Annotated in this window: 97 protein-coding genes and 1 tRNA gene (2 of these 98 cut by a window edge); 57 read left to right on the top strand and 41 right to left on the bottom strand. The window is 53.3% G+C overall.

Annotation, left to right across the window (positions count from 1 at the left end):
- On the bottom strand, window positions 1-492 hold the 5' portion of the coding sequence (locus tag AC6I8I_RS16490) for an NAD(P)H-dependent oxidoreductase (RefSeq protein ID WP_497828087.1). The gene continues 90 nt to the left of window position 1, outside the view; 492 of the gene's 582 nt are visible here — the first part of the coding sequence; the start codon lies at window positions 490-492; its stop codon lies off the left edge, out of view.
- Between the two features lie 162 nt (window positions 493-654).
- Between AC6I8I_RS16490 and AC6I8I_RS16485 the strand changes: the two genes are divergently transcribed.
- The 4 genes from AC6I8I_RS16485 to ftsP all read left to right on the top strand — a co-directional run bounded on the left by AC6I8I_RS16485 (window position 655) and on the right by ftsP (window position 6,222).
- Window positions 655-1,422, top strand: a complete 768-nt coding sequence (locus AC6I8I_RS16485; protein ID WP_497828086.1) for a transporter substrate-binding domain-containing protein — start codon at window positions 655-657, stop codon at window positions 1,420-1,422.
- A gap of 167 nt (window positions 1,423-1,589) precedes the next feature.
- Window positions 1,590-3,863 (top strand): DNA topoisomerase IV subunit A, encoded by a 2,274-nt coding sequence (gene parC / locus AC6I8I_RS16480; RefSeq protein ID WP_312053096.1) that lies wholly within the window; start codon window positions 1,590-1,592, stop codon window positions 3,861-3,863.
- 45 nt (window positions 3,864-3,908) lie between these two features.
- Window positions 3,909-4,646: a 1-acylglycerol-3-phosphate O-acyltransferase gene (locus AC6I8I_RS16475; RefSeq protein WP_312053095.1), complete on the top strand. Its 738-nt coding sequence runs from the start codon at window positions 3,909-3,911 to the stop codon at window positions 4,644-4,646.
- A gap of 145 nt (window positions 4,647-4,791) precedes the next feature.
- A complete protein-coding gene (ftsP, locus tag AC6I8I_RS16470) occupies window positions 4,792-6,222 on the top strand; it encodes a cell division protein FtsP (RefSeq protein WP_312053094.1) in 1,431 nt (476 codons plus the stop codon).
- 91 nt (window positions 6,223-6,313) lie between these two features.
- On the opposite strand, the gene dkgA is transcribed toward ftsP, so the two are convergent.
- Entirely contained in the window at window positions 6,314-7,141 is an 828-nt protein-coding gene (dkgA, locus tag AC6I8I_RS16465; RefSeq protein WP_497828085.1) for a 2,5-didehydrogluconate reductase DkgA, read from the bottom strand.
- 204 nt (window positions 7,142-7,345) lie between these two features.
- On the opposite strand from dkgA, the gene AC6I8I_RS16460 reads away from it, so the two are divergent.
- A complete protein-coding gene (locus AC6I8I_RS16460; protein ID WP_497828084.1) occupies window positions 7,346-8,254 on the top strand; it encodes an AraC family transcriptional regulator in 909 nt (302 codons plus the stop codon).
- A gap of 33 nt (window positions 8,255-8,287) precedes the next feature.
- Here AC6I8I_RS16460 and AC6I8I_RS16455 read toward each other — a convergent pair whose 3' ends face one another.
- From AC6I8I_RS16455 to AC6I8I_RS16435, 5 genes are all read right to left on the bottom strand, one after another.
- Entirely contained in the window at window positions 8,288-8,950 is a 663-nt protein-coding gene (locus AC6I8I_RS16455; RefSeq protein WP_312053090.1) for a DedA family protein, read from the bottom strand.
- A 194-nt stretch (window positions 8,951-9,144) separates the two neighbouring features.
- Entirely contained in the window at window positions 9,145-10,335 is a 1,191-nt protein-coding gene (metC, locus tag AC6I8I_RS16450) for a cystathionine beta-lyase (RefSeq protein WP_312758576.1), read from the bottom strand.
- Window positions 10,336-10,470: 135 nt separating this feature from the next.
- On the bottom strand, window positions 10,471-11,757 hold the full coding sequence (locus AC6I8I_RS16445) for a TRAP transporter large permease (protein WP_312053086.1): 1,287 nt from the start codon (window positions 11,755-11,757) through the stop codon (window positions 10,471-10,473).
- Window positions 11,758-11,770: 13 nt separating this feature from the next.
- Window positions 11,771-12,277: a TRAP transporter small permease gene (locus AC6I8I_RS16440; protein WP_031376523.1), complete on the bottom strand. Its 507-nt coding sequence runs from the start codon at window positions 12,275-12,277 to the stop codon at window positions 11,771-11,773.
- Between the two features lie 49 nt (window positions 12,278-12,326).
- Window positions 12,327-13,298, bottom strand: a complete 972-nt coding sequence (locus tag AC6I8I_RS16435) for a TRAP transporter substrate-binding protein (RefSeq protein ID WP_497828083.1) — start codon at window positions 13,296-13,298, stop codon at window positions 12,327-12,329.
- 353 nt (window positions 13,299-13,651) lie between these two features.
- Here AC6I8I_RS16435 and exbB point away from each other — a divergent pair, with 353 nt between their 5' ends.
- The 3 genes from exbB (at window position 13,652) to AC6I8I_RS16420 (ending at window position 16,361) form a co-directional block, all read left to right on the top strand.
- Entirely contained in the window at window positions 13,652-14,374 is a 723-nt protein-coding gene (gene exbB, locus AC6I8I_RS16430) for a tol-pal system-associated acyl-CoA thioesterase (protein ID WP_312053082.1), read from the top strand.
- Window positions 14,375-14,380: 6 nt separating this feature from the next.
- Window positions 14,381-14,803, top strand: a complete 423-nt coding sequence (gene exbD / locus AC6I8I_RS16425; protein WP_312758573.1) for a TonB system transport protein ExbD — start codon at window positions 14,381-14,383, stop codon at window positions 14,801-14,803.
- A 235-nt stretch (window positions 14,804-15,038) separates the two neighbouring features.
- The gene (locus tag AC6I8I_RS16420) at window positions 15,039-16,361 is read left to right on the top strand and encodes an MFS transporter (protein ID WP_497820497.1); all 1,323 of its coding nucleotides are present in this window, start codon (window positions 15,039-15,041) and stop codon (window positions 16,359-16,361) included.
- Here AC6I8I_RS16420 and AC6I8I_RS16415 read toward each other — a convergent pair.
- The 5 genes from AC6I8I_RS16415 to AC6I8I_RS16395 are packed head-to-tail and all read right to left on the bottom strand — an operon-like array spanning window position 16,358 to window position 21,620.
- Window positions 16,358-17,335, bottom strand: a complete 978-nt coding sequence (locus AC6I8I_RS16415; protein ID WP_497828082.1) for a Csu type fimbrial protein — start codon at window positions 17,333-17,335, stop codon at window positions 16,358-16,360. The genes AC6I8I_RS16420 and AC6I8I_RS16415 overlap by 4 nt on opposite strands.
- Window positions 17,332-19,779: a fimbria/pilus outer membrane usher protein gene (locus tag AC6I8I_RS16410; protein WP_497828081.1), complete on the bottom strand. Its 2,448-nt coding sequence runs from the start codon at window positions 19,777-19,779 to the stop codon at window positions 17,332-17,334. Before AC6I8I_RS16410 ends, AC6I8I_RS16415 begins: the two co-directional genes overlap by 4 nt.
- Window positions 19,780-19,786: 7 nt before the next feature.
- Window positions 19,787-20,485, bottom strand: coding sequence for a fimbrial biogenesis chaperone (locus tag AC6I8I_RS16405; protein ID WP_312053077.1), 699 nt, complete (start codon window positions 20,483-20,485; stop codon window positions 19,787-19,789).
- Between the two features lie 27 nt (window positions 20,486-20,512).
- A complete protein-coding gene (locus AC6I8I_RS16400; RefSeq protein WP_312758564.1) occupies window positions 20,513-21,034 on the bottom strand; it encodes a Csu type fimbrial protein in 522 nt (173 codons plus the stop codon).
- 16 nt (window positions 21,035-21,050) lie between these two features.
- Window positions 21,051-21,620, bottom strand: a complete 570-nt coding sequence (locus AC6I8I_RS16395) for a spore coat protein U domain-containing protein (protein ID WP_312053073.1) — start codon at window positions 21,618-21,620, stop codon at window positions 21,051-21,053.
- Window positions 21,621-22,150: 530 nt separating this feature from the next.
- On the opposite strand from AC6I8I_RS16395, the gene AC6I8I_RS16390 reads away from it, so the two are divergent.
- The 3 genes from AC6I8I_RS16390 (at window position 22,151) to AC6I8I_RS16380 (ending at window position 28,019) form a co-directional block, all read left to right on the top strand.
- Window positions 22,151-24,229 (top strand): putative bifunctional diguanylate cyclase/phosphodiesterase, encoded by a 2,079-nt coding sequence (locus AC6I8I_RS16390; protein ID WP_312053072.1) that lies wholly within the window; start codon window positions 22,151-22,153, stop codon window positions 24,227-24,229.
- Window positions 24,230-24,380: 151 nt separating this feature from the next.
- Window positions 24,381-26,516 carry a putative bifunctional diguanylate cyclase/phosphodiesterase gene (locus tag AC6I8I_RS16385; protein WP_312053071.1) on the top strand — a complete coding sequence of 712 codons (2,136 nt, stop codon included), beginning with the start codon at window positions 24,381-24,383 and terminating at the stop codon, window positions 26,514-26,516.
- Between the two features lie 90 nt (window positions 26,517-26,606).
- Complete coding sequence (locus AC6I8I_RS16380; protein ID WP_312053070.1) at window positions 26,607-28,019, top strand: aminotransferase-like domain-containing protein; 1,413 nt, start codon at window positions 26,607-26,609, stop codon at window positions 28,017-28,019.
- Here AC6I8I_RS16380 and AC6I8I_RS16375 read toward each other — a convergent pair.
- The gene (locus tag AC6I8I_RS16375) at window positions 27,998-28,480 is read right to left on the bottom strand and encodes a YlaC family protein (protein ID WP_312053069.1); all 483 of its coding nucleotides are present in this window, start codon (window positions 28,478-28,480) and stop codon (window positions 27,998-28,000) included. The two genes, AC6I8I_RS16380 and AC6I8I_RS16375, sit on opposite strands and share 22 nt — an antisense overlap.
- A gap of 304 nt (window positions 28,481-28,784) precedes the next feature.
- On the opposite strand from AC6I8I_RS16375, the gene AC6I8I_RS16370 reads away from it, so the two are divergent.
- The 6 genes from AC6I8I_RS16370 to AC6I8I_RS16345 all read left to right on the top strand — a co-directional run bounded on the left by AC6I8I_RS16370 (window position 28,785) and on the right by AC6I8I_RS16345 (window position 37,479).
- Complete coding sequence (locus tag AC6I8I_RS16370) at window positions 28,785-29,387, top strand: cupin domain-containing protein (RefSeq protein ID WP_497828080.1); 603 nt, start codon at window positions 28,785-28,787, stop codon at window positions 29,385-29,387.
- Between the two features lie 135 nt (window positions 29,388-29,522).
- Window positions 29,523-30,590, top strand: a complete 1,068-nt coding sequence (locus AC6I8I_RS16365) for an ABC transporter ATP-binding protein (protein ID WP_497828079.1) — start codon at window positions 29,523-29,525, stop codon at window positions 30,588-30,590.
- Window positions 30,591-30,605: 15 nt separating this feature from the next.
- A complete protein-coding gene (locus AC6I8I_RS16360) occupies window positions 30,606-31,607 on the top strand; it encodes an ABC transporter substrate-binding protein (protein ID WP_497828078.1) in 1,002 nt (333 codons plus the stop codon).
- A 2-nt stretch (window positions 31,608-31,609) separates the two neighbouring features.
- A complete protein-coding gene (locus tag AC6I8I_RS16355; protein WP_312758557.1) occupies window positions 31,610-33,349 on the top strand; it encodes an ABC transporter permease in 1,740 nt (579 codons plus the stop codon).
- Window positions 33,337-34,425: an MBL fold metallo-hydrolase gene (locus AC6I8I_RS16350; RefSeq protein ID WP_312053063.1), complete on the top strand. Its 1,089-nt coding sequence runs from the start codon at window positions 33,337-33,339 to the stop codon at window positions 34,423-34,425. The genes AC6I8I_RS16355 and AC6I8I_RS16350 overlap by 13 nt, the downstream gene beginning before the upstream one ends.
- Before the next feature lie 204 nt (window positions 34,426-34,629).
- Window positions 34,630-37,479 carry an EAL domain-containing protein gene (locus tag AC6I8I_RS16345; protein WP_497828077.1) on the top strand — a complete coding sequence of 950 codons (2,850 nt, stop codon included), beginning with the start codon at window positions 34,630-34,632 and terminating at the stop codon, window positions 37,477-37,479.
- Here the strand turns inward: AC6I8I_RS16345 and AC6I8I_RS16340 are convergent.
- On the bottom strand, window positions 37,476-38,540 hold the full coding sequence (locus tag AC6I8I_RS16340; RefSeq protein ID WP_031377067.1) for a LacI family DNA-binding transcriptional regulator: 1,065 nt from the start codon (window positions 38,538-38,540) through the stop codon (window positions 37,476-37,478). The two genes, AC6I8I_RS16345 and AC6I8I_RS16340, sit on opposite strands and share 4 nt — an antisense overlap.
- Window positions 38,541-38,763: 223 nt before the next feature.
- Between AC6I8I_RS16340 and AC6I8I_RS16335 the strand changes: the two genes are divergently transcribed.
- Both AC6I8I_RS16335 and AC6I8I_RS16330 read left to right on the top strand, forming a co-directional pair.
- On the top strand, window positions 38,764-40,074 hold the full coding sequence (locus AC6I8I_RS16335; RefSeq protein ID WP_312053059.1) for an MFS transporter: 1,311 nt from the start codon (window positions 38,764-38,766) through the stop codon (window positions 40,072-40,074).
- Window positions 40,075-40,084: 10 nt separating this feature from the next.
- Window positions 40,085-42,448: a glycoside hydrolase family 31 protein gene (locus AC6I8I_RS16330; RefSeq protein ID WP_497828076.1), complete on the top strand. Its 2,364-nt coding sequence runs from the start codon at window positions 40,085-40,087 to the stop codon at window positions 42,446-42,448.
- 64 nt (window positions 42,449-42,512) lie between these two features.
- Here AC6I8I_RS16330 and ftnA read toward each other — a convergent pair whose 3' ends face one another.
- Entirely contained in the window at window positions 42,513-43,019 is a 507-nt protein-coding gene (ftnA, locus tag AC6I8I_RS16325) for a non-heme ferritin (RefSeq protein WP_089561944.1), read from the bottom strand.
- 490 nt (window positions 43,020-43,509) lie between these two features.
- Between ftnA and AC6I8I_RS16320 the strand changes: the two genes are divergently transcribed.
- The 13 genes from AC6I8I_RS16320 to mrdA all read left to right on the top strand — a co-directional run bounded on the left by AC6I8I_RS16320 (window position 43,510) and on the right by mrdA (window position 57,476).
- On the top strand, window positions 43,510-44,181 hold the full coding sequence (locus tag AC6I8I_RS16320; RefSeq protein ID WP_312053056.1) for a nucleoside recognition domain-containing protein: 672 nt from the start codon (window positions 43,510-43,512) through the stop codon (window positions 44,179-44,181).
- Window positions 44,168-44,647, top strand: coding sequence for a YjiG family protein (locus tag AC6I8I_RS16315; protein ID WP_312053054.1), 480 nt, complete (start codon window positions 44,168-44,170; stop codon window positions 44,645-44,647). The genes AC6I8I_RS16320 and AC6I8I_RS16315 overlap by 14 nt, the downstream gene beginning before the upstream one ends.
- A gap of 4 nt (window positions 44,648-44,651) precedes the next feature.
- On the top strand, window positions 44,652-45,755 hold the full coding sequence (locus AC6I8I_RS16310; RefSeq protein WP_312053052.1) for a M20 peptidase aminoacylase family protein: 1,104 nt from the start codon (window positions 44,652-44,654) through the stop codon (window positions 45,753-45,755).
- A 293-nt stretch (window positions 45,756-46,048) separates the two neighbouring features.
- Entirely contained in the window at window positions 46,049-47,635 is a 1,587-nt protein-coding gene (prfC, locus tag AC6I8I_RS16305) for a peptide chain release factor 3 (RefSeq protein WP_031377074.1), read from the top strand.
- 259 nt (window positions 47,636-47,894) lie between these two features.
- Window positions 47,895-48,509 carry a molecular chaperone OsmY gene (gene osmY, locus AC6I8I_RS16300; protein WP_312053367.1) on the top strand — a complete coding sequence of 205 codons (615 nt, stop codon included), beginning with the start codon at window positions 47,895-47,897 and terminating at the stop codon, window positions 48,507-48,509.
- 101 nt (window positions 48,510-48,610) lie between these two features.
- On the top strand, window positions 48,611-48,772 hold the full coding sequence (locus AC6I8I_RS16295; protein ID WP_003848537.1) for a DUF1328 domain-containing protein: 162 nt from the start codon (window positions 48,611-48,613) through the stop codon (window positions 48,770-48,772).
- A 226-nt stretch (window positions 48,773-48,998) separates the two neighbouring features.
- On the top strand, window positions 48,999-50,048 hold the full coding sequence (locus AC6I8I_RS16290; RefSeq protein WP_497828075.1) for a patatin-like phospholipase family protein: 1,050 nt from the start codon (window positions 48,999-49,001) through the stop codon (window positions 50,046-50,048).
- Complete coding sequence (locus AC6I8I_RS16285) at window positions 50,045-50,857, top strand: TatD family hydrolase (RefSeq protein ID WP_497828074.1); 813 nt, start codon at window positions 50,045-50,047, stop codon at window positions 50,855-50,857. The genes AC6I8I_RS16290 and AC6I8I_RS16285 overlap by 4 nt, the downstream gene beginning before the upstream one ends.
- Window positions 50,858-51,141: 284 nt before the next feature.
- Window positions 51,142-51,921, top strand: coding sequence for a deoxyribose-phosphate aldolase (gene deoC / locus AC6I8I_RS16280; protein ID WP_312053046.1), 780 nt, complete (start codon window positions 51,142-51,144; stop codon window positions 51,919-51,921).
- Window positions 51,922-51,987: 66 nt separating this feature from the next.
- Window positions 51,988-53,316, top strand: coding sequence for a thymidine phosphorylase (deoA, locus tag AC6I8I_RS16275; RefSeq protein ID WP_312053044.1), 1,329 nt, complete (start codon window positions 51,988-51,990; stop codon window positions 53,314-53,316).
- 95 nt (window positions 53,317-53,411) lie between these two features.
- Window positions 53,412-54,635: a phosphopentomutase gene (gene deoB, locus AC6I8I_RS16270; RefSeq protein ID WP_046289240.1), complete on the top strand. Its 1,224-nt coding sequence runs from the start codon at window positions 53,412-53,414 to the stop codon at window positions 54,633-54,635.
- 29 nt (window positions 54,636-54,664) lie between these two features.
- Window positions 54,665-55,378: a purine-nucleoside phosphorylase gene (gene deoD / locus AC6I8I_RS16265; protein ID WP_497828073.1), complete on the top strand. Its 714-nt coding sequence runs from the start codon at window positions 54,665-54,667 to the stop codon at window positions 55,376-55,378.
- A 214-nt stretch (window positions 55,379-55,592) separates the two neighbouring features.
- Window positions 55,593-57,476 (top strand): penicillin-binding protein 2, encoded by a 1,884-nt coding sequence (gene mrdA, locus AC6I8I_RS16260; protein WP_497828072.1) that lies wholly within the window; start codon window positions 55,593-55,595, stop codon window positions 57,474-57,476.
- 40 nt (window positions 57,477-57,516) lie between these two features.
- Here mrdA and AC6I8I_RS16255 read toward each other — a convergent pair whose 3' ends face one another.
- Window positions 57,517-58,836: a methyl-accepting chemotaxis protein gene (locus tag AC6I8I_RS16255; RefSeq protein WP_497828071.1), complete on the bottom strand. Its 1,320-nt coding sequence runs from the start codon at window positions 58,834-58,836 to the stop codon at window positions 57,517-57,519.
- Window positions 58,837-59,061: 225 nt separating this feature from the next.
- On the opposite strand from AC6I8I_RS16255, the gene AC6I8I_RS16250 reads away from it, so the two are divergent.
- Window positions 59,062-59,137, top strand: a tRNA-Phe gene (locus AC6I8I_RS16250).
- A gap of 635 nt (window positions 59,138-59,772) precedes the next feature.
- Here AC6I8I_RS16250 and AC6I8I_RS16245 read toward each other — a convergent pair.
- The gene (locus AC6I8I_RS16245; protein WP_497818004.1) at window positions 59,773-60,984 is read right to left on the bottom strand and encodes an FAD-dependent monooxygenase; all 1,212 of its coding nucleotides are present in this window, start codon (window positions 60,982-60,984) and stop codon (window positions 59,773-59,775) included.
- A 915-nt stretch (window positions 60,985-61,899) separates the two neighbouring features.
- Here AC6I8I_RS16245 and AC6I8I_RS16240 point away from each other — a divergent pair.
- The 3 genes from AC6I8I_RS16240 to fhuB are packed head-to-tail and all read left to right on the top strand — an operon-like array spanning window position 61,900 to window position 65,535.
- Window positions 61,900-62,679: an ATP-binding cassette domain-containing protein gene (locus AC6I8I_RS16240; protein WP_374754028.1), complete on the top strand. Its 780-nt coding sequence runs from the start codon at window positions 61,900-61,902 to the stop codon at window positions 62,677-62,679.
- Window positions 62,669-63,589: a Fe(3+)-hydroxamate ABC transporter substrate-binding protein FhuD gene (gene fhuD / locus AC6I8I_RS16235; protein ID WP_497818003.1), complete on the top strand. Its 921-nt coding sequence runs from the start codon at window positions 62,669-62,671 to the stop codon at window positions 63,587-63,589. The genes AC6I8I_RS16240 and fhuD overlap by 11 nt, the downstream gene beginning before the upstream one ends.
- Window positions 63,586-65,535: a Fe(3+)-hydroxamate ABC transporter permease FhuB gene (gene fhuB / locus AC6I8I_RS16230; protein ID WP_497818002.1), complete on the top strand. Its 1,950-nt coding sequence runs from the start codon at window positions 63,586-63,588 to the stop codon at window positions 65,533-65,535. The genes fhuD and fhuB overlap by 4 nt, the downstream gene beginning before the upstream one ends.
- Before the next feature lie 10 nt (window positions 65,536-65,545).
- Here fhuB and AC6I8I_RS16225 read toward each other — a convergent pair whose 3' ends face one another.
- Window positions 65,546-66,316 (bottom strand): AraC family ligand binding domain-containing protein, encoded by a 771-nt coding sequence (locus AC6I8I_RS16225; protein ID WP_497818001.1) that lies wholly within the window; start codon window positions 66,314-66,316, stop codon window positions 65,546-65,548.
- Between the two features lie 85 nt (window positions 66,317-66,401).
- On the opposite strand from AC6I8I_RS16225, the gene AC6I8I_RS16220 reads away from it, so the two are divergent.
- The 6 genes from AC6I8I_RS16220 (at window position 66,402) to AC6I8I_RS16195 (ending at window position 73,223) form a co-directional block, all read left to right on the top strand.
- Entirely contained in the window at window positions 66,402-67,607 is a 1,206-nt protein-coding gene (locus AC6I8I_RS16220) for an MFS transporter (RefSeq protein WP_497818000.1), read from the top strand.
- A gap of 123 nt (window positions 67,608-67,730) precedes the next feature.
- A complete protein-coding gene (locus AC6I8I_RS16215) occupies window positions 67,731-68,936 on the top strand; it encodes an MFS transporter (RefSeq protein WP_497817999.1) in 1,206 nt (401 codons plus the stop codon).
- A 372-nt stretch (window positions 68,937-69,308) separates the two neighbouring features.
- Entirely contained in the window at window positions 69,309-70,004 is a 696-nt protein-coding gene (locus tag AC6I8I_RS16210) for a helix-turn-helix transcriptional regulator (RefSeq protein ID WP_058959220.1), read from the top strand.
- A complete protein-coding gene (locus tag AC6I8I_RS16205; RefSeq protein WP_497817998.1) occupies window positions 70,004-70,393 on the top strand; it encodes a RidA family protein in 390 nt (129 codons plus the stop codon). The genes AC6I8I_RS16210 and AC6I8I_RS16205 overlap by 1 nt, the downstream gene beginning before the upstream one ends.
- A 173-nt stretch (window positions 70,394-70,566) precedes the next feature.
- The gene (locus AC6I8I_RS16200) at window positions 70,567-72,030 is read left to right on the top strand and encodes a Na+/H+ antiporter NhaC family protein (RefSeq protein ID WP_497817997.1); all 1,464 of its coding nucleotides are present in this window, start codon (window positions 70,567-70,569) and stop codon (window positions 72,028-72,030) included.
- A gap of 11 nt (window positions 72,031-72,041) precedes the next feature.
- Window positions 72,042-73,223 (top strand): MalY/PatB family protein, encoded by a 1,182-nt coding sequence (locus tag AC6I8I_RS16195; protein WP_497817996.1) that lies wholly within the window; start codon window positions 72,042-72,044, stop codon window positions 73,221-73,223.
- A gap of 90 nt (window positions 73,224-73,313) precedes the next feature.
- Here the strand turns inward: AC6I8I_RS16195 and AC6I8I_RS16190 are convergent, their stop codons facing one another.
- Both AC6I8I_RS16190 and AC6I8I_RS16185 read right to left on the bottom strand, forming a co-directional pair.
- Window positions 73,314-74,021 (bottom strand): siderophore-interacting protein, encoded by a 708-nt coding sequence (locus tag AC6I8I_RS16190; RefSeq protein WP_497817995.1) that lies wholly within the window; start codon window positions 74,019-74,021, stop codon window positions 73,314-73,316.
- A gap of 12 nt (window positions 74,022-74,033) precedes the next feature.
- On the bottom strand, window positions 74,034-74,741 hold the full coding sequence (locus AC6I8I_RS16185; RefSeq protein WP_497817994.1) for a GntR family transcriptional regulator: 708 nt from the start codon (window positions 74,739-74,741) through the stop codon (window positions 74,034-74,036).
- 202 nt (window positions 74,742-74,943) lie between these two features.
- Here AC6I8I_RS16185 and AC6I8I_RS16180 point away from each other — a divergent pair, with 202 nt between their 5' ends.
- The 8 genes from AC6I8I_RS16180 to fhuE all read left to right on the top strand — a co-directional run bounded on the left by AC6I8I_RS16180 (window position 74,944) and on the right by fhuE (window position 84,918).
- Entirely contained in the window at window positions 74,944-75,774 is an 831-nt protein-coding gene (locus AC6I8I_RS16180; protein WP_497817993.1) for an alpha/beta fold hydrolase, read from the top strand.
- A gap of 240 nt (window positions 75,775-76,014) precedes the next feature.
- Window positions 76,015-77,091, top strand: a complete 1,077-nt coding sequence (locus AC6I8I_RS16175; protein WP_497817992.1) for a substrate-binding domain-containing protein — start codon at window positions 76,015-76,017, stop codon at window positions 77,089-77,091.
- A gap of 20 nt (window positions 77,092-77,111) precedes the next feature.
- Window positions 77,112-78,716, top strand: coding sequence for a sugar ABC transporter ATP-binding protein (locus AC6I8I_RS16170; protein WP_497817991.1), 1,605 nt, complete (start codon window positions 77,112-77,114; stop codon window positions 78,714-78,716).
- Window positions 78,713-79,699, top strand: a complete 987-nt coding sequence (locus AC6I8I_RS16165) for an ABC transporter permease (RefSeq protein WP_497817990.1) — start codon at window positions 78,713-78,715, stop codon at window positions 79,697-79,699. Before AC6I8I_RS16170 ends, AC6I8I_RS16165 begins: the two co-directional genes overlap by 4 nt.
- Window positions 79,700-79,848: 149 nt before the next feature.
- Window positions 79,849-80,265: a RidA family protein gene (locus AC6I8I_RS16160; RefSeq protein WP_153012250.1), complete on the top strand. Its 417-nt coding sequence runs from the start codon at window positions 79,849-79,851 to the stop codon at window positions 80,263-80,265.
- 24 nt (window positions 80,266-80,289) lie between these two features.
- Window positions 80,290-81,174: a fumarylacetoacetate hydrolase family protein gene (locus AC6I8I_RS16155; protein WP_497828070.1), complete on the top strand. Its 885-nt coding sequence runs from the start codon at window positions 80,290-80,292 to the stop codon at window positions 81,172-81,174.
- A gap of 144 nt (window positions 81,175-81,318) precedes the next feature.
- Window positions 81,319-82,317: a DODA-type extradiol aromatic ring-opening family dioxygenase gene (locus tag AC6I8I_RS16150; protein ID WP_058959231.1), complete on the top strand. Its 999-nt coding sequence runs from the start codon at window positions 81,319-81,321 to the stop codon at window positions 82,315-82,317.
- 492 nt (window positions 82,318-82,809) lie between these two features.
- Window positions 82,810-84,918: a ferric-rhodotorulic acid/ferric-coprogen receptor FhuE gene (fhuE, locus tag AC6I8I_RS16145; RefSeq protein WP_497817989.1), complete on the top strand. Its 2,109-nt coding sequence runs from the start codon at window positions 82,810-82,812 to the stop codon at window positions 84,916-84,918.
- Window positions 84,919-85,280: 362 nt separating this feature from the next.
- Here fhuE and AC6I8I_RS16140 read toward each other — a convergent pair whose 3' ends face one another.
- Complete coding sequence (locus AC6I8I_RS16140) at window positions 85,281-86,057, bottom strand: AraC family transcriptional regulator (protein WP_497828069.1); 777 nt, start codon at window positions 86,055-86,057, stop codon at window positions 85,281-85,283.
- Window positions 86,058-86,160: 103 nt separating this feature from the next.
- Between AC6I8I_RS16140 and AC6I8I_RS16135 the strand changes: the two genes are divergently transcribed.
- Window positions 86,161-87,351, top strand: a complete 1,191-nt coding sequence (locus AC6I8I_RS16135; protein ID WP_497817986.1) for an MFS transporter — start codon at window positions 86,161-86,163, stop codon at window positions 87,349-87,351.
- 155 nt (window positions 87,352-87,506) lie between these two features.
- Here the strand turns inward: AC6I8I_RS16135 and AC6I8I_RS16130 are convergent, their stop codons facing one another.
- From AC6I8I_RS16130 to AC6I8I_RS16115, 4 genes are all read right to left on the bottom strand, one after another.
- Window positions 87,507-88,712: an MFS transporter gene (locus tag AC6I8I_RS16130; RefSeq protein WP_497817985.1), complete on the bottom strand. Its 1,206-nt coding sequence runs from the start codon at window positions 88,710-88,712 to the stop codon at window positions 87,507-87,509.
- Window positions 88,713-88,716: 4 nt separating this feature from the next.
- The gene (locus tag AC6I8I_RS16125; RefSeq protein ID WP_497817984.1) at window positions 88,717-89,745 is read right to left on the bottom strand and encodes an alcohol dehydrogenase catalytic domain-containing protein; all 1,029 of its coding nucleotides are present in this window, start codon (window positions 89,743-89,745) and stop codon (window positions 88,717-88,719) included.
- Between the two features lie 141 nt (window positions 89,746-89,886).
- Window positions 89,887-90,369 (bottom strand): OsmC family protein, encoded by a 483-nt coding sequence (locus AC6I8I_RS16120; protein WP_058959237.1) that lies wholly within the window; start codon window positions 90,367-90,369, stop codon window positions 89,887-89,889.
- Window positions 90,370-90,414: 45 nt separating this feature from the next.
- The gene (locus AC6I8I_RS16115; RefSeq protein ID WP_497828068.1) at window positions 90,415-91,191 is read right to left on the bottom strand and encodes an SDR family NAD(P)-dependent oxidoreductase; all 777 of its coding nucleotides are present in this window, start codon (window positions 91,189-91,191) and stop codon (window positions 90,415-90,417) included.
- A 176-nt stretch (window positions 91,192-91,367) separates the two neighbouring features.
- On the opposite strand from AC6I8I_RS16115, the gene AC6I8I_RS16110 reads away from it, so the two are divergent.
- The 4 genes from AC6I8I_RS16110 (at window position 91,368) to AC6I8I_RS16095 (ending at window position 94,682) form a co-directional block, all read left to right on the top strand.
- Complete coding sequence (locus AC6I8I_RS16110) at window positions 91,368-92,282, top strand: LysR substrate-binding domain-containing protein (RefSeq protein ID WP_497817982.1); 915 nt, start codon at window positions 91,368-91,370, stop codon at window positions 92,280-92,282.
- A gap of 239 nt (window positions 92,283-92,521) precedes the next feature.
- The gene (locus AC6I8I_RS16105; RefSeq protein ID WP_497817981.1) at window positions 92,522-92,866 is read left to right on the top strand and encodes a carboxymuconolactone decarboxylase family protein; all 345 of its coding nucleotides are present in this window, start codon (window positions 92,522-92,524) and stop codon (window positions 92,864-92,866) included.
- Between the two features lie 41 nt (window positions 92,867-92,907).
- Window positions 92,908-93,591 (top strand): cupin domain-containing protein, encoded by a 684-nt coding sequence (locus AC6I8I_RS16100; protein ID WP_497817980.1) that lies wholly within the window; start codon window positions 92,908-92,910, stop codon window positions 93,589-93,591.
- On the top strand, window positions 93,588-94,682 hold the full coding sequence (locus AC6I8I_RS16095; RefSeq protein WP_497828067.1) for a flavin monoamine oxidase family protein: 1,095 nt from the start codon (window positions 93,588-93,590) through the stop codon (window positions 94,680-94,682). The genes AC6I8I_RS16100 and AC6I8I_RS16095 overlap by 4 nt, the downstream gene beginning before the upstream one ends.
- A 422-nt stretch (window positions 94,683-95,104) precedes the next feature.
- Here AC6I8I_RS16095 and AC6I8I_RS16090 read toward each other — a convergent pair whose 3' ends face one another.
- The 4 genes from AC6I8I_RS16090 to AC6I8I_RS16075 all read right to left on the bottom strand — a co-directional run bounded on the left by AC6I8I_RS16090 (window position 95,105) and on the right by AC6I8I_RS16075 (window position 99,370).
- Window positions 95,105-96,109: a tyrosine-type recombinase/integrase gene (locus AC6I8I_RS16090; RefSeq protein ID WP_497817978.1), complete on the bottom strand. Its 1,005-nt coding sequence runs from the start codon at window positions 96,107-96,109 to the stop codon at window positions 95,105-95,107.
- A gap of 76 nt (window positions 96,110-96,185) precedes the next feature.
- Window positions 96,186-97,670: a TraI domain-containing protein gene (locus tag AC6I8I_RS16085; protein WP_497817977.1), complete on the bottom strand. Its 1,485-nt coding sequence runs from the start codon at window positions 97,668-97,670 to the stop codon at window positions 96,186-96,188.
- Between the two features lie 131 nt (window positions 97,671-97,801).
- Complete coding sequence (locus AC6I8I_RS16080) at window positions 97,802-98,785, bottom strand: ArdC family protein (RefSeq protein ID WP_497817976.1); 984 nt, start codon at window positions 98,783-98,785, stop codon at window positions 97,802-97,804.
- A gap of 81 nt (window positions 98,786-98,866) precedes the next feature.
- A complete protein-coding gene (locus tag AC6I8I_RS16075; protein ID WP_497828066.1) occupies window positions 98,867-99,370 on the bottom strand; it encodes a hypothetical protein in 504 nt (167 codons plus the stop codon).
- 251 nt (window positions 99,371-99,621) lie between these two features.
- Between AC6I8I_RS16075 and AC6I8I_RS16070 the strand changes: the two genes are divergently transcribed.
- Window positions 99,622-101,766 (top strand): CHAT domain-containing protein, encoded by a 2,145-nt coding sequence (locus AC6I8I_RS16070; RefSeq protein WP_497817974.1) that lies wholly within the window; start codon window positions 99,622-99,624, stop codon window positions 101,764-101,766.
- Here AC6I8I_RS16070 and AC6I8I_RS16065 read toward each other — a convergent pair whose 3' ends face one another.
- Entirely contained in the window at window positions 101,767-102,654 is an 888-nt protein-coding gene (locus AC6I8I_RS16065) for an integrase domain-containing protein (protein ID WP_497828065.1), read from the bottom strand.
- A gap of 824 nt (window positions 102,655-103,478) precedes the next feature.
- Here AC6I8I_RS16065 and AC6I8I_RS16060 point away from each other — a divergent pair.
- A complete protein-coding gene (locus AC6I8I_RS16060) occupies window positions 103,479-103,817 on the top strand; it encodes a hypothetical protein (RefSeq protein WP_497817972.1) in 339 nt (112 codons plus the stop codon).
- An 18-nt stretch (window positions 103,818-103,835) separates the two neighbouring features.
- Here the strand turns inward: AC6I8I_RS16060 and AC6I8I_RS16055 are convergent, their stop codons facing one another.
- The 11 genes from AC6I8I_RS16055 to AC6I8I_RS16005 form a co-directional block, all read right to left on the bottom strand.
- Entirely contained in the window at window positions 103,836-104,579 is a 744-nt protein-coding gene (locus AC6I8I_RS16055) for a hypothetical protein (protein ID WP_497817971.1), read from the bottom strand.
- Between the two features lie 78 nt (window positions 104,580-104,657).
- The gene (locus tag AC6I8I_RS16050) at window positions 104,658-106,181 is read right to left on the bottom strand and encodes a conjugal transfer protein TraG N-terminal domain-containing protein (protein WP_497817970.1); all 1,524 of its coding nucleotides are present in this window, start codon (window positions 106,179-106,181) and stop codon (window positions 104,658-104,660) included.
- Window positions 106,181-106,501 carry a hypothetical protein gene (locus AC6I8I_RS16045; protein WP_497817969.1) on the bottom strand — a complete coding sequence of 107 codons (321 nt, stop codon included), beginning with the start codon at window positions 106,499-106,501 and terminating at the stop codon, window positions 106,181-106,183. Before AC6I8I_RS16045 ends, AC6I8I_RS16050 begins: the two co-directional genes overlap by 1 nt.
- A gap of 1 nt (window position 106,502) precedes the next feature.
- Window positions 106,503-107,918: an integrating conjugative element protein gene (locus tag AC6I8I_RS16040; RefSeq protein ID WP_497817968.1), complete on the bottom strand. Its 1,416-nt coding sequence runs from the start codon at window positions 107,916-107,918 to the stop codon at window positions 106,503-106,505.
- Complete coding sequence (locus tag AC6I8I_RS16035; protein WP_497817967.1) at window positions 107,915-108,877, bottom strand: TIGR03756 family integrating conjugative element protein; 963 nt, start codon at window positions 108,875-108,877, stop codon at window positions 107,915-107,917. Before AC6I8I_RS16035 ends, AC6I8I_RS16040 begins: the two co-directional genes overlap by 4 nt.
- The gene (locus tag AC6I8I_RS16030; protein ID WP_497817966.1) at window positions 108,874-109,266 is read right to left on the bottom strand and encodes a TIGR03757 family integrating conjugative element protein; all 393 of its coding nucleotides are present in this window, start codon (window positions 109,264-109,266) and stop codon (window positions 108,874-108,876) included. Before AC6I8I_RS16030 ends, AC6I8I_RS16035 begins: the two co-directional genes overlap by 4 nt.
- A gap of 216 nt (window positions 109,267-109,482) precedes the next feature.
- Window positions 109,483-109,887 (bottom strand): hypothetical protein, encoded by a 405-nt coding sequence (locus AC6I8I_RS16025; protein ID WP_497817965.1) that lies wholly within the window; start codon window positions 109,885-109,887, stop codon window positions 109,483-109,485.
- A 12-nt stretch (window positions 109,888-109,899) separates the two neighbouring features.
- Window positions 109,900-112,704, bottom strand: a complete 2,805-nt coding sequence (locus AC6I8I_RS16020) for a conjugative transfer ATPase (RefSeq protein WP_497817964.1) — start codon at window positions 112,702-112,704, stop codon at window positions 109,900-109,902.
- On the bottom strand, window positions 112,704-113,117 hold the full coding sequence (locus tag AC6I8I_RS16015; protein ID WP_497817963.1) for a TIGR03751 family conjugal transfer lipoprotein: 414 nt from the start codon (window positions 113,115-113,117) through the stop codon (window positions 112,704-112,706). Before AC6I8I_RS16015 ends, AC6I8I_RS16020 begins: the two co-directional genes overlap by 1 nt.
- 11 nt (window positions 113,118-113,128) lie before the next feature.
- Window positions 113,129-114,619: a TIGR03752 family integrating conjugative element protein gene (locus AC6I8I_RS16010; RefSeq protein ID WP_497817962.1), complete on the bottom strand. Its 1,491-nt coding sequence runs from the start codon at window positions 114,617-114,619 to the stop codon at window positions 113,129-113,131.
- Window positions 114,609-115,343, bottom strand: the 3' portion of a protein-coding gene (locus AC6I8I_RS16005) for a TIGR03749 family integrating conjugative element protein (protein ID WP_497817961.1). 129 nt of this gene lie beyond the right edge of the window; only the last 735 of its 864 coding nucleotides appear in the window; the start codon falls outside the window, past its right edge; it ends in the stop codon at window positions 114,609-114,611. Before AC6I8I_RS16005 ends, AC6I8I_RS16010 begins: the two co-directional genes overlap by 11 nt.

Genomic DNA, 115,343 nt, shown 5'->3' with positions numbered 1-115,343 from the left:
CGGCAGGGCTTCCATACCCAGGAACTGGTTGGCTTTATGGAAGTGCAGGTAAAGCCCATCCACGCCAACGCCTTCAAAGAACTGCTCCGGATCGGTAAACGCCTGCAGTGGCGCATTCCAGGTCAGTGACAGCATATACTTTTTGCCCTGCAGCAGACCGCCGGAACCATATTTTTTGGCGGCGTCAGAGCGGGTGCGGCCATCACTGGCGTACAGCGAACCGTGACCTTCGGTAAAGACTTCATCAATGTAGCGCTTAACGGTCCAGGGTTCACCCATCCACCAGCCTGGCATCTGATAAATAATCACATCGCTGTCGACATATTTTTGTACTTCGTCAGCCACCACGTAGTCGCTGTCCGCCACGGTGACAGAAACTTCATGGCCCATATCACGCAGCTGGCTGGCGGCGATGTCGGTCAAAGTGTGGTTCAGTTCGCCTTTTGAGTGGGCAAAGGTTTTACCGCCGTCGATAATTAAGATCTTACTCATTTGAATATCTGCTCCGTTTTCTGTGTATGACGCTCAGCTTACGCGCGAAGCGGTGACAGAGAAATGGGAGGCTGATCACAACACTTTTGCTGTAGCGGCAACAATACGCCGATTTATGGCACCATTCAGTACGCAAACCAACCTGCCTGAGAAAACAAAATAATGAAAAAAATTGTCATCCTTGCTCTGCTGCTGGCCAGCGGTGCCGCTCAGGCCCAGTCACGTCTGGACAGTGTCCTCAGCAGTAAAGTGCTGAAAGTCTGTACCACCGGCGACTACAAGCCTTACAGCTTTCTGCGTCCCGACGGCCAGTATGAAGGGCTGGATATCAGCATGGCGAAGGCGCTGGCCGCCTCGCTGGGCGCGAAAGTAGAATGGGTAGCCACCAGCTGGAAAACCCTGATGCCCGATTTTCTGGCGAAGCAGTGTGATATCGCGCTGGGTGGCGTGTCCGTTACCCTGAAGCGGCAGCAGACCGCCTGGTTCGCTCAGCCGCTCGGCGTGGACGGCAAAATCCCGCTGGTGCGCTGCGCCGATAAGGATCGCTATCAGACGCTGGAGCAGCTCAATCGCCCGGAGGTCCGTCTGGTGGAGCCGGCGGGCGGCACCAATGAAGCCTTTGTTCACAGCCATCTGCCGCAGGCCACGCTGACCCTGTTCCACGATAACGTCACCATCTTCCAGCAGCTGGTCGACAACCACGCTGATGTGATGATCACCGATGCCTCTGAGGCGCGCTATCAGCAGCAGCGCTTCCCGACGCTGTGTGCGATCAATGCCGATCGGCCGCTGCAATATGGTGAAAAAGCTTACATGATCCCGCGCGATGACCTCAGCTGGAAACTCTATGTTGATCAGTGGCTGCACCTCAGCACCGCCACCGGTGAGTACCGCGAGATCGCCCGACAGTGGATAGGTGCACAGCCGTAATGCATTCTGTCTGATCCCCGCTCAGCTGACGGCGTAACCCCCGCCAGCTGAGCGCCTGTCACCGCGCGCTTCCCCTGTGACTAACACCGGCGAATAAGGTACTATCCTCGCCAAACCACCGCCGGGTGTCCCGCCGTTGTGGGCCACGATGTGAGGATGAGAAATTAATGAGTGAACTGACGCAGGATGGTGCAGAGCGTCTTGCCCTGCACACATTTACTGAGAATGCGTACTTAAACTATTCGATGTACGTCATCATGGACCGCGCGTTGCCCTACATTGGTGACGGGCTAAAGCCGGTACAGCGACGCATTATCTACGCGATGTCCGAGCTGGGCCTCACCGCCAGCGCCAAATTTAAAAAATCGGCGCGAACCGTGGGTGACGTGCTGGGTAAATACCATCCGCACGGCGACAGCGCCTGCTATGAAGCGATGGTATTAATGGCGCAGCCGTTCTCTTATCGCTATCCGCTGGTGGATGGACAGGGTAACTGGGGCGCACCGGACGATCCTAAATCCTTCGCCGCGATGCGTTACACCGAATCCCGCCTGTCAAAATATGCGGAACTGCTGCTGGGTGAGCTGGGTCAGGGCACGGTCGATTACCAGCCGAATTTTGATGGCACCCTGCAGGAGCCGAAGATGCTGCCGGCGCGGTTGCCGAACATTCTGCTGAACGGCACCACCGGTATCGCGGTCGGTATGGCGACCGATATTCCACCGCATAACCTGCGTGAAGTGGCGCAGGCGGCGATCACCCTGATCGACCATCCCAAAACCACGCTGGATGCGCTGCTGGATATCGTGCAGGGCCCGGATTATCCGACCGAGGCGGAGATCATTACGCCGCGTGACGAGATCCGCAAAATCTATCAGAACGGGCGCGGATCTATTCGCCAGCGTGCGGTGTGGAAGAAGGAAGAGGGCGAGGTGGTGATCACCGCGCTGCCGCATCAGGTGTCAGGCGCGCGGGTACTGGAACAGATCGCCAGCCAGATGCGCAATAAAAAGCTGCCGATGGTCGAGGACCTGCGTGACGAATCGGATCATGAGAATCCGACCCGTCTGGTGATTGTGCCACGCTCTAACCGGGTCGATCTTGATCAGGTGATGAACCATCTGTTCGCCACCACCGACCTGGAAAAGAGCTACCGGGTAAACCTCAACATGATTGGCCTGGACAACCGTCCGGCGGTTAAAAACCTGCACGAAATCCTGTCGGAATGGCTGGTGTTCCGCCGTGATACGGTAAAACGTCGCCTTAATCACCGGCTCGACCGCGTGCTGCGTCGTCTGCATATCCTCGACGGTTTGCTGGTGGCCTTCCTCAATATCGATGAAGTGATCCACATCATCCGTACCGAAGATGAGCCGAAGCCGGTGCTGATGTCACGCTTTGAGCTGAGCGAAACCCAGGCTGAATCGATCCTCGAACTGAAGTTACGCCACCTGGCGAAGCTGGAAGAGGTGAAGATCCGCGCTGAGCAGGCCGAGCTGGAGAAAGAACGCGATCAGCTGCAGGCGACGCTGGCTTCTGAACGCAAGATGAACACCCTGCTGAAGAAAGAGTTACAGGCCGACAGCGCCAGCTATGGCGACGAGCGTCGTTCTCCGCTGCGCGAACGTGAAGAAGCGAAGGCGCTGAGCGAAACCGAGCTGATCCCGTCTGAGCCGGTGACCATTGTGCTGTCGCAGATGGGCTGGGTGCGCAGCGCCAAAGGGCATGATATCGATCCTGCCGGGCTGAGCTACAAAGCGGGCGACAGTTACCTGGCCGCCGCACGCGGTAAGAGCAACCAGCCGGTGGCCTTTATCGACTCCACCGGACGCAGCTACACGCTGGATCCGACCTCGCTGCCGTCGGCACGCGGGCAGGGCGAGCCGTTGACCGGTAAGCTGACGCCGCCGCCGGGTGCGGTGGTTGAGCAGGTGCTGATGGAGCCGGATGAGCAGCGCTTACTGATGGCCTCTGATGCAGGCTATGGCTTTATCTGCACCTTTGCCGATCTGGTCTCGCGTAACCGCGCCGGTAAAGCGCTGCTGACGCTGCCGGAAAACGCCCGGGTGATGACGCCGATGGCGGTGCATCATGAAGATGACATGCTGCTGGCGATCACCCAGGCGGGACGGATGCTGATGTTCCCGGTGGGTGAACTGCCGCAAATGTCGAAGGGCAAGGGCAACAAGATTATCTCGATCCCTGCCGCTGAAGCTGCCGCCGGTCAGGATAAACTGGCGTGGCTGATGATTCTGCCACCGGGCAGCGCCATTACCCTGCACGTCGGCAAGCGTAAGATGCTGCTGCGCAGTGAAGAACTGCAAAAATTCCGCGCCGACCGTGGACGCCGCGGCACGCTGCTGCCGCGCGGCCTGCAAAAAATTGATCGTGTTGAACTGGATGCCCCTGCGCGTCCGGGCAGCCCGGACAGCGACGCGTAAACTACCCGGCTGACGCTGTGTCAGCCGTGGCTTAATGAGGGAACTATGTTACTGATACTGCGTACCATTATCGTGGTAATTTATTCGATACTCGTTTCTGTGTTTGGCTGTATCTGGTGTCTTTTTTCACCGCGCAATCCGCGCCACGTCGCTACTTTTGGCCGTCTGTTCGGTAAATTGTCGACGGTATTTGGCCTTAAAGTAGAACTGCGTCGACCGGAAGGGGCCGACAATTATGGTAATGCGATCTACATCGCTAACCATCAGAACAACTACGACATGGTGACCGCCGCCAAAATCGTGCAGCCAACCACGGTGACGGTCGGCAAAAAGAGTCTGTTGTGGGTGCCGTTTTTCGGTCTGCTCTACTGGCTGACCGGCAACCTGCTGATTGACCGGGATAACCGGGCGAAAGCACACGGTACTATCGGCCAGCTGGTCGATCAGTTTAACCGTAAGCGCATCTCGTTCTGGATGTTCCCGGAAGGCACCCGCAGTCGCGGACGCGGTTTACTGCCGTTTAAAACCGGTGCGTTCCACGCCGCAGTTGCAGCGGGTGTTCCGATCATCCCGATTGTGGTGTCCAATACCCACGATAAGATCAAACTGAACCGCTGGAAAAATGGGCTGGTGATCGTTGAGATGCTGCCGCCGGTTGACGTTAAACAGTTCGAGTCTTCCTCAGTGCGTAAGCTGGCAACCCATTGCCGTGAATTGATGGCGGCGAAGCTGGAAGAGCTCAACGCCGAAGTCGAAGAACGCGAAAAAAACGGTAAAATCTGACCGGCGATCGCTTCGCCGAACTATCCTGCAGGGATGCCGCACGGCGACGCGGTGATTAACCGCTCGCCGTGAACGCAGCACAGCACATAACAGCAATAAAAACAGGGTTGGCGCTGAGCGCCACGCGTAAAAGGTCAGAAGTTTTATGTCTTTCAGCAGACGTCAGTTCATCCAGCTTTCTGCTGGAGTGGCGCTTAGCGCCGGTGTTATGCCTCATGCGGCCCGTGCCGCGTCCTCAGCCAATGGTGATACGCCACTTCCGATTCCACCGTTGCTGGAATCCCGTCGCGGCCAGCCGCTGTTTTTAACCATGCAGCGCAGCCACTGGTCATTCAATGGCGACAACAACAAAGTGCCGGTGTGGGGCATTAATGGCCTCTATCTCGGCCCGACGGTGCGTGTTTACAGCGGCGACGATGTGAAGCTGATCTACAGCAATCGCCTCAATGAGCCGGTTTCAATGACCGTTAGCGGCCTGCAGTTACCGGGCGCGCTAATGGGCGGCGCACCGCGGATGATGTCCGCCGGGGTCGACTGGGCGCCGGTCCTGCCGATTCGTCAGGCGGCCTCGACCTGCTGGTACCACGCCAACACGCCAAACCGCATGGCGCCGCATATTTATAACGGGCTGGCGGGTATGTGGCTGATTGAAGATGAGGTCAGCAAGCAGTTGCCGCTGCCAAAACATTATGGCGTCGACGACTTCCCGATCATCATTCAGGACAAGCGGCTCGATAACTTCGCTACGCCGGTTTACGATCCACCGCAGGATGGCGGCTTCCTTGGCGACACGCTGCTGGTCAATGGGGTGCGTAACCCGTTTGTTGAGGTCTCGCGGGGCTGGGTGCGTCTGCGTCTGCTGAACGCCTCGAATGCGCGACGTTATGAGATGATGTTGAGCGATAACCGGCCGTTTATGGTGATAGCCAGCGATCAGGGCTATCTGCCTGCGCCGGTTGCGGTGCAGCGTCTGTCGCTGGCTCCGGGCGAACGCCGCGAAGTGTTGATCGATATGTCGCAGGGCGATGAAGTGTCGATTACCGCCGGCACCGCGGCGGGGATTATGGATCGGCTGCGCGGCTTCTTTGAGCCGTCTTCCATCCTGACCTCAACCCTGATCCTGACCTTACGGCCGACCGGCCTGCTGCCGCTGGTCACCGATAATCTGCCGATGCGGCTGCTGGCCGATCAGATTCTGGATGGGGTGGCGGTGCGCACGCGTGAATTCCGCATCGGTGACAGCATGCCGGGCATCAACGGGGCGATCTGGGATATGAACCGTATTGATACCACCGCGCAGCAGGGCACCTTTGAGCGCTGGATTGTGCATGCCGATCGGCCCCAGGCGCTGCATATTCAGGGCGTAATGTTCCTGATTAAGAGCGTCAACGGCGCGCAGCCGATGGGTGAAGATCGCGGCTGGAAAGATACGGTGTGGGTCGACGGTGATGTGGAACTGATGGTCAGCTTCCCGCAGAGTTCGTCAGACCATTTCCCGTTTGTCTATTACAGCCAGACGCTGGAACTGGCCGACCGCGGCACCGCCGGTCAACTGGTGGTGCAGCCGACCCAGTAAACCGTGCGGCGTAACGAAAAGGGCAACATTACGTTGCCCTTTTTTTCAGTGTGGCAACAGCAATGACCCGCGTCACGCCGCGCCACAAACCTTAGCCGTTAAAGGTTTCCGGATTCGGTCCCAGACGGTTGCCGCTATCCAGCTTAGTGATATCGCTGACTTCATGCTTATCCAGACGGAAGTCGAAAACCTTGAAGTTTTCTTCGATACGCGCCGGCGTCACCGATTTCGGAATCACCACCAGCCCGCTATCCAGATGCCAGCGGATGACAATCTGCGCCGGGGTTTTGCCATATTTCTTAGCCAGCGATTTAATCACTTCCTGATCAAACACGCCTTTACCGCCCTGCGCCAGCGGGCTCCAGGATTCGGTCTGAATCTGGTGCATCGCATTCCAGGCGTGCAGGGTGCGCTGCTGTAACATCGGGTGCAGCTCAATCTGGTTGACTACCGGCGTCACGCCGGTCTCATCCAGCAGGCGTTTAAGGTGGGATTCATGGAAGTTACAGACGCCGATACTTTTGGTCAGCCCCTGCTGCTGCAGCTCAATCATCTTCTTCCAGGCATCAACGTAGTGATCTTTTTCCGGACATGGCCAGTGCATCAGATAGAGGTCAACCTGCTCCAGCTGCAGTTTCTGCAGGCTGGTTTCCATCGCCTGCTGAACGTTCTGCTGATCGTCATTCCACAGCTTGGTGGTAACAAAAATCTCGTCGCGCGGCACCTCGGTTTCCTGCAGTGCCTGACCAATCGCTTCCTCATTCTTGTAGGCGGCAGCGGTATCAATCGAGCGATAGCCGACCTGTAAGGCTTTCAGCACCGCCTGACGCGCTTCGTCGATACTGGCCTGCCATACGCCCAGTCCCAGTTGCGGCATCATGTTGCCATCGTGCAGCTTGATAATCGGTTGGTCTGCCATAGTTGCTCCTTTCCGTTGCAGTTAACCAGTGAGATTTCACTGTGCTTAAGTCTAGCCAACAATTTACACCCTGCCTGGCGTGCTGAGCAGGCACGACGGCAGGGGCATGCCCGATCCGGCAAACTTCTTGCCTGATTCTGCAATCTGCTGGCGGTTCAGGCAGTGTCGCGGCACACTAAGTTTTTGTCCTGATAAGGAGTCCCAATGGCGCATGATGCTCTGTGTCACCGCCTGGCGCAGCAGGTTGTGACCTTAATGACCCACGGCCGCGATCGCCTCTGTCCGGTCAGTAATGTTTCACTGATTTATGCCAATCAGTATCGTCCGCGCACGCCGATGATGTATCAGCCCGGCATTGTGATCCTGTTTCAGGGCAGTAAAACCGGCTATCTCGGCAGCACGGTATTCCAGTATGACGCCAGCAAGTACCTGATGCTCACGGTGCCGCTGCCGGTTGAGTGCGAAACCTGGGCTTCGCCGGAGGTGCCGATCGCCGGTTTGTGCCTGAATGTCGATACCGCCAGCCTGCAGGATCTGCTGGTTGAGATTGGTGACGATGAACAGTTTCAGCCACAGCCGCTGACTTCCGGCATCCACTCGGCGTGGCTGACCGAACCGATGCTGTGTGCGGCGGAACGGCTGCTGGATGTGATGACGCAGCCGCGCGATGCCCGGGTACTGGGACCGCATATTGTGCGTGAAATTATCTATTACGTACTGACCGGTCCGATTGGCGGCGCGCTGCTGTCGCTGGTGAGTCGCCAGACCCAGTTCAGTCAGATTGCCCGGGCGCTAAGGCGCATTGAAAATCACTTCGCCGATAATCTCAGCGTCGACGCGCTGGCGGCGGAGGTGAACATGAGCGTTTCAGCTTTTCACCACAACTTTAAGGCGGTGACCCAGACTTCCCCGCTGCAGTATCTCAAACGCTATCGCCTGCATCAGGCGCGGCTGCTGATGCTGCATGATGGACTGAAAGCCAGTGCGGCGGCGGTGCGGGTTGGCTATGAAAGCCCGTCGCAGTTTTCGCGCGAGTTTAAGCGCTATTTTGGCGTCACGCCGGGCGAGGAAGTGAGTCGGGTACGTCAGACGGTGGCGGACCCTTCCGCCTGACAGGCGGTGGGTCCTCACCAGATTGGGGGAGCGTCAGGCCTGTTTCTGCCGACGTTTCTTCCAGATCACCAGAATGCTGCCGAACAGGCCGAGAAACAGTAACACCATCGGCAGCACCATCAGAATCGCCATCACCTGATCTTCATGACGCTTGATGAACGGCACCTGGCTGATGCCGTAGCCAAACGCTACCACGATGCCGACCCATAAGACGCCGCTCAGCCAGTTAAACAGCTGGAAGCGGCCATTCTGTAAGCCCGCAATGCCAGCCATGGTCGGCAGAATAGTGCGGATGAAGGCGAGAAAACGCCCCACCAGCAGCGCCATCAGACCGTGGCGGTTAAACATATTCCAGGCGCGCTGATGGTATTGCGCCGGCAGGTGCATCAGCCAGCTTTTGACCAGTCGGGTATTGCCCAGCCAGCGCCCCTGCAGATAACTCAGCCAGCAGCCGAGGCTGGCGGCAGTGGTGAGGATCACCATCGTCGGAATGAAATCCATTACGCCCTTGGCGACCATCGCTCCCGCCAGCAGCAGCAGGCTGTCGCCCGGCAGAAAAGAGGCCGGCAACAGTCCGTTTTCCAGAAACAGCGTCAGGAACATTACGCCGTACACCACCCATACTACGTCCGGATTCGCCAGCGCGGCAAAATCCTGATGCCAGAGCGCGTGGACAATCTCGTGTAAAACACCCATTAGCTATTCCATCACGTCACAAGGAGAACCCGCCTGTCAGGCTGCCGCGTCGGAAAATGCAGAAGCTGCTGACTCAGCGCTTCATTTTCGGCCTGCCGCCTGAACGGTCCGGGACAAATTTTAACAATAATCGGGCCGCCGCCTGGCAATCTCGGCTGGCGGCGGCCACTGCGTTTAGGTTCTGTTTAGTTTACTCAGCGCGTCAGGCGCGCAAAGCCCGCCTCAAGGTCAGCGATCAGATCCTCAACGTGCTCCAGGCCAATATGCAGTCGTACCAGCGTGCCTGTGAAATCAACCCCACCGACCGGCCGAATCGCCGCCAGCTCCTCCGGCTGATTCGCCAGGATCAGCGATTCATAGCCGCCCCACGAGTAGGCCATGCTGAAATGATGGAAGTGATCGAGATATTCCGCCAGTTGCGCTGGGCTAAGTTGCTGTTTCAGGATAAAGGAGAACAGCCCGCTGCTGCCGTTGAAGTCGCGCTGCCAGAAGGCGTGGCCCTTACTTTGCGCCAGCGCCGGATGGTTAACCCGTTCGACTTCAGGACGCGCCGCCAGCCACTCCGCCACCTGAAGCGCGCTCTCTTCGTGCTGACGCAGTCGGGTGCCGAGCGTGCGTAAGCCGCGGCTCGCCATGTAGGCGCTATCTGCATCGACCATCTGGCCCATCAGATAGGAGTTTTCACGCAGCTGATCGATGCAGCGCGCATTGGCCACGGCGGTGCCGATCATCGCGTCGCTGTGCCCAATCAGATATTTGGTGCCGGCCTGAATTGAAATATCAATGCCATGCGCCAGAGCATTAAACAGAATCCCGGCGGCCCAGGTGTTATCGATCATGATGATCGCCTCAGGCGCTTTGGCACGAACCGCCGCGACGATGGCCGGAATATCCTGCACTTCCATGGTAATCGAGGCGGGTGACTCGAGAAATACCACTCGGGTGTTAGGCTGAACCAGCGCACCAATTTCGCTGCCAATGCAGTGATCGAACCAGCCGATCGACACCTGCATCTTTTGCAGAATTTTATGACAGAAGTCCTGCGTCGGCTCATAGACCGCGCCGCTCATCAATAGGTGATCGCCGGCGCTGACAAATGCCAGAATCGCGTTAGCGACCGCAGCCGCGCCGCACGGGTAAAGCACACAGCCCGCGCCGCCTTCCAGTTCGGTCATGGCATCCTGCAGCGCAAAGTGGGTCAGGGTGCCGCGGCGGCCATAAAACAGTTCGCCTTTTGCCCGACCGGCGGTGGCGCGTTTTTTGTCCGCCACCGTGTCAAAAACCAGCGAGGAGGCACGCTGAATCACGCTGTTTACCGAGCCCTGAGTATAACGCTTGCTGCGTCCTGCACTGACGAGTGTGGTATCAATTTTTTTGGTGGTCATGAGTCGCCTTTGCCGCTTCTGCCTAAGCCTTCACGTTATCACGAAACGGCCAGCAGGGTTGAGACTCAATGGCGATTATCAGAGTGCGTCGCAGGATAAAAATCGGGCCCGCTGACGGACCCGATTTGGTTGACGCTACATCACGCCCATCAGGCGCGGTAACCAGAGGGAGATGGCCGGAATATAGGTAATCAGCATCAGCACAATAAACAGCATGCCGTAAAACGGCAGCATCGCGCTGACCACCTGTTCGATCTTCTGCTTGCTGACCGCACTGGCGACAAACAGTACCGTACCAACCGGCGGGGTAATCAGGCCGATCCCGAGGTTGGTCAGCATGATCATGCCGAAGTGAACCGGATCGATGCCCAGTGTCGTCGCGACCGGCAGCAGCACCGGTGTGAGGATCAGAATCAGCGGCGCCATATCCATCAGCGTACCGACCACCAGCAACAGGATGTTGATGCACATCAGAATCACATACTTGTTGTCCGACAGGCTGGTAAACGCTTCGGTGATCAGGGTCGGCAGCTGCATAAAGGTCATCACCGCGCCAAACCCGGCGGCGAAGGCGATCAGCACCATCACGATGGTGACGGTTTTAATGGTGCGGAACAGCAGAATATGCAGCTGGTTCCATTTAAAGTCACGATAGATAAACATCGTCACGAAGAAGGCCCAGATACAGGCGATCGCCGCCGACTCCGAGGCGGTGAAAATACCGGACAGAATCCCGCCCATAATGATCACCACAGTGAACAGGCCCCAGAACGCATCAAAGAAGATCTTCAGCGCCTGACGAAACGGGATCCGCTCGCCTTTCGGGTAGCCGCGTTTACGGGCAAAACCGAGGCACATTATCATCAGACAGCCACCCAGCATCAGGCCAGGTAAGATTCCGGCGACAAACAGCGACGAGATGGTGACCAGCCCGCCGGTGGCCAGCGAGTAGATTACTGAGTTATGACTTGGCGGGGTTAATACCGCCTGCACCGAACCGCTGGCGGTAACGGCGGCGGCGAAGTCGCGCGGATAGCCTTTCTCTTCCATCTGCGGAATCATTACCGAACCGATCGAGGCGGTATCGGCCACCGATGAGCCGGAAATCGCGCCGAAAAAGGTCGAGGCGACAATATTCACCAGCGACAGGCCGCCGCGAATAAAGCCGACAAAAATATAGGCAAAGTTAACCAGCCGTCGGGCGATACCGCCTTCGGCCATGATCGCCCCGGCGAGAATGAAGAACGGAATGGTTAACAGCGAAAATTTGTTAATGCCGTTGGTAATCTGAATCACCACCGCTTCCAGTGGCAGATCGATCCACCAGGCGCCGATAAACGCGCTCAGGCCGACCGCAAACGCCACCGGAAAACCCACCAGCAGCAACACCAGCAAACTGCCTAATAAAATCAATGCGTCCATTTTCTGCTCCGGATTAGTGGGTGCCGCCCAGTGTGACAATCGGCCGCTGGCTCTGATCGCCGGTCAGCAATCGCTCAACAACAAACAGCAGGGTAAAGAGCGCGCCAATCGGGATCGGCAGATACATCTCGCCATAGGTAACGGCGGGTAGCGAAGCCAGCGACTGCACCCACATCGCTTCACACAGGCTGTAGCTGGCCTGAAAGATTACCAGGCAGGTGATAATCATCAGCAGATCGCAGACCCGCAGCAGCAGACGCTGCAGGGCAGGTGACAGCCGATCGGTCATCATTGAGACACAGATATGGGTGCCGGCGCGTAAGCCGACCGGCGCGCCGATAAAGGTAAAAATGATCATGCAGATAATGGCGACCGGTTCCGGCCAGGAGAGCGCGCCGTTCATTACGTAGCGGGCAAAAATTCCGATCGGGATCACCGTCACCATAATCATCAGCGCCACGGCGGCAACCAGCATGCACAGCAGATAGAGCCCATCCATCAGACGCGTATAAGCAGCCATAATTGATACCTGATTAAGCACGCCACACGGCAGTGTGGCGCGGGAAGGGTTATTTCACGTCAGCGATCCGGGTCATCAGATCCTGGTATTTACCGCCAAACTGATCGCGCACCGGCTGGGTGGCCTTGACGAAATAGTCGCGGTCAGTTTGCTGGAAGGTGACGCCGCCCGCTTTCATTTTCGCGATCGACTGTTCGGTATAGGTTGCCCACAGCTGACGCTCTTCATCCTGCGCCTCTTTACCGAGTTTCTTCAGCAGCGCCTGATCCTCAGGCTTGAGACGATCCCAGGCGCGTTTCGAGAACAGAATCATCTCTGGCTGAATTAAGTGGCCGCTCAGGGTGTAGTACTTCGCGACTGGCATATAGTTATGGGCGACGAAGGTCGGTGGGTTATTCTCGGTGCCATCAACCACGCCGGTCTGCATGGCGCTGAACACTTCGCTGACGCCCATCGCCACCGGGTTGGCGCCCATCGCTTTCAGCGTCGCCAGGGAGATGGCGCTGTTCTGCACCCGGATCTTCATGCCTTTCAGATCCTCGGGCTTCGCCAGCGGTTTTTTGGTGATCATGTTGCGTTCACCGGCGTCGGTCCAGCCGAGAAACACCATCCGGGCGTTGGGATCTTTATCGAATTTATCGGCAATCTCTTTGCCGATTTCACCATCCAGCACTTTGTGCATATGATCGACGTCGCGGAAAATATAGGGCAGCGTCAATACGCTGGTTTCCGGCGCAATGCTGGTGACCGGTGCCAGCGAGACGCGGATCATATCAATTGCGCCCAGCTGCACCTGCTGCAGGGTCTGATCCTCATCGCCCAGCACACCGCCAGCATAGAGCTTCATCTCCAGCCGTCCATCGGTTGCCTGCTTAAGTTTGTCGCCCATGTGTTGCAGGGCCACCACGGTGGGGTAGCCAGCAGGCTGCACTTCTGCCACTTTAATCACCTGTGCCGAGGCGGTGGCGCTCACCATCATTGCCGCCAGGGCACATGCCAGGCGTGTTTGGGTCATTCTCATTATGTTGTCTCCAGCAGAGGAAGGGCGGCGCTCAGGAATCCGGCGTGTGTAGCAAGGGGCCGCGTGCAGCCAGCATAGTGAAAACTGCCGCTGGAAAAATGCGGCAATGCTGATTGAATGAATGAGATCACATTTTGAAACGTTGTTTTAATAAATTTTCATGCAACATCACATTTTCGAAACGAACCTGCAACCTCGGGTGATATTGACGGCGTGGCAGGGCAGAGCGGGTGCCAGATTTTGTAAATACTAATGAGAACGACTATCAATTCGCCGTTATTTTGCTATTATTCGCGCTTGTCTTGCATCCCTGTAGATGAAGTTGGAGAAGCAGCGTGGTAGCCAGTGATTTGATGCAAACGGACCTCTCCGTTTGGGGCATGTATCAACATGCCGATATCGTGGTAAAAGTGGTCATGATTGGCCTGTTATTGGCCTCAGTGGTGACCTGGGCGATCTTCTTCGGCAAATATGCCGAACTGAGCGCCGCTAAACGTCGCCTGAAGCGTGAGCAACTGGCGCTGGGTGAAGCCCGCAATCTGAATGACGCCGCCCGCATTGCCCAGGCGTTCGCCGCGCACAGCCACAGCAGCGTGCTGCTGAACGACGCGCAGAACGAACTTGAGCTCTCCACTGGCGTTGAAGATACCAACGGCATTAAAGATCGTACCAGCTTCCGCCTTGAGCGCCGCGTTGCCGCCTTTAGCCGCCATGCCGGCCGGGGCAACGGCTTCCTGGCGACTATCGGGTCGGTCGCGCCGTTTATCGGTCTGTTCGGCACCGTGTGGGGCATCATGAACAGCTTCATCGGCATCGCCAAAACCCAGACCACCAATCTCGCTGTCGTTGCACCGGGTATCGCGGAAGCGCTGCTGGCAACGGCAATTGGCCTGGTGGCAGCGATTCCGGCGGTGGTGATCTATAACGTCTTTGCCCGCATGATCGCTAACTACAAAGCCTCGCTCGGTGATGTGGCGGCGCAGGTGCTGCTGTTACAGAGCCGTGATATTGACCTGGGAAACGTCGCCACTGACGTTCCGCGTCCAGCGGCGACCCAGAAACTGCGCTTAGGGTAAGCTGTTATGGCAATGCGATTAAACGACGACCTGGAAACAGATGGCGAAATGCATGAGATCAACGTGACGCCGTTTATCGACGTGATGTTGGTTCTGCTGATCATCTTCATGGTGGCGGCACCGCTGGCGACTGTCGACGTGCGCGTTAATCTGCCTGCTTCCACCAGCGCCCCGCAGCCGCGGCCGGAAAAACCGGTTTACCTGTCGATCAAGGCCGATAAACAGCTTTACGTCGGTAACGATCAGGTGACGCCGGAATCGCTGGTCAGCGTGCTGTCCGGTCAGACCGGCGGCAACAAAGAAACCACCATTTTCTTCCAGGCGGACAAGTCGGTGGATTACGAAACGCTGATGAGCGTGATGGATCAACTGCGAACCGCCGGCTATCTGAAAATTGGTCTGATGGGCATGGAAACCGTGAAGAAATAGCGGCTTAACCGGCACAGAGAGAAGGCGGCTGACTCAGCCGCCTTTTTTATTGCCTCAGCCAGACCAGACGAAATCAGGCGAACCGGCTGTTGCACCGATCGGTTATGCTGCTGAAACAGTCCTGTTAATTGGTTGTTACCACTCAACACAGTTTTGTAAAGTGCAATGGTGAGCCAGCTCACATTAATGCCGCCTCAGGCGGGCTAAAACGGCTAAAAAACTTCAGGAAGCCGTTATGAGTCACACCCCGTCTTTACAAAAGTCGCCCAAAAGCGCGGCCAGAACCATCTTCAACGTTACCAGCGGTAACTTTCTCGAAATGTACGACTTTATGGTGTTTGGCTATTACGCCACCGCCATTGCCAAAACCTTTTTCCCGGGCGACGACCCGTTCGCCTCACTGATGTTAACGCTAATGACCTTTGGTGCCGGCTTCCTGATGCGTCCGCTCGGGGCGATCATTCTGGGGGCCTACATTGACCATCATGGCCGCCGCAAAGGTCTGCTGCTGACGCTGGGTCTGATGGCGATCGGCACCCTGACCATTGCGCTGGTGCCTGGCTACGCCACGCTGGGCGCGGCGGCACCGATACTGATCCTGCTCGGCCGCTTACTGCAGGGCTTCTCGGCAGGCGTTGAGCTGGGCGGCGTCTCGGTCTATCTGGCGGAAGTGGCGCCAGAAGGACGCAAAGGGTTCTTTGTCAGCTGGCAATCCGGCAGTCAGCAGGTTGCGGTCATTTTTGCCGCGTTGCTCGGCCTGGCGCTGAATCATCTGCTGGCGAAAGAGGCGGTCACCGAGTGGGGCTGGCGCATTCCGTTTGTGGTCGGCTGCCTGATCGTGCCGTTCCTGTTCTATATCCGCCGGATGCTGGAAGAGACCGAAGCGTTCAGCCAGCGTAAACACCATCCGCGGATGACCGAGATTATGCGTTCGGTGGCCAGTAACTGGGCGCTGGTGCTGGCGGGGATGCTGATGGTGGTCACCACCACCGTGATGTTCTACATGATCACCGCGTTTACGCCGACCTTCGGCAAAACGGTGCTGATGATGAGCGATAAGCAGGCGTTTCTGGTGACGCTGTGCGTCGGCATCTCTAACCTGATCTGGCTGCCGCTGATGGGATCGCTGTCAGACCGCATCGGCCGTCGCCCGCTGCTGATCGTCTTTACCCTGCTGATGATTGCCACCACCTGGCCGGTGCTGCACTGGCTGGTGGGATCGGCCAGCTTTGCTCACCTGCTGGAAGCTGAACTGTGGCTGTCGTTTCTCTACGCCAGCTATAACGGGGCGATGGTGGTGTATCTGGCGGAAATCATGCCCGCCGAGGTGCGCGCCGCCGGTTTCTCTATGGCTTACAGCCTGGCGACTGCGCTGTTTGGCGGCTTTACCCCGGCGATTTCCAGCTACCTGATCCACGCCACCGGCGACAAAGCGATGCCGGGTGTCTGGCTGACCTTCGCCGCCGTCTGTGGCTTAATCGGCACGCTGCTGATTGGCCGGATGGTGAAGCAGTATCAGGCGCGCCACAGCGGTGCACCGGTCAGCGCCTCGCTCTAAAATGACAAATCCACCACCACGCTGTCGCTGTAGTTTCCGGCTGGCGGCGTGTTCTGGCTGGTCAGGACCCGCGCGGTGTAGTTAAAGCCGCGCGTCAGTCCATCTGCCGAAACCGCCGACGAGGTGGTGCTGCTCCAGCGCTCAGTCCCGCCCGGCCCCCAGCGGTTGCTGGTAGTGCTTTTGTAGATCTCATAGCTCAGTCGATTTGCGCCACTCGCCATGTTCCTGACGCTGCCGACCGGATAGCTGCCGTTGCTCAGGCCGACGGTATAGGTGCTGCCTTTGCTGCACAGTACGTTGATGGTCTGTGACACGCTGGAGAAGCTGCCGACCAGCGGCGCACTGCCAAAGCTGATATTCGGCGCGGTAATGGTGGTGCAGTCATTAGTCAGGATCGCCGTGACGGTAATCGGAATCACCCCGCTGCCGGTCTGTTCGCTTAAACAGAGATTACCGATCGCGATACTGGTACAGATGCGGTAGGTGACCGCCATATTCAGCGTCACCTGATAGGTGCCCGCCGCGACCACCTGACCGGGCACGGTGCGCAGATAGACTGGAATCGCGAAGTTCAGGCTGCCGAGCAGGCCAGCCAGGTTGATCAGGGTTTGCGAACCATAGACAAACGGGGTGCCACCGACCGTCAGTTCAGTAGCGCAGGCGCTGTCGGTACAGAGCCGGACCGGCACATTGTCGCTGCCGGTATCGCCGCTGCGCTTCAGGATGCCGCGGGTGCCGTTACTGTTGGTGGCACCGGTCAGCTGAAAGGTGATCTGGTTATTGCCCAGCAGCGACAGCGCCGCACCGGCGCCACAGTTGACGTTGGCGTTGGTAGTGACAGCGCTGACGGTGCTGTTGGCGACAAAGGTGGTGACGGAGCCGAAGCTGGCCGTGGAGGCGGGCAGGGCGCAGGCGGCGTAGCCGAATGACGGCAGCAGCAACAACAGGCCGGCGAATAACAGACGATTTATCATGGTGAGTTTCCGGTAGTAAAAGCATCAGCAGGATGGGCGGCGCTGCCAGCCGCCGCTGCCGGCAGCGCGCAGGTCAATGGCCCATAGGTTCTCAGCGCCTGCGGCTGACCGCCGGCAATTTGCAGTTCGGTATCACAGTGGCGGCCATCCGGCGTCACGACCTGGATCGGATTGCTGGCGGTCAGATTTTCCATCCAGACAATGCCATCCCAGCCGACATATTCGGTGGGGTGATTGGGGCGCTGCACCAGGCTCGACACCGGCAACGGCTGGCCCTGCGCATCGTGCAGGATCACGCTGGCGGAGCGCAGTTTTTCCACCGGGAAGTTGAGCAGATAACCGCTCTGACGTTTCACGGCAAAACGCTGCTCTACCCGCGGGGTGGTCATATCGGCGGGCAGGTCGAGGGTATCGATATCATATTTGGCCGGATAGTAGCTGCTGATCGACGGCACCAGCAGATAGCCCTGCTGATTGGTGCGGCCCATCGACTGGTTCTCGTAACGGACCGTGACGTCGGGATAGTTGGTTTTGACCAGCACAAAGGCGTCGTTAATCTCATTGGCGATAAACAGACTGTTGTCCATCAACACCAGCGCGCCGGAGAGGTCAGCCCACTGGGTGGTGTTGTCATCATCGCCATAAAAGCCCGCCGAGGTATCGATCTGATTGTTGCGATAGCGCAGGCTGCCCTGACGATAATCCCCGCTGTCGCCGCTCTGATTGGCCCACGAAGCGTCCCAAGCGATGCCGCCGTCACTGGGCATTGCGCGTGAGACATAGAGCCGCTGATTATCGCGCCCCAGCTGGTCGCGTTCGGTGCTGATGGCGGCACTGCCCTGTTCGCCGAACGGGATCACCAGCGAAATAGCCCCGGTCCAGCTTTTTTCCTGCTGATCGCGGCTGGCTGAAACATAGAGGCTGCTGTTACCCCACAAATTTTTACTCCACGAGAGGTTCCATAACCGGGTGCGATCGCCGCGGCCACCGGTGATGTCGATATAGGCCGCGCCGACGCTGCCGAAGCGGTTGAGCGACACGCTGGCGCTGTACTGAGCGCTGCGGCGCGACAGTGCATAGCTGCTGCCGGCGTCGGTGCCAGCGCGGCTGCCGACCAGCGCCAGATTGCCGAAGTCACGGCTGCGCTGGGTGTGCTGGGTGCCGAGGTTAAACCAGCGGTTGTTGTACTGATATCCCCAGCTGTACTGCGTGCCAGTCTGGCCGTCGAGCTGGCTTTGCGCCACTGCACCATTCACCACGCCCCAGCTGCCGACGCGCAGCAGGCCGCCGACGCCGCCCATTGCCAGGCTGTCGCTTCCTTCCGCGTGGCTCTCCAGCGTCAGCCAGTCGGTCATGCCATAACGATAAGACCCGCTGGCCGCCGCCGCGCCATAATCGAAATTCTTTATCCCGTAGTTCTGGCGGATCGCCCCGGCTGAAAAGGCGTAGTCGGACAGACCCGACTTCAGCAGGCTGCTGGAAACATAAAACGGCAGGGTGGTGGTAATGCGCCGGCCAACTGCATCGGTGGTGGTGATCACCGCATCGCCCGCGCCATTGACGAACGGCACGTTGGTCAGTGACCACGGCCCAGGCTGCACATTGGCCTGGCTGGAACGATAGCCGTTAATAAACAGATCGACGGTCGAGGGCACGGCGGCCTGACCGGAAAAGGCGGGCAGCGGATAGGTCACCAGATCGGGACGGACGCTAAAGTCACGGCCAATCCGGACGCCGCCCAGCCGCACGCTGTTACTCCAGGCCAGTGAGTCGGTCACCAGGTCGCCGACCTGCCAGCTGATCGCCGCATTTTCGTTTTCATTGCTCCACCAGCTGTCGTAGCGGATATAGCCGTCATCCTGATAGCTGTTGCTGCCCTCCAGCTGCTGCTGCCAGACGCCATTACTGGAGAACTGTCCGGCCGCGCCAAACAGCCGCAGCTCGTTCCAGGCGGAAAGGCGGGTGCCGGTGTTGTCGGTCCGGCTGGCATAGAGATCGTAATTGATCAGCGCGCCACTGCTGGTGCGGCCGGGGTAGCGCGGCCCGTTTTGCGCCTCGCCAATCACCTGACCCGGCAGCCAGCCGGGCGGCACGGTGAGCAGCAGGCGTTGCCGCGCATCGTCATACTCCACTTTGACCTGCGGCAGCGCGCTGACGTCGATTTGTGGCTGCTGGCCCAGCTTATCCAGCGGCAGACCGGCGCGTTGCAGGTCGCCACTGCGCAGCCAGAAATGGCCGTCACGCTGCTCAACCGTCACGATGTCACCGCGCGCCTGCTGGTTAACCACCAGCTCCAGCATATATTGCTGGCCGTTACCCTGATTTTGCAGGCTGGGCGGCGGCGGCAGGGATGAGTAAGTTTCCGCCAGCGTGCTACCCGACGTCAGACAGTAGAGAACGCTGGCAACCGCCAGCGTACAGCGATGGAGGGGAAAAGGTTTCATCCGGCGCTTACTTTAGGGCAGCGCTGCGCCACGGGTTCTTGTTCACCTCCGCCACCAGTTCACCGTTGACCGCCGCGTTCAGCGGCCAGCGATAGGTGCTGTTAGCCAGCACGTAACCGTATAAGCCTTCGCCCAGCTTGCGGCCGCCGATGCTGACGTTACTGAGACGGGCATGCCCGTTGCCGCGGTTGGTCAGCTGTAACCAGCGTTTGCCGCCTTCGCTGAGCGTCTGCCAGCTGAGGTCGGGGTGCGCACTGTCGGTGTTCAGTCCATCGCCATAGACAAACAGCGGCACCGAATAGCGCATCTGGAAGGTCAGGCCGGCCTGATTTTCGCCCGGCTGGCGCGGCGTCGGGATCTCATCCAGCACCACCCGATAGGCCAGCTCCTGACCGGCAGCCGGCGGGGTCTGCTTGATCAGCCGGACCAGCTGCTTCTGGCCGGGCTCCATCCGCACCATCGGTGGACTGGCGACCACCTGCTGCTGCGTCTGGTATTGCTCCTGGCCATTGACCTGCTGCCAGCTGAAGACCCGAACCTGCATCATGGTGGTGGTGTTGCCGCGATTCTCCAGCCACAACTCGCTGGCCTTCTCCGCCGGGTTGATGGCCGGATCGATCGGCCAGATCATCACCGAGTTGGCGGCAAAGGCCGGCGGCAGCAAGCTGGTGCCGATCAGTAATAGCAGGGCGCGCAGTGACTTCATGGTGGTTTCCTTGTTGTTGATATCGCCTCACCAGCTCAGGGTGACGGTCAGAGTGTCGCTATAGACGCCGGCGCGCGCGTTACCCGGCAGTTGTAGCTGGCCATAAATCGGCAGCGTAATGTTATTGGCATTGCTGTAGCTCAGCGGCACCGCCTGATTCACCGGAATCACCGTGGTGCGGCTGGCGTTGCTATAAAGCGTATAAGGAACGGTATTGCTGAAGTTCGGCAGTTTCAGGTTGCGCGTCGTGGTGTAGTTATTGCCCTGATTAATGCTCATGCTCAGCGTGGTGCCTGGCGTGCAGGCGAGGTTGAGGGTGGTGCTTTGCACATAGCTGGCGCTGACAACGCTGGTTGCCACCCCCGACTGGGAGCCAAAATTGAGCGTGCCAAAAACGCCGGTATTGGTACCGGATATCACGCAGCCTGCGACAATCGAAGCGGTTACCTGGAATGTGCTGGTCGGCAGACTCCAGGCGCTAACGCTCCATATCAGCAGGGACAGACCGCGTACAATCGTCAGGCAGGACCGCGTGACAGCCACCCACATTCACCCGCGAATGCAGTTAATAGTTCACGGCGACGTTAATAGTATCGGTGTAGGTGCCCGCCGGGATCAGCGGATTGAAACCACCGCCGATGACCCGACCGTAAATGGCATAGTTTGTGCCTAAGGTCGGATCGGTGGTGCCGCTGGCGGCAATTGGCGTGTTATTGGCAATCGCCGTGGTAAAGGAGGCATCGCTATACAGCGTATAGGCGATTCCCTGGGCGTTATCAGAACCCAGAACCAGATAGCGCGGTGAAGTGGAGGCCGTACCATAGACGGTGGCGGGCGCAGTATTACTGCTGGTAACCACCACGTTATAGTCCTGACCGGTGGTGCAACGGACGAAGATGCCGTTACCCGCCGCGCCGACCAGCGTGGCGTTCAGGGTATCAAAGGTTGCCGCGCTGCTACCGAAGTTTAAGGTACCGAAATTAACCCCGGCGGTGGCTGACTGACCGTTAACCAGACAACCGGTGGTCAGCGTCAGGGTCGCATTGATGGTTCCCGAGGTGGTCGCCGCCAGCGTTAATGACGGAAGTGCTGTGGAGATGCCCGCAGCGGCCAAAAGAAAAAGCTTGAGTTTCATAATCATTCCTTACCGATTATCCAGAGTCAGTGCTTTTTCACCCGGTGTTAATTTAACGGTTCAACCCAAAATAAAGAAAATAATCACAATGATGTAAGTAATGCCAGCGTCCTGAGAAATATCGCTGACTTAAGCTAAATGATTTATATCAGTTTTATTTACTATAGAACAGTTAAAGCGTCACGCTAATTACGCGCAGTTATTTTTCATTAATCAAATTGCCTTCAGCGCCGATAACCCAGTAACAGCAAGGCGTGACAGCGAGAAAGGAAAACGAAAATCATAATTTTCCTGCCCTCTATCGTCCTTTCTGCTTCGGTGATATGTTCTTGCACCAATCAGACAAAATAACGTTTTACTGTTCAGCAGCGGCCAGTGATAACCGGCTGCCCTGAGCAGGTCGCGCGTTGCCAGGACGTCAAGACAACATCAACCCTGGCGCTAAATAACTTTCACCCACGGGTGTTTTCAGAATGTTTTTTCAGGCTTTACACAGTGCCCGTTTACCAGCGGGTGGTGAGGAGTTACACATGCTACAGGTCTCCTGGGATGGCGTTCTGGTCTGCGCTTCGCTGATCGTCGCGTTTATTGCTGCTTTCACTGCGCTGGACACGGCGGGGCGGGTGGCGGCGTCCCATGGCTGGTGCGCCCGGCTCTGGCTGCTGGTGAGCGGAACCGCGATGGGCATTGGCGTCTGGGCGATGCACTTCATCGGCATGCTGGCGATGATGATGCCGATGACGCTGCGTTACGACGTCCGGCTGACCATTATCTCGCTGCTGGTGGCGATTATCGCCTCGATGCTGGCGTTTAGTCAGACGGTCAGCGGAGCCGAGCTGACCCGGCGTCGACTGCTGCGCGGCAGCCTGATCCTCGGCGCGGGCATGGTGGTAATGCACTATCTTGGCATGCATGCGTTGCTGATTTCGCCGCAGCCCGGGTGGAACCGGCCGCTGGTGGCGCTGTCGATGCTGATTGCGTTTGTCGCGTCCGGCGTCGCGCTGTGGCTGGCGTTTCATCTGCGGCAGGGAGAATACAACCTGCTGATCATGCGCGGGCTGGCGTCGCTGGTGATGGGGGTTGCCATCGCCGGGATGCACTATGTTGGCATGGCCGCGGCGCAGTTCAGTCACCTCAGCGCCATGCAGCATCACGGGGTCAGCAATCAGGGGCTGGCGGTGTGGGTCACCCTGATTACGCTCACCATTTTGGGCGTCACCCTGCTGAGTTCGATGCTGGATGCACAGCTACGCGCCGCGCGGCTGACCGCCAGGCTTAACCGGGCTAATCAGGAGCTGCGCCAGCTGGCGATGCATGACACCCTGACTGCGCTGCCCAATCGGGTGATGCTGGAGCAACAGCTGGATCTGGCGATTAAGCAGGCCACGCTGAATGACAGCCACTTTGCGGTGATCTACATGGATCTCGACGGCTTCAAGGCGGTCAACGATAGCTGGGGACATCACGTCGGCGATCGGTTACTGATTGCGGTGGCGGAACGGCTGCGCAATCAGCTCAGCGAGGCGATACTGCTGGTACGCCTCGGCGGCGATGAGTTTGTGCTGATGGCGGAAGGTTACGATGTCAGCGCCGCTACCCAGCTGGCGCAACAGCTGGTGCGGGTGATTGATGTCACTTTTGAGCTTGACCGCTACTCGCTGCACGTGTCGCTCAGCGCCGGTATCGCTATCTTCCCGCGGCACGGCCGCAACAGGCAGGAGCTGCTGTTGAATGCTGACTCGGCGATGTACCACACCAAACATAACGGACGCAACGGCTGGTGCCTGTTTGAACCGGCGATGAGCGCCGCGACCCAGCATCAGCTTGAGCTGGCGAACGATCTGTGGAAAGCGATTGAACGCCAGGAGATGCGGCTGTTCTATCAACCTAAATTTCGCTCCAGCGGCAGCCTGCTGATGGGCTTCGAGGCGCTGCTGCGCTGGCAGCATCCGCTGCGCGGCTTGCTGATGCCAGACCTGTTTTTGCCGCGGGCGGAAAAGACCGGCCAGATTGTTGCGCTCGGTAACTGGGTGATTAATGAAGCCTGTCGTCAGCTGAAGATCTGGCATAATCAGGGGCACAGCGACTGGACCGTCTCGGTAAATCTGTCAGCCCTGCAGTTTCATCAACGCGATCTGCTGACGACCATCAGCCAGGCGCTGGCGCACCATCAACTCCCGGCGGGCGCGCTGATGCTGGAGATTACCGAGGCCATCGCCATGCGCGATCCGCTCTTCAGTCAGCAGCGTATTGGTGAATTACAGCAGGCTGGCGTCAGTGTGGCGATCGATAACTTTGGTATCGGCTACGCTAACCTGCTGCATCTGAAACATCTGGATGCCAGTGAGCTGAAAATTGACCGCAGCTTTATCAACTGTCTGCGACCCGACAGCGAAGATGCTACGGTGGTGACCGCGATGCTGACGCTGGCTCAAAGCCTGAATCTGCGGATGGTGGCGGAGGGGGTCGAGACGGAAGAGCAGCAGCGCTTACTGACCGGCCTCGGATTTGACGCCCTGCAGGGGTACCTGCTGGGCAAGCCGACCCCGGCCGATCGGGTCGGCGAATTCAGCCTGCCGACGCCGGTGCCCCGGCTGAGCGGCGCATGACGATAGGTTTTAACGCCTGAACAAATCGGAAACATGTATCGTGACGGGTTAATTAACCCGCAGGTGCTGCCGATAATGTATACAACACCACAATCCCTGATTCTTACTCCTACTACCCAGCTGCTGGCACGGCTTTTCTCGGGAATGCACTATGTTAGTGACCTCATACGACTCTTTTATCGTCATCGTTTCGATTCTTGTTGCGATGCTGGCTTCGTTTACCGCATTAGACATGGCGGGACGGGTGGTGCATTCAACCGGCAAAGTAGCGCTGGTGTGGCTGTTCGGCGGCGGTTTTGCCATGGGCATCGGCATCTGGGCGATGCATTTCATCGGCATGCTGTCGATGAATATGGAAATGGTGATGAGCTACAATGCCGGGCTCACGGCTTTTTCGGCTGGCATTGCGGTTTGCGCCTCTATTTTTGCGCTGTGGCTGGTGTGCAACGGTGATTTGCCGTTACCGCGGTTAATGGGTGGTGCGCTGATCCTCGGCAGCGGCGTGGTTGCCATGCACTATACCGGCATGGCGGCGTTGATGTTCTCACCGGGTATTGTCTGGAACTGGCACTGGATCGCCGTGTCGGTGGTCATCGCGCTGGCGGCTTCCGGCGCGGCGCTGTGGCTGGCCTTTAACCTGCGCGAAGGCCAGACCGGCCGGGTGACGCTGTTGCGTATCGGCGCCTCGGTGGTAATGGGCGCGGCGATTGCCGGCATGCACTACACCGGCATGATGGCGGCAGAGTTTCCGCTGCACAGCCACCCGACCACCCACGGCGTCAACAGTAACTGGCTGGCGATTCTGGTCACGGTAGTTACCATCTCAATCCTCGGCATTACGCTGCTGGTGTCGATGCTGGATGCCCGCATGCAGGCGCGCACCTCGATTCTGGCCAGTTCGCTGGCGGAGGCGAACCGCGAACTGGCCCAGCTGGCGCTGCACGATAACCTGACCCGCCTGCCGAACCGCATCCTGCTGGAGGATCGGCTGGAGCAGGCGATCAACAAGGCGAATCGGGAGCAGACGCAGTTTGCGCTGATGTTTATGGATCTGGATGGTTTTAAGGCGGTCAACGACGCCTTTGGCCACCATATTGGCGACAATCTGCTGATAGGCGTCACCGAGCGGATGAGCCAGCAAATGAACGGCTACTACACACTGGCGCGACTGGGCGGCGATGAGTTTGTGCTGCTGATTGAGATTGACGATCCCAACGATGCGGCTGCGGTCGCCGATAAGCTGGTTAAAGCGGTCGATCGTCCATTTGATATCTCGCGTTATGAACTGGTGGTGTCGCTCAGTATCGGGATTGCGGTCTATCCGGGCGACGGCGAGGATGAACGTGAACTGATGTTCAACGCCGATGCAGCGATGTATCACACCAAAAACAACGGACGTAACGGCTACACCTTCTTCCAGCCGTCGATGAACCTGCTGGCACAGAGCCAGCTACAGCTCAATAACGATCTCTGGCAGGCGCTGGATAACCACGAGCTGCGCCTGTTCTATCAGCCTAAATATTGTGCGCCGCGCGGGCCAATCCTCGGTTTTGAAGCGCTGCTGCGCTGGCAGCATCCGCAACGCGGTTTGCTGACGCCGGACCAGTTTTTACCGATGGCGGAGAAAACCGGGATGATCGTCGGCATCGGCAACTGGGTGATCAACGAAGCCTGCCGCCAGCTGCGACAGTGGCACCTGCAGGGCCACCCGCACTGGTCGGTGGCGGTGAATCTCTCGGCGCTGCAGTTTGAACAGAGCAACCTGGTGGAGACCGTCACCCGGGCGCTGGCGCAGCATGAGATCCCGCCAGAGCTGCTGACGCTGGAGGTGACCGAAACCACCGCTATGCGCGATCCTGATGAAAGCGTGCGTATCCTGACCGAGCTGACCAAGCTTGGCGTGAAAGCCTCGATTGATGACTTTGGCACCGGCTATTCCAGCCTGCTTTACCTGAAACGTTTACCGGCCAGCGAGCTGAAGATCGATCGGGCGTTCGTCAATGAGCTGCAGCATCACAGCGAAGATGCCACCATCGTTTCGGCGATTGTGGCGCTGGCGCAGTCGCTGCAGCTGAAAGTGGTGGCGGAAGGGGTGGAAACGCCTGAGCAGCAGGCCTTTCTCACCAGCCTCGGCTGTAACACCCTGCAGGGCTATCTGCTGGGTAAGCCGATCCCGCCTGACCGGGTCAACGAACTGGCTAATTTTGTCGGCGATGAAAAAGTGGCGATCGGCACGGCGCAGACGCCGGATGGATCGCCGTTAGCGGTCCAGGGTGTATCAGCCTGACGTGGCGCGGGTAAGATAAGTGGCAAGCCCGGCCTGTCATTAACCGTTGTGCATGGTAAAGTCTCGCGGGTAGAAAAGGAGAGGCGACCCGTGGCGAAATACCAGCGATTGATGGATGAGATTCAGCAGCAGATAGAGGCCGGCATCTGGTTGCCTGGCACCCGTTTACCCTCGTTGCGCCAGCAGGTTGCGCAGCAGGGGCTTAGCCTGATGACGGTGCTGCACGCCTACGAGCTGCTGGAGAGTCAGGGCTGGATCGTCTCCCGGCCACAGTCTGGTTACTACGTCGCGCCGCGTGCCTTAGCGCCAGCACCGCTCAGCGTCACCATCAGTGAGCAGGTCGATATCAACGACTTTGTGTTTGATGTGCTGCAGGCGACCCGCGATCCGGCTATCGTTCCTTTTGGTTCCGCCTTTCCCGATCCCGCACTGTTTCCGCAACGCCAGTTGATGCGCTCGCTGGCCAACGTCTCCCATCAGCTGACGCCAACCGATGCGCTGCACAATCTGCCGCCCGGCAACGCCACTCTGCGGCAGCTGCTGGCGCAACGCTATGCGCGACAGGGGATTACCCTGTCGCCGGATGAGATCGTCATTACCAGCGGCGCGCTGGAGGCGCTTAACCTGAGCCTGCAGTCGTTAACCGAGCCGGGCGATTATGTGGTGATTGAGCAGCCGAGCTTTTATGGCGCATTACAGGCGATTGAGCGGCTGAAGCTCAAGGCGCTGGCGATTCCGGTTGATGCACAGACCGGTATCGATCTGCTGCAGCTGGAAGAGGCGCTGCAGCGCTGGCCGGTCAAAGCGTGCTGGCTGATGACGACGCTACAGAACCCGCTGGGCGTCACCCTGTCTGCCGAGCGCAAGCAGCAGCTGGTGGCACTGCTGGCGCGTTACCAGGTGCCGATGATTGAAGATGATGTCTATGCTGAACTCTGGGCAGGCGACACGCCGCCGCTGCCCGCTAAAGCCTGGGATCGGCAGGGCAACGTGCTGCACTGTGGCTCGTTCTCAAAGTCGCTGGTGGCCGGATTCCGCGTTGGCTGGGTGGCGGCCGGCCAGCATGCGCAGCGTATTCAGCGTCTGCAACTGATGAGCACCCTCTCTACCAGCGCGCCGATGCAGCTGGCGCTGGCCGACTTCCTCGCCACCCGACGTTACGACACCCACCTGAAACGGCTGCGACAGATTCTGGCGAAGCGCCAGCAGATGGTGCGTCAGGCATTGCTGAAAGTGTTGCCGCCGCAGGCGACGCTGAGCGAAGCGCGCGGTGGCTATTTCCTGTGGGTGACGCTGCCGGACAGCATCAACACCACCCAGCTGTATCAGCAGGCGCTGGCGCAGGGGATCAGTATTGCACCGGGGCAGTTATTTTCGGCGGGGGAGCAGTTCAGTCACTGCTTTCGACTCAATACCGCCTGGCCGTGGGATACGCGAGCCGAGGCGGCGATTGAAACGCTGGGTAAGCTGATGGCGCAGGGTCAGACGCGCGCCGCTTCCTGATGTCCCCAGGTCAGGTAGTAGACATCATAAAAATCGACTTCGCCTTTTTGCGTCAGCAGGCGCTGGATACCGCTTTTAACCCGCTCTGGCGTCTCCGGCAGCGACAGGATACGTGACACCGCGTGCTCGGGAACCGGCTGGACGTAATACCATTCGCCGTTGTAGCAGACGCGCAGATCGAGCGCATCGATATCTTCGAAACGGTATTTAGGATTGATATCCAGCAGCATCAAAAAGCTCATCACCAGCACGAACGCGGTGGCAAACCAGAAGGCCGGCCAGCCGAGCATCTCAGTGGTGAAGATCAGCGCGACGCACAGGCCATAGCACAGGTACATCACCGCCCACAGACCGGGATGGTTTTTCAGAAATGAGAGGCTAAAGCGCGGCCGATTGTCGCGACGTTCTTCGCGGTTAAGCGTGGCGATCTCGTCGATCAGGATTTGTTTAATGGCGTCCATTTTTTTACCTCACTGTCATCTGTTAGCGATTAGAACAGATAACAGTCAAGAATATCAGAAACAGATTTGTGCACTTTTTATATAACAGTTGCCCTCATCACTGCGCCCGCCGCCTGACATTTTGCAACAATTTCGCGCAGTGATAACCACCATCATCAACCGCCGCGCTAATGCGGTGCAACATTGTTAACGATACATTTGGCTTTAGTTAGCAATATCAGTCAATTATGTTAATTGTGCTGGCTGACGCACATTGCATTGTGGCCGGGCTTTGCCACACTTAGAAAAAAACCGGAGAACCTGTATGACTGTCCAATCCTCCAGTCTGATGTTGCTGATGTCGTTCGCTGCGGGCACCTTCTCTGCCGGGGCATCTGACAATCCCCAGCACCTGATGCTCACCAGCCCGTCGGGCGGCGTGCCAAACAACCCGTTACCCCTGATTATCTGGCCGCGCGTCGCGCCGGATGAAGAAGAGGATATCGCTGCGTGGTTTGAAACCACCTTCGGACAGCACGGCTGGCCGCCAGCCTGGCGCTATCCAATCTTCCCCTATACCCATTATCACCCGAATACTCACGAACTGCTGGGCGTGGCGGCGGGCTGGGCAGAAGTGCTGTTTGGCGGTGACAGCGGCCGGATGGTGACGCTGCGTGCCGGTGATGCGGTACTGATCCCGGCGGGCGTCGGCCACAGGCAGGTCAGCGCCAGCGAAGATTTCCTCGTGGTTGGCGCTTATCCGCAAGGCATGTCACCGGAAACGCTGCGGGATGAGCCAGCGAAGCTGAAAACGTCGCAGGCGCAGGTCAAAAACGTTCCGCTGCCGCATCAGGACCCGTTTACCGGCAAAGAGGGCGCCATGACCGATATCTGGCAGCCGATTGCCGCGCTGACCGCACAGCAATAAGCCAGCAACGGCGGCGTATGCCTCCCGGAGTGTAACCGCCCGTTCGGCTGCCATCATCAGGCCTGGCTGTCACCGGGCTGTCATCAAACTGTCGTAACGTTTTGCCCGGAACGTTAACGGCAGGGGCAGAGTAAGATGGCGGCAATTTCGTTAACCGGACTGCACAAAGCATTCGGGGCTCAGCCGGTACTGGACGCGATTTCGTTACAGATTAACCAGGGCGAGTTTGTCGCGGTTCTCGGGCCGTCGGGCTGTGGCAAAACCACGCTGCTGCGGCTGCTGGCGGGTTTTGAAACCCTCGACAGCGGTGAAATCAGCATCGGTGAGCGGCGGGTGGCGGCTGACGGACTGCATCTGCCGCCGGAAGCGCGCAATCTCGGCGTGGTGTTTCAGAACTACGCTTTATGGCCGCATATGACGGTGGCGGAAAACGTCGCCTACAGCCTGAAGGTCAACGGCGTGGCACGCGCCGAACGCCAGCTGCGCACCAGCCAGGCCCTGACGCTGGTCGGGCTGGAACGCTTCGCCGCTCGCCGGCCGGCCGACCTCTCTGGCGGCCAGCGCCAGCGCGTGGCACTGGCCCGCTGCCTGGTGGCGCGGCCTACGCTGGTGCTGCTGGATGAGCCGCTGGCTAATCTGGATGTTCACCTGCGCGCTACCATGGAAGAGGAGTTCCGCCGCTTCCACCGCCACAGTGGTGCCACCTTACTCTATATCACCCACGACCAACGCGAAGCGATGGCCTTAGCCGACCGCATCGTGGTGCTCGATCACGGCAAAGTGATGCAGTTCGCCACGCCGCAAACCCTGTGGCGCGAACCGGCTAACGAGATGGTCGCCACCTTTATTGATGAGGGGCGGGTACTGCCGGTCAGCGATATTGAACCGCTCGATCCGGGCAAGGCGACCGCCACGCTGTGCGGGCTGCGGGTGTTGCTGCGCTGCCCGCTTCAGCAGCGTCCGTTACCGCACGGCAAAGCCAGCTTCCATAACGTCAGTTTCCGCCTGGCGGATAGCGGTGAACGTCAGTTTGTCGCCCGCGTCGAGCGGATTATCTTCCGCGGCGGCTACCACCAGATCAATCTGCGTCCCCTCAATCAACCGGATGTCAGCCTGTCGCTGACGCTTAACGATGCTGCATTACTGGCGGTGGATGACACCGTCGGCGTCGCCGTCGATGACGGCTGGATTCTTCCTGCATAAAGGGTTTCAGACACCATGAAAACGGCTTTTCGCACCTCGCTGCACGCGCTGTTGTTGTTATCGGGCCTCACGGCCGCATCCCTGTCGCTGGCGGCGGACGCGCCCGGCGGCAAGCTGGTGATCTACACCTCTCAGGCCCCTGAAATTGCGCAACAGACCATCGACGCGTTTAAGGCCGCTTACCCGGCGGTTGAGGTGGAGTGGACCCGCAACGGCACCACCCAGCTGATGAACGTACTGCACACCGAGATGATGAGCGGCCAGGTCAAACCTGATGTGCTGCTGGTGGCCGACGCGATCAATCTTGGCGCGCTCAAGAAAGAGGGCCAGCTTTATGCCTGGCAGGATGCGCCGGTCAGCCAGCTTAATCCCGCCTATTACGATGCGGATAAAACCTTCTTCGGCACCAAAATCATCGCCACGGTAATCGCTTACAACACCCAGCGCGCCAAACCGGTCACGAGCTGGAAAGCGCTGGCGGTGGCAGAAAATAAAGGCCAGATTGCGGTGCCGAGTCCGCTCTACTCCGGCGCGGCGCTGTACAAGCTGCACACTGACATCAACACCCCGTCTATCGGCTGGGAATTCTATCAGCAGCTGGCCGCCATCGGCATCGCGCCGCAGGGCGGCAACGGACCGGCGCTGAAAGCGGTCGCCAGCGGCATGGACAAGTATGGGGTGATCACCGACGCCGATATTATCCGCGCCAGAAAGCAGGGCTCACCGATCGATCTGGTTTATCCACAGGAGGGCGTTTCCTACGTCACCGAACCGGTGGCGATCATGAAGTCGGTGCATAACCTGCCGGCCGCCAAAGCGTTTGTTACCTTTATGCTGTCGGACGCGGGTCAGCAGCTGGTGGCGAAGCAGGGCAACCGGCCGGTCGATCCGCGGGTAGCGGCCCCTGAAGGTTTTGCGCCAATTGATCAGATCAAACTGCTGACCCCGGACGTGGCGAAAGCGGTGGCCGATGACGCCGCGGTACGTGAAACCTTTAGCGAACTGTTTGGTGGCTGACGATGAGCGTGCTGGGCAACGAATGGCGTAGCAGCCTGGCCGCCAGGCGCGGCAGATGGCGGGCGGAACCGCTGGTACTGGCGCTGCTGGTGCTGGCGATCGGCCTGCTGTCGGTGGCACCGTTTGCCCGGCTGATGGTCACCGCGCTGGCCCCCGATGGGGTGGTGGACCCCGATCGCCTGCTGCGATTACTGGTCAGCCAGCGCGTGCTCAGCGCCACGCTGAATACGCTGGCGATCGGCATCAGCGCAACCCTGCTGGCGCTGCTGCTGGGGACGGTGGCGGCGTGGCTGGTGGCGCTGACCGACCTGCGTGCCAAAGCGGCCTGGGTATTTGCCTTTATCCTGCCGCTGATGATCCCGCCGCAGGTGACCGCGCTGGCCTGGATACAGGCGCTGGCACCGGGCAGCTGGCTGGCCACGCGGGTCAGCGCGCTGGGGGGAACCTGGCTGGCTGCCGGCGAACAGCCGCTCTATTCGGCAACCGGCATGGTGCTGTTGCTGGGCCTGCACAATGCGCCGCTGGTGTTTCTGACGGTGCGTGCCGGGCTGCGCCGTTTGCCCGCCGAGCTGGTAGAGGCAGCGCGCATCAGCGGCGCCTCGCCGCGGCAAATCCTGTTCACGGTGATCCTGCCGCTGGCGCGTCCCGCAATCTTCGCCGGGGCGGCGCTGGCGTTTGTCGCCGCCGTCGGTAACTTCGGCATTCAGGCGATGCTGGGGATTCCGGCGCGGGTGCCGACGCTGATTACGCTGGTTTATCAACAGCTCAATACGCTCGGGCCGGGAGCGCTGCCCAATACGGCGGTCTACTCGATGCTGATTGCGCTGATTACCCTCGCCGGCATGCTGATCAGCAGCTGGCTTGGTGGACGGCGTGACGTGCGGGTCAGCGGCTCGCCGCGTCCCTGGCACCAGCCGCTGCGGCACGCCCGGCTGCCAGCTGAAATTCTCGCCTGGCTGTGGATGGTAATCACTCTGCTGCTGCCGCTGAGCGCCTTGCTGGTCACCGCCTTAACCCGCGGTTTTGGCCAGGCGCTCACCCGGCAAACCCTGACGCTGGAGAATTTTCAGCAGGCGCTGTGGGGCTATCCGGCGATCCGCCAGGCGTTCGTCACCAGCCTGTGGCTCACCGGCCTCAGCGCGATAGTACTCAGCGTGATGGCGCTGTTTCTGGCGTTCTTTCTCAGCTGGCGTCGCAGCCGACTGGTGCGCGGGCTGGGCTTCGCCAGCGAACTGACCTATGCACTGCCCGGCATTGTCACCGGCGTGGCGGCGATGCTGTTTTTCCTGCGGCCGCTGCCGCTGCTGGAGGTTTCCCTCTACGGCACGGTGTGGATCATTCTCGCCGCCTATCTGGCCAATTTCCTGGCGCTGGTGCTCAGGCCGACGCTGGCCGGGTTCGCGCAAATCGAACCTTCTCTGGATGAAGCGGCGCGCCTGTGCGGGGCGGGGCTGATGCGGCGGATGACTGACATCCTGCTGCCGCTGGCGGCCCCTTCGGTGCTGGCTGGTGCGCTGCTGGTGTTCCTCACTGCGCTGAATGAAATACAGGTTTCGGTGCTGCTGGTCACAGCGCAAACCCAGACGCTTGGCCCGACCATTATCTTCCTTGATGAAGGCGGATCGGCCCCGCTGGCGGCGGCGGTGGGCTGTCTGATGATCGGCGTGGTGCTGGGCTTAATGGCGCTGGCCAGCCGGCTGACGCGCCGTCTGCCGCAGGGGGTGCTGCCATGGCAAGCCTGACGGTGATCAGCGGCGTCGGCGGTAAACTGCCGGCCGCTTTCCTGCTGGAGGTCGAAGGCTACCGGTTGCTGTGGGATTTGGGCGCCGGGCCGCAGCCGGGCGTCCGACCCGACGCCGCCGCCATCGGCCAGGTCGATGCGCTTTGCCTGACCCATTCCCACGTTGATCATGCGGCCGCGCTGGATAGCTGGGCCGATATTGGCTCGCCGCCGGTCTATGCCAGTGACATCACCTGGCAGCAGCTGGGCGAGTGCGGCGTACCGCCAGAGGCGCGACGCATCCTGCCGCTGCGTGGCCAGTGCGCGCTGGGGCCGCTGAATCTGTTCACCGGGCGTAGCGGGCATTCGCCGGGATCGATCTGGTTTCATCTGCCGGTGGCGGGCGGCATCACCTATATGGGCGACTGGAGCCGCGAGTCGCTGCTGTTGCCGTTTGACTGCCCGCCGCGCGCCCGGCTGCTGATCACCGATGGCTCCTATGGCGACCGCACCCAACGGCTGGCGCAGCAGGTCGACGCGCTGGCGCTGGCAGCACGGCCGGGCGCGGTGGTCACCGCGCCGCTGCACGGACGCGGACCGGAGATGGCGTTGCAGCTCAGCGCACGCGGCCTGCCGGTGGTGATGTGCCCGCAGGTGCGGGAAGAGGTGGCGCAGCTGCTGGCGCTCAACAGCCTGCCGGTTGCCGCCACGCTGGCGCTGGCCAGATTGCTGCGCGTCGCCACGCCGGACTGCTGGCGGCCGGATGCGGTGATCGTCGCGGCGGATGCGGTCGCCGACAGTGGCCTGGCAGCGCAGCTCAGCCAGCAACCTGGGTTTCGCCTGATCTTCAGCAGCCACGTCTCCGCCGGCACCCGGGCCTTTGAGATGCTGCAAACCGGCGCGGCACGCTGGTTGCCGTGGAACGTCCATCCACCGCTCGACGACCAGCTGGCGCTGATCAGACAGACGGCCGCCCGGCAGGTGATCGCGGCGTTCGTCGCGCCGGAACAGTGTCAGCAGCTGATAAGACAAAGTCCGGCAACGCTCTGCTGGCAGCCTGATTATCCGCTCTCCTCGCGCTGGGAAAGCGTCGCCTGACGTATCGCCATTGCCGCGTCTCTCCTCTGGCTGACGCGGCGGCACGATTGAATATTTACCCGCTGCTGCCGATAAACCTCCTACTAAGTTTGGTGATTCTTTTTATTGCGCTTGTGATCCCGGCCCATTTCGGCTGTAGTCTGCGCACATTATTAAGAACATTCCTAAGCCACTATCCGGCTACACAGCAGCAGGCTAAAAACAATGGATAATAACGCTGATGTCATCTATCGCATGCTGGTACAAAGCGTGATGGATTACACCATCACGATGCTAAAACCGGACGGCACCGTCGCCAGCTGGAACCCCGGAGGCCAGCGCACTCTGGGCTATACGGCAGACGAAATTATCGGCCGCAGCGTCATCCTGCTTTACAGTGAAGAGGACCGCCGACGGGGCCTGCCGCAGCGCGGACTGGATCTCGCCGCCACCGCCGGACAGTATGAAACCGAAGGCTGGCGCTATCGCAAAGATGGCAGCGCGTTCTGGGCGCATGAAGTGCTGAATCCGATGCGCAGCGATGCCGGTCAGCTGGTGGGATACGCCCACATCATCCGCGACTGTACCCGGCAGCAGGAGCATCAGCGCAAAGAACGTGAGCAGGAGGCGCGCTTTCGCCTGCTGGTCGAAGGCGTCACCGATTACGCTATCTATATGCTCGATCACGACGGCAACGTGGTGAACTGGAATGCCGGTGCCCAGCGCGCCAAAGGCTACGTTGCCGAAGAGATTGTCGGCCAGCATTTCTCGCGCTTCTACAGCGCGCAGGATCGGCTCAATCATCTGCCGGCTCAGAACCTGCAAACTGCTTATCGCACCGGCCGTTTCGAAGATGAGGGCTGGCGCTACCGCAAAGATGGCAGCGCGTTCTGGGCACACGTAGTGATCGACGCGATCCGTGACGATCAGGGCAAACTGATCGGCTATGCCAAAATCACCCGCGACTGCAGTGAGCGGCAGCGCATCCGTAATCTGCAGCGTGAACAGGAGCAGCGTTTCCGCCTGCTGGTCGAAGGCGTCACCGATTACGCCATCTACATGCTGGATATTGAAGGGCGGGTGGTGAACTGGAATGCCGGTGCCCAGCGCGCTAAAGGCTACGTTGCTGAAGAGATTGTCGGTCAGCATTTCTCCCTGTTCTACAGCGCGCAGGAACGGCTGAATCGCACCCCGGAAGCCAATCTCGGCATCGCCCTGAAGACCGGTCGCTTTGAGGATGAGGGCTGGCGTTACCGCAAAGATGGCAGCGCGTTCTGGGCGCATGTGGTGATCGACGCGATCCATGATGATGACGGCAAGCTGGTGGGCTTTGCTAAAATCACCCGCGATCGTACCGAACGGCGTGAACAGGAACAGCAGGTGCTGCGCGCCCGCGATCTGGCTGAGGCGCAGAGTGCGCAGAAGACCGCGCTGTCGAAGTTCCTCGACAACATCATCGCCAATATTCCCTCCTGCGTGATCGTCGAAGATGCGATCACCCGCGAGATCCTGCTGGTCAACGACCGCTCGCAGCAGCTGTTTGGCCTGTCGAAATCGCTGATCGTCAACAAACGACCACACGAATGTATGTCGCCCGAGCTGAGCGACTATTTCAACAACCTCGCCGACGTGGCGCTGCGCAGTGAAGGCATCCATCAGCGTGAGCAGCTGCTGATGACCGCCAGCGGCGAACGCATTCTGCATACCCGCGCGACCGCGATTAATGGTCAGGATGCACGGCGTAACTACCTGATGCTGATTGTTGAAGATGTCACCGATCAGCGTGCCGCCGACGCCCGCATTCACCATATGGCGCACCATGACAATCTCACCAGCCTGCCCAACCGCATCCTGTTTCGCCAGCGTCTGAGCGAAGCATTGCGCACCGCCAGCCAGACTGAGCGCCAGACGGCGGCACTCTGCCTTGACCTGGATAACTTCAAGAACGTCAATGATGCGCTGGGCCACCAGATTGGCGATGAGCTGTTACGCTCGGTGGCAAAACGTCTGCGCAGTACTCTGCGCGATCAGGATACGCTGGCGCGCATTGGCGGCGATGAGTTCGCCATTGTGCTGCCCTCAGTGACCAGCAGCGAGGAAGCCAGCATCGTGGCGCAGCGCCTGATCGAGGCGATTCGGCCGCCGGTTAATATTGAAGGTCATAACCTGTCGGTCGGCCTGAGCGTCGGCATCGCGCTCAGCACCACCATCACCAATACGCCGGAACAGCTGCTGCGCTGCGCCGACATGGCGCTGTATGAAGCCAAACGCAATGGCCGTAATCGCTTCGAGCATTTCACCCTGGCGATGGATGACGTGGCGCGCAGCCGGCGGGTGATTGAGAATGATTTGCGCGATGCGATCAGCGGCGGGCACCTCAAGCTCTACTATCAGCCGATCACCAACGGCGACAACAAAACCATCATTGGTTATGAAGCGCTGATGCGCTGGCATCATCCGATCCGCGGGCTGATCATGCCGAACGACTTTATTCCGATCGCCGAAGAGACCGGGCTGATTCACATGCTGGGGGCTTTCGCCTTGTATGAAGCCTGTCGTGAAGCGTCAAGCTGGGAAGGGGTGCAGTCGGTGTCGGTTAACCTGTCACCGCTGCAGTTCAAAAACAGCTCGCTGGTGTCGGTGGTGGAAGGGGCGCTGACGGAATCGGGGCTGGACCCGGCGCGGCTGGAGGTGGAAATCACCGAGTCGGTATTGCTGGATGATTCGCTCGGCAATATCCGAACCCTGCAAAACCTTAAAGCGCTGGGGGTTCAGATTGCGCTGGATGATTTCGGCACCGGCTACTCTTCCCTGAGTTATCTGCGATCCTTCCCGTTCGATAAGATTAAAATCGATAAGTCGTTTATTAACGATATGGGCGACAGCCGCGAGGCGCTGGCGATTATCCGGGCGATTACCGGCATGAGCCGCAGCCTGGATATTCAGATCACCGCGGAAGGGGTGGAGAGCAACGAACAGTTCGCTAAGCTGCGTGATGAGGGCTGTACGCTGTTCCAGGGCTTCCTGTTCGGCCGACCGCAGCCTTCGGAGCTGCGGCTGAAAACGCTGGATTAATCATACAGGCCATGCTGCTGGACCGGCGCATGGCTGAGATTATCGCGGATGCGGCGTACCGAATCGCGCACCACCAGTTTGCCATTCAGCAGCAGCGTGCCGGGCGGTGCGCCCGGATGCAGCCGCAGTTCCTGCAGCATTCTGACCGCCGCCGCGCCCAGTTCATCACGTGGCACCTGGACTGAGGTCAGCGGAATATCGTGGATGGCGGCCAGATTAAAGCCATCCATGCTCATCACCGAAATATCCTGCGGCACCCGCAGTCCGGCCTGCTCCAGCGCGCTGACCGCACCGGCCGCGATGTAGTCGCCGCTGGCCAGAATCGCCGTCGGGCGCAGCGCTTCAGGGCAGTGGCGCAGATATTCACTCAGCCGTTCCGCCGCCTCATTGCTGCTGAAGCTGTTGAGGGTCAGCAGATGCTGACGGCTGTCAAACCGCAGGTTCATCGCGTGCCAGGCGTCACGCACGCCCTGTAAGCGCTGCTCCATGGTGTAACGGCGCAGGCAGTGCAGCGACAGAATCTGCCGGTGCCCCTGCTCAAACAGATAGCGCGCTGAAAACTCGCCAATCAGCTGATGATGTGGCGAGACCGAAGGTAAACGCATCCGGCGATCGCGGGCGTTAATCAGCACGCAGGGTTTGTTCATCTCTGCCGCCAGCTGGTGGATATGCTCGTCATCAATGCCGATCAGCAGCGCGGCCTCGGTCTGCTGCATCTTGTCGATAAACAGCGCCGCATCACTCTCAATCTCCTCCAGCGCGCAGTAGCGCAACCTGACCTCGTGCGGCTCTACCGCCTGACTGATGCCCTGAATCACCTTGTAGTAGAAAATGTCGCTGCGCACGTCAAACGCGCGCGGCGGGGCAAACACCATCAGATTATTCAGCAGCAGGCGACCGCTGTGCAGGTTGTCCAGCACGCCCTGCTGTTGAGCAATCGCCAGCACCTTGTCACGGGTGGCGGGACGGGTGTTTGCTTTGCCCGCCAGCACCCGCGATACGGTGCTGATCGAGACGCCACTTAACGCCGCAATTTCACTCACTTTCAACCTTTGTTTCATTCTGTGATCGCCTTCAAATCTGTTAATGAAAAATTTTTCATAACGTGCTGAATCGCGTCAGATAAGCGATTGACCACGCTTTTTGCGCTGGCTTTAGCCTGCCATGAAAAGAGTTGCAAAAAAGAGGCTGTACCCACGTTTCACACTTTTCTAACGTCGTTGCACAGACACGCGGTACGCCAGTCGGCGGTGTGAGTCATCAATGCATATCAGGAGTGGCACTATGAGCCTCGATTCAACAACCAAGCCGATCAGCGCCTCGCGCACGGTGCGCGTGATTAAAAATTTACGCTGGTGGATGCTGGGGATGTTTCTGCTGGGGGTGACGGTTAACTACATCACCCGCAACTCGCTCGGTATCCTGGCACCGGAGCTAAAAAACAGCCTCAACATGAGTACCGAACAGTATTCGTGGGTGGTGGCGGGATTCCAGCTGGCCTACACCCTGTTCCAGCCGGTCTGCGGCTGGCTGATCGATGTGATCGGGCTGAAGATGGGATTCCTGATTTGTGCGCTGATCTGGTCGGTGACCTGTCTGCTGCATGCGGGTGCCGGCAGCTGGCTGCATCTGGCGCTGCTGCGTTTCGTGATGGGCGCGTCAGAAGCGGCCGCGACACCGGCCAACGCCAAAGCGATTGGTGACTGGTTCCCGAAAAAAGAGCGCCCGGTGGCGGCAGGCTGGGCGGGCGTTGGCTTCTCGGTCGGCGCGATGCTGGCCCCGCCGATCATCTACCTTGCCCACATCTCTTTTGGCTGGCAGGGCGCGTTTCTGCTGACCGGCGGGCTGGGTCTGCTGTGGGTCGGGCTGTGGTGGTGGGGCTATCACGCACCGGACCGCCATCCGCGTCTGTCCGATGAAGAGCGCGCTTTCATCAATCAGGATAACGAAGCGATCGGGGAGAAGCTGCCGTTCTTCACCGCGTTAAAGGTGATCGGTAAAGAGAAGAAATTTTACGGTATCGCCATCCCGGCCTTCCTGGCGGAACCGGCGTGGGCGGTGCTGAGCTTCTGGGTGCCGCTCTATCTGGCGAACGAACGCGGCATGGATCTGAAACAGATTGTGATGTTTGCCTGGCTGCCGTTTCTCGCCGCCGATCTCGGCAGCGTCGCCAGCGGCTATCTGACCAAAATTTACGTGCGCTGGTTCGGCCTGACCCGGGTCAATTCGATTGTCGCCAGCTCCGTCACCGGCGCGCTGCTGATGGTCTCGCTGGCGCTGATGACCCTGGTTGACGATCCCTGGCTGGCGATTGCGCTGATTTCTGTCGGCGGCTTCGGTCACCAGGTGATCTCCTGCATGCTGAGCGCGCTGGTGGTAGAGCGCTTTGATCGCCGCCAGATGGCAACGGTTAACGGTATGCGCGGCTCCTGCGCGTGGATCGCCAGCTTTATTTTCTCGCTGATTATCGGTGTCACCGCCGATACCATCGGCTTCAATCCGCTGTTTGTGGCGATGGGCTTTTTTGACCTGATTGGCGCGGTTTTTCTGGTGATGTTGATCGCCGAACGCCGCCAGCGCCCGGTAAACCATTAAGGATATCCCGATGAAAACCCTGAAGAACTGGACACTGCATCAGCAGGCTGCGCATTTCGTTGAGCTGAAGGTGGAGGATCGTCATTTTCTGCGCATCTATGTGCTCGAAGAGGGACTGATGCGGGTGCTGCTGAAGCGCGACGGCCAGCTGGCGCTGAACCGCACCTGGAGCATTGCGCCCGGTCAGGACGTGCCGTGGCAGGGGCGCGATCGGGAAGCGCTGGACGGTTTTGCGCTGCCCGACTTTAAGGTAGTGCACGATGCGCAGCAGGTGCAGATCGGCACCGGACGGCTGCGGGTGACGGTACATCAGCCGCTCTGCCTGAGCTGGGAACAGTTCGATGGCGCAGACTGGCAACCGCTGGCGGCCGACCGCCATACCGGTGCTTATATGCTGAATGTCCACGGCGACGGCGTCGAACACTATCAGCGCCGTCAGCCGCAGGATCGGGTTTATGGTCTGGGTGAAAAAAGCGGCGATCTGAACCGCGCCAATCGCCGCTTTGAGATGCGTAATCTGGATGCGATGGGCTACAACGCTGCCAGCACCGATCCGCTCTATAAACATATCCCGTTTACCCTGACGCAGCGCGACGGCGTCAGCTTTGGCCTGTTTTATGACAATCTCAGCAGCAGCTGGCTCGATCTCGGCAACGAACTGGACAACTACCATCTGCCTTATCGCCGCTATCGCGCCGAGGCCGGCGATCTTGATTACTACATGATGCTGGGGCCGACGCTGCTGGAGGTCACTAAAGCCTTTGTGCGACTGACTGGCCGCACGCTGTTTCAGCCGAAATGGAGCCTCGGCTACAGCGGTTCGACCATGCACTACACCGATGCGCCCGACGCGCAACAGCAGCTGCAATCGTTTATTCGCCTGTGCCGTGAGCATGAAATTCCCTGCGACTCGTTCCAGCTGTCGTCGGGCTACACCTCGATTAACAATAAGCGTTACGTCTTCAACTGGAACTACGACAAAGTCCCTGACCCCAATGCGCTGAGCGAGGCGTTTCATCGCGCCGGCATGAAGCTGGCAGCCAATATCAAACCCTGCCTGTTGCAGGATCATCCGCGCTACCAGGAAGTGGCCGCCCAGGGGCTGTTTATTCGCGATTCCGAACAGGACCGTCCCGAGCGTTCGGTGTTCTGGGATGATGAAGGGTCGCACCTCGACTTTACCCATCCGCAGGCGGTGCGCTGGTGGCAGGAGAATCTCACCCGTCAGCTGCTGGAAAAAGGCATTGATGCCAGCTGGAACGACAACAATGAGTATGAGGTGTGGGATGGTGAAGCGCGCTGCCACGGCTTTGGTCAGCCGATCGCCATCAAGCATATCCGGCCGGTGATGCCGTTGCTGATGATGCGTGCCTCGATGGAAGCGCAGCAGCAGTTTGCGCCCGATAAACGTCCTTACCTGATATCGCGATCCGGCTGTGCCGGGATGCAGCGCTATGTGCAAACCTGGAGCGGCGACAACCGCACCAGCTGGCAAACCCTGCGCTATAACATCCGGATGGGGCAGGGGATGAGCCTTTCCGGACTGTACAACGTCGGCCATGACGTCGGCGGTTTTTCCGGTGACAAGCCCGATGCCGAGCTGTTTGTGCGTTGGGTACAGAACGGCGTGATGCATCCGCGCTTTACCATTCACTCCTGGAATGACGATCACACGGTCAACGAACCCTGGATGTATCCGGAGGTGACGCCGATGATCCGTGAGGCGATCCGGATGCGTTATCGCCTGATGCCGTATCTCTATACCCTGGCGTGGCAGGCCAGCGCGCAGGATGAGCCAATGCTGCGCCCGACCTTTCTCGATCACGAGCAGGACCCGCGTAGCTGGCAGGAGAATGATGACTTTATGCTGGGACGCGATCTGCTGGTCGCCAGCGTAGTTGAGCAGGGCGCGCGGCAGCGTGAGGTTTATTTACCGCATAACGGCCAGGGCTGGTATGACTGGCACAGCGGCCAGTGGTTTGCCGGTGGTCAGCAGATTACGCTGGATGCGCCGCTCGATCGTCTGCCGTTGCTGGTTCGTGCCGGGGCGGTGATTGCGCTGGGCGAGTGTGAAAGCACTACCGATGCGCAGCGGGATACGGTGCGGCAGTGGCAGTTATGGCCGGCGCCCGCTGATGCGGTATCGCACGGAGAGGTGTTCGACGATGACGGTGAGAGTTATGGCTGGCAACAGGGAAATGCGCTGTGGCTGAACTGGACGCTGAGCAGCAGCGCCACGCGGATCGATTTAACGATTGAAAAACGCGGTGATTACCAGCCGGCATGGCGTGAAATCAGCCTGCTCCTGCCGGCGGGTGAAACCCGGCCGCTGTGGGTTAACGGCGAGCCAGCCAACGTTTACCGGCTGGACTAAACCGCAGCCGGTGGGAACAGCGGCGCAGCAGAAAAAGGTCGGCCCATCTACCGGGCCGATAGTATTACGCGCTGTGGTTTTCGGTGCTCATCCGGCCAAGATCTTTATCGACCAGGAACAGTCCGTTACCGCTGTTGCTCACCATTGCCAGTTTATCCAGCACGGTTTTGAACAACTTCTCTTCTTCGTGCTGCTCAGCCACGTACCACTGCAGGAAATTGAAGGTCGGATAGTCCTGTGAGGTCATCGCCGCATGCACCAGCTCGTTGATTTTGGTGGTGATCAGCTGCTCGTGCTCCAGTGCCTGCTGCAGGATTTCATTCAGTGAGGTGAAAGAGACCGGCGGCGCGGCAATGGTGCCCAGCACCGGCATCGCGCCAGTGTCGCTCAGATAATCGAACAGGCGCTGCATGTGTTCCATCTCTTCACGTGAGTGCATTTTCAGGAATGAGGCGGCACCTTCAAATCCTTTGTCGCTGCACCAGGCACTCATTTGCAGATAAAGATTGGCGGAGAAAAATTCCAGGTTCAGCTGGTCGTTCAGACGCCCAGTCATTTCAGCAGTTAGCATGGCCGAGTCCTTATAAGAATATGTTAAATAAACAGGTGAGAGGTGGTGAATTATGCATCATACCTGTTAGTAATGTGAAGCCTTTTCGACAAAATAAGCTAATTTATCTGGTTGATTTAAATAGAATTATTTCGCAAATTGAATGCGAAGGATTCTCATTTTTCGTCAACTTCGTGGCTTCAGCCACTGGCACCATTATAGTGCGAAACCGGGCGGCCTGACTGAATCATGCTGGTGCAGGCTGGTTTCAGTTGATTTAAATTTCATCAAACTGATTTCAGCCAGCAAATATTATTTTCCCGGTAATTCCTTAGCGGCTAATTAATCTCAGCCCGTGCGCACCGAATATTGCTCCGTCAGGCTGGCGATGGCGATAAATAATCAGTCTGCTGGCCGCTCTGGCATAAATCCTGCTTTGAACTCAGTTCCATATATTGAAACTTACCGCGCCGATAAATAAAGGGCCGGTCAGCCTTATCGGGAGAAAATAATGTCGCAACAGAGTGTGATTAAGACGGAAAAGGTCAGTGCCGGTAAAGGCAGTTATGTGGCGTTAATTTTCGCCCTTTTGTTTTTCTCCGGGCTTTTTTATCAGGTTGATGGGCTGAAATGGCTGGGAGCATTTGACTTCACCACGCTGGGCGGCAGCTTTGGCACCATGAAAGATCCTGCCAGCAACACCTTTCTCGGCGCTGGCGGGCTGAGCGCCAAAGCTGGCTTCCTGTTTGCGCTGTCCCTGACGCCAACCGTGATGCTGGCGCTCGGGGTGCTGGAAATCTTCACCCACTACGGGGCGATACGCGCGGCGCACCGATTACTGACGCCGTTACTGAAACCTTTAATGGGCCTGCCGGGACGCTGCGGGCTGGCATTAATTACCGACCTGCAAAGTACCGATGCGGGAGCGGCGTTAACCAAAGAGATGTATGACCAGAGGCAAATCGGTAAAAAAGAGGTGGTGGTGATGAGCGCCTGGCAATATTCCGGCGCCGGTTTAATCAACAACTATTTTGCTATCGGTTCGGCGCTGTTTGCCTCAATGACGCTGCCAGTCATCATCCCGCTGATGTTAATGCTGGTGTTGAAATTTGTCGGTGCGGCGATTACCCGCTTCGTGTTAAACAGTGTTTATAAAAAGGATTTCAGCGATGGAAACCAATAAAGTGGTTAGCGTCAGTAATAACCCGTTTGATGTGTTTGTCACCGGCGCGCGTAAAGGCTTTCATATTGCCATTCATAATCTGATGCCCAATGTGGTGATGGCGTATGTGCTGGCGGAAATCCTCAATCTGCTCGGTATTATGCAGTTTCTCGGCCAGCTGTTTGCCCCGGTGATGGGCGTATTCGGATTGCCGGGTGAAGCAATTACCGTGCTGCTGACGGCCTGGCTCTCCTCGTCTGCCGGCACCGGTGTGGCGGTCAGCCTGCTGACCAAAGGGCTGCTGACCGGAGTCGATGTGACCGTGCTGGCCCCGGCTATTTTTCTGATGGGATCGCAGCTGCAATATATGGGACGGCTGCTGGGCGTGGCCGATGTGCCCAAAAAATACTGGCCGCTGCTGATGCTGGTGAGCATCATCAATGCGCTGATCGCGATGTTTGTTATGCGTCTGTTTATTCAGGAGTGAAGCCGTGTCTGAGGTATTAGAGCATTACCATTTTCTGCATCAGATCCCGGAGCTGGGATTTCAGGAGGTCAAAACCTCCGCTTACATCGCCGGGCAGCTGGAGCAGGCGGGCCTGAAGGTGACACGCAACATTAATAACACCACCGGCATTGTGGCGGAGATCGACAGCGGAGTGCCCGGCCCGGTGCTGGCGCTGCGCGCCGATATGGATGCGCTGGGGCACATCATCGATGGCGTACCCTGCGCGCGTCACACCTGCGGCCATGACGGTCACTCCTCGGTGGTGCTGACGGCGGCGACGGCGCTGCTGAAAGAGGGCGCTGTGAAGCGCGGCCGGCTGAAAATTCTGTTCCAGCCGGCGGAGGAGCTGGGCGCGGGCGCGCTGGCGATGGTAGAAGGCGGCGCGCTGGATGACGTGGAGATGATTCTGGGTTTTCACCTGCGGCCGCTGGAGGAGTGCGTGGTCGGGCAGGCGGTGCCTGCGGTGCTCTACTCAGCCTGCAGTACGCTGGAAGCGACCATTAAAGGTCAGCCGGCTCACGCGGCGCGCCCGCATCTCGGTGTCAACGCGCTGGATGCGGCAGTGCAGGCGGTGAATGCGGTCAACGCACTGCACCTTTCGCCGGGCCTTAACTGGAGCGTTAAAGCGACGCGCTTCCTGTGTGACGCGGGCGTGACCAACTCGGTGCCGGACGAAGCGCGGGTGGTGTGGGATCTGCGCTCGCAGGAAAATGCGCCGATGGAGCTGCTGAAAGAGCAGGTCACGCGCGCCATCGTTAACAGCGTGGCGGCGCTGGGGGCCACGGCGCAGGTCAGGGTATTGAAAGAGATGCCTGCGGCGGAGATCGATGATCAGGCGACGGCGGTGATCCGCGCAGCGATTGTCGAGGTGCTGGGAGAAGAGGGGCTGCTGCCGACTAAAACCACTCCAGGCAGCGAGGACTTTTTCTACTACCCGGTCAAACGCCCCGGCGTAAAGGCGGGCTTCTGGGGATTGGGCACCAACCTGACGCCAGGGCTGCATCATCCCGATATGCGCTTCGATCTCGATTCGCTGGAGATTGGCGTGCAGATCTTTAAAGCCTGCGTTCGCAAAGTGCTGGGCTGATGACGACGGGACGGGCGCTGGCCCGTCCCGGCCGTTTGTCGGGTTCAGCGACCTGAGCCACTGACCAAATCCCCCGCCTTCCCCTGTAGGCCGCGCGCGCAAAATATTGTATGCTATGCCGCCTTAAAGCTGACCAGGTAACCGGAATTCACGCCAATGTAACTTCGCGCTGACCCGCCGACGACGTAATGTCGCCTTCGGCACCGTTTACCCGCCGGTAAGGTTCTGCCGGCCACCGTGATTTATCAGCAGCGCCAGACCGACAGCGCTGCTCCATTGAGAAGAATTCACTCATGTCTAATCCCTTTTTAGAAGAGGTGGCACGCCGCCGCACCTTCGCGATCATTTCGCACCCGGATGCCGGTAAAACCACCATTACCGAAAAAGTCCTGCTGTTCGGACAGGCTATCCAGACCGCCGGTACGGTAAAAGGCCGTGGCTCGAATCAGCACGCCAAATCCGACTGGATGGAAATGGAGAAACAACGTGGTATCTCCATCACCACCTCGGTGATGCAGTTCCCTTACCGTGAAAGCCTGGTCAACCTGCTGGATACCCCGGGCCACGAAGATTTCTCGGAAGATACCTACCGCACCCTGACGGCGGTTGACTGCTGTCTGATGGTGATCGACGCCGCCAAAGGCGTTGAGGATCGTACCCGTAAGCTGATGGAAGTAACCCGTCTGCGCGATACGCCGATCCTGACCTTTATGAACAAACTTGACCGTGACATCCGCGATCCGATGGAGCTGCTGGATGAGGTCGAAAGCGAACTCAAAATCGCCTGTGCGCCGATTACCTGGCCCATCGGCTGCGGCAAGTTGTTTAAAGGGGTTTACCACCTTTATAACGATGAAACCTATCTCTACCAGACCGGTAAAGGCCACACCATTCAGGAAGTGCGTATCGTTAAGGGGCTGAACAACCCGGATCTCGATACCGCGGTGGGTGAAGATCTGGCGGCGCAGCTGCGTGAAGAGCTGGAGCTGGTGCAGGGCGCATCACACGAGTTCGAGCAGGAAGCGTTCCTCAATGGTGAGCTGTCGCCGGTATTCTTCGGTACTGCACTGGGTAATTTCGGCGTGGATCATATGCTGGATGGCCTGGTGTCATGGGCACCGCGTCCGATGCCGCGTAAAACCGATACCCGTACCGTCGAAGCCAGCGAAGAGAAATTTACCGGCTTTGTGTTCAAGATTCAGGCCAATATGGACCCGAAACACCGCGACCGCGTGGCCTTTATGCGCGTGGTGTCGGGTAAATATGAAAAAGGAATGAAGCTGCGTCAGGTCCGCACCGGCAAAGATGTGGTGATTTCCGACGCGCTGACCTTTATGGCGGGCGACCGTTCTCATGTTGAAGAAGCCTATCCTGGCGACATCATCGGCCTGCATAACCACGGCACTATTCAGATCGGCGATACCTTCACCCAGGGTGAAAACATGAAGTTCACCGGTATTCCGAACTTCGCGCCGGAGCTGTTCCGTCGTATTCGCCTGCGCGATCCGCTGAAGCAGAAACAGCTGCTGAAAGGGCTGGTTCAGCTGTCGGAAGAGGGTGCGGTGCAGGTGTTCCGTCCGGTACACAACAACGATCTGATCGTGGGGGCCGTCGGGGTGCTGCAGTTCGACGTGGTGGTGGCGCGTCTGAAGAGCGAATATAACGTCGAAGCGATTTACGAAGCGATCAACGTCTCTACCGCGCGTTGGGTTGAGTGTGACGATGCGAAAAAATTCGAAGACTTCCAGCGTAAAAACGAGGTTAACCTCGCGCTGGATGGCGGCGATAATTTGACTTATATCGCGCCGACCATGGTGAACCTGAATATTACCCAGGAACGTTATCCTGACGTCAGATTCCGCAAAACCCGCGAGCACTGATCGCACGCTATCCGGGCCATTCCAGCAGGAAATGGCCCTGTTTTCCCCGCTACAGACTCCTCCTAAAAAACTGCTTTTCCTCTCGTTTTGACGTGTGATCAACCAGTTAGCCAGGCAAAAAGCGAAATGCGGTCTATGATTATTCTATCGGACGGCGGAAGAGACTTCTCTTGTCCTTACGTCCTGTAACCCAGCGGCACCCTGTGCTGCTGTTGCGCCCACAGTTTTGGGCGAGTTAACTGATAGAAGGAATATATCGATGAACAAGACTAAGATTGCCAAAACCCTGATGGCTGCAATGATTGGCTCAGCACTGATCGGCGGCAGCGCGCTGGCTGACGAGTCGCTTTCCCAGAAAGCGTCGCAGACCGCAGACAGCACAGGTGCGAAAATCGATAGTTCTATGAAAAAAGTCGATGGTTATATGGATGACAGCGGCATCACCGCCAAAGCCAAAGCGGCTCTGGTTGATGATGACGCGATTAAAAGTACGGATATTTCGGTAAAAACCCACCAGGGCGTGGTGACCTTAAGCGGTTTCGTCACTTCCCAGGATCAGGCCGAAAAGGCTGTGGCCGTGGTGCAGAAAATCGAAGGTGTTAAATCCGTCAGCGACAAACTACACGTTAAAGACAGCAAATCTCAATCAATGAAGGGTTATGCGGGCGATGCCGCTACGACCAGCGAAATTAAAGCTAAGCTATTAGCGGATGACATTGTTCCGTCGCGCAACGTAAAAGTTGAAACCACCGACGGCGTTGTTCAGCTTTCAGGCCACGTTGCTAATCAGGCACAGTCAGACCGTGCTGAAAGCATCGCGAAAGCCATTGAAGGCGTGAAAAGCGTTAAGAATGACCTGACGGTTAAATCTTAATGGTAACCGTGCGGCCGCGTCACTGCTGGCCGCACGGATAAAAGATACCCATCCGGGGATGAAATAAGCAGTTCGATTTTCAATAGGGTAAGGAGAGGCTTATGTTTCGTTGGGGCATTATTTTTCTGGTGATCGCACTGATTGCTGCAGCGTTAGGTTTTGGTGGTTTAGCGGGTACAGCAGCATGGGCAGCTAAAGTTGTCTTCGTTGTTGGTATTATTCTGTTCCTCATCAGCCTGTTTACCGGCCGTAAAAAGCTTTAGCCGATGAGTCCTGCAGTTTAATGCAAAGCAAGTAAGCATAAAGCGGAGACCAGTCATCCGTAGCCAGATCGGTGAGAAGTGGGATTTTTTCACCCGGCTACATGGACTACCCCCACTGCGCGGGCTGTCCGGCTAAGGGATTGTATGACTGGTTCTCCGGAATGCTGCTGGATAGAAGTAAGTATCCATCAGCTTGCCCGTCGGAACCCCATTCGAGGTTCACACAGTGGGTATTCGCATTCCTGTTACGCTCGGCGCTATCGAACCTCTTGCGCTGGCTCCTTTCAAATCGCATAAAATTGCGCTGGTCTGTGAAGGCGGCGGTCAACGCGGCATTTTCACCGCCGGGGTGCTTGATGAATTCCAGCTTGCCCGTTTTAATCCGTTTCACCTGCTGCTCGGCACCTCTGCGGGTGCACAAAACCTCTCGGCGTTTGTCTGTGGCCAGCCAGGCTATGCCCGCCGCGTGATCACCCGTTACACCACCAATAAACTGTTTTTTGATCCGCTGCGTTTTGTTCGCGGCGGTAATCTGATCGATCTCGACTGGCTGGTGGAAACCACCCGCAGTGAATTTCCACTGGCGATGACTCACGCTGAAAAAATGTTCTCGCGCGGGCTTGAGTTCTATATGTGCGCCTGCCGCAGCGACGATTATACGCCCGGCTATTTCACCCCCACGGCGGACAACTGGCTGGAGCTGATTAAAGCCTCCAGCGCCATTCCCGGCTTCTACCGGCTTGGCGTCAATCTTGAAGGGATTAGCTATCTGGATGGCGGCATCAGCGATGCGATTCCGGTGCGGGAAGCGGCGCGCCGTGGCGCAGACACCATTGTGGTGATCCGCACCGTGCCTTCTCAGATGTTTTATACGCCGAAATGGATTAAGCGGATGGAGCGCTGGCTAAGCGCCGGTGCCTTTCAGCCGATGATTAACGTGCTCAATCACCATGAAAAAAGCTACCGGGAAATTCAGCAGTTTATTGAAAATCCGCCCGGTGACTTACGGATTATAGAGATCTTTCCACCGCATGTGCTGGCCAGCAGCGCGCTCGGCAGCCGTATTTCGTCACTGAATCAGGATTACCATCTTGGACGGCGCTGCGGCCGCTATTTCCTCGCCACGCTGGGCCAGTGGTTAAGCGACGCAGAGCCCATCACGCCGCGTATCGTCACGCCGCCGGCACCGGTGGCCAATGCGCCGGACAACCGCGAGATTATTACGCCGCCGCTGGCGGATAATGATGCTGATTACGATAAAGGATCGCTGGCATGAAGTTTATCGATACCCACTGTCATTTTGATTTCCCGCCGTTTGAGGGCGATACCGTTGCCAGCCTGGCGCGGGCTGCGGCGGCTGGCGTCGAGAAGATCATCATCCCGGCGATCGATGCCAGCCGCTTCAGCCGGGTGTGCGAACTGGCGGCCGGACATGCTGCGCTCTACGCCGCACTCGGACTGCATCCGATCGCTATAGAAGCACATCAGGAAGCGCATCTCGATCAGCTGGAGCAGAGGCTTAAGCAGCGACCGCCTAAGCTGGTGGCGATCGGTGAGATCGGGCTGGATCTTTATCGCGACGATCCGCAGTTTGATAAGCAACAACGCTTTCTGGATGCTCAGCTTAAGCTGGCGAAACGCTATGATCTGCCGGTGATCCTGCACTCGCGTCGCACCCATGACAAACTGGCCCAGCATCTGCGTCGCCACGATCTGCCGCGTCGTGGTGTGGTACATGGTTTCGCCGGCAGTCGGCAACAGGCGCAGGCGTTTATTAAGCTCGGCTATGCGATTGGCGTCGGCGGCACCATCACCTATGAGCGCGCCAGCAAAACCCGCCAGACGCTGGCACAACTGCCGCTCTCCTCGTTGCTGCTGGAAACGGATGCACCGGATATGCCGTTAAAAGGCTTTCAGGGCCAGCCTAACCGACCTGAACGGGCGCGCCAGGTATGGGAGACGCTTTGCACCCTGCGCGATGAGCCACCTGAAGTGATTGCCGGGGCGCTGTGGCGTAACAGCCAGCAGTTGTTTCAGCTCGATCCCGCTTTTCCCGCCATTCGTAATGAACCCGCTAAGCTTTAAACTATGCTCTCAACTAATGCCCACAACCTATGCCCACAACCTATACCTGCAACCTATGCCGGTCCGCGCCACTAAATGTGATAATAGTAACATTTCGCTGACTGGCGTATAATGGGCTGTTAACGGCGTTAAATGCGATTCTGATCACGGTAAGCGTGGCATAATTGCACCATTTTCTTATTCTGATGTGACTGCTGGCACATAACAGGCCGCCTGACGGTGTTATTATTATAACATTCCGCCGGCCAGCCGGTGGATCGCACCCCGATCCTTTGGAGAGCCTCATGACCGATATCAAACAGCAAGCCCTGCGTGCCCTGAAACTGATGGATTTAACCACCCTGAATGACGACGACACTGACGAAAAAGTGATCGCACTTTGTCATCAGGCAAAATCGCCGGTGGGTAACACCGCAGCCATCTGCATCTATCCGCGCTTTATTCCGATTGCGCGTAAAACGCTGCGTGAGCAGGGTACGCCAGAGATCCGCATCGCCACGGTGACCAATTTCCCGCACGGCAATGACGACATTGAGATTGCGCTGGCTGAAACCCGCGCCGCTATCGCCTACGGTGCCGATGAAGTGGATGTGGTGTTCCCGTACCGCGCGCTGATCGCCGGTAACAGTCAGGTCGGTTTTGATCTGGTGAAAGCCTGTAAGACCGCCTGTGCTGAGGCCAACGTACTGCTGAAAGTGATTATTGAAACCGGTGAACTGAAGCAGGAAGCGCTGATCCGTCAGGCGTCTGAAATCGCAATTGATGCCGGTGCTGACTTCATCAAAACCTCTACCGGTAAAGTCCCGGTCAACGCCACGCCTGAAGTGGCGCAGATCATGATGAGCGTCATCCGTGATAAAGGCGTCAGCCAGCAGGTCGGTTTCAAACCGGCAGGTGGCGTACGCACCGCTGAAGATGCCGCCATCTATCTGCAACTGGCGGAAGATACGCTGGGTGCAGAATGGGCCGACGCGCGTCACTTCCGCTTTGGCGCATCGAGCCTGCTGGCGAGTCTGCTGAATACTCTGGGTCATCAGAGCGAGACCAGCAAAGCCGGTTATTAAACTCATCCTGTGGCGGTCACCGACCGCCTCTGTCACACCGCATTTCCCTGAGCCAAGGGGGCTACCTTGTTCCTGCCACAAGAAATTATTCGCAAAAAACGTGACGGTCACGCGCTGACTGAGGCTGAAATCCGCTTCTTCATCAACGGTGTTCGTGATAACAGCGTCTCTGAAGGCCAGATTGCCGCGCTGGCCATGACCATCTATTTTCATGACATGACGCTGCCTGAGCGCGTGGCGCTGACCATGGCGATGCGGGATTCTGGTACCGTGCTGAACTGGAAATCGCTCAATCTGAATGGGCCGGTGGTGGATAAGCATTCGACCGGCGGCGTTGGCGATGTCACGTCGCTGATGCTCGGACCAATGGTGGCCGCATGCGGTGGTTATATTCCGATGATCTCCGGCCGTGGCCTCGGTCATACCGGCGGCACGCTGGATAAGCTGGAAGCGATTCCGGGCTTTGACATCTTCCCCAGCGATGACCGCTTCCGGGAGATCATCAAACAGGTCGGGGTGGCGATTATCGGCCAGACCAACTCACTGGCTCCGGCCGACAAACGCTTCTACGCCACGCGTGACATTACCGCCACCGTAGACTCGATCCCGCTGATTACCGCCTCGATTCTGGCAAAGAAACTGGCGGAAGGGCTGGATGCGCTGGTGATGGATGTCAAAGTAGGCTCAGGCGCCTTTATGCCAACCTATGAAGCCTCCGAGGATCTGGCGCAGTCGATTGTTGGCGTAGCCAACGGAGCCGGCTGCCAGACCACCGCACTGCTCACCGATATGAACCAGGTGCTGGCTTCGTCAGCCGGAAACGCACTGGAAGTGCGGGAAGCGGTGCGCTTCCTGACCGGTGAACAGCGCAACCCGCGCCTGCTGGAAGTGACGCTGGCGCTGTGCAGCGAAATGCTGATTTCCGGCAAGCTGGCGGCTAATGAGACAGAAGCGCGCCAGCAGCTGATGAAGGTGCTGGATAACGGCAGGGCGGCAGAGGTTTTTGCCCGCATGGTGGCGGCGCAGAACGGGCCGGCCGATTTTGTCGAGCGCTACGATGCCTATCTGCCTGCGCCAATGCTGAGCAAGGCGGTCTACGCCGACCAGCCTGGCATTGTCAGCAGCATGGATACCCGGGCGCTCGGTCTGGCAGTGGTGGCGCTGGGCGGCGGACGCCAGCGTGCCAGCGACAGCATCGATTACAGCGTTGGCTTAAGCGAGATGATCACCCTCGGTGAACGTGCCGATGCGCAGCGCCCGCTGGCGATAATCCACGCCAGCAACGAAGCGCAGTGGCAACAGGCTGCCGCTGCGGTCAAAGCCGCGCTGGTGATCGGCGATAGCGCGCCAGCCGCTACGCCAGTGGTTTATCGTCGTGTGAGCGATGTCAGTTAATCGGGCAGTAATCGGTGCCAGCGGCAACGCATTCGGGTATACTGATCTGATCGCTTTTTTTTGACTTGTCACGCGCCATTGCGCAGGAGACTTGCATGAAACGTGCTTTTATTATGGTTCTCGACTCCTTCGGGATCGGCTCCAGTAAAGATGCCGATAAATTCGGTGACGCAGGTTCAGATACGCTTGGTCACATCGCTGAAGCCTGTTTCAAAGGTGAAGCGGACAAAGGCCGTAAAGGGCCTTTACATCTGCCTAATCTGACCGCGCTGGGTCTGGGTAAGGCCGCAGAGCTTTCGACTGGCCGCTTCCCGGCGGGCCTTGACCCGAACGCGAAGATCACCGGCGCTTACGCTTACGCCAGCGAAATCTCGTCAGGTAAAGATACGCCGTCAGGCCACTGGGAAATCGCCGGGGTTCCGGTGCTGTTTGACTGGGGCTACTTCAGCGATCAGGAGAACAGTTTCCCGCAGGAACTGCTCGATAAGCTGGTGCAGCGCGCTGAGCTGCCAGGCTACCTCGGTAACTGCCACTCTTCGGGGACGGTGATTCTCGATCAGCTGGGTGAAGAGCACATGAAAACCGGCAAGCCGATTTTCTACACCTCTGCGGACTCGGTATTCCAGATTGCCTGTCATGAAGAGACCTTTGGCCTGGATCGCCTCTATGCGCTGTGCGAAATTGCCCGCGAAGAGCTGACGGAAGGCGGCTATAACATCGGCCGCGTTATCGCCCGTCCGTTTGTCGGCGACAAAGCCGGTCACTTCGAACGTACCGGTAACCGTCACGATCTGGCGGTTGAGCCGCCGTCAGCCACCATGCTGAAAAAGCTGGTGGATGAGAAGGGCGGTCAGGTGATTTCGGTGGGTAAAATCGCGGACATCTACGCTGAGCAGGGCATCACCAAAAAGGTCAAAGCGACCGGTCTGGATGCGCTGTTTGACGCCACGATTCAGGAGATGAAAATCGCGCCGGATCACTCGATTGTCTTCACCAACTTTGTCGACTTCGACTCGACGTGGGGACATCGCCGTGATGTCGCCGGTTATGCTGGCGGACTGGAACTGTTTGACCGTCGCCTGCCGGAGCTGATGGAGCTGGTGGGCGAGGATGACATTCTGATCCTGACCGCTGACCACGGCTGCGATCCGACCTGGCAAGGCACCGAACACACCCGTGAGCACATTCCGATTCTGATTTACGGACCGAAAGTTGAGCCGGGTTCACTCGGTTATCGCGAAACCTTCGCCGATATTGGTCAGACAATTGCACACTATTTTGGCCTGTCCGACATGGACTATGGCAAGAACATGCTGTAACCCAGCGATTTAACAAGGATAAAGTAACAATGGCAACTCCGCATATTAATGCCGAAATGGGTGATTTCGCTGACGTCGTTCTGATGCCGGGCGACCCGCTGCGCGCGAAACACATTGCAGAAACCTTCCTGGAAAACCCGGTTGAAGTGAACAATGTGCGCGGCATGCTGGGCTACACCGGCACCTACAAAGGCCGTAAAGTCTCGGTAATGGGCCACGGCATGGGCATTCCTTCCTGCTCGATCTACACCAAAGAGCTGATCACCGACTTCGGTGTGAAGAAAATCATTCGTGTAGGTTCCTGTGGCGCGGTCCGTGCAGACGTTAAACTGCGCGACATCGTGATTGGTATGGGTGCCTGCACCGATTCCAAAGTAAACCGGATGCGTTTCAAAGATCACGATTTCGCGGCGATTGCTGATTTCGACATGGTGCGTAACGCCGTCGATGCAGCCAAAAATCTGGGTGTTGAAGCCCGCGTCGGTAACATCTTCTCCGCCGATCTGTTCTACACCCCGGATCCGCAGATGTTCGATGTGATGGAAAAATATGGCATCCTCGGCGTAGAGATGGAAGCGGCTGGCATCTACGGCGTGGCGGCAGAGTTCGGTGCTAAAGCGCTGACCATCTGCACCGTATCGGACCACATCCGTACTCACGAGCAGACCTCTGCCGCTGAACGTCAGACCACCTTCAACGACATGATTAAAATTGCGCTGGAGTCGGTGCTGCTGGGGGATTAATCCATCCGGCGGGTAACGTTACCGCCTGCAGCCTGCCGGGTCCTCTTCTGATGAGGAGGACCCGATCTTCTTCGCCTTATCCGTCCTGTAACATTCACATCAAATGACACACTTTTCGCCAGGCTTGTGCATCTTCGCGCTGGTGCCCCGGCGATCGCGCTTTATCATGTTGCGGAACAACAAATAATAAATAACCGCCTGATAATGCTGCCTGATGAATTTTCGTAATTTCGACGCTGAAGAGAAACTGTTTGCCCGTCGCGCGACGGTAGCTTTCGCTCTGGTCTGTCTCTGCTTCACTGTTCTTGCTGTGAATCTGTATCGCCTGCAGGTGCGCGACCACAGCTACTATCAGACCCGATCCAACCAGAACGACATCAAAATGATCCCCATCGCCCCGACGCGCGGGCTGATTTATGACCGCAACGGCATTCCGCTGGTACGCAACGTCAGCTGGTACGCCATCACTCTGACGCCGTATAAAATCACCGATATGCAGGCCACGCTGCGGGCGCTGACGCCGATCCTTGACCTGACACCTGATGAGATTGAAACCTTCCGGCATGCGTTAAAACAGACCAGCCGCTACAAGCCGGTGGTGCTGAAAGAGGAGCTGAGCGAGGAGCAGGTGGGCCGCTTCGCGGTTAACCAGTTTCGTTTTAGCGGTGCCAGTATCGAAGTTTATCAGGATCGTGAATATCCCTACGGTGCCGATCTGGCGCACGTGCTCGGTTATGTGTCGAAAATCAACGATAACGACTACAAACGGCTGAATGCGGCAGGCATCGCCGAGAACTACGCCGCTGACCACAACATCGGTAAACAGGGCATTGAAGGCTATTACGAAACTCTGCTGCACGGTAAGCCGGGCTATCAGGAAGTGGAAGTGGATAACCACGGCCGCATCGTGCGGGTGCTGAAAGAGGTGCCGCCGGCGGCCGGGAAAAACCTCACCCTGACGCTGGATCTGCATCTGCAGCAGTACGCCGAAAGCCTGCTGGCCGGCCAGCGAGCAGCGCTGCTGATTGAGGACCCGCGTGACGGTTCGGTGCTGGCGATGGTTTCCAGTCCCAGCTACGACCCTAATCCGTTCGTGAAGGGCATCAGCTATCAGGCCTACAAATCGCTGCTGCAGAATAAGGATCTGCCGCTGATCAATCGCGTTACCCAGGGGCTCTATCCTCCCGCCTCGACGGTGAAGCCCTATATGGCGATGTCTGCGCTGTTGACCCATGTGATTACGCCGCAGTCGCAGTTCTTTGGCGCGCCCACCTGGACGCTGCCGGGCACCGATCGCCGCTATCGCGACTGGAAAAAAACCGGCCACGGCATGCTGGATGTTACGCGGGCGATTGAGGAGTCTGCCGATACCTTCTTCTATCAGGTGGCGTTCATGATGGGCATCGACCGTATCCACACCCTGCTCAGTCAGTTTGGTTACGGCAAATCGACCGGCATCGACCTGAATGAAGAGTACAACGGCTTATTGCCGAGCCGCGAGTGGAAGCAGAAGGTGCACAAAAAAGCCTGGTATCAGGGCGACACCATTTCAGTCGGCATCGGTCAGGGCTACTGGATCGCGACGCCGATTCAGATGGAAAAAGCGATGGTAGCGCTGATTAATAACGGTCGGGTGATTGCGCCGCACCTGCTGCAGAAAGCGCAGCGCGGTAACCAGGTAGAGAACTATCAACCGAAACAGCCGGCGGCGCAGATTGGCGATCCGCATTCGCCGTACTGGTCACTGGTGCGCCACGCGATGTTTGGTATGGCGAATGCGCCTAACGGCACCGGCTATAAATATTTTCATACCGCACCTTATGGCATCGCAGCGAAAAGTGGCACCTCGCAGGTGTTTGGTCTGCGACAGAACCAGACCTATAACGCCAAAATGATCCCGGTCCGGCTGCGTGACCATATCTTCTATACCGCGTTTGCGCCGTTTAACGCGCCTAAAGTGGCGGTGACGCTGATACTGGAAAATGGCGGTGGGGAAGGGGTGACGGCAGCACCGGTGATGCGTGCCATTCTGGATCACATCTTTATTCCGCCCGCGCCAGAAGCACCAGAAGCGCCGGAGGCGGCAGAGAAGAAGTAGCGGTGCAGGGGTAAAAAAAGGGGCCATGGCCCCTTTGATGTTAAGATTTCAGCGTCTCGGTGACGTGGCTGATGGCGCGCACCACATCCGTTGCGCCTTCACGAATTTCCGCAATCACGCCGCCCGCTTCCTGCGCCAGCTGCACCCCCTGATCGGCGCGCTTCAGGTTCGATTCAATTCCCTTCAGCGCCTTATTCGCCAGCAGGTGATTTTGCTGTACCCGGCTCTCAATCTCTGCGGTGGCGCGGTTGATGTTGGCCGCCAGCGTTCTGACTTCGTTGGCAACCACGGCAAAGCTGCGGCCATGGGCGCCCGCTCGCGCCGCTTCAATCGCCGCATTCAGCGCCAGCAGATTGGTCTGATCGGCAATGCGGCGAATGCTCTCCACGATAAAGCCGATGCGGTCTGACGATTCGCTCAGGCCGGAGATATCGCCGGAAATTCCCTGCAGTTCCCCCGCCAGCGCGTTCATGGTCTGCACGCTATTAGCGATCACCTCTGCACCGACGCGGGTGCTTTCGTTGGTCTGCAATGCGGTGTGATAGGCCCGTTGTGCCGCCTCACGTTCCTGCTGATTCTTCTCAACCTGGGCGGTGACGTCGGTGGCAAATTTCACCACTTTATACAGTTTGCCCTGCTGGTCGAACACCGGATTGTAGGTGGCGCGCAGCCAGACGGTTCGGCCCTGTTTATTCACCCGGGGAAACTGACCCGAGATAAATTCACCGTGATTCAGCTGCTGCCAGAGTTCACTGTATTCGCGGCTGTTACGGATCGCCTCTGAACAGAACAGACTGTGGTGCACACCCTGAATTTCCTCACGACAGTATCCCATGGTCTTAAGGAAATTGTCGTTGGCTTTGAGCACTTCGCCTTTCAGGTTAAAGGCGATCACCGCCATTGAGCGCTCAATCGCATTGGTCATTGCGCGCTGCTCTTGTGCATCGTTTATGTGGCTGGTGATGTCGGTCGCCAGCTTAACGATCTTAAATACCCGTCCGTGGCGATCCTGCACCGGCACATAGTTGGCTTCGAGCCACACCGGTCGGCTGTTTTTGGCGACGCGGAGAAACTTGTCGCTGAAACTTTCGCCCCGGTTCAGCCGCAGCCAGAAGTCTTTGTAGTCGCTGGATTGCAGCTGATCCGGCGTACAGAACAGGCTGTGATGCTGGCCCGCAATTTCTGCCAGCGTGTAGCCCATCCGCTCAAGAAACAGGGCATTTGCGCCGATAACGGTGCCATCGGCCGTGAACTCAATCATGGCGATCGAGTCGTTAAGCGAGGTGAGGGTTGCTGCGGAGTGTGTACGCTTCTGCCAACTGAGGCGGGAAGCAATTCCTGATGTAATGGTGTAAAACATGGTGATCCTTATTATTAGTGTTGGTCTCGTCACATTTATCGGCCTGGTAGCGCCACAATTCAGCCTCAACGGGCATCCAGGTTGAAATTTCGGCAGCCGATAGCACGATTTTTACCGGCAGCGGCGGGGCGGGCAGGCAGGTTTGATGGAAAAGCCGTCAGTCGATTTCATTTTGTTGAAAAGCGTTTGACGCTGTCGGGCCGCTTTGGTTTAATGCGCCCCGTTGCCCGAATAGCTCAGTCGGTAGAGCAGGGGATTGAAAATCCCCGTGTCCGTGGTTCGATTCCGCGTCCGGGCACCATACATCGAAGCACACTGGTTAGAAGTGAGATCTCTAACGGGTGTCTAAACGAAGATGGTGTTCAAAGCAACGGTGACTGCATTGACAGATGCATCATCCAACATTGAACATAAAAATCTTCAAGAAAGGGTATCAGTTCGAGCTGATGCCCTTTTCTCGTTGGCGTAAATAATTGCAATCATTGTCGCATCTGTCAACAAAACCTCAAGTTTCGTTAGATTTACTTACCCCCTTCCAGCGATTGCCATTGATGCCGCCCATCAAAATGAGCCTTACATTTTCTCAAGCCATCCCTTTTACGCTCCACGTTGTAGTATGCACCTGTTCGCTTAGTAAAAAATCCTTAGCCAAGCCAGTCATTTGTTCATGATTCTATTTACCGACTCGCGCCTTCAAAACGTTATACGGTCATGTATTAAAAATCTTCCGGTTGCCAGAATAAGCAACCAACCTGAAGCCGGTTATTCCTGATTATGCATGGAACATATTCGGGCTCAGGGTCAAGGATCTGACATTACTAAGTGAGCGCTGTATCTAATCATGGGGCATGTCAGCAACACCTTATGCAGGTGCTGCTATTAACTTTAAATCATTCTTTTTTTGGTGAAATTGATTTTATTACTATTTTTATCAATTCAATCAAGGAAAGTTTCAGGTTCCGGTTTGGGTGTGAAAGGTCTCATAAAAAATTGCATTATTGAAGTCCTTTCTAAACGCTTCCATTTATAAAAAAAGCTAATTCCTAAACGAGTAGAGGGTTGTTCCAACCTTATTGTCCAGGGATTAATCTTTTGAGCTTTTTCAGCATAAGGCCGCATCCTGTTTTCATAAATTTCGAACGCCATTTGATAATTACTATTTCGATTCAATTCCTGAGCAAGGATGTAAGCACCTACGATTGCAAGTGTTGTTCCCATTCCGCTTACAGGTGTAGCACAGTAAGCAGCATCACCAACAACAGCAACACGACCTTTAGACCAAGCCGGCATTTTTATTTGACCAAGATCTTCAAAGAAGATGTCATCTGATTTGTTAAGTTCCGCAAGAATACGTGGAGCTTCCCAATTATCATCTTTGAACTTACGTTTGATAAAATCATTGACTGCTGATCGTCCCTTAAGATCTATACCTCGCTCGTCGCTACGAACATAGAGATAAGCGCGAGTCGTTTTTCCTTGATCAGGGCGTAGTAAAATTGATTTGCCCCCTTGGCAATTGCTCCAGCGTACCCAGGTTCCATCTTGAGGCTCATAGGGTATAGCAAAATATGCAGTATAAAGTCCGATATGTTTTACAGGGACCTCACCAAATACAATTTTACGGGTACGAGACCTCATTCCCTCTGCAATCAATAACAAATCAAAAGATCTAATTTGAGAGTGTTCAAAACTTACGTCAACTCCGTTCTTGTTTTCACTGATATCTGTAATGTTATCACCAAAAACATATTCAACATTATCTTCTGTTTTTCTCATAAGAAGCTTTGACAGATCAGCTCTCAGAATCTCAATGTCGGTAACGAACGATTTTTTTCCACCCGCGCTAGGGTATTCAGCCTGTATCTGATTACTGCTATCTACGAATCGCAAACCTTCTTCACGCGTCATTAGGCTATGAATTTCATCCATTATTCCCATACGGGATACTACCTCACATCCCTCATCTCTAATATCAACGGTTTGACCTGATAGACGCATAGTCTGGGCACGTTCAACCACAGTAACTTTATGTCCCATTTTGCTTAGCCAGAAGGCTAGAGTTGAACCAGCGATACCTGCGCCGCTTATAATGATTTTTTTGCTTTTATTATTTTCGTAATGGTTATAATTCAAATTAAGTTCTGTCATTTTATACTCTATAAATATTTAAGTTATTATCCTGTTAGTTACATGCTAAGCATTAAAAACTGACACATAACTAGGATGTGAATAAAAGATTTGAAGATAAAATCTTTAACAGGTGTGAAAGAAAATCATCTCTGTCTCGATTCGTATCAAAATTAAGTGTGCAACTGCAGAAATTATTCTTGCCTGGGAACTAAAGTGTGTAGACATCCCCGGATCGGGTATGTGTATTTGAAGAGAGTTGTGTATGAATTCATCTCAATTAGCTATTTATAGTTAAGAACCTGACGGTTTCTCTGAAAATATGTGCCGAACTGAGAGTTCACCTGCACGGTGAATGGCAGATAATAAGCCGCCTCCTGTTTATATTCAACATCTCAGAGTTAATGTTCAAAATTATATATTTACCAACTCTATGTGGTAACTAATTGAATTTATGATTATTAATATTTTTTTTTCAGCCATGCAATTAGTCGTCTTAAAGCTATACATTGTCGCTTAAGCGATGTTGAGGGGCAGTACACATAGAATTAATTTTGTTCTGGCCGTGTCCTATTGGGATTAAGTTGGTTTAAGCCAAGTTTAATGCAACACATTCATTGTCGTGTTATCTACATACATTGTCGCAATAGCGTTATCTGTATAATAATTAATTGATTACAGTATAAGTTGGGATTTGTGGGTAACTTCATTAGTTAAATAGATCGAAAATCCACTCCACTCGGTAAATAAAAACCATTCTTATAATCATTCTCCATTCGTTCTACTTTATTCCGACGAGTGTGATTAGGAACATGTGATTTCGGAAGAGGGTATGCCCATATCCTGCCTTTAAAAACCATTCCGGATATGCGATCCCCTCACACAAAGTTGAAGGGAGGCTGATAATCCACAATGATTTAAATGGAAATGTGTCGAATGTCTTCTGCTTGTTTTAATGTTTGCGACGCTGAGTTTTCTATATCAGGAAAACCACTTTTTCATGGTTCAAGATTGTCATTTCCTGTGGGGGCGTTCACAGGTCTTATTGGTCACAATGGGTCCGGCAAATCGACCCTGCTTAAGTTGTTAGGCCGCCATCATAAGCCAACCTCAGGAATGCTACTGCTAAACGGGAAACCTCTGGAGTCCTGGTCATCCTCCGATTTTGCTCGTCAGGTAGCTTATGTCCCGCAACAGCTACCCGCAGCTGAGGGTATGACTGTATATGAGATAGTATCTCTTGGTCGCTACCCCTGGCATGGAGCTCTGGGCCGTTTTAAAGCGACAGACCGGGCTATAGTTAATGACGCTTTAACTGCAGCAGGGTTGAACAACCTCTCTGATCGATATGTGGACTCCCTGTCAGGGGGTGAACGGCAGCGAGCATGGATTGCAATGGCTATTGCACAGGATACGCGTTGTCTTTTACTTGATGAACCTACCTCTGCGCTTGATGTGGGTCATCAAATAGAAGTGCTTACATTGCTCAGGCAATTGTCATCCGCTAAGGGAGTAACCGTCATCGCGGTGCTGCATGATATCAATATGGCGGCTCGCTATTGTCACCACCTTGTTGCCCTCAGAAAAGGAGGAATTATTGCACAGGGCGCTCCACATGAACTTATGCAGACTGAAGTTTTGAAAGGGATCTATGGAATATTGATGGGAACTTTCTTGCACCCGAGTAAAGGGCACCCGGTCAGTTATGTCCAGTAAAAAAGTAATATCCACTTCAATTGATCCTGGCCGGCGTCATATGCTGCGTATGCTCGCTGTTACGACAATGTTCTCTCCATTTGTCGACGCTCAAATGGTAACCAGTTCACCGCACACAGATTCAGGAATTGTGGCTACAGAGTGGCTACCATTGGAGATGTTACTTACCTTAGGTGTAATGCCACTTGCTGTGGCTGAAGCTGCCAATTACCGGTCCCTCGTTCAGCAGCCGGTGTTGTCAGAAGATGTGACTGAGCTGGGTTTACGTACCGAGCCTAACCTCGAACTGATGGCTGCACTCAAGCCGGCTCTGATCGTTTATGCAGAAGGGTATGGCCCACCGCCAACACTCTACGACGCTATCGCCCCATCGATGGCCATTGCATTCAGTGATAAAAATGGTCATCCGCTTTCAACTACCTGCACTGCGCTGCTGTCTCTGGCTGCAAAAATCGGTAAAGAAAAGACTGCACGTGAAGTGCTGGCCTGGCTGGAACGGGACATAGCATCATTACGCCTGGCCGCAGCAGACAAAATCAAGCGTCCTCTGCTTTTCATGGCGTTGGTTGACGCAAGACATGCGCTGGTTTTTGGCGAAAACAGCCTTTTTATGGATGTTATGACAGGGGCAGAGATTCCGGGGGGATGGCAGGGCGAAACCAACTTCTGGGGAAGCGCGGTTGTCAGTATTGAGCGACTTGCTTCGATAGTTCATACCGATGTTATTTGTTTTACAGAGCAAAACGATGAAGCCGTCATGAATGAGTTGGCCTCAACGGCACTCTGGAAAGCTATGCCATTTGTTCGCTCCGGACAATTTCATAGGGTGCCTGGGCTCTGGTACTACGGAGGACCGCTTACTGCTTTGCGCTTCTGCCATCTTCTCAAAAGTCTTCTGAACAAAATATGAAAACCCAGCGTATAAGCATCATCTCATTATCCCTGGCTGTAGCGTTGTTGCTGGCAGGGTTTAACCTCAGCAATGTGTTACCGGTGCATGTCTGGCTTTCGGGACTGATCGCCCCTGATAACAACGTGATTTCACAGGTTCTCTTTCACGATACCCTGTTACCTCGAATAGTCATGTCGTTACTCACTGGCGCAGGCCTCGGCCTGGCTGGGCTTTTGTTTCAGCAGGTGCTACAAAACCCGCTGGCTGAACCCTCCACATTGGGAGTTGCGAACGGTGCTCAACTTGGAATGACGCTCGCCACATTGTGGGGTGGTCAACTAATTACCCCCTATTCAGGTGCGCTTTATGGTGCCATGGCCATGGGAATTTTGGTGGCCATCGTCATTCGAGGTAAAAGGCTTTCGCCGGTATCACTCATTCTGGTGGGGCTCGTCATGACACTCTATTGTAGCGCTGTCTCTCAGCTTATCGGGCTCTACTTTCATGAGAGACTGCAGAGTGTGCTTTTATGGGGCACGGGATCACTGACACAAAACGGCTGGGGAAATGTAGTCAAACTTATGCCGCAATTGCTGATGTTTTTCCTACTGTCTTTCCTGTTGATGAGGCCTCTTACGCTACTCGGCATGGACGATTCCATTTCCCGGAATCTTGGTCTGCGCCTGCATGCTGTGCGCTTCGTTTCTTTATTCATCGCTGTTTGTCTTACTGCGGCAATGGTTACAACCTCGGGGATCATTGGTTTTATCGGATTGTTTTCCCCACTTATTGCACGCTTATTCGGTGCGCGACGCTTGAACCATTTGATTGTTGCTGCGCCTTTCGTCGGTGCACTGCTTTTATTTATTTCAGATCAAGCGGTCATTCTGTTGTCGCTAATCTGGCGAGAAGTGCCGACCGGCACCGTTACGGCTCTTCTTGGTGCGCCGGCGCTATTATGGTTATTACCACGCCTGAGAGAAAACATGCAGTCAAAGACGGCCGTTACGGGTGATTTTCCTGAGAAGAAAAGAAAATTAAGCACCGGGCTTGCTGTCGGGATAACTGTACTGCTTCTTCTGATAACGCTTGCTTTGTATTTAGGGCAATACAGTTCAGGCTGGCAATGGTCTAAACAAGCAACCTTGGATTTCAGGCTTCCACGTGTCGTTGCCGCGTTAGCTGCAGGAGCAATGCTTGGTCTTGCTGGCTGCCTGATCCAGCGTTTAACCGGTAATCCAATAGCCAGTCCGGAAGTTGTCGGTGTGAGCACAGGGGCTGCGGCAGGTCTGGTGATAGTTATTATGCTCGTTCCCGGAGATCTGAGCGGCTGGCTTTTACCTGCGGGTTGCCTCGGGTCTGTCATCACCTTATTCACCGTTACAACCCTTGCTGGTTACCGTAATTTTTCTGCTCAAAGGATGATGCTGGCAGGTATGGCACTGAATGCAGCTTTTATGGCGTTGTTAATGTTAATGCTGGCTGGCGGTGATCCACGTGTATCGACACTACTTACCTGGTTTGCGGGATCGACATATGGTATTTCAGCGTCAAAAGCGTGGTCAGCTTTAGCTGTTGCCGCTGCGCTGGGTCTTATTACCCCTTTATTAAGAAGGTGGCTTACGCTGCTGCCGTTAGGCGAGTCGATAGCCAGATCAGCAGGCATGCCACTAACAGCAAGCAGGCTATCCATAATGTGTGTTGCTGCAGTTCTCACTGCAACCTCCACTTTCATAGTCGGACCACTCAGCTTTGTTGGCTTAATGGCCCCCCATACAGCACGGGCGCTCGGTTACCGAAGTGCATCAGCTCAACTGGTAATATCTGCCGTAGCCGGTAGCGCCCTAATGGTTGGGTCAGACTGGTTAGGAAGAATGCTCATTTTTCCTTTTCAGCTTCCGGCTGGTCTGGTTGCTGCGTTAGTCGGGGTACCGTTCTTTTTATGGCTAATCAGGCGCGCTTAACCGCTTTCATTTAACCAAAATAGCGCGAAGGCGTGGTGCCAAACATAGAGCGGAAGGACGCGATAAAACTCGATGAAGATTCGTAACCGGCTTCCAGTGCTACCCGGGTAACGTTTTCACCATAAGCGAGCCTTTCAACGGCATACAGCATTCGATGGCGAAGCCGCCACGCACCAAATGACATGTGAGTATCTCGCGTGAACAGACGTTCAATCGTTCGACCGCTGGCACCAGCCTCTCTTGCCAGTTCATGTAATGTGGAGCGGTTGCCTGGGTCGCGCTTAAGAATATCTACCACACGCAGGGCTCGCTCATCTGTAGGCATCATAAGATCAAGGGGGGAATTACTCAGCAATCTGATCTGATCAATTAACACATTTGCCAGACGTGACTCAGGCGAGTCTGGTTTGTAATCCCATGGATGATTAGCGCAGGCGGATATCAGTTCACGTACTAAAGGCGAAACCTCAACAACCCGGCAGCGTTCTGAGTCAGGGAACGGATTAATTTCAGATTTTATATACAAGATGCTGATGTGCGATGGCCGCTTAACCGTTAATGCATGTTTTGTGCCGCCACTAATCCATAAAGCTCGGCTGGTAGGCAGTATCCACTCTCCTTCAGACGTCACCATATGTACCACCCCACGGGTAGCAAAAATCAGTTGATGACGCTGATGGCTATGCAAATCGCTGGTATAGGGCGCCGAACTTTCCGACTGGCCAACAACTGCGGACTCTGCATCATCTGGGTTTTTAACAATGTGGCGTGTTATCGACATATTTGGTCATTATAGATGAATCACACCAATGCATCCATGAGTATCATACTTATACGAAAGAATTTTAATCATGGGTAATTAAATTATGAGTCAGTCAGATGTTTCATGGAACGGCCAGAAGTCGGCCGTTTCATCCGGAGCTGAGCAAAAGCAGCTTAATTTAAGCAGAGCGAAGTGGTCAACGCGTATAGCATTTTTCATCGCGGGATTTGGCCTCTCATGCTGGGCACCTTTGGTTCCGTTTGCGCAGCAACGTATTAATGCAGATTCAGCGATGCTGGGTACGGTATTACTTTGTCTGGGGTTAGGCGCTGTAATTGGCATGCCTACTGCAGGTGGACTTGCAGGAAAAATCGGCAGTAAAAAGATCATTATTGCAGGAGCGCTGGGCCTGATTATTGCGTTGCCATTGCTGGCGCATGTTTCGACCCCGTTGACCCTGGGACTGACTTTACTGCTGTTCGGATGCTCAATCGGTGCGATTGACGTAGCTGCCAATATCCATGGCACTGAAGTGCAAAATGCAGCTGGCAAGCCTTTAATGTCTGGCTTCCATGGATTTTACAGTATTGGTGGCCTGGCGGGCGCGAGCTTCGTCACCCTCCTGATTGCTACAGGCCTGCATATCGTCTTTGCGGCAGCAATGGCGGCAGCACTGATCCTTGTATGTATATCACTCGCTGCACGTGGCTTCCTGAATACCCGTTCAGAAGAAGAACATCCGTTGTTCGTCATTCCACGCGGTAAGGTGGTTGCAATTGGCGTGCTGGCAATGATCATCTTCCTGGCGGAGGGTGCGATGCTGGACTGGGGCGCAATTTTGCTGATTCAGGTTAAGCAGGTCGCGGCGAATGTTTCAGGTATCGGATATGTGGTATTCGCGATAGCAATGGCTCTAAGCCGCTTTGTTGGTGACCGCATCGTTACACTGCTTGGCGAGAAAACTATGCTTCTGTCAGGTGTTCTTATCACTGCTGCAGGCATTTTCCTCACCGCTGAAGTGCAGTCCTTCTATGCAGTACTCGCTTCGATGGCTCTGGCCGGATTTGCTGCAGGTAACGTTGTGCCGGTGCTGTTCTCTCTTGCAGGCAGACAAAAATCTATGCCAGCTTCGCTTGCCATTGCATCAGCCAGTATCCTGGGATACCTGGGCGTATTAATGGGGCCAGCGCTGATTGGTTATGCCGCGCATTTTACGGGGCTCAAGTTGGCATTCGTATTGCTTGGAGCAATCGTATTAGTCGCGGTGAATCTGGTATTTGCGATCATGTCCAAAAAAGGGTCCGACTAACGGTATGCCGCGGGCAACATTTTATAAGTCATTACAGCCAGATAAAGGCCCGGCATATGCCGGGCTTTCTGCGTTTTATTTTTCGGAAATCAGGGTTCAGATAATATTTTTTGGGGTTAAAAAATGAGTTACAACAAGTCTGTCACGGCAAAATCATTGGCTTTGCCTCGCACATCATTTGGTGTATTGGGTGCTATTAGCGCTGCACACCTTCTTAACGATATGATCCAGTCGCTGATTCTGGCGCTTTACCCGTTGCTACAACCAGAATTCTCACTGAGCTTTGTGCAAATTGGATTGATCACTTTAACTTTTCAGGTGACATCATCTTTATTCCAGCCACTAATTGGGATGTTTACCGATAAACATCCGCAGCCACGTTCGCTGCCGGTGGGTATGGGTTTCACTTTACTGGGCTTAGTGATGCTGGCTTTGGCTGAGTCGTACCCGGCGCTGTTGATTGCCGCAGCATTAGTGGGAACAGGATCATCTGTTTTCCATCCTGAATCCTCTCGTGTGGCCAGAATGGCGTCGGGCGGCAGGCACGGGCTGGCACAATCGCTTTTCCAGGTTGGTGGTAACCTGGGAAGTGCTTTAGGTCCACTGCTGGCAGCGGTGGTTGTCGCCCCTTATGGAAGAGGACATGTCGCATGGTTTGTGCTGGCCGCCATGCTGGCGATAGTCATTCTGTTACAGGTGAGCCGCTGGTACGCTGCACAGCATGCAGCTGCATCTAAGTCGATAACAGCTCGGGCTGTGTCCTCTCTTCCACGTAGAAAAGTGATCATCGGCATCAGCGTACTACTGGTACTGATCTTTTCTAAATTTGTTTATACAGCCAGCCTCAGCAGTTACTACACATTTTATCTAATCGAGAAATTTGGACTGTCTGTTCAGAGCGCACAGCTATATCTATTTGCTTTTCTTTTCGCCGCTGCTGCAGGAACGGTCATCGGCGGGCCGATTGGTGATCGCTTTGGACGTAAAAAAGTTATCTGGTGTTCAATCCTGGGAACTGCTCCATTCAGCCTGGCATTACCCTGGCTGAACCTCGAAATGACATGTCTTTTTTCCATCATTATCGGTCTGGTACTGTCTTCTGCGTTTTCGGCAATTCTGGTATTTGCACAGGAACTGGTGCCAGGACGGATTGGAATGATCTCCGGCTTGTTCTTCGGCTTCGCTTTCGGCATGGGCGGCCTAGGCGCAGCAGGCCTTGGCGTCGTGGCTGATTACGCTGGCATTGCTACTGTTTTCAAAATCTGCGCCTTCCTGCCCTTGGTTGGGCTTATGGCTATCTTCCTGCCCGCTAAAACAGAGCTCGCGTGATTGCTGGATAAATTGAAGGGTACCTGATGGTGCCCTTTTTCCCTCCGGCGTACCTTTTCGAGGTTCTCCAACAAAGCTCTTCCCAACGCTCTTTGTTATTTCTCACTGTGCCCACTTCATTCATCAACCCTGTAAATCAGTCCGACGCCTTCTCCCAAGGTGAACAAAAGGGGAATTTTTGACATAGACAAAGTAAACAAAAGTCCACTTTTAAAACGATAAGTTTTAACCAAAATTATATAAATAATTGATTTTAATGTCTTTATTAAAAATGATGTGATTGGTGTCATAAGTTTTAAGTATGTTTATGTTGCTTTTTTGTGTGTTATTTATAATCCATAAAATCAAATAAAATCCATTTTATGGTTATTTATGAATATTGATGACAACGAGATACAGCGCAGTATGGCTTTTACCGAAAAGGATCATGAACACATGACATCCTACTTTCGGCTTGCTGACATGGTCGCAGACCTTATTGGATCTCACTGTGAAGTGGTATTGCACTCATTTGAAAGTCTTGATGCTTCGGTGGTGAAGATCGTAAATGGGCACCATACCAATCGTGAGGTGGGCTCGCCGATCACTGATATGGGTTTGAAAATGCTCAGGCAGTTTAATCAGACGGGTGAGGTGAATTCTCGCAGCTATTTCACGCGCAACAGAGAAGGTAAATTACTTAAATCGACAACTTGTGTAGTAGCAGGTGAAAGTCAAAAACCTATCGGTCTTTTTTGTGTGAATATTAACGTTTCAGTTCCCTTTCCTGAACTGGTTAAAACGTTAATGCCTGACCATATACTCAATGGATTACTACCTGAAAATTTCAGTTCAAATCCTCAAGAGCTAATTAATGAATCAACCTGCAGAGCGATAAGTGAGGTTGATAATGATCAAAGAATTAATAAAAAATTGCGTACTCGCGCTATTGTTTACAATCTCTATGAAAGCGGAATATTTGAACTTAAAGAGTCGGCAAATATTGTGGCAGAGAAGTTAAGTATTTCAAAAAATGCAGTTTATAAATACCTGCGTGAATTTAAACTTAATAACAGTGAGAACACATAATGAATCAAAAAGAAGCTATTGCCACCTCAAATGCTCCTGAAGCTATAGGTCCCTATTCGCAGGGGATTATGTTCGGTGATCTGGTATTTACTTCAGGGCAACTACCACTGATACCTGAAACCATGCTGTTCCCGGAAGGTGGTATCAAAGAACAGACAATACAATCGCTTGAAAACGTCAAAGCAGTCCTTGAAAAGAGTGGAGCATCGCTTAGTACCGTGCTTAAAACTACGTGTTTTCTTGCTGATATAGCTGACTTCGCTGAATTCAATGAGGTATATAGTTCGTACTTTTCAGGCTCAGCAGCGCCCGCCAGGTCGTGTATAGAAGCTGCAAAATTGCCGAAAAATGCAAAGGTTGAGATCGAGGTTATCGCTTATAAAAAGTAGCGATTATCAATTCATATCAACATTATGAGTATTTCAAAAATGTAATTCATTACCTGGAACTGGCATGAAGCCGCCATGAATAATCATCAAAAAAAATGCATATATTGGCGTTACGACCGCTTATGTCTCATTGATTTGGACATATTAACCTACTCAAATGAAGGGCCAAGACGATGGAAATAGCAGAGGATATAAAGGCGCAGCCTAAAAAACAGCCATCACTGAATTTCGCGTTGATGACTATCGTAATATTGATCTTATTCATTGTGGCATCAATGAGTTTACTCGGCATTCCTATTGTAACGACATTGTTTTTCTCATGGCTTATTCTGGTCCCTTTTGCGTGGAAGTTAGGTTATTCCCCTAAAGAGATTGAGAAAGACGTATATGAAATGATTAAAGTCGGTGCAGGATTATTTGCCCTGTTGTTGGCTATTGGTTGCATGATAGCCGTCTGGATCAGTGCGGGTACGGTCCCAACACTCATTTACTGGGGTTTAGAATTAATTTCTCCTAAATATTTTCTGGTAGTTGCTTTCCTGATCTCCATGCTCATTTCTCTGCCACTGGGTACAAACTGGGGAACCGTCAGTACGGTTGGTGTCGCTATGATGGGGATTGGCATGGGAATGGGTATTTCACCAGGCATTGTTGCCGGGGCAGTCGTATCAGGCTCATGTGTAGGAAATCTGGTTTCGCCAGTGGCAGATACGCCGCTGCTGACTTCCACTATCGCTGGCGTGCCATTAATGAAACATTTAAAACACATGGTAAGCGTTGCGGTTCCTGGCGTTATCATATCGGCAGCACTGTACACAGTTGTAGGTTTCTATTTTTCTGATGCTTCAATGGATGTTCAGGCAACCAATAACATGCTGTCGTCACTTGCGAGTACCTTCAATATCGGCTGGATTACACTCATACCTCTGGCTGTTGTTATTGGTTTACTGGCCTGTAAACAATCGGCTGTAGCCGCAATTATGGTTGGCTGTTTCGTCGGATCGTTTATATCCGTATTCTACCAGGGCCATTCATTTTCTGAGGTCGGTAATTTTCTCGCCACCGGTGTCAGCATAGAAACAGGCAATAAATTTCTTGATCCCATCCTCAACCGCGGTGGCATTTCCAGCATGCTGGAGTTGATAGGCGTCGTTGTTGCTGCATTAGGCATGGGCGGCATTCTCAAAGGCAGCGGTATCCTGGGAAAAATCATTGATTCGATGAGCAACGTAATTCATTCACGCGTCGGATTAATTACGTCAACATTTGCCGGATGTGCGGTGTGTTCATCACTTGTAGCAGCGAATTATTTTTCAATGATTATGAATGCCACTCTGATGGCACCTTTATATAAAAAATTTCGTTACCGCCCAGAAAACGCCTCACGCGCAGTCAGTAACTTCACTGATTGTTTGAGCATGATGGTGCCGTGGAGCCTGAACGGTACGTTTATCGCTGCAACGTTGGGTGTCCCGCTTATCGCTATTATCCCATTCATGTTTTTCAACATCACCATGATTGTGCTTGAGCTTGTTTATGGCTTATGCGGCATAAGTCTTACTAAATATTCAGATGAAGAATTTGAAGAAGTTAATGATCAGCAGGGAAGTGGCTTAAAAGAGATTTCACATAGTTAAGAGGAATAAGCATGAGCAGTAATTTTGATGAGGTTATCGACCGCCGGAATACATCCGCTTATAAATTGCGAGATTGTAAAGACAGCAATACTGTTGCGCTGGGTCTGGCTGATATGGATTTTCGTACAGCCGAACCTGTTGTTAAGGCGGTCACAAACGCCGCAAACTTTAGCCTTTATGGATATGTGCAGCCAGCTGGTGATTATTTCGATCCGTTTATCGAGTGGTCTAAGAAGCATTATCGCTGGGATATCGAGCGCGAATGGATTAGCTATACACCAGGCGTGATTGCTGGAATTGGTGGTGCCGTGCGGGTGCTAACAGAACCTGGCGATGAAGTGATCTTTCAAACGCCTGCGTTTTCGTTGTTTACCGAACTTACCGTTTCTAACGGAAGAGTTCCAGCGCATAACCCAATGTTATACCGCGATGGGAAATACAGCATCGATTTTGACGATCTGGAAGTCAAAGCTCAATCCCCCCGGGCGAAAATGCTTATATTATGCAATCCACATAATCCAACCTGTCGGGTGCTCACAGAAGATGAGCTGCTTCGTATAGGCGAAATTTGCCTTAGAAATAATGTTGTAATTGTTTCCGACGAAGTTCATTGCGACATGATATTTGGCAACAGGCAGCACATAAGCATCGCCTCATTAAGTGAGGCATTACTGCAAAACACGATAACCTGCATGTCTCCAACCAAAACCTTCAACATGGCGGGTCTGCAGATCTCGGTTAATGTGATTGCGAATCCCGAACTCAGAAAAAAGTTTGAACTGGACTGTTTGTCGCGCGACAGTAAACGGCCCAATATTTTTGGCATGATTGGTTTTACGGCAGCCTATAAAGAAGGCCATCAGTGGCTGGATGAAGTGCGCACCTATATCAGAAGCAACATTGATTTTGCCGAATGTTATCTACAGGAACATGCGCCTTTATTGAAGATGATTGACTGCGAAGGCACTTATCTGATGTGGATTGACTGTTCTGCTTTAGGGCTGAAAGGCAAGGCACTGGGCAATTTCTTCATAAACGAGGCCAATGTCCTGGTGGTTTCCGGAAACGGTTTTGTCGACAATGCCGATGCGTTTATCAGACTTAATCCGGCCTGCCCGCGTAGCGTTTTGACCGAGGGGTTAAAGCGGATCTGTGCAGCTGTGAAGGGGAAAATGAATCAGATTCAGGGTTAATGCAAAGAGAAACATAACAAAAACAGCACTGGCCCGATGATTTTGGGGCAGTGCTGTTGGGTGTATGGTTAAAAAGCAAATGATGCGAGATTACTCAGCGTTATCACGGTGATCAGCTTCACCTGATTTCCAGTAAGCTGTAATAGTCGTGTCTTTCCTGCTTCGGCCAAATGTCTGAAAAAGATGTTTTCGCAGCGGGATGACCACACTGTGCTCGCCAGCTCCCCAAACATGATCAGGGCTGTTGTTCTGAATCCAGGATGTAACCTGAGCTGCCAAATCCTCATCACCTTTGAGCCAATTCAGCGATAAAGCAGCGAGGGTATGAGGCGGAGCATAAGAAGCCTCTGTCTCTTTCACAATGAAAACCTGAACAGTGACGTTTTCGTCTAACGCTTCGATGATCCCAAAAATTCCCGGTATTGCCGTTTCATCGCCAAACAAGAGCAATGACTGGATGCCTTTTAAAGCGATACCTTCACGAGGACCAGCGATTCTGATGATATCGCCTTCCTTAGCAGATCGGCTCCAGCTGGCCGCTGGGCCTTCACCGTGTTGAACAAAGTCCAGAACCAACTCATTGATTACAGGACACATACGTCGAATAGTATAGGCGCGCCCCGGTCCTTCAGGTTCATTAGGTGGAGTAAAAAATACTTTTACCCATGCCGCCGGTAGCACTTCTGCGAATGCTGCAACAGATTCACCGGTAAGACAGATGCGTTTCATACGCGGGTTAATATCGCTCACGTGGCTGACATGTACCGCTCGGAGCTGTCGGGTTTGCTGTTTATCCATGTTCAACATCTTTTAATGAGTGATTCGTCTGCCAATACCAGAAGGCGCTGTAACGTTTAAAACGTTTAGCATCACGTCCCGGGTTTGGTTAAGGTGTTCAGTGAGGATAGATACTGCACCTTCTGCATCACCATCAAGTATGGCCTGGAGCAGTTCGTTATGGTCTGTATTGCGCTCCCCCTGGTCAGGAACAACCGGTAGCAGGACGCGCTGATAAATCAGGTAAGCTTCTGCGAGTTGTTTAATCATGAGGAACAGCCATTTACTGCCACAGTTCTCCATCATGATAAAGTTGAAATCCTCATGCCGGCTATGCCAGTCGGGATTGAGCTTGTCCGGGCTTTCGGGCAGTGTTTGCGGTGTGTGAATCAGACGATGATTGGAAGCGATTAGACGTCCCTGCCACTCAATGTCACCGGAAGCAATTGCCTTACGCAGCGCAATACTTTCAAACGTGACCCTTTGCTCAGTGAGATCGATAAGCTCGTCCTGATAAAGGCCTCGCACGCTGAATCCCTGCTGCGGAGCCACCTCTACTAAAAGTTCTCCGGTCAATCTGTTTAGTGCTTCACGCACCACATTGAGACTAACGTCAAAGCGACCTGCGAGTTCAGAGATTTTGAGTTTCTTACCCGGAATGAGCTGTCCCGTAAGGATCAACTCACGTAGAGATGCATAAATCGTCTCGTTTAACGATTTTCCTTCTTTTGAGCTTTTCATAATCCCTCTCCAGGAATATTCACTATTTTCATAAGCTTGGGTAAAATTTCAACGCTTTTGATTACATAATAGCACAGCATCTGTAAGAAGGATATTCATACGAAATATCTATGATGTCACAAAAAATCCATTTTCTTCTTCATAAATCATTTTTGTTGCGTATTATTGATTTCAGACCCACATGAGCACGCCAGGAGTTTTTATGTACGTGACAGTGAAGAAATCCTCGTTTGAATTTGAAGGAATTGAAGCAGGCTACTATTACGCTGATATTGGCAAGGGTTCAGCAGGCAGAAAAACATTATTACTCATACATGGTTCAGGACCTGGAGCATCCAGTTTGGGTAACTGGGGACGTATTCTCGAACCATTAGGCGAGAATTTTAATGTATACGCTCTTGATCTTATTGGCTTTGGCATTAGCGATCGTAAAGCTGAAAAACCCTATTTCGATTTTGAAATGTGGATTCGACAGGCTAAAGCCATGATCGATGTCATCGGTGTGAATGAATTAGGATTAATTGGTCATTCAATTTCTGCTGCTATTGCGCTAAATGTTGCCGCAAGCGACTCCCGCGTTAAGGCCGTATTGACGACTGGCGCGATTGGTGCACCTTTTAAAGCGTCTGAAGCAACGCAGCGAATCTGGCGCTGCCCAAAAAATCGCGATGAACTCATTTCAACACTTAGTACCCTTATCCACGATAAATCAGTTATCGATAATGACTACATAAGCGCGCGCGAACCCGTTGTGTTCCAGGAAGGATATGCGGAATACTTTGATGAAATGTTCACCGGCGAACCGCAACAATATGTAGAAAAAACAACTCTTAGCAAAGAGACGCTCGCGGCAATTGAATGCCCGGTAATTATGCTACATGGACGTGATGATATTCCTTTTCCTGCAAGTAGTTCTGAGATACTTGCAAAAAATATCAGATATGCTGATTTACAGATTCTGAATAATTGCTCTCACTCAGTGGTGTTGGAGAGGAATGATGCTTTTATGGCTGCAGTGAAACAACTTTTTTAATTCACTGCATCTAGAAGTAGGAGGTTATAACGGCATCGGACGCCTTTATTGAACTCAATTAGTAACAAGTCTCTTTCAATTGGAAGATGATTGACTTGTTATGTCTGTAAAAAAGGCGAATTTTGCTTTAACAGAATCGATAAAAGTTCTGGTTAGATATTAAGTCATTCTTTCATTACACAGGTTTTTCCCCAGAAGTTAATAACCTGGCCTTTATAAGTATTGAACGAGGGAATTAAAATGAGCTGGCTTTCGAGATTCAATGAAAAAGCGTTACCGTTAAAATCTTCCTGTTTACTGGCATCAATTATTTTTAGTTTTGCAGCACATGCAGAAGAAGATCGTCTGGTTGGAATAATTCCTGAAATGAAAGCGGATAAGCCCTTTAAACTGGGTGTCACCGTTGTTCATCTTAACGATGATTTTTATAAAGGGATTATTTACGGTATTACCGACGAAGCAAAACGTACCGGTGTCGATGTCGTCCAGGTATCTGTTGCTGGAGCCTACGGCAATGTCCGTGAACAGTTTGCCCAACTCGAAGCGTTTAAGAGCATGGGTACTGATGTAGCCGTTCTGGCACCGGCGGCATTTAATGGGTTTGATCCTATTATCAAGTCATTGAAGTCCAGTGGCATGAAAGTGGCCGCTGTAGGCATTCCCGTGAACAGTAAGAACATTGATTTCGGGGTGCTTCAGGATGATACCCACATCGGCAGTCTGATGGCGGATGCAGTCTGTAAATCGCCAGAGAAATCTAAAAATGTGGCTATGATCCCCGGCCCCGCAGGGGCTGAGTGGGTTCGATTGCGTTATGAAGGTTTCAAAGCAGAAGCTAAGAAGTGCGCTACTCCAGTTGAATTAGTTGAAACGGGTTTTGGCGGTAATATCGATCTTCAAGAAGGGTTAACCAAGGCTTCTGATCTACTGTTGCGCAACCCAAATATCAATTTTATTTATACACCGCAAATAACACTGGGCATGGGGGCCGCGCAGGCGGTGCGCCAGCAAAACCGTCAGGCGCCGGTAGTGAGCTCCGCGATGGTTAAGAGTGCGGCGCCGATGATCAAAGACGGAAGATTACTGGCCGTAGTGTCTGAGCCGGGCATCATTATGGGACGCCTGATCGTGCAGTACGCTATACGGGCTATGGAAAATAAACCGATGCCTGACCTTGCAGCGTCTGGAACAGACGGCCTCAGCTATCCCCACTTCAATGTACCCAACAAAGTCATTGATAAAGCCAATGTCTCGACACATCCGTTTGAGACATATGAAATCGTTCCTGAAGACTGGAAAATCCCGTCCATGCAATAGCACGTTTTGAGGAATTCATCATGCAGAAGATTCAGACGGACATTGTATCGGAGAGCAACGCGCCATCACCACTGTTGCGAGTTAGTGGCTTAAGTAAGCGCTTCGGTGCAACGCAGGCGCTGAAAAATGTCTCAATTCAGTTTCAGGCGGGTGAAATACATTGTGTTTTAGGTGAAAACGGTGCAGGAAAATCAACGATCGGCAAAATCATCAGCGGGCTGTATTCAGCTGATGAAGGCGTTATCTGGTATGCCGATGAGCAAGTTGCATTTAGCAGTTCCCGCGAAGCCCGTCATGCGGGCGTAGTGATGGTTTATCAGGAATTATCTCTCGCGCCGAGCTTGTCAGTTCGGGCCAACCTGTGGTTGGGTTCTGAGAACGGGAAAACCCTGCTTTCCCTGACACGCAGGCAGGTAGAAACGAAAAGAGTGCGTGAAGTACTTTCCCAGCTGGGCCTGGATGAGCTGGATATTGAACGTCCGGTTAGTGCATACCCGGTTGCCATTCAGCAGCTCATTGAGATCGGTAAGTCTCTCATGTCCCACCCACGCGTCATTATCTTTGACGAGCCCACAGCTATGCTTGGCGCGGTGGAAAAAGAAAACTTTTTTAACGTGCTGAGAAGATTACGTACTGCTGGTATCGCCTCTGTGCTGGTTACACATCACATTGATGACGTTGTTGCAGTAAGCGATCGCGTCACCATTATGCGTAATGGCCAGGTCGTTGATGCATTTCCGATGGACAGTGATATCACCGGCGACTTAATTGTGACGCGTTTGACCGGTAAGAAGCCTGAAAACCTTTTTATTCATGGAAGAGGATGCAACACTTATGCACCTCTTATTGATATCGAAAATGTACCTAAAGCCAGTGGCGGTCGTGGGGTATTCACTATCGGGCGGGGAGAGATTGTCGGCATCTACGGGGTAGTCGGCTGTGGTGGAGACGTTTTGCTGCAGCAGCTGGTTGGTTTCATACCCGGTAAGGCGCATGACGGCATTTCCTTCCGGATGGAAGGTCAGCGCTGGAAGCCGAGCGGTGTCTCTGAAGCCTTACGTCACGGGGTCGCGTGGCTTCCTGCAGGCAGAGCGAGCAATTGCGTTTATGCATCATTGACCATCAGTGAAAATCTCATGATAACGCAGCTAAAAAAATATACCCGCTGCGGCATGTTAAATACGCGTCAGACTGAGTTGAAATCGGATGAGCTATTGAAGCAATCCGGCGTCAAGTATGGCAGTAAGCAGGATCTGCTAACCAGCCTCAGCGGTGGTAATCAGCAGAAGGTTCTGCTCACTAGAGCCATGGCCTGTGCCCAAAAAATTCTGGTGCTGGAAGAGCCCACGGCAGGAGTAGATATTGATGCGAAGCATGAAATTCATCAACGAATTCGTGCGCTTGCATCATCAGGTGTTTCTGTATTGATGCTTTCAAGTGACCTGGCCGAAACCATGATGTTAAGCGATACAGTGTGGACCATGTTTCACGGCAGCATTGTAAAAACTTACTCTGCCCCGGATGAAAATGACAAAGCTTCCATCATTGCAGATGTCGTGGGCCAGAAAGAAACCGTGGTTACAACCCGCTTTCATTCAGAGAATGAACAGGAGTTTGTGTCATGACTACAAGCAAAGAAATGGGCTTTATATCTACAGAAAAGATGATGAAAAATAGATATTTTTCACTTTCTGACTGGATGCTTCCTCTCCTGGTGGTGTTGACTGCGGCAGTCGCTGGCTTCATCCAGCCGCGCTTCTTTACCGTGAGTAATGCGGTCAATCTTGCATGCCAGCTGGCGCCTTTATTGATTATTTCGCTTGGTCAGGCTGTGGCAGTAATAAGAGGTGGTCTCGATCTCTCTTTATCGTCAGCGATGTCTCTTGCCGGTGTCGCGGGTGTCATGATCATGAATCAGTACGGAGTAGCAGCAGGTTTACTGGCCATGTTGATTACCGGAACGATGACCGGAGCGGTATCGGGTTTTATTATCGCTTTCTTCAAAACGTCCCCTTTGGTGATAACACTTGGCATGCTCTCGGTGGCGCAAGCTATCGCGCTGATTTTATCGGGTGGTGTGCCGATTTATGATGTTCCTGCTGCCTATGTTCAGGCTGTTGGCTACGACACATTATTAGGCCTGCCAATGTTGGTATGGATAGCGGTCGCGCTAACGGTAATGGTCGCGGTGTTGCTGAAATTTACGCTGTTTGGCCGCTATGTATATGCAATCGGATCGAACGTGTCGGCGGCATCAAAATCAGGCATTAACGTGCGCTTCGTAACAGTCTTGGTTTACATGGTGAGCGGATTCTGTGCCGGTACTGGCGCAATTGTGCTTACTGCCTGGACAAGTTCAGCGCAGCCTATCGCAGCAGCTAACCTGACATTGCAATCACTTGCAGCAGTGGTATTAGGCGGCGTCGCGCTTGCTGGCGGGGCAGGCAATATCAGGCAGGTAATCACCGGTGTCGTGGTTCTCACGCTATTGTCGAATGTAATGAACATGATTGGTGTATCGGCCTATTACCAGACACTTGCGGTAGGAATAGTCATCATTCTGGCTGTAGTCCTTGACCGTTTACGTCGCCGGGGCACAGAAAATTAATTAGTGTTTTGATGGTAATTTTCATTAAATACCGGCTCTGAATCTTTGTAGCAAAGTGTGCAATTGAATCTTACAGGATATTACCCTGAGGGAGTTCTGTTGCCCATTTTTGAGTTGTTAATTAAACCCTAGAAATGAAGGATTATATTGTGACTGATAAAGTTGAATATCTTAACCCTGAAAACATCAGCCCCGCACAGGGATTATATTCCAGTCTGACGAAAGTCCGTGCAGGCGATCTCTATTTTATTTCCGGACAGCTGTCCGTTGGCTTGGACGGAAGCGTGGTGGGAAAAGGCGATTTTGACGCGCAATTTGATCAGGTCTTCAAAAACCTGAGTGATGTACTTAAAGCAGTAGGATGTGATTTTAATGATATCGCTAAATTTACAACGTATTTGGTTGCTTCTCAGCATATTGAAAAGTTTATGTTGAAACGAAAAGAACTCTTTCCTAAAGTCTTTGCAACCTCTGATTATGCACCAAATACTTTATTGGTAGTGGACCGCTTGGTAAAAGAAGATTTTCTGCTTGAAGTCGAAGCGATAGCGCGTGCTCGTGATTAAAATGTTTTTATTAAAAGGTGATGTATGAAACTGTTGACTTATATTCTGTCAGGTGAAAAAAAGATTGGCCTTATCAATAAAAGCGGAAAAATTGTAGACATATCAGGCATTGTCAAAACCAATGATATGAATGTGCTCATCGAGCGATATTCAGAGCTGAAGGTAGAACTTGAGCTTTGTAGTGAAAGAAATCATTCGGCAGACATTAACCTGAGCGATGTTACGTTGCTTGCGCCCATTCCCGAAACCCGCCGTAATATTTTCTGTGTCGGGAAAAATTATTATGCCCATGCAGAAGAGTTTGGTAACAGCGGTTACGACTCAAGCGCTGCAGCTGGAAATGTGCCATCGCATCCGATTATCTTTACCAAACCGTCTACCTCGATCAGCGGACCCGGTGACAGTATTGATAGTACTCTGGATCCTTACAACACTATAGATTACGAAGCGGAACTGGCAGTAGTCCTGGGTAAGAAAGGGCGTGTGAAAGAGTCAGATGATCCAATGTCATATGTCTTTGGCTATACGCTGGTGAATGATTTAACTTCACGTCACTTGCAAAAACAGCACAGCCAATGGATTCTTGGCAAAGGTATTGATGGCTTCTGTCCAATGGGCCCTGTGATTATAACAGCGGATGAATTCGGGCATCCTTCTGAGCAAAAGATTGTTTGCACAGTTAACAGTGAAAAACGCCAGGAAGCTTCTATTTCCGACTTAATTTTCAACATTCCTGAGTTGATTAAAACAATTGGGCAAAACATTACTTTATTACCTGGTGATGTCATTGCCACTGGAACACCTGCCGGTGTTGGCTTGGGTTTCAATCCGCCTAAATATTTATCGAAGGGTGATGAAGTCACTGTGTCGATGAGGGAAATTGGTGAGCTGACTAATACGATAGTCTAGTTGGTAATGTTTTCTGATTAAATTAAGTCTCTTAGGGTTGTTGTTCTTAATTTAATAATGAGCCTTTTCCGCTTAATGTGGAAAAGGGCTCTTTCCGACGTTCATTTCCGATAGCGGAAAACACTAAATTATTGAGGTAACAAAATGGCTAAGATTGTTAGTGCTATCAGCATGTCCCATGTACCAGGTGCTCTAGGCTGGGCAGATGCTCCATCTGTTGAACAACGCCAAAGACTCGCAGATATTCATGGCCGTTTAAAAAAATGCATCGATGATACTAAACCTAATCTCATCATCGCCTTTCTTGATGACCATTTCGAAAACAACTTCCGTAATTTAATGCCAACGTTGGCTGTGCCAATTAGTGATGCCAACATTGGTCCAGCCGAATATATGATGGAAGCTTTAAAGTTTGATAAGCAGCATAGTATTGCCAGTAACGCAGAAATAGCAACGACACTGCTCGAAAAGCTTATCCATGGCGGTTTTGAAGCAACACGGATGGGTGCCATTGAGTATGGTAACAATCTCATGATGCCACTTCATTTTATTAATCCTGAGTTCAATATTCCCGTCGTACCAGTCTATATCAATGTGTTCTCACCTCCGCTGATGCCTTATTCACGTGCTTATGACCTGGGCCTTAAAGTCCGTGAGATAGTTGATTCGCTGCCAGATGACTACCATGTTCATTTCCTGGCAACAGGTGGATTGTCGCACTGGCCGCCAGTTTGGACTGAAGGCGCACCGGAAGATGACGAACTGCTGCAACGCATGAAAGTCTATCAAACCATCGGTAAAGAAGCCTTGGTCAACGATCCTTCTCTTTATACTGATTTTGCGCAGTATGAAATCGATATGATGAGCAAAATGGAATGGCCACTCGGCAAAAGTCACCCACTTGTCAATGAAGAGTGGGACCGGGAAATGCTTGAGCGTTTTGAAGCTGGTGATGTTGAATACATGCGTGCTTTGACCTACGCAGAGGTGGAAGAACGCGGTGGTCATGGAGGACACGAAGCACTCAATTGGGTTGCACTTATGGGGGCAATGAAAGGCGCGCGACCAGATTATGTGGCGTATGAATCCGTGCCTGAATGGATCACCGGAATGAGCTACCTATCTTATCCGGGACAGAGTTAATTGAATGGGTGCAGCGCGTTATTTTTACTATGACGCTCTGCACCATACGTCTGAAATCATTAATCACTAATGAGGAAGATGAAGTACTAAATTAAGCTGTACGATGAATGCACGTGCGACGTCCTTCACTTCAATTACCTATTTGTCGGGTACAAGTGTGCCCCAAAAAACAACACCTCTTGAATGAACCTTCAGTCATTTCTCAGCTTCAGGCTGCTGATTTGTCGCGTTATCGATATAGTTTGTCGATAACGCGACATCAGGAATCGCTTCCAATAAATAGATTATGGGAATGATTATCATTTGTTTTTAAGCGAAAAGTGTGCTCCAGAGCGCACCTGAAATTTAATTGAGAATGAATAAATATTTATATTGCAGCCATGCAAAAACTAAATATTAATTAAATTATATGTAGGTGATGCTTTAGTTAAATATCACATTTAAGAATGTGCAAAATATTTATGCTTGCTATAAATCATAAGGAATTTAGCGTTGAGAAGAATAATAGCTATAAATTGTAATTTAATCAAAGCCTCGTGTGTATTAAGCCTGATTTCATTTGGCTCCTATACTTATGCGGAAAATAGTAACGATACTTTAACTGTTACTGGAGAATCTTCGGGAAACTACACGGTTGACAAGTCTACGGCCGCAACAAAACTGGATTTATCCATTAAAGAAACGCCACAATCAGTTTCAATTATAACACCTGCACGTATACAAGATCAGAACATGCAATCAATTGGTGATGCCCTTAAAAATACGACAGGAATATCTGAAAGCAGTTATGATTCTGAACGTTATACTTACTGGTCGCGTGGATATCGTATTGATAATCTTTCCTATGATGGATTGCCTACTACAACAGGCTCAATAAGTTCATATCTCGATACAAATATGGACCTATCCATTTATGATCGTGTGGAAGTTGTCAGAGGAGCAAATGGCTTGCTTACAGGCACGGGAAACCCTTCCGCAACTGTGAATATGGTAAGAAAACATGCTGTAAGCAGAGAGTTTACTGGCTCAGTAAGTGCAGGTGTCGGATCATGGAATCAATATCGCACTACCTTAGATGTCAGCACTCCATTATCTGAAGATGGCGATATTCGGGGGCGTTTCATCACAACCCTCCAGGATGCAGACTCACAATTAGATAGATACAATAAAAAAAATCAGCTTTTTTACGGTGTGATCGATGCCAATTTGGGTACGAATACTGTACTGAGTATCGGATATGATTATCAGAAATCTAAGCCTGGTGCCTCGACATGGGGAGGATGGTCCTATCTTGATTCTGCGGGGAATCGTATAAACTGGCCTCGATCATTTAACACCGCCCCAGACTGGACGCACTGGCTATCAACCAATAACCGCGTTTTTATTTCTCTTGATCATTTCTTTGATAACGGATGGGAATTCAAGTTAAACAGCTCTTATTCAGAAACTAAAGCAGATGAGAAACTTGCGTCGTTTAGTGATTCACCTGATGCGTCAACAGGAAACGTAACTTATACTTCAGCTAAATATCTTTCGTCTCGCAGGGTTTATTCAGCTGATGCGTATGCTAAGGGCCCGTTTGAACTCTTTAATAGAGAACACGAATTAGTTATTGGGACCAGTGCTAGTCGTCAAAGAAATCACTCATACGGAACCGATCGAAAAAAAATCATTGTTGAAAATATCTATTCATTTAATGGTGATGTCGCTGAGCCTGATTGGGGACCCTACCATGATGAGGGCACTGAGAGTATTTATCAACGCAGCTTGTATGCAACCAGCAGACTAAATCTAACAGATCAGACCAAGCTTATTTTAGGTGGACGTTTCACTGACTGGAGAACAACTGGTTCAGATAGCACTACGCAAAGTAAGGTAACACCTTACGCGGGCATTGTTTATGATATCAACGATTACTATTCGTTATATACCAGCTATTCTGGTATTTTTAGCCCTCAGACATATCGTAATCAAGATGGCTCATACCTTAAGCCGCTGGATGGCAAAAACTATGAAGCAGGAGTTAAAGCGTCAACGCTGGACGATAAATTCACGTCATCATTCACCATTTTCCGCACTGAACAATCTAACATTGCCGTTGCTGATGGTTCGAATTATGTAAATAACTCTTCGGATCAGGCTTATGTTGCATCTAATAAAGCCATTAGCAAAGGATTCGAAATTGAAACGAACGGTACCCTGATGCCAGGATGGGATGTTAGTTTAGGTTATACACGTTACGTCATGGACACTGCCGACAACAGCAGCATCAATACGCAGTTACCTCGCACAACGGTTAAAGCTTTTACCTCGTATAAACCGGCTACCTTTAACAACAGACTTAGCGTAGGTGGTGGTCTGAGGTGGCAGAACAGAACTTATACTGACATCAGCTACAACGATAAGGATGTCCGAATTAACCAAGGGTCATACTCATTAGTAGATTTATATGCTCGTTACGATATTAGTGACGCACTAACTGCGCAGGTTAATATTGCCAATTTGTTTGATAAACAATATTACAGCGTTCTGGGTTTTTATGATCAGGGAGCGTATGGTACAGGAAGGTCGATCTTTGCATCTCTGACTTATAAGTTTTAAATGTAGAATAAATATCACCCGCAAGCATTTTTGCGGGTGATATTATACATTGATATTAAAAAGTTTTTATTAATTAAAGTCAGAAGGTAATTTTTTTAATGATATTATACCTTCATCGGCAGCATCAGCCAGCATAGTTATTTTTCGTCGAGCCAACGAAAAACATGAATGCAGTCACTCAATGGCTTATAGTATTTAGCGTAAGGTTTATTGGCCCATTCTCATCAGACGCTCTTATCCTCTATTTTGGTTAGCAGAAGATGCTCATATTCTCATTCCTCCAAGTATCATTTGCGCTATTAACGCTTGTAAAATCGGGTGATGGTATGAGGATGTTTTATAACAGACGAGGATGAAATCGTTCATTGAAAGTATTTACCCGGCGACTTTCCTGTGAATTTCTTAAACATAGTGATAAATGCATTGACCGAATCATAACCTAATTGGCCAGCTACATTTTGGACCGACTCTCCTGCGGCAAGTTGTCTCAACGCAATTACCAGATGAAGTTGCTGCCGCCATCTACCAAATGTCAGGCCTGTTTCCTTTACTATTAACCTTGCAAGTGTTCTGTGGCTCATTGCAAGCGTGCTACTCCAAGCAGAAAGCGTGCGACGGTCATCGGGATTATCCGCGAGGGTTTTTAACATTTTATATAGCCTTGGATCATCAGAAATGGGCAGGCAAAAATTCTCCACAGGCATTGTGGCGAGTTCTTCCAGAAGAATTGAAGCTTTGCGATAAGTTAAGCTGTTTTCTGAATATTCTGAGGGTTGATCTGTAATATCTAAAATAAGTTCACGCACAAGTGGGGAAATTGCAATTGTGCAGCATTTATCGGGCAAAGTTGATGATTCTGGCCTGATGTATAACATGCATAATTTAGCTTCAGAAGTCGTGCTTATACTGTGAGGAGTATTAGAGGGGATCCAAACGCCACATTGTGGCGGAACGGCCCATAACTCGTGAGCAACTTCACATGACACCGCTCCTTTTAAGGATATGACAAGCTGCCCCTGAGGATGTTTATGTAAAGGAAATCCCTCTTTATCAGAAGCTTGGATTTTCATGCCAGCCACAGGACCGAAAGTCTCCGCTTCATCGAAATTCCATTCCAGCGGCATAATTGGATGGATCATGAACAATATTGTCCTTTTTTAGGTATAAGTAGTCATAATATCTATATCCTACAAATATCCAAAAAGCTATCTTTAGTTTTCAAACTTGGAAATGAGACCAATCATGAAAACCAAATTAGATGTCCCGTCAGGCATGGTACATCCTGTATTGCTTACCGCTGTAATCCTTGTAATTGCTACAACATTACGTGCACCTATATTAGGTGTAGGACCTTTGATTCAAACCTTACAGTCGCAATTTAATCTCACTACAACAATGGCTGGCTTTTTAACAACGTTGCCATTAGTAGCATTAGGGCTGATCGCTCCGTTTGCTGGAAACCTTGCCAGAGTATTTGGATTTGAAAAAACTATATTTTTTGCACTCTTAATCATGGTGTCAGGGATTATTCTTCGCTCTATGGGGCAGGAGTGGCAGCTTTATAGCGGTACGTTACTTATAGGCGTTAGCATTGCCGTTGGTAACGTTCTGCTCCCTGGGATGGTAAAGCGCGATTTTTCAGATAAAGTTGCCAATATAACGGGTAAGTATGGTGTGGCGATCGGGGTTTCTGCTGCTGTGACTTCAGCAACTGCAATACCTTTAATGAACAGATTCGGGTGGCAAGTAGCTCTGGCGTGCACATTAATTTTTCCTGTTCTGGGCTTAGCACTGCTGTATAGCAGACTAAATAAATCTGGTAAGCAGGCTGGCGCCGTGGCTACGCCGATGAAGAAAGGAAAAAGCGTTTGGAGTTCATGGCTGGCCTGGCAGGTCACTATATTTATGTCCCTCAACTCAATAATATTTTACGCAATTGTGACTTGGCTCCCCTCCGTTTTAACCGATGTGGGAAATTCTAAAGAAACTGCAGGATCAATACATGGTTTCATGCAGTGCGCTTCGATATTGCCGGGCCTGGTACTGGGATCAATAGTTGCCAAAAGAAAAGATCAGAAATTTATTGCAGCTGTATTATGCCTCTTCCAGTGCGTAGCGCTGCTTGGATTCGCTTTGATTCCTGATCTTTCTTATGCATGGGCATTTATGTTTGGTATGGGGAGCGGGGGAGCTCTTATACTGTCCCTGATGTTTATCGGACTGAGAAGTACCAACCCTCAGCAGGCCGCCTCACTATCTGGCATGGCCCAATGCGTTAACTTTTTAATAGGTGCTTTTGGTCCTGCCGTTGCGGGCAGAATACATACATTAACCGGGAACTGGTCAGAAGTCCTGTATATTGGCGTGCTTCTTTCTTTAGTTATGGTTATTTTTGGTGTCTGCGCAGGAAGAAATTTAAAAATTCAATCCTGATTAAGCCATTACCTTATAAAGGAGGCTTCTTGCCTCCTTTAATGTGGGTAAAATGAACAAGAGACAAGTATGCCCAAAATCATGCTTCTGGACTTTGGGCTTTAGATACCTTTTACATCAACATAACTTGCTTCCAGGCAGCAGATAAAACTGCCTCAGAAGCTGAATTTATTCTGCTGTTTTGCCCGCAACTCGTTAACAATAGCTAAAAATGCTAGCCCGATGGGAATTAAGGATCCCCACAGCACGGCGTTCCAGCCGTAAAGACTGAGCAGAGCACCTGAAGAAAATGATCCAACGATCATCACCCCGAACACCACAAAATCGTTCAGGGACTGGACCTGGGTTTTCTCATCGGGACTGTGATATTCAATGATCTTCGCCGATGCGCCGGTGAAGCCAAAATTCCAGCCCAGACCCAGCAGAATCAGCGAAAGCCAGTAGTGGAAAATATCGGTTCCACCGAGGCCGATCAGGACAGAGCATCCAGTGATAAGCAGACCCGCAGCGGCAATACGCATGGCGCCAAAGCGGTGAATTAATTTGCCGGTGAAAAAACCCGGACCGTACATGGCAATAACATGCCACTGGATGCCGAGATTGGACGCCTGCTGAGAAATGCCGTGCATATGCATCGAGAGTGGTGCTGCCGTCATCAGGAAGTTCATCACCATATAGGTTACCGCACCGCTGAACACTGTTCTGGCAAATCCAGGCTGACGAACAATTTCGCGTAAAGGCCGTCCATCCGTTTTTATCGCACCGACCGGTTCCGCAGTTTTGACGCCTTTGAGTATGAATGCCGAAATGACGGCTACGATAGCCTGAGCGAGAAATGTGACGGCGAAGGTATGAGGCGACCAGAGGTGCATCGTTCCTGAAACCAGCATAGGACCAACCACACCAGCAATTACTCCGCCCCCCATAACCAGCGACAGAGCCCGGGCGCGGCGTTCGGGCGTGACGCCATCCGTAGCGGCAAAACGAAAGCTGAGCGCAACGGCTGCATATGCACCACCCAAAAATGCAGCAATGCAAAATAACAGGAATGAGCCAACGACGACGGCGAGGGCAGCAGCCAGGCCGGTAATAACGCCCGCTCCGGTGCCGACCATGAATGCGGCCTTACGACCCTTCTTTCGCGCCAGTGCGCCTAATGGCAGGATGCAGGCCGCCATTCCTATAACAAACATGGTGATGGGCAACGTTGCCAGCGCGCCGCTGGGAGCAATAGTGTTGCCGACAATGGCGCCCGTGGCGTAGAAGACCACCGAGTTAGCGCCAGCGAGAGCCTGAGCGGCCGATAGACGAATAATATTATTTTTCTGCTCTGCTACAGGCAGGAAATGTTCTGCGGACATGTGATTAATTATCCTGATTCATGGTGAGTACTATCCGGTAGCGGACCTGACCCATCCTGAGTCTGTTGAGAGCCTCGTTTGCACGCTCAAAGGTCAGCGGTTCTGTAACGGGTAAAGCCTGAAAGAGGTGGCTGAACTGCAGTGCGCGCTCAGTCTGCACTGGTGTGCTGACGAAGGATCCTGTCAGGGTACGTTCAGCGCCGATCATCATACCAGGCGTGATCTGCAGCGGCGTTTGTCCGGTACCCAGCAGTATCGCTTTTCCCCGTGGGGCCAGGGCGGACAGGAGGGTTGAAACCGTATCTGAAGCCGGTGCCGTTGCCACAATAAAATCCACACCCCCGTTGTTTTTCAGGCGCTCTGGTGCGTTTTCCTCGAGTGCATCAATGTAGTGATGCGCACCCAGCTCAAAGGCCGCTCGCTCTTTTTCACTCCCCCGCGCAATCACAGTCACCTCCAAACCCATTTTACAGGCGTACTGAACGGCCATGTGGCCAAGCCCCCCCATTCCGAGAACCACCACCCGGTCGCCTGCCCTGGCGCCAGAATTACGCAGCGCGTTGAAAGTAGCGGTACCGGCGCAAAGGATGGGTGCGGCATTCACGGAAGAGAGCGCTGAGGGTATGGCTATCAGCGCGGTATGGCGCATGACAACGTACTCTGCGTAGCCGCCATCGCAGCTGAGACCCGGCGTCAGTTGGTTTTCACAGAGATGAAACAGTCCGCTGCGGCAGGGCCTGCAGTGCTGACAGTACCCGCCCAGTCGCCCGATTCCTACCCGCTGACCGGTTTGCCAGATATCGGGCACGCTGTCCCCCTTCCGGGCAATAAATCCGACGATTTCATGACCCGGTATACGGCCCGGCTGGCCCTCCTGCGGCGCTTTTTCCGCGTCCCGGAGATCGGCACCGCATACTCCGCACGCTTCAATCCTGATGAGCACCTCATCCGGACCGGGCGCGGGTATCGGCCGCTCTGTCATTTCCAGCACTCCGGGAGCAACGATCTGCATAGCGCGATATTTTTTGTTCATTAATTGCACCGTTAATAATGGGGATTATCAGATGGCGAGGACGATAAGAAAACGAGACACGCCTGTTACAGGCGACAACGGTTGCAACGGGTTCCACTGTCTCTTTATCACCAGACAGATGTGCAGAACGCTCCAGCCGCGTCAGCACTGTACTAAGTCACCTTCGATCAGCATATTCTGGGCCAGTAACCACCGGTTCAGGGAAGCGTTAATCACTCGCTGATGAATCCCTTCAAGCTGATGTACCGTGCCGTCACCGCTTACGTGGATGACATACTTAAGCCTGCCGGAAGCATCCTCCGCAGCTCTGCCGCCGAATGCCGGTATACTCTTCGGAAGGTGCCCGTCAGTGTGTATTGCAAGATGGGTAAGGACGAAACCCTCAGCTCTGGCTTCCTGAATAAAAGAAGCCATCATGCAGGCATTAAACGCAGCAAGGATTAGCTCCTGAGGGTCAGGAGCCAGCCCTTCGCCACCCAGCGAAACCGGTTCATCGGAATCGATAACGTGACTTTGCAGTGCAGGCGGATCGTTGTCTGAGGAAAGGCACTGGCAGAGCGTCCGGCTGGCCATGCCACCCTGCCAGGTGGAGACAAGGTCATAATGCGCAGTCTGGATTTGCATAATTACTCCAGTGCCGCACGCGGGTAAGCGCGTGCGGCATGGTCATCAGGCGTTACGGCCAGCCATCACGCCGCCATCGATATCCCAGATAGCACCGGTGACCCAGCCAGTTTTGTCAGAAAGCAGGAAGGCAACGGTTTCCGCGATATCGACCGGCGTACCCACGCGACCGATCGGGTGGAAGCTGTCAAAGCTATTCATCACATTCTTCACATCGTCTTTTGGAATGAAGCCTTCGTAAATTGGTGTGTGTACGACGGCCGGAGAAACCGCATTAACACGAATGCCGTTTCCGCCGAGCTCAATGGCCAGGTTTTTAGTCAACGCGTGCAGACCGGCTTTAGCCATCGAATATGCAGCAGAAGGAGTAGCACCAATAGCCTGCTGGGCCCACATTGAACCGATATTGACGATTGAACCTTTGATACCGCCCTCGACCATATTGCGTACCACGTCGCGGGTAATGAAGAAGGTCGCGCGGTTAATGTCCATATACATGTCGTAGTCGGACATCTCATTGTCGACGAAAGGTTTAGGGAAGAACACACCGGCTGCATTCACCAGCAGGCTGATATCTTTATGTTCAGCATTGATAGTATTAACAACGTGCTGCATACCTTCTTCTTTCATCAGGTTGGCAACGATGATGGAGACCTGACCGTCCGCAGCCAGCGCCTGGCGGGCCTGCTCGGCTTTGTCCTGACGATTGCCAACCAGCACAACGCTTCCACCGTTTTTCAGAACCAGCTTCGCCGTTTCGAAGCCCATACCGCTTGTACCGCCGACCACTAACAGTTTTTTACCAGCAAAAGATGCGTTCATCGCTAACCTCTTTGAATTCATATGGTTGTCATTAATGAAAAGGCGTGCTCCTCATCGTGTGAAATCAGAATGCCACCCGGGCGTATGATTGACGACTGAGAAGAAATTGCGACTCAGGAAAGAAAATCTTTCTCGCTGGCGTATACTGAGGAAAATTATGAATCAGGATGCCCATAATGCGATCGCTAAACCGACTTAAATGGCTGCACGCTTTTGAAGCCACCGCCAGGCACGGCAGCTTTACCGGCGCGGCACAGGAGCTGGGCGTTACGCCCGCTGCAGTTGGCCAGCTGGTACGCTCGCTGGAAGACTGGGTAGGGCACCCGCTTCTTCACCGCACCCGCTCAGGAAAAGAGCGGCTGACGCTGGTTGACGAAGCGCAGGAGGCGCTACAGGACATCACGCAGGGACTCGACAAACTTGAAACCGGACTAAACAAGCTTCGCGGTCGCCGGTCGCGCTCGGTGGTGGTGGTGACGGCATCTCAGGTACTGGTGATGAACTGGCTGATGGATCGCCTGAACCGATTTTCAGAAGCTAACGAAAGTATCGATCTGCGGCTTAACGTCACCGAAAAACTGATGGACGTATCACACGGGGAAGCGGATATCGGTATTCGCTGCGGTCAGGGCGACTGGCCAAGCGTGAATAAAACCTGGCTGATGGATGAAGAAGCCGTGCTGGTCTGCAGCCCGCGTCTGATGCCACCCGGGAAAATGGCCTGCAGTGAATGGCTCGCCACGCAAAAACTTATACACGATGACACGCCGCATCCGGGGGCGGATTTTCCGTCATGGGATGATGTACTGGTGGCGGTCGGTGCACCCGAAGCGCTGGAAAGCGGGCTGCATATTAATTCCACCTCCGCAGTCATCCTGTCGGCCCTGAGCGGCAGGGGGGTAGCTATTGTCCGGTATGCTCTGGTGAAGAACCTTATCGAAACAGGGCAGCTGGTTCAGCTGCATCCCGACCATCGGTGGCCGCTCAGATGGTCCTATTATCTGGTCACCCCGCAGCAAAAAGTCATGCGTGATGAAGTAAAAGTTTTTCATGACTGGCTTCTTCAGGATGTCGTCTTAGATCGTTCATAAACTGTCCCCCTTAGGCATTACGCCGCCTCGGCAGTCATCCCGGGCGCGTAATGGTTATTTCTCGACAAGCTACGACATAGAATTTCTTCTCTGCTCCGCAAGATTATCTGATTTGTTGATGCTGTCAGGCTTACTGATAATCGCCTTCAACGACAGTGACTACAGGCCGGTTGTTAAAACGGATGTATTTACGACGTCATGTAATTAATGATTCCTGAGACAATAAACCGGAGTTTTGAATGTTCTTAAACTGGAACGAATATCGCAGTGGTCTGCTCGCCACCATCGGTAAATTTGCCAAACTGCAGCCTGAGTTTATGAAAGGCTTTCAGCTGATGGATAAGGGTGCATCTGAAAACAAGCACCTTGACTCTAAAACTCATGAGCTTATTGCGCTGGCCGTAGCCGTGACCACCCGCTGTGACGGCTGCCTGGCCGTACACGTGGACGCTGCGGTTAAGCACGGTGCGACGCGTGAAGAGATCGCCGAAGCGCTGTCTGTTGCCATTAACCTGAACACCGGCGCAGCGCTGACGTATACCGCGCGTGCTCTGGATGTGTACGATAACCTGCCAAACAAATAGGCCTGCAGACGGCTCTTTATGGGGCCGTCTAATCACTAACTATGATGTTACTGAATTCTGATTTTTCGCAGCGTGCGATAATTACTCCGGATGATTATCAGTGGGTACCTTCACCCCAGCCCGGCGTTGAACGCATAATGCTTGACCGGATTGGTCATGAGAAGGCGCGCGCAACAAGCCTTGTCAGGTACGCGCCCGGATCCGAATTTCCCGCACACAGCCATCCCGGCGGAGAAGAGATTCTGGTGCTCGACGGGACTTTTACCGAAAACGGTGTCGATTACTCTGCAGGCTGTTATCTGCGCAGTCCGGACGGTTCGTCTCACCAACCCTCAAGCCGCGACGGCACAACCATTTTCGTCAAGCTGCGTCAGATGTCTGCCGATGAACGCCAGCCGGTCAGGATAAATACGCAGGAGGCTGCTAACTGGCACGGTCAGCCGCAAAGACAAATCTGCTCCTTATTCTCCGGTCCTTCTGAAACCGTTCTGCTCCAGAAGCTTGCTCCGGGCGAGCGAGTCTTCTGGGCGCCGCTTGTTGGTGGTGCAGAACTCCTTCTTCTGAAAGGGCAACTTGGCGCGCCGGAAGGGTGCTATGAGGCAGGAAGCTGGCTGCGGTTTCCACCGGGCGATATGCCTGCTCTGATGGCCACCGCCTCTGGTGCACTTTTTTATCTGAAAACGGGACATCTCAGCCCGATAACCTTTACCGGAGCGACATTTTGAAGCAGAGCGTTGTTATTATTGGTGCGGGCATAAGCGGCCTTTATGCCGCCACGCTTCTTGAAAAAGCGGGCGTGGATTATGCAATACTTGAAGCCCGTGACAGAACGGGCGGCCGCGTGCTGTCAGGCCTGGAACTGGCGGGCACCTCCGCAGGTTTTCCTGTAGATATGGGGGCAGCGTGGTTCTGGCCTGATATTCAGCCGGACTTCGCGCACCTGATTGATCGGCTCAACCTTTCGACAATAGCGCATGGCCGTCCGGGTGACATGCTCTACGAACGCCAGTTGAATACTCCCCCCGAACGCTACCCGGCATGGGAGAGCTCCCCGGCGTCTTTCAGGCTGAAGGGAGGAATGCAGGCGCTGACGGCGGCACTCAAAAATCAGATCCCGGTTGAGAAGATTAAAACCGGCCATCAGGTGGTGGCTGTTTCCCGGTCCGGTAAGGAAGTGCAGGTCCATACCCGGTCAGAAGGCAGTAATAAAGCCGTGTTTTACGGTGAGCATGTTTTCCTCGCTTTGCCTCCTGCCCTGGCAGCTGAAATAGATTTCAAACCGGCGATGCCGGAACGACTGCTTTCAAACTGGCGGAGAACCCCGACATGGATGGCTCCCCATGCGAAATATGTCGCTGTATATAAAACAGACTTTTTGCATGCACGACAGCTTTCAGGGAATGCAGGGAGCCGCGTGGGGCCAATGGTTGAGATCCACGACGTATCCGAGCCAGATTCGGGTAAAATAGTGCTTTTTGGTTTTATTGGCGTACCGGCAAAATCGAGGCGGACCGTCACTGAAGCTGTGCTCAAAGGACTCTGCCGGGAGCAACTTGTGCGTTTATTTGGCCAGGATGCGGCAGAGCCTGAGGCTGAGTATATAAAAGACTGGTCGGCCGATCCGTTTACTGCAACGGAATTTGATCTCCTGCAGGAAGCCGGGCACGCAGTGCCTGAGCAACTGCCCGCCAGGGGAGAATGGACTGGCGAGATAACGGGTATTGCCAGTGAATGGTCGCCGCAGTTCTCAGGCTATCTGGCAGGCGCAATTGACTCTGCATCAAAGGGCGTTCAGCGCTGGCTACAACAGAATTAAGCCCGTCAAATGGTTTGTAGCCTTTCGAGCCGGAGTGGTAGGTTAAAAAGCGTCATTTTGGTACAGCGGGTATACGTACATCACTATAAAGTGATGATGTGTGTATTGTTCACGTTGGGAGGATTAATAACTTATGAACGTCTACCACTTAATTTTCATATACAGATTAGTAAATTGAAGTGTACTTCAAAATGGTAAATCCGCTCTAATAATGTAATAAAATGGGAGTTGGCGTTGATTTAATTGGGTTTTCGTCGAGAGCGGAATAAAATTACGAAGTAGCCAACAATACCATCCCAGGCAATGCAGTAGTATTCACGAACGATTTTTTGAGTTCAAAATGGACGATTCAGGCTATTAGTTTAATTTTTAATCCAAAGATAAATAGGCGCATTACTTATTGTATAATGCGCCTAAAGTTTTTATCTGATTGAATGCTTGTCTAAATATAAACCCAATTCAGACTCCAGCGTTCTACATGTCACGTCCAAATTAATATCGATATATCCCATCGTCGTGGTAATACTCCTATGCCCTAACAATCCTTTAACCATCTGTAAATTTCGATCAGGTGATTTCATAAGCTCAGTCGCTAATGTATGCCTGAAACGATGGGGAGAAACAGCAAAGCCGCACTCTTTAGATAATCGTCGAAAAAATGATTTTACCGGCTGTAGTGTGGCAACCGGCGGTAGATTTTCTCTATCTTTCTCAGTACCTAAGAACCTATTAACATCAAAAATAGCGCTAATTGATTCGGCACCATTTTCAATTGCCCGCTTAATCAGTATTTGCAGCTGAGGTTTTAATGGACCAACAATTGGAACACGCCACTCTCTGTGCGTTTTACTGCCGTCGAGGCGCAGCTCGATCCAGTTTTCTTCAAGATTAATATCCATCAACCTCACATGCATCAATTGATTTATGCGCATGCCGGTATAGCGCAAAGTGTCCAAAACTGTGGTCCAGAACCATGCCGGATGCAATGCACAGCGCTTCATCTCAGCTATTGAAAGATCAGTGTCTAAATCAACATGCTGCTGCATTAAAAGATAGACACGGGTCAGCTGCGTTTTAGATAATGTTTTTTTACGCTTGTTATCAGCCCGGACTAAAACCTCATTAAACGGGTTTTCAGTTTGAGGGATGAGGTTCGCTTTCATGGCATAATTAATGATGGCACGCATGTGAGCTACTTTGTTATTCCAGGTGACGGCAGATGAACCTTCCACATTAATAACATGCCGTCGCCATTCCTGAACATCGCGCCGAGTTATCTCACTGAGCGTTCTATCAAGCCCATAATATTTCCTAAAACCATTGACTACTTTTCGGTAACTCCACTCCGTATGGGGGCGAAGAAATTTTACGAAAAAATATTCATCCAACAACGAATCCCAGCTTGTATCGCTATCAACCTGACTCATAACCTTTCCTTCGATCAGCAATTAAAATACCACCCTTTGGGCAGCAGCTCTCCTCCATACACCTTCCAGAAAAGCGTCAGGGAACCACGAGGAACTGACTATCATCCGGCACATCAGAACTACGGATGATCATCGTGGATTTGACCAGATAGCCTTTCACACGTTTATAAGGGCCGTTACGGTCGGCACTGTTGTAGAGAGTGGCAAACGTAAAACGCTTGCCGTTGTTACGCCGATGTCGGTTAAGTCTTTCAAACCCTGCCTGAACGTTTTCACGTTCATCAGCAGACTGACCGGTTTGCTTCAGATATCGATAAAATATGCCCGGTACAAGCAGGAAAACAAAACCAGCGACCAGTTGCACGCGTGAATCTGCTTCATTGCACGCTATCGTTCCTTTTTCGAGACCCTCAACCAGCCAGGACCAAAACGCCTCGCCAATCTGTTTCTTAGAAATCTGTGAGGTGTTCTCAGGTGTGACGGGGATCGATTCTGGATCACGCCGCTGCGTTAGGTAAACTTTGTTGACGTATTTTTCATCACTTTCAGAAGATCCGTAGGCTTGGTTTTGTGCATTATCAGAATTATTCGCACTAACTTGACTACCATTCTGGATGTAAAACTTATCTATATCAGAACCATGATCGATATTTTCAGAGCTGTAGCGGCTATTTTCTATTTCAGCAGTAGCTAAATAGCCACTTTCAATAACATCACCCTGATTAATGTATTCGTCATGAGTAGTCTCGCTATACCATTCCACGGGGATTTCTGCGGGTTGATCATTAACTTTTTCCGCATATGAATCTGACCCATTTTCCTGAACTATTTCTACGGAATGTAATTCACGTGGCACTGAATTCAGTTGCGCTTTATTCAGTAATAAATGGACCTGCTTTTCTGCGGAATTAATTCCGGCCAGTTCAAGAAACAGGCAATCTCTCACATTGGGCAGTTTTTCCATCCAATTTATCGCGCTTTTAGGCAACATTGAGGCAGCAAATGCCAGCCGGATAATGTTGTCTTTTGTTGGTAATTCGGGTTGCGGGTTCACTTTGAAGCGATATTGCATACCCGGCGCGTTCGATAGTGGATACCAGATTTGGCCATCTTCCAGTTCAGCTTCAATGCAAAGTAACTCGGGAACGTGCCGGTAAAGAGCCAGCCAAAATACGACGCAGTTCCAATGGCTGGACTGCGCGGCCTGATCTTCAGGTGCAGCACTGGCAGGAAACACCATGCCTTTCGATAACTGCAGCGTGGTAACGATTAGCTGCAGAGTGAGATCCAGTAATCCACCTTCGATATTCCAGTCCGCGATACGCACTGCAGGCAAATTTTGATAACGGTCGGCCAAAGTTTGAAGCGGTTGCAGGCAAAATTCGTCATAGGCGGATTTGGACAGCAACGAGTTCTGCCAGATTTTCTTAAGCAGAGCCTGGCGCGATGGCGTGCCCAGCAGCAGCTGATGGTTTTGCGGTGTGAAGTAGTCTTCTCGTTTAACCGGCAACGATGGCTGAAAGGTGCTGCGTCTGAATCTATTTTGTAGTTTTGGGAACATGTTTCACCTCCAGATCGGAGGCACTATCGTTCCAGACTGCAAGTAATCACAGCCTAAAATCATTTTTGGAAAATGCGATTAAATTGCCGCCCAAAAAAAAGAAACCATCCTCAGAAGAGGATGGTTTGGTTTCAGGCTGCGTCTTCTTCAACTTGTTCGCCAAGGGGCTGAAGCAAATATTCCGATGCCTCGCGAGCCTGACGACAAGCGCGGAACAGCGCCTTCTTGTCCGACTTCAATATCTTCAACCAATGATCGATATAGCTGTCGTGCTGCACTTCGCCATACACACCAAGCTGCGCGCAGAGAAAAGCACTACCCAGTTCAGCAATCAGCTCCTCAAACGCATAGATGGGATCACCAAATTTACGCGTTGTCGAAGTAATGCCTTCACGGTTCAAGCGCTTGTGATGCCCACTTGAATGCACCAGCTCATGCAGCAGAGTTGACCAGTAATCTGCACTGGTAAAGAACTGCGACGTTTTCGGCAACACAATTTGATCAGCTGCAGAATTGTAATACGCGCGGTTCTGCTCAAGTGAAGTGATCTTAACGCCGGTTGCATTGAGGATTTCAATCATCTGCCCATGTGTATCAGCATCTAACTCGTCATCCTCCTGGTAGTCGAGTGCGACGGTTGGTACTGATAAGGACTCGGGCAAATCATCACACTGCTGCACATTGAACAGCGGGATGCTGCGCAGCATGATGCGTTGTTCCATCACTGTTTCCCCTTGTGCGTTTACACGCTTCTGGCCAGCCTTGTCTGTAGATTCTACTTCAAACGGCTTGAAGAAAACTGCGATGGTCGATTTCTCACCCTTGCGAACATGGCCGCCAAGCGCCTGTGCCTGCTTCCATGTTAGCCAGCGGTTGGATTGAAAGCCTTGCTCCTCAGCCGAGAGCCACAGCAGCATGATGTTCACGCCATTGTAGCGTCGATGAGTCGCAGCGTTGGATGGTATAGGTGACTCTGATGATCTCTGACTGTCGCGCCAAGGCTTGCGCCAGGGCAAGACACCTCGCTCGATGGAACCGACGATTCTGTCAGTCACCTGCTGGTATAGATCAACGTGATTGGTTTGGGATTTACGGGGTTTGCGTTTGGTAGGCATAAGATACTCCTCGAAAGGCGCATCTCTTCCCCTGATGGCGAAGAAATACGCCACAGGGTGTTAGGTGAATTGAAAACGAAATTATTCGTCTTGTTGTGTGATGGAATCAGGGATTGGCCACTTACCGCCCAAGTTGAGCGTTAGCCAAACCTGAACGTTGGCCCACTCATCCAGCGTGCCGTCTGAGTTTATGTTGTAGCAACCCGGACAGAAGCGATGTGCAATTAGTAACGTTGCTTTGACCATGAAGTCGTATGGACGGCATGGTTTCCAAAGGAATGTGGTTTTACAGAAACCGCAGCCCGATGAATGCTGGCCAAGGTGAAAAGTTTCATATGACGCGTCCAGGCGTTCTTCACCGTTAAACGAGATCGCCGGTTGGCCATCGAGTCCTTCAACGAGCAGTTCACTAGGTTTAAGTAACGGATATTTGCCGTCAGCAGTGCAAATGACCATTGGATCTAAAAAACCGGGTACGTAGCGGTTTTGAGCAAGCAAAAAGACGTTGGCGACCATAGTGGTCAACAGCAGCCATTGATCGTTGGGTACAGACTTCACTTGGTGATATGAGTGAACATAGCCCATGGATAAATCCTCCAGATTGTTTGAATGGGGATTTATCCGCTAACGGGGGTAAATCCCCGTCAGGGTGGGTAATGCGAGCCTTGCGGCGGTGTGATGAGAGAACCTTCACCATCGTGGATGGCACCCGCTCTAAAGGTGTGCGAGTATTGGGACCGCCGATTGGCGCTTCTTTCAGGTCCGTGAAGCATATCTAAGCAAGATCTATTGTAAAGCAAGAGTTGAAATTATCAACATTAAGGAGGTGACTTCAAATGGAGTTAATTCAGAAGCTTGGTGCAGTTATCAAATTAGTCATTATGCCCACAAACGGGGAACAAACTTTCTTCCAAGGTTATGATTCGGGTCTTATGGATCCTAGAATTATTGAAACCATTTTCCTCATAAATAAAACACCAAAGAATATCTCTGAAATCTTTGAGCGATCTAGCGATAATGAGAACGTTTTAACGGAACATAATCTTATATTTTTACTTTCCCATGACAAATTAGACTCACTTGAGAAATTCAAAGACTACCCTTTCATAATAATATTCTGCACTTCAAATTATTATAAGCTGGCTAGGGATATATCTAAGGGGTTTAAAGTCAAGCCAATAATATGCTGCAATGTGAAAAAAGCTGATATACATCAAAAAGATGTCACCTCCATTTATTCCTTTGATAAGCTCTTGTTTTCTCGCTTCAAGGATGCGGAAAATAATATAATAAAGAAAACTGGCGAGCGAAAGATATCATCAAAATTGAGTAGAAGAAAAGTTTCTTTTAACACCATAAATTTAAGCTCCACTACTAATAATACTACCTATTCCAATGAGTTGTTAATTGAGTCTCTTGGATATGTACTGGATAAACCTAAAGTAATAAAAGGAGGGAGCAGTAAAAGAGAGTTTATTAACTTGATGATTAACAGTATACATTCATATAATGAATGCTTAGAAAAAGAAGACATCAACCTTCCTTCAGAGCTTATTATTTACACTCCAGGCATGTTCTCTATATTCAATAAAAATAACGATGAATTATGGTCAGAGATTGAAGGTGAACTCAATGAAATAGAAAAGGTTTTTTTAATTAGAGGGGTGCTGCTAAATCCTGAATACTCTGGAATAAGGCTACATCATAAAGGTAACCATTCTGGCTTAAAAGAGTTGTTGAAAAATCCAAAAGTTGGTTACCTGACGAGGATGAGGCAAAATGAGATGAGATTAACCACAGCGGCAATATCGCTTCTTAGCTCAAGTAAAAAATCCCCTTCGATAAGGTTGCCAAACGCATTGAATCATCTAAGCAGTGACTTAAAAAAACTTGAGTCTTTAGCTCGTAATAATGGGATTAAAAATGAACTTTTCATTAAAAAGGCAAAGGCATTCAATACAACAATAAAAAGAATGCTAGGCAGTAAATTAAGAAGGTTTATTTTAAATAACTATAATGAATTAACATTAGTTAGTGATGTTCCTTTAGATTGGTTGCGATTAGAGTTAGGTAAGTTACCAATAATGCTGTCCCATGAAATATCTCGAATTAACTCCACACCTGGAAATGTATTGTTACAGAATTGCGCATACTTCCCAAGAATCTCAATCAATGAATCAGAACTGAAAAAGACTTTGGTTATTAGGTCTTTTGAAATAGATGATCCTCTAAAACATGATTTAGAGCAAGGATTAGATGTGTTCGCGAAGAGCATGCCTGATCTAGATCTTAAAATTGTTGATGTGAAAAATTTCGAGGAGTTCACTCAAGCATTAAATGATTATGATGGACATATTGTGATTCTTGATTGTCACGGTGATCACGGTGGTGATATGGAAAACGGATGGCTAATAATTGGAGGGGAAAAAGTTGACACATGGAAACTGAGGCATATAGCAAGAGTGCCCCCAATCGTGATTTTAAGTGCATGTTTAACTTCTGCTCTAAGTGGATCGCATGCTTCAGTGGCTAATGGTTTTTTGGTTAGTGGTGCAATTAGCGTAATAGGAACACTATTGCCAGTTGTATCTATTGACTCCTCAGTTTTTGTTAGTAGATTAATATATAGATTTTACCAATTCCCAAGCGTTATTCCTAATTCATACTCGCATGTTAATCTTCGACTTTTGATTTCATTATTTATGAGGATGTCATATACATCTGATGTGATCAGAGGTTTTGCTTTTTCAGATTTAATTGATAAGGAGGAAAGTTTACAGGTTAATTCCGAGGTCAATGCTTATATAAATATGTTAAACGAGGATTGGTTTGATTTTTTAGTTGATAGGTTAATGAAGATGTCTAAGTTCAGCAAGGATGAAATACTCGAAATATTGGACAAGGATTATTTTATTACTGAAACTATGTGCTACAGTCAAATTGGATTTCCAGAATCTATAGTTATCAATTTGAGAATGTAATTAAGTTAAGTAAACCTTGTAAACATACGCTCCTCTTCCATCACCATGCCCCAAATCCATTGAAACCATTGCCTCAGCCTCTTTCCTGCTGAGGCCGTTTTTCATATGCCAATCTGTAGCCTCGCGCGAATAAGCATATCTCAGGCTATGCGGCGCTTCTTTGCCCGTAAGCCCAGCATCCTTAGACACATTTCGGTAGCGATCGATCGCGCTCTTCAGCCCTGCTTTATCAACCAATTTGCCTCCATGTTTTGCAGAATATGCAACTGCTGCATTCAAGCTGCGCACCAGTTCATCGCGCCTGACGACCGTTGTATCTCTCGGTCTGCCGCCTTTAGTACCGAACACAACGCGTAACCGCTCATCCCCGCGCGCCAGCGCTTGCTGCCAAGTCTTGAGTGACTTCGCCGACTGAACCGCTTCCTCCGTTCGCAATCCGAGATAACGCGCAATCTCCATCGCCAATGCGACACCTTCGTCTTTACTCCGTACGAGGGCGAGCGCCTCGTGAAAGCGCTCGTCCGTAATGGCCGTCTTTGACCCTGCTCGACTGGCACCAGACAGGTTGAGCGCATCATTACTCAACTTCTCATACTTTGGATCGGCCAGTTTAGTTCTGCCAGCAGTGTTTAGAATCGCGCGCAGCGCTGCCATTTCGTTCTGCAGTGTGCGTTTTGAAATATCATCCGCCAGGCGGCTTCGAACGTAATGCTCGATGTGATAGGTCTTGATATGGTTCACGTCCCTGATCTGGATGTTGAGTTTCAGCATCTGCTCAGCCAGCCGTGCTGCGATGCGCGAACGATCGGCAACGGTTTTGAAACTGCCTCCAGATTGCCTGGCCAGCGTCACCAGCTGTTTACTGAACTGCTTGTTTCCTCGCGACATACATTCTCCAAAAAAACATCTCTACCCCGACGGCACGGTTTCAAGTTGCGCTTCCTGCGTCTCAGCGGATATCTGTGCATCGGGGCGGCGAAATGTTGAGTTGTTGCGAGGTCTCCACAGCTCTCAGAGCTGATCGCGGCTAATGCCGGTTCCTGATTTCTCAGGACGCCTCCGTCCGTCAGGTTCGCTGACGTCGCCTTGATATCGCGTTGATTTCCTCCTCAGATAAGTTGCCAACGTTCACTGCATATTGGGGTGGTTGATGATTGTAATAACGGACTACGTGTTGGTCAGACGGTAAGCGTCGTCGCAGAAGGCCGTATTACGTGGTGTTGACGTATACGCGCTGCGCGCGTCACTTGGTCGTTGCTACGCGCCAACGCAAGTGACGTCGCGCAACTTCTGCCTGTATTTGCGAGGTTCGTTCGTCGCCAAATGTTCCAAATGGAGGAAACGATCACGAAAACTGGCCGTGCGCTGTAGCTCGTATCGATGGGATGAAGTTGATTGAACCGTAGTGATGTAGTGGAAACCTTGGACGTTGCTTTTGCCCGCTACTTGCAAAGGTTGAGTAGCTTTGCCGGTTATCCCGGATGCAGCCGCCAAATGGCGTTTCTCACAGGCTGCTGAAACTTTCGCTGATGACCGCCGCTGGGGTGCCCCTTTCAGGTCATGAGGGCTTTGTTGGTTGCGTAAACAACTATGGCAACGGTTAAAACACTAGCAATTTTGGCAAAAATGGTCAAACTTAAATCAAATTGATAGGCTCAGCACAAACCCTTGTTGAGGGGCGACTAGTTGGAAATGATGATATGAGAGGTTCAATGAATAAAACCAAAAAATCACATCACGGTCAGGCGCATGAGATAGCGCGAAGGTTCACGGCTGCTTTAAATTCTCTTATTCTGAATATTGGGAAAACATTCAGAATTGCACCTAATTTAGCTAAATCATTGTTGCTAGCTCTAATTATTATATTATCTACATGCATTATTTTTGGAGGAGTGTTCTCCATTGCTATTTCTTTGGTGGTTGGGGCTATAATTTGTGGCGTTAATGTATTTTCTTCTTCCTGCATTCCATATAACGAAGAGCCTTCAGAAAGTGAACATAACTATGGTTCCAATGGTTCCAATGGTTCTGACGGCTCCAACGGGTCGTAGAACCACCTTTCATTAGAGTTAGTCTTCATACACCTTTTTTATGATTTCCATGCATTCTGCATGTGCCACTTTATGATCAGAGAATTCTTTAGTTAAAAATAAGAAGAAAGCTTTTTTCACTTGAGGGAGTTCAATGAATATGAACTCATCAACCTTGTGAAAAAAATAAAAAGACTCATTTTTCGTTGAAAATATCAGCAACGAATTAAATTTCCCTTGCTTATTTTTAGTGAACAAAGCCCTCCTTGATCTTCTTATTATATTGAAAACTTTGAATGGTGTAGTATCAATGTCACCCCAAAACATTGCTATAGGTATTGTTGATAAATAAGGGATGAAATCTTTTCCTTTGTAACGTAAAAAATTCGACCTTAAATCTTTCAATTGTAATTTAAAGGCTATGTATTGTAGCCACCAGATAACACAATCTACATCATTTGAATTAAACTGATCGCCATCCTTTTCTAAAAAAAGTCTTTTTAAGTAATCTTCAAATGCCCCTAGTAAATTTGAATTGCAAGTTTTACATGCTGGAACTGTTGTTTTTATATAGCTCGCCGGTTGATTATTGAGATTGTTAACCAGAAATTTTTCGGGATTGCCATCAAACGACCATTGAGGTAAAACATGTTCTTTTGTTATATCTTCGTTAGCCCCGCAAAGAATACAGATCGCGGATTGATGATCCTTAATTATTGCATTCATAACTAAACCCTGGGATTTTTTTATTTTTTTTCTTAAGAGACTAAATTTTTCATTCATAATTGAAATGAATCCTTTTAATTAATTTAATGCTAAAATATAAATTAACGTTGTGAAATCTTCAATCTTTATTATTCCCTATTTTCCTACCCTAGCTGTGGTAGCCGAAGCTGCTTTTTCTCCAGCACTACCAGCCGCACTTTTCACACTTGATGCACCATCACCTGCCATTCGTGCTATTTCACCAATTCTTATTCCTGCCCATGAAAACGCCGCCATCCACAGCGCAGGTAGCACAATAAACATCGCCCCCATAACAAAGTTCATAATCAAATCGTCAGAGCTATTCTGAAACCCAGCAGCATTCCAGCGGCTATGCGTATCAGAGCTATATAGTGCCTCCATCAACCAGCTGTCGAGCCAGCGCGCCAGTTCCCACCAAAACGTCAGGAAATTAAGCGCAAACACCACAAAGCTGACAGTAATAACGGTTTTGAACTCATAACTGCCAAACGCCAATATCAATGGAAGCATTACGTAGATCGCCATTAATAATAGCGCCTGCACCATCGGTAATGCCTGCCGCATCGCATCAAACGCCGGGAACGCAGCCAGACTGCCCAATGACATTCCCGCAATCCCGCCAATGCGGCTGGCGGAGTTATCCAGCGTGAAATCGGCATTGCCACCATAACCGGCATAGGTGCGGCCATTCTGTGAAACGGTCAAACTCTCCGGGCTCACCAGGCGGCGAACAATGCTCTCTTTATATTCAGCGTTGTTCTTGCCCATCATTTTTAGCGCGGCAGACATGCGCAACCACATGCCCGGTGATGCCTGAGCGACTACGCGTGCCTCAAGCCCTGTATCGGCGCTGGACCACCATTCGCGGCATGTTGGATAGCCACCGCGCCCGGTGTCCGGTCTGCCGCTGTCACGGCTCTCGTTCCACGGGAATGATGCGCGCGGTGTCTTGGATTGCAGCTGATCGTAATAGCCGCTGCCGTTCAAAAATGTGCTGCTGCCCAGCCATTCAACATCGCGCAGCGCGTCTTCCTCTTTCGTTTGCCCCTGATCCTGTTGCTTCCAGAGGTAAAGCGCCAGCGCATAGCAATCGTTGGTAAAGTCCTGCAGCTCGGCGGCAAGCGCCGGATTGCTGATGCGGGTGTGCTGCACTTCAAAGCGCAGCTGGCGTAAATCCGGGCGGCAGGGAATGGTGGCCACAGCTGCCTGAGTAATGCCTTTGGACAGTTTGTGCATCAGCACCCACCAAATTGGCGCTGCTGCCGTTTGCCCGTCCATGCTGCTGATGATCGTCGAATAGCCGCTTTCATCTGGCGCTTTTGGTGTCCAGGTGCCGCAGCTCTTGGAGCGGGATTCATCGTATTGAATGCTGTCGAGGCTGACGTTGATGATAGGAAGACAGCAAACCAGCATCACAAAAAACGCGCTATAGAGCGCGTTCTCGATGCGCGGCAGCGACAACTTGCCTTTGTTGCCCTCGTCATCGCCTTCTTCGCGTACCTTGAGCCAGATCCCCACCACTTTGAATACCAGCGGCAGCGCGAAAAGCCCGGTGGCGATCAGTAGATTCCAGATGCCGTTGTTGATGATCCAGCCCAGCAGGGTGAGGAAAAATTCCAGATAGCTATTCGTCGTCATCAGTGGCCTCCCGTTGAGGCATAAAGCACCCATTCCATAATGGCGATATAGAGCGCGCCAATGCCACCAATGCGCAGAATGGCGCGCCGCCACACGGGATCTGATTTCTTGCGCTGCCAGCATTGGAAGGTGAAGTAAGCCGTTACTGCATAGATAATCAGCCGCCACGCCAGCCAGAGCACCCATTTTTTCTCAAACCAGCGCATCAACATTGCCGGTGCATCCGGTGACTCGCTGGCTGACATTACCGTCGCAATCACTACACAAAAAATCGCAGTGAACGACACCATGCAGGCGAGAACCTTCAGGAATTTACGCATCTCACTCCTCCCCGGATGGTGCGGAAAGCTGGTTGAAGCGCGAATCGGTGTTTTCATGCGGCTGGCGCTGCGGGTTCGTTGTGGCGCGATTGTTTTCACGGTCGATGATGGTCAGCACGGAGTTGCGCGCGAGTTCGCGTTTCAGTTCCATTTCATTCTTGAGCGCATTGATTTCCCGATCGAGCGATTCAACGCGGCGATCGCCTTCCTGCAGCGCTTCAGGCATTGCCGCTGCATTCGGTTCCGATTGGCCGGTCACAATCATCCGACGCATCAGCAACGCGGTTTCAACCGTGTCGGCCATCGCCAGTTCACCCGCCAGACGGCCAACCAACGCCGCGTTGTCCGGGTCACGCTGCAGCGCTTTGATCACGCCGCTGGTGATCGCCAGGCTGCCGGTGCGCAGTTTTGCCAGGTTCTCGGCGTTGGGCTTCTCCGCGCCATTAACCAGCTTCACCAACTGCTCGCCGTTGATGCGCGTGGCTTCTTCCAGCATCGGTGAAAAGCCGGTTCCGGCTACACTGGCGCCTGGTTGCTGATCGATGTCGCCATCGGTGCATTGCGCGGCGTCTTTGCAGGTGCGAATCGAGCGATCGCCCAGCACTTTTACCACTGCAGCCGCTGCTTCTTCAGAGCTGGAGAACTTACCGCAGCTGCCACCCGTGCAGCTGTCGCTGCTGACGCTGCCGGTGCTGTTGACCGGCAGATTATTCATCATGTTGTAGCCAGCTGCAGCAAGATCATGCGTTGGGCGAATCGCGCGCTGGCCACGACCGCCGCGCTTTTCACCACCAACCCAGTTGCTGCCGGATTCGCCCGTCACTTTTTCACCGGCATCGTTAACACGTATCGCATCCGCATCTCCGCTATTCACCAGCTTTTTGTACTCGTCCATCGCGGCCTGCTGCGTCCACTTGCTGGAGTCGGAGAAATCCACCATGCGCTTCGCCATGTTCTGGCAATTGAGCTGAGCTTTGTCGAATGCCACATTGGCCTGCAGCACACCGTTGGTGAGCATTTCATATAAGCCGGGATTAGCGCGCTGGATCACCATCGCGGGCAAACTGGCCACCGCGCCGGTTGCCCCCTGAACCACATCACCCATCAGATTTTTGAAACCGTTAGTCATCCCATTGAGCTGATTGCCGACAGTGGTTTTCAGGTCGAAGTTGCCGCACTGCAGATCTGAGCTCCAGCCGACATCCAGACCCAGCTTACGCATGTTGCTGCGTGTCGCCGGTTGCGATATCACCGAGCCGCCGCCGAGGGTGTAAAACAGCTTATCGGATACCGCGCCGCTGGCGCTTTTGCCATAACCCATGCTGCTGTCCTGAACCTGCGGCAGTGAAACATCAAACGCCTGAGCGCTGGTTGCGATCAGCAACGCATACGCCGTAGACCAGATGCGCGCGATCATGATTCACCTCCAAAATTGGTGCTGTACAGGAAGGTCTGGCCGCGACGCTTGCAGCAGCTGTAGGGCTGCCATAGCGCGAAGGCTTGATTGCCATCAACGGCTGCAGTGAAGTCACCATCCGGAAACACGGCGCAGGTTTCGCTGAGCTGCGGTGAGAGCCGCTGCCATTTGTGATTCTTAAAGCCGGTGTTCTCTTCGACCGGACCGGGTGGCCAGTAGCCGGGAGACGGATTACCTTTGAGGGTTTGATAGACGTGCGGTTGGCCGGTGCGGGTGATGATGTCGGCGACGCGCTGCGCCACCACGGCGGCGGCTTTATCGTCGTCGGTCTGCGTGACGAAGCCCGATCGCGGATAGACGTTCCCCCACATGTTGGCCGTTGCCTGGCTGCCGATTTCGCGCATGCCTGGCACCAGCGCTTCCGGGTAAAGCGATTCAGGTATGCCGCTACGCCATGCCAGTGTATCGAGCGTGCTGAGTAAGTAGGGATTCAGTGGCGTCGCTGCGCTCTCGCAGGAGTAGCCGGAGATGCTGCCGCCAATCAGCGAAGTAGCCGGATGGCCAATTGCATCAGCGTATTTGAAGTGCAGATTGGTTTTACGTTTACCCGGCGCTTTCAGTTCCTCATTACCGCCACCGGCTGGTACGCCGTACATGCCGTTTTCGAGCCCGCCAGCCGTCTGACTGACGAACGCCATTTCCTTCCAGGGATTCGCACCGGGTTGGGCATACGTTGAAACCACTGCTTCCGGGATAAAGTGTGTCACTTTAACCGATGTGCGCACCTTGCAGCCCCACGGTGTGCAGAACAGCCAGTAACAGATGCCGCTGACTCGCCAGCTGATGCAGGACGGCGACACCGCGCTGGCGATGATCTGCGCGCTGGTGATCGCGGATTCGGCTGCCGGTTGCATCGCGGCGAACAGCAGCGCGGTAGTGGCCAGCTTCGCGCGCGTCATGGGTGGCCACCTTGTGCCCGGATGTTTTCCGCCAGGTCCACATCGGTTGTGCCATACACCACGTCCACATCATCGAAGACCACCGCCGGGTATTTTTCAATTCCCAACTTCCACGCCGCGATAACGCCGCGCCAGGCTTCCACCAACTGCTGCTGTTGATCCGCGCTCATGCGCTGCAGGCCGCTTTTGGCATCCTGCGCAGCTGTTGCGGATTCACTGCTGAGCTGTCCAAATATCGCATTCTGCTGACGATCAGGCGCATCGAGAAACACCATTCGCGTATCGGCATCAGCATTAATGGCCGGATGGCCAGCCGTAGTGAACACGGTGATGGCGGCAAAACCGGGAGATATTGAGCAAAGGAAAAAGAGTGGGATCAGCGACTTCATCAGACTTACTCCACAAAATGAGAGAAGCCATAACGGTGCGCCGGATGGGAGTTGAGTACAGCAAACAACTCTGTGTCGGACAGCGGGATTAAATGCCCCCGGCCCGAAGGGGTGCAGAACAACTACGCCAGGTAGGTGTAACCTTTGGGTCGGGGACGGTGCAGACTATGCAAATTTTGGCACGACTTCACAAGCGAGAGTGCTCTGAAACAGGCGTCATTTCGTGTGATTTGCTGAAAGTTTATGCGCCAGATAAAGCTGGAGATACAGCAGATCGGCGGCGTCTACAACGGTCATGTACCAGCGCGGGTGGTGATAGTCATCTTCCGTTGGCCAACTAAGATGGCTATTCACTGTAATCAGCAGATCAATCGAGCTGCACAGCTTGCCTTTGAAGTGCAGCGCGAGGCAGGAATGACTACCAACGCGCTGTGGATGGCTGGTGATTTTTACGGGCGGATTTACGCGCGAACGGATTTCATCACACAATTTGTCGAGCAGCGCCAGATCGCTGGCGAGAATTTCCGGTTCTCCCTGCGGCATCAGCGTGAACAGTGTGCGCGCCGCCTTGAGGGAAATCGTGGTGGTAATGCGGGGAATGGGATATTTGAGTTCCAGCATAAAGCTCCCGGTTTAAGCGGCGGCTGACTTGAGGCCGCGTGCCGCATCAAGCTGGCGCGCAACGATCACTGCAGCTTCCAGCTCACTGCAGTTATGCAGCTTCATCAGTTTGCGGCGTTCGGCTTTTTCCTCTTTCTCGGTCATGCCGAGAGCGAGGTAGAGGCTGGGCGGCACGGCCCGGAACAGCGCTTCGGTTTTCTTGGACAGCACCACGCCTTCGGTATAGCAGCGCGGCAGCTTACTGGCGGAAAGCAGCACCGATTTTTGCTCATCGCTCAGCTTCTTAAAGCGTGCGATTTGCTCCACTTCATCAGGCGGCATCGTCAGACACAGCCACCATTCAGCCATGTTCAGCATCTTCTCGGCGATGTCCGGGTAATCCGCCAGATTCTGCGTCGCCATCCACAGCCATGCACCAAGCTTACGCCACATCTTGACCACTTTGGTCATGTACGGTGACAGCAGCGGATTGGTGGTGGTGATGTGCGCTTCATCAATGGCGAAGACGATTTCGCGGTCGAGATACTGATCGCGTTCGGCAATGTTGTTGATGGTGTTCACCAGTGAAACCATCGCTAGCGCCATCTGCGCGCCATAGTTCTCACGGGCCAGCGTACCTAAATCGATAAGCGTGACATCGGCTTCCGGCCAAGGTGTGCCAGGACGGTTGAACAGCTCGCCTTCAAAGCCGCTGGTAAACATCGACATCGCACCGGCCATCTCATCAGCACGCGCACGGCGGCGCTCAGTCAACAGTGGCTGGCCGCTGCTATCCAAGCTGTTATCACGCGCGATGGCAAATAGCGCGGTCTGCAGATCTTCAGCAATCATCTGGCGCGATTCGTCGTAGCTGGTTTGCGCCGCCATCATGATGGCCTCGCGGATCAGGCCACGGTCAGAGCGCGTTAACCGTTCCTCTTCTCGCTTTTCGCCGCCGGTAATCATCATGCGCGCGGCAATTTCCATTTCTCCAAGGATGTCGCGCTGTTCATCACCGTCGTCTTCATCCGCGTCAGGGATATCGGCTTCGTTAAGTTGTAGCTGTTCAGGCTTGAGGTCGAGCAGCTGATGCGCATCGGCGAACAGCGCCAGGCTGACGCCGCAGCCGGGACGGATGCTGATTTTATTCACTGTCAGGCCAAGGCTTTCACAGTAGTCGGCATACAGGCCAAACGAGTTACCGGCTTCAGCAATAAACAGACGTGGGCGGTGAATGGCCATCAGCTGGGAAAGCGTCGCACACAGCGTGGCCGACTTACCCGCACCGGTTGGCCCGAACAGCAGCATATGGGCGTTCTGCGTGCGATCCTGTTTATTCATCGGGTCAAACGTCAGCGGTTCGCCGCCGCGATTGAAGAAGCTGAATCCGGGATGACCGCTGCCGGTGGCGCGGCCAGTCACCGGCAGCAAACCCGCCAGATGCTGCACCCACGTCAGGCGCGTGTACCAGTGGCGGCGATCTTTCTGAGGATTGAAGCACATCGGCAGCGCGCGCAGCCAGGTGTTCAACGGCGATACGTTATATTCCGGTCGAACCGGCTGCAGGCCAGCAGTCAGCAGGACCGCCGACATGTTTTGCTGGCGTCGGTTGAGGTCTGCCAGATCGTTGCCGCGCAGCATGAAAGTCAGCGCGCCGCGATAAAGCTTGTGACGGCGGCCAAGATACTCTTTCACTTCGCGCACATCCTCGCGCACGCGCCCGGATTCGGTGTTTTCACCCACGGCGTTTTTGGCCAGCTTGATGAAGTCGTTTTCCAGCACGTCTTGCGGCTGGGAAACGATGGTCAGTGAAACTACAGTGCCTTCAGGCAGCAGATCCATTAGCGCGTTAATGTGCTCGCCGCGCGCCATTTCGCCAGTCAGCATGCCTGGCTCGGGCGGGCGGCGCAGACGCTCAATGGCAATGGCGCGATGCGGCTTGTCGTCGAACCACCACACGCCATTTTCCACGTCTGAACGCGGCGGCGTGTACCACAGCGTTTCGGCAAAATCGTTAGTCATCGGCAGCTCGCCAGCTTGCGCATCATGATGCTTCGCAGCGGCATAAAACGCTTCTTTGCTCAGGCCGTGCTGCGGCTCGGGATTGAACAGGCGCAGCAGCCATTCATGAATTTGTGCGCCGGTCTGGCGCTGACAGGCAACGCCTGATGCGCCAAGTGATGCCGCCAGCCGGTCACAAACCTGATTCAGCATGGTGACGGGTGGCAGCGCGTGAACATCTTTCACACCCTTGGCGGCACCTGGCACCCAGCGATAAATCACCATACGCGTGCGGCGCTGCTGCCCGCGCCACGGCTGGCCAGTGACCAGCGTGTCGCGAAACAAACCCGTAGGAATGGCGATGTCCCGCAAATGACGCTCAGTTTCACCCAGCCAGGCGTTGGTAAATTCCGTGCCGCGCGCCCAGGGTTTTACGTACTCTTTGACCGTGTTCAGATAGGGCGATGGATCGTCTTCATCCTGGCAAAAGAACTGCACCACCCACGGCGAGATGTCGTCTTCTTCCAGACTGTCCTGCAGCGCATCTTCCACCTGATCGCGGATTTCCTCGAGGCGCGCGGCGGTGCGCCCCTCGGATGAAATCGGCGTGATGGTATAAACCGCGCCGACCGAAACGCCGTCATCAAGCAGCAGGCATTTATCTTCTGGCAGATATTCGGCCCACGGCAGGTAATCAATGATGGAAGGTTTAGCGTGATATAGCGCGGCTTCATCCTGCACCGTCATTTTACCAGGGCGCGGAAGTGGCTGCGGCTGGCTGCTTTCAGAGATGTTGCTGGCTTCAGAGGCGGGCTTTTTAAACAGGGAAAATTTCATTACAGATCCTCCGTGCGCTCACCCGGCAAGGCGTACTGCACCTGGCTGTAAAACGGGAATACCGTGCTGTAACCGGGAACCGGCGAGTTACCACCGGCAAGATGCGGAAACACGTACATCACCATGTCGGGATTTGGCAGGCGCGGGAACTGCTGCGTGATCTCGCTTTCCTGCGTGCGGCTGTAGGAATGGTCGAGTTTGTCGGCACGCTGATCTTCCGTTTCACTCAGCGGGCGGCGCAGCGCTTCACGTCCCTGCGCACCGCGCTGAGCCGAACCGTTCGCGCCTTTGCCTTGCCACAGCTCCAGCATGTTGCTGTCGCCCGCTGGCAGCATTTCATCTTTCGATGTGCTGCAGCCTGAAATGACTGAAACCAGCGCGGCGAACGCGACCGGCATAAATGCTCTGTTCATTCGCTATCCCCTTAGTCCAGTCCGATGCGCGCGGAATTACCCGGCACGCTGAAGTCGTAACGCACCTTGCGGCCTTTATCTTCGTAATCGATCGCCAGCTGCTGCGTGATGTGAACGGCCAGATTCGCGCCGGGTGGCACATACACTGCATCGAAGGTCTGGCCATAACGCTGTTTCACCCATTCGGAAACATCACCGACGCCACCGGCAATCGCTTTGCCCATCGCGGCCTGTCCGGCATCACCGGTGAGCGTGGAGGTCACGCCGCCGTAAGCGTTGGTTTGCCCTGTACGCTGATTTTCGTTGAGCGCTTCACCGGCAGCGGCAGCGCCGGAAAGTGCGAAGAGGGTTGGCAGGTAAGTTGATGCGTTGGATTTACGCGTGCCGCTGATACAGGGAATACCGGCCTCATCCGAGATCCAGCCAATGCCGCCGTCCTGCTTTTTGCCACCATCCTGGCCGTTGCTCTTACCGTTGTTATCCGGGCGCGGCAGCGTCCGCACCCGGCCATCGCTGAAGACGAAAGTGATCGAGTTCACCTGACCGCGCACGCAGGAAAGCGTCCAGTCGCCTGACGCGGTGCCGGAGACAATCGCGCCTTCCACGTCGGGCAGCTCGATGCCGTTGGCCGTCAGGTTGTCGCGGCCAATCAGCACTTTGAACGGATAAGGATCGGTGACGGTGCCATTAATCGGCACGCGACCCAGCAGCGCGGTCATGCCTTTGCTGCCAATCAGTGTGGAGTTTTCCGGCAGCGTATAAACCGGCTCGGTGCTTTCCTCTTCTTTCTGGCTGTTGGAGTAGCCTTTCACCTTCTGCTCGTAATTGCTTTTACTCTTACTCAGCGCGTTATCGCCGAGGAACGATGTCGGGAATCCACCAATTGCCGCTTTGCCGTCGGCGGGAGCTGAACCCGCGTCCGTGCCGCCGCTGCGCTGGTCGCTGGGTGAAACCCACATCACGCCATCGTTAGTGTTGCCACTGGCAACATCATCCAAACCGAGCCCCAGTGGAATATCGCTGTTGTTCTGATCCTGCTTATCAGACGCCATGCGCTTGGCCAGCTGGTTGCTCAGCTCCTGTACTTTGCTGGTCAGGGTTTGCTGTTCCTGTTGCAGCTGCTGGCGGCGGTCTTCGGCGAGTTTCTGGTAATTCGCCACGGCTTCATTAACCTGGCCAGCAACGTTCTGATTACGCGTGCGCAGGCGGTCGTTCTCTTTCACCAGGTTGAGGTTCTGGCGGTCCAACGTTTCCTGTTTACCGCGAATGGTTTTCAGTGTGCCAACCAGCGTGCGCAGCGTGTCTTCCGGCGTATCGCCCTCGACGCCCAGCGCTTTGAGCTCTGCAGGCGTCAGATCGGCCAGCGCTTTGGGCTTTTCTGGCGTGGCGCTGGTTTTTTCCGTCTCGTTTTTGATGCTGCAACTTTTCATGCCCACCGCGACGCCCGCGAGCAGGAAGACCGGCACCAACACTTTGACCAGCGTGTTCGATTTAATCTGCATGGTGTTTACCTCGCGCTTTGCGGCTCACCTTCGCTTCAGGAATCAGTGCGTTTTCGGGACGCGAATCCATCACCAGATAAAGCATGGTGGTGTCTTCAGGCGTGCCGACTAAACCGAGGAAACGGTGCTGGAAAGTGGCGGAGACAAACTTGCCCTGCAGCGAGCGGGGATCGAGAACGATTTTACGACTGGTCATGTTGCGCACGCGAAACGCCACCACGTTCTGACTTTGCACCGCCCATGCGGCGATAGGCTGGATCTCTAACGGCTCAGCGGGGTAAAGCGTGGTAATGCGGCTGGGTAGATGCAGCGGCAGCGAACGCACGCCGGGAACTGGCTCAACCGTGCGCAATGGTGCATACAATCGCTGCGACGCGTAACGCGTGAGCAGCACCGGCAGCGGCGCGGAATAGCTGACTTTCTTCTCTTCTTTGGCGGCTGCAGCTTGCTCAGGACTGGCATCGGCCTCGCTGTCGCCAGCTTCATAAACCAGCTTTACCGGTTCGGCTGAACCTTTCGCGCCTGCGGTGACATCGAGCATGATGATCTCGCCGTTCTCCACATCCTGCAGCTGGACTCGGGTCTGGGAAAACGCTTCGTTCGCTTTCAGGTAAACTGCGCCGCCCGTGCTCTGCACGCGCAGTTTGCCCTTTAGCGCAGGCGCAATACCGACACGAACGTTTTTATCGACGAATACCACGCGCTCCTGGCCAACCTTTAGAGT

The organism is Pantoea sp. X-Soil-YNGN-775, assembly GCF_059730575.1.
This window is presented reverse-complemented; position numbering and strand designations above follow the sequence as displayed.

What these genes read in the sequence shown, in the direction of transcription:
- AC6I8I_RS16090 (WP_497817978.1), bottom strand. Translation starts at nt 96,109, where the DNA reads ATGAGTCAGGTTGATAGCGATACAAGCTGGGATTCGTTGTTGGATGAA.
- AC6I8I_RS16130 (WP_497817985.1), bottom strand. Translation starts at nt 88,712, where the DNA reads ATGTCCGCAGAACATTTCCTGCCTGTAGCAGAGCAGAAAAATAATATT.
- mrdA (WP_497828072.1), top strand. Translation starts at nt 55,593, where the DNA reads ATGAATTTTCGTAATTTCGACGCTGAAGAGAAACTGTTTGCCCGTCGC.
- AC6I8I_RS16180 (WP_497817993.1), top strand. Translation starts at nt 74,944, where the DNA reads ATGTACGTGACAGTGAAGAAATCCTCGTTTGAATTTGAAGGAATTGAA.
- AC6I8I_RS16445 (WP_312053086.1), bottom strand. Translation starts at nt 11,757, where the DNA reads ATGGACGCATTGATTTTATTAGGCAGTTTGCTGGTGTTGCTGCTGGTG.
- deoD (WP_497828073.1), top strand. Translation starts at nt 54,665, where the DNA reads ATGGCAACTCCGCATATTAATGCCGAAATGGGTGATTTCGCTGACGTC.
- deoC (WP_312053046.1), top strand. Translation starts at nt 51,142, where the DNA reads ATGACCGATATCAAACAGCAAGCCCTGCGTGCCCTGAAACTGATGGAT.
- dkgA (WP_497828085.1), bottom strand. Translation starts at nt 7,141, where the DNA reads ATGGCAGACCAACCGATTATCAAGCTGCACGATGGCAACATGATGCCG.
- AC6I8I_RS16365 (WP_497828079.1), top strand. Translation starts at nt 29,523, where the DNA reads ATGGCGGCAATTTCGTTAACCGGACTGCACAAAGCATTCGGGGCTCAG.
- AC6I8I_RS16435 (WP_497828083.1), bottom strand. Translation starts at nt 13,298, where the DNA reads ATGAGAATGACCCAAACACGCCTGGCATGTGCCCTGGCGGCAATGATG.
- AC6I8I_RS16355 (WP_312758557.1), top strand. Translation starts at nt 31,610, where the DNA reads ATGAGCGTGCTGGGCAACGAATGGCGTAGCAGCCTGGCCGCCAGGCGC.
- AC6I8I_RS16215 (WP_497817999.1), top strand. Translation starts at nt 67,731, where the DNA reads ATGAGTTACAACAAGTCTGTCACGGCAAAATCATTGGCTTTGCCTCGC.
- AC6I8I_RS16340 (WP_031377067.1), bottom strand. Translation starts at nt 38,540, where the DNA reads ATGAAACAAAGGTTGAAAGTGAGTGAAATTGCGGCGTTAAGTGGCGTC.
- prfC (WP_031377074.1), top strand. Translation starts at nt 46,049, where the DNA reads ATGTCTAATCCCTTTTTAGAAGAGGTGGCACGCCGCCGCACCTTCGCG.
- deoB (WP_046289240.1), top strand. Translation starts at nt 53,412, where the DNA reads ATGAAACGTGCTTTTATTATGGTTCTCGACTCCTTCGGGATCGGCTCC.
- AC6I8I_RS16100 (WP_497817980.1), top strand. Translation starts at nt 92,908, where the DNA reads ATGATGTTACTGAATTCTGATTTTTCGCAGCGTGCGATAATTACTCCG.
- AC6I8I_RS16255 (WP_497828071.1), bottom strand. Translation starts at nt 58,836, where the DNA reads ATGTTTTACACCATTACATCAGGAATTGCTTCCCGCCTCAGTTGGCAG.
- exbB (WP_312053082.1), top strand. Translation starts at nt 13,652, where the DNA reads ATGCAAACGGACCTCTCCGTTTGGGGCATGTATCAACATGCCGATATC.
- AC6I8I_RS16150 (WP_058959231.1), top strand. Translation starts at nt 81,319, where the DNA reads ATGGCTAAGATTGTTAGTGCTATCAGCATGTCCCATGTACCAGGTGCT.
- AC6I8I_RS16440 (WP_031376523.1), bottom strand. Translation starts at nt 12,277, where the DNA reads ATGGCTGCTTATACGCGTCTGATGGATGGGCTCTATCTGCTGTGCATG.
- AC6I8I_RS16345 (WP_497828077.1), top strand. Translation starts at nt 34,630, where the DNA reads ATGGATAATAACGCTGATGTCATCTATCGCATGCTGGTACAAAGCGTG.
- AC6I8I_RS16410 (WP_497828081.1), bottom strand. Translation starts at nt 19,779, where the DNA reads ATGAAACCTTTTCCCCTCCATCGCTGTACGCTGGCGGTTGCCAGCGTT.
- AC6I8I_RS16035 (WP_497817967.1), bottom strand. Translation starts at nt 108,877, where the DNA reads ATGACGCGCGCGAAGCTGGCCACTACCGCGCTGCTGTTCGCCGCGATG.
- AC6I8I_RS16185 (WP_497817994.1), bottom strand. Translation starts at nt 74,741, where the DNA reads ATGAAAAGCTCAAAAGAAGGAAAATCGTTAAACGAGACGATTTATGCA.
- AC6I8I_RS16375 (WP_312053069.1), bottom strand. Translation starts at nt 28,480, where the DNA reads ATGGACGCCATTAAACAAATCCTGATCGACGAGATCGCCACGCTTAAC.
- AC6I8I_RS16050 (WP_497817970.1), bottom strand. Translation starts at nt 106,181, where the DNA reads ATGACGACGAATAGCTATCTGGAATTTTTCCTCACCCTGCTGGGCTGG.
- AC6I8I_RS16415 (WP_497828082.1), bottom strand. Translation starts at nt 17,335, where the DNA reads ATGATAAATCGTCTGTTATTCGCCGGCCTGTTGTTGCTGCTGCCGTCA.
- osmY (WP_312053367.1), top strand. Translation starts at nt 47,895, where the DNA reads ATGAACAAGACTAAGATTGCCAAAACCCTGATGGCTGCAATGATTGGC.
- AC6I8I_RS16060 (WP_497817972.1), top strand. Translation starts at nt 103,479, where the DNA reads ATGAATAAAACCAAAAAATCACATCACGGTCAGGCGCATGAGATAGCG.
- AC6I8I_RS16200 (WP_497817997.1), top strand. Translation starts at nt 70,567, where the DNA reads ATGGAAATAGCAGAGGATATAAAGGCGCAGCCTAAAAAACAGCCATCA.
- AC6I8I_RS16295 (WP_003848537.1), top strand. Translation starts at nt 48,611, where the DNA reads ATGTTTCGTTGGGGCATTATTTTTCTGGTGATCGCACTGATTGCTGCA.
- AC6I8I_RS16330 (WP_497828076.1), top strand. Translation starts at nt 40,085, where the DNA reads ATGAAAACCCTGAAGAACTGGACACTGCATCAGCAGGCTGCGCATTTC.
- AC6I8I_RS16045 (WP_497817969.1), bottom strand. Translation starts at nt 106,501, where the DNA reads ATGCGTAAATTCCTGAAGGTTCTCGCCTGCATGGTGTCGTTCACTGCG.
- AC6I8I_RS16105 (WP_497817981.1), top strand. Translation starts at nt 92,522, where the DNA reads ATGTTCTTAAACTGGAACGAATATCGCAGTGGTCTGCTCGCCACCATC.
- AC6I8I_RS16075 (WP_497828066.1), bottom strand. Translation starts at nt 99,370, where the DNA reads ATGGGCTATGTTCACTCATATCACCAAGTGAAGTCTGTACCCAACGAT.
- AC6I8I_RS16025 (WP_497817965.1), bottom strand. Translation starts at nt 109,887, where the DNA reads ATGCTGGAACTCAAATATCCCATTCCCCGCATTACCACCACGATTTCC.
- AC6I8I_RS16335 (WP_312053059.1), top strand. Translation starts at nt 38,764, where the DNA reads ATGAGCCTCGATTCAACAACCAAGCCGATCAGCGCCTCGCGCACGGTG.
- AC6I8I_RS16285 (WP_497828074.1), top strand. Translation starts at nt 50,045, where the DNA reads ATGAAGTTTATCGATACCCACTGTCATTTTGATTTCCCGCCGTTTGAG.
- AC6I8I_RS16460 (WP_497828084.1), top strand. Translation starts at nt 7,346, where the DNA reads ATGGCGCATGATGCTCTGTGTCACCGCCTGGCGCAGCAGGTTGTGACC.
- AC6I8I_RS16065 (WP_497828065.1), bottom strand. Translation starts at nt 102,654, where the DNA reads ATGTCGCGAGGAAACAAGCAGTTCAGTAAACAGCTGGTGACGCTGGCC.
- AC6I8I_RS16170 (WP_497817991.1), top strand. Translation starts at nt 77,112, where the DNA reads ATGCAGAAGATTCAGACGGACATTGTATCGGAGAGCAACGCGCCATCA.
- AC6I8I_RS16070 (WP_497817974.1), top strand. Translation starts at nt 99,622, where the DNA reads ATGGAGTTAATTCAGAAGCTTGGTGCAGTTATCAAATTAGTCATTATG.
- parC (WP_312053096.1), top strand. Translation starts at nt 1,590, where the DNA reads ATGAGTGAACTGACGCAGGATGGTGCAGAGCGTCTTGCCCTGCACACA.
- AC6I8I_RS16010 (WP_497817962.1), bottom strand. Translation starts at nt 114,619, where the DNA reads ATGCAGATTAAATCGAACACGCTGGTCAAAGTGTTGGTGCCGGTCTTC.
- AC6I8I_RS16190 (WP_497817995.1), bottom strand. Translation starts at nt 74,021, where the DNA reads ATGGATAAACAGCAAACCCGACAGCTCCGAGCGGTACATGTCAGCCAC.
- AC6I8I_RS16205 (WP_497817998.1), top strand. Translation starts at nt 70,004, where the DNA reads ATGAATCAAAAAGAAGCTATTGCCACCTCAAATGCTCCTGAAGCTATA.
- AC6I8I_RS16055 (WP_497817971.1), bottom strand. Translation starts at nt 104,579, where the DNA reads ATGAATGAAAAATTTAGTCTCTTAAGAAAAAAAATAAAAAAATCCCAG.
- AC6I8I_RS16140 (WP_497828069.1), bottom strand. Translation starts at nt 86,057, where the DNA reads ATGATCCATCCAATTATGCCGCTGGAATGGAATTTCGATGAAGCGGAG.
- AC6I8I_RS16135 (WP_497817986.1), top strand. Translation starts at nt 86,161, where the DNA reads ATGAAAACCAAATTAGATGTCCCGTCAGGCATGGTACATCCTGTATTG.
- AC6I8I_RS16485 (WP_497828086.1), top strand. Translation starts at nt 655, where the DNA reads ATGAAAAAAATTGTCATCCTTGCTCTGCTGCTGGCCAGCGGTGCCGCT.
- AC6I8I_RS16360 (WP_497828078.1), top strand. Translation starts at nt 30,606, where the DNA reads ATGAAAACGGCTTTTCGCACCTCGCTGCACGCGCTGTTGTTGTTATCG.
- AC6I8I_RS16370 (WP_497828080.1), top strand. Translation starts at nt 28,785, where the DNA reads ATGACTGTCCAATCCTCCAGTCTGATGTTGCTGATGTCGTTCGCTGCG.
- AC6I8I_RS16315 (WP_312053054.1), top strand. Translation starts at nt 44,168, where the DNA reads ATGGAAACCAATAAAGTGGTTAGCGTCAGTAATAACCCGTTTGATGTG.
- AC6I8I_RS16030 (WP_497817966.1), bottom strand. Translation starts at nt 109,266, where the DNA reads ATGAAGTCGCTGATCCCACTCTTTTTCCTTTGCTCAATATCTCCCGGT.
- AC6I8I_RS16080 (WP_497817976.1), bottom strand. Translation starts at nt 98,785, where the DNA reads ATGCCTACCAAACGCAAACCCCGTAAATCCCAAACCAATCACGTTGAT.
- AC6I8I_RS16165 (WP_497817990.1), top strand. Translation starts at nt 78,713, where the DNA reads ATGACTACAAGCAAAGAAATGGGCTTTATATCTACAGAAAAGATGATG.
- metC (WP_312758576.1), bottom strand. Translation starts at nt 10,335, where the DNA reads ATGACCACCAAAAAAATTGATACCACACTCGTCAGTGCAGGACGCAGC.
- AC6I8I_RS16350 (WP_312053063.1), top strand. Translation starts at nt 33,337, where the DNA reads ATGGCAAGCCTGACGGTGATCAGCGGCGTCGGCGGTAAACTGCCGGCC.
- AC6I8I_RS16120 (WP_058959237.1), bottom strand. Translation starts at nt 90,369, where the DNA reads ATGCAAATCCAGACTGCGCATTATGACCTTGTCTCCACCTGGCAGGGT.
- AC6I8I_RS16115 (WP_497828068.1), bottom strand. Translation starts at nt 91,191, where the DNA reads ATGAACGCATCTTTTGCTGGTAAAAAACTGTTAGTGGTCGGCGGTACA.
- AC6I8I_RS16210 (WP_058959220.1), top strand. Translation starts at nt 69,309, where the DNA reads ATGAATATTGATGACAACGAGATACAGCGCAGTATGGCTTTTACCGAA.
- AC6I8I_RS16225 (WP_497818001.1), bottom strand. Translation starts at nt 66,316, where the DNA reads ATGTCGATAACACGCCACATTGTTAAAAACCCAGATGATGCAGAGTCC.
- AC6I8I_RS16245 (WP_497818004.1), bottom strand. Translation starts at nt 60,984, where the DNA reads ATGACAGAACTTAATTTGAATTATAACCATTACGAAAATAATAAAAGC.
- AC6I8I_RS16020 (WP_497817964.1), bottom strand. Translation starts at nt 112,704, where the DNA reads ATGAAATTTTCCCTGTTTAAAAAGCCCGCCTCTGAAGCCAGCAACATC.
- AC6I8I_RS16475 (WP_312053095.1), top strand. Translation starts at nt 3,909, where the DNA reads ATGTTACTGATACTGCGTACCATTATCGTGGTAATTTATTCGATACTC.
- ftsP (WP_312053094.1), top strand. Translation starts at nt 4,792, where the DNA reads ATGTCTTTCAGCAGACGTCAGTTCATCCAGCTTTCTGCTGGAGTGGCG.
- AC6I8I_RS16175 (WP_497817992.1), top strand. Translation starts at nt 76,015, where the DNA reads ATGAGCTGGCTTTCGAGATTCAATGAAAAAGCGTTACCGTTAAAATCT.
- AC6I8I_RS16110 (WP_497817982.1), top strand. Translation starts at nt 91,368, where the DNA reads ATGCGATCGCTAAACCGACTTAAATGGCTGCACGCTTTTGAAGCCACC.
- AC6I8I_RS16015 (WP_497817963.1), bottom strand. Translation starts at nt 113,117, where the DNA reads ATGAACAGAGCATTTATGCCGGTCGCGTTCGCCGCGCTGGTTTCAGTC.
- AC6I8I_RS16085 (WP_497817977.1), bottom strand. Translation starts at nt 97,670, where the DNA reads ATGTTCCCAAAACTACAAAATAGATTCAGACGCAGCACCTTTCAGCCA.
- AC6I8I_RS16455 (WP_312053090.1), bottom strand. Translation starts at nt 8,950, where the DNA reads ATGGGTGTTTTACACGAGATTGTCCACGCGCTCTGGCATCAGGATTTT.
- AC6I8I_RS16040 (WP_497817968.1), bottom strand. Translation starts at nt 107,918, where the DNA reads ATGATCGCGCGCATCTGGTCTACGGCGTATGCGTTGCTGATCGCAACC.
- AC6I8I_RS16320 (WP_312053056.1), top strand. Translation starts at nt 43,510, where the DNA reads ATGTCGCAACAGAGTGTGATTAAGACGGAAAAGGTCAGTGCCGGTAAA.
- AC6I8I_RS16220 (WP_497818000.1), top strand. Translation starts at nt 66,402, where the DNA reads ATGAGTCAGTCAGATGTTTCATGGAACGGCCAGAAGTCGGCCGTTTCA.
- AC6I8I_RS16125 (WP_497817984.1), bottom strand. Translation starts at nt 89,745, where the DNA reads ATGAACAAAAAATATCGCGCTATGCAGATCGTTGCTCCCGGAGTGCTG.
- AC6I8I_RS16195 (WP_497817996.1), top strand. Translation starts at nt 72,042, where the DNA reads ATGAGCAGTAATTTTGATGAGGTTATCGACCGCCGGAATACATCCGCT.
- AC6I8I_RS16420 (WP_497820497.1), top strand. Translation starts at nt 15,039, where the DNA reads ATGAGTCACACCCCGTCTTTACAAAAGTCGCCCAAAAGCGCGGCCAGA.
- AC6I8I_RS16395 (WP_312053073.1), bottom strand. Translation starts at nt 21,620, where the DNA reads ATGAAACTCAAGCTTTTTCTTTTGGCCGCTGCGGGCATCTCCACAGCA.
- fhuD (WP_497818003.1), top strand. Translation starts at nt 62,669, where the DNA reads ATGTCCAGTAAAAAAGTAATATCCACTTCAATTGATCCTGGCCGGCGT.
- AC6I8I_RS16240 (WP_374754028.1), top strand. Translation starts at nt 61,900, where the DNA reads ATGTCTTCTGCTTGTTTTAATGTTTGCGACGCTGAGTTTTCTATATCA.
- fhuB (WP_497818002.1), top strand. Translation starts at nt 63,586, where the DNA reads ATGAAAACCCAGCGTATAAGCATCATCTCATTATCCCTGGCTGTAGCG.
- AC6I8I_RS16390 (WP_312053072.1), top strand. Translation starts at nt 22,151, where the DNA reads ATGCTACAGGTCTCCTGGGATGGCGTTCTGGTCTGCGCTTCGCTGATC.
- AC6I8I_RS16385 (WP_312053071.1), top strand. Translation starts at nt 24,381, where the DNA reads ATGTTAGTGACCTCATACGACTCTTTTATCGTCATCGTTTCGATTCTT.
- AC6I8I_RS16155 (WP_497828070.1), top strand. Translation starts at nt 80,290, where the DNA reads ATGAAACTGTTGACTTATATTCTGTCAGGTGAAAAAAAGATTGGCCTT.
- AC6I8I_RS16400 (WP_312758564.1), bottom strand. Translation starts at nt 21,034, where the DNA reads ATGTGGGTGGCTGTCACGCGGTCCTGCCTGACGATTGTACGCGGTCTG.
- AC6I8I_RS16405 (WP_312053077.1), bottom strand. Translation starts at nt 20,485, where the DNA reads ATGAAGTCACTGCGCGCCCTGCTATTACTGATCGGCACCAGCTTGCTG.
- ftnA (WP_089561944.1), bottom strand. Translation starts at nt 43,019, where the DNA reads ATGCTAACTGCTGAAATGACTGGGCGTCTGAACGACCAGCTGAACCTG.
- exbD (WP_312758573.1), top strand. Translation starts at nt 14,381, where the DNA reads ATGGCAATGCGATTAAACGACGACCTGGAAACAGATGGCGAAATGCAT.